Raw genomic sequence first — 115,343 nt, 5'->3', positions numbered from 1 at the left:
CGACATCGCATAATCCAGATACGAGCTTTTCAGCTCTTCCTCAATGTTGACCGGTGTAATTTCTCTCGCAAGGTCGCTCATCTAACCGCTATCCCTCTACTGTGTCCCGGATTCAAAGGTCGCAAATTATAACACAGCCGTCGTAATAGAGGTAAAGCAATACGGTTTATTCGTGGCAGTCTGCTGATATACTCGCAGGTCAGAACAGAAAAGGAGTAAAAGCGCCCATGAATGCCGAAAAACCGTCGGTGGCCCCCAACGTTGATCACAATGAAATCGCCAAATTTGAAGCCGTCGCCTCGCGCTGGTGGGATCTAGAAGGTGAGTTCAAACCGCTGCATCGCATCAACCCGTTGCGCCTTGGCTATATTGCCGAACGCTCCGGCGGCCTGTTCGGCAAAAAAGTGCTCGATGTCGGCTGCGGCGGCGGCATCCTCGCCGAAAGCATGGCGCGCGAAGGTGCGACGGTCACTGGTCTGGATATGGGCTTCGAGCCGCTGCAGGTCGCAAAACTGCACGCGCTGGAGAGCGGCGTTCAGGTAGAGTACGTACAAGAGACCGTCGAAGAGCATGCGGCGAAGCACGCCCAGCAGTACGACGTCGTCACCTGTATGGAGATGCTCGAGCACGTCCCTGACCCACAGTCGGTAGTGCACGCCTGCGCGCGGCTAGTGAAGCCCGGCGGCCAGGTCTTCTTCTCGACCATTAACCGCAACGGCAAAGCGTGGCTGATGGCCGTGGTCGGCGCGGAATACGTGATGAAAATGGTGCCAAAAGGTACGCATGACGTTAAGAAATTTATCAAGCCGGCGGAGCTCATCGGCTGGATCGATCAGACTCCTCTGAAAGAGCAGCACATTACCGGCCTGCATTACAATCCGCTCACCAATACCTTCAAGCTGGCGCCGGGCGTTGATGTTAACTATATGTTGCATACAACGGCGAAAAAAGCATAACGTCATACGTTTTTATGATGATGATTGCGCGGCATCAAGCTGCGCAATTTTCCCTTCCGACGAAGAAATCAGCACTCGATCAAATTTTGATTTTTTTTTCTGTTTTATTGACTTCTTCTCCAGGCCTTATACGGCGTGGACTTAGCGATTATTACGCCTGCGCAACCTCAAATTAACGTCAAAATCAACCCTTGTACTCAAAAGAATCCTTACTAAAATAACTCACCATATAGCGTTCTTTTTATCGACAACCCCCTACATATAGTATTTATCCACAGAGTTAGTCACAACGACTGGCTGTGGATAAATGGGGGGATATTTTTTCTCACGGACAGGTAAAAACCACATGAATCAGAGTCTGCTGGTGACAAAGCGCGACGGTAGCACCGAGCGTATCAATCTCGACAAAATCCATCGCGTACTAGATTGGGCGGCAGAAGGACTGAATAACGTTTCGATTTCCCAGGTAGAGCTGCGTTCGCATATTCAGTTCTATGACGGCATTAAAACCGCCGACATCCACGAGACCATTATTAAGGCCGCAGCGGACCTGATCTCCCGCGATGCGCCGGACTACCAGTACCTGGCCGCGCGACTGGCGATTTTCCACCTGCGTAAGAAAGCGTTTGGCCAGTTTGAACCGCCGGCGCTGTACACCCATGTGGTGAACATGGTCGAAAAAGGTAAATACGATCATCATCTGCTGGAAGACTACACGGAAGAAGAGTTCCAGCAGATGGACGGTTTTATCGACCACTGGCGCGATATGAACTTCTCCTACGCGGCCGTTAAGCAGCTGGAAGGTAAATACCTGGTGCAGAACCGCGTCAGCGGCGAAATCTATGAAAGCGCCCAGTTCCTCTATATTCTGGTTGCGGCTTGCCTGTTCTCTAACTATCCGCGTGAGACCCGTCTGGACTACATCAAGCGTTTCTATGACGCGGTGTCCACCTTTAAAATCTCGCTGCCGACGCCGATCATGTCCGGCGTGCGTACCCCAACCCGTCAGTTCAGCTCCTGCGTACTGATCGAGTGCGGCGATAGTCTGGATTCGATCAACGCCACCTCCAGCGCGATTGTGAAATATGTTTCCCAGCGCGCCGGTATCGGTATCAACGCCGGCCGCATTCGTGCGCTGGGTAGCCCAATCCGCGGCGGCGAAGCCTTCCACACCGGCTGCATCCCGTTCTATAAGCACTTCCAGACCGCGGTGAAATCCTGTTCGCAGGGCGGCGTTCGCGGCGGCGCGGCCACCCTCTTCTATCCGATGTGGCATCTGGAAGTCGAAAGCCTGCTGGTGTTGAAAAACAACCGCGGCACCGACGCCAACCGCGTTCGCCACATGGACTACGGCGTGCAGATCAACAAGCTGATGTACACCCGCCTGCTGAAAGGCGAGGACATCACCCTGTTCAGCCCGTCCGACGTTCCTGGCCTGTACGATGCGTTCTTCGCCGATCAGGACGAGTTCGAACGTCTGTACACTAAATACGAAAAAGACGACAGTATCCGCAAACAGCGTATTAAAGCCGTTGAGCTGTTCTCGCTGATGATGCAGGAACGCGCCTCTACCGGCCGTATCTATATCCAGAACGTTGACCACTGCAACACCCACAGCCCGTTCGACCCGGTTGTCGCGCCGGTGCGCCAGTCTAACCTGTGCCTGGAAATCGCCCTGCCGACCAAACCGCTGGACGATGTGAACGACGAAAATGGCGAAATCGCGCTGTGCACGCTGTCGGCATTCAACCTTGGCGCCATCGATAGCCTCGATGAGCTGGAGGATCTGGCGGTACTGGCGGTGCGCGCGCTGGATGCGTTGCTGGATTATCAGGATTACCCAATCCCGGCGGCTAAACGTGGCGCAATGGGTCGTCGTACGCTGGGTATCGGCGTTATCAACTTCGCTTACTATCTGGCGAAACATGGCAAGCGCTACTCCGACGGCAGCGCCAACAATCTGACACACAAAACGTTCGAAGCTATTCAGTACTATCTGCTGAAGGCCTCCAACGAACTGGCTATCGAACAAGGCGCCTGCCCGTGGTTCAATGAAACCACCTACGCGCAGGGTATTCTGCCGATCGATACTTATAAGAAAGACCTGGATGCGATCGTGAGCGAATCTCTGCATTTCGACTGGGAGCAGCTGCGCGAATCCATTAAAACCCACGGCCTGCGTAACTCTACGCTCTCCGCGCTGATGCCGTCTGAGACCTCTTCGCAGATCTCCAACGCCACCAACGGCATCGAACCGCCGCGCGGCCACGTGAGCATCAAAGCGTCGAAAGATGGGATTTTGCGCCAGGTCGTTCCGGATTACGAAAATCTGCAGAACGCCTACGAACTGCTGTGGGAAATGCCGAATAACGACGGCTATCTGCAGCTGGTCGGCATCATGCAGAAGTTTATCGATCAGTCGATTTCCGCCAACACCAACTATGACCCGACGCGTTTCCCGTCCGGAAAAGTGCCGATGCAGCAGTTGCTGAAAGATCTGCTCAACGCCTATAAATTCGGCGTGAAAACGCTGTACTATCACAACACCCGTGATGGCGCGGAAGACGCCCAGGATGACCTGGCGCCGTCAATTCAGGACGACGGCTGCGAAAGCGGCGCATGTAAGATCTAAAGTATTTTTGCCGGGTGGCGCGATGCCTACCCGGCCTACGGTTTTGTAGGCCCGGCAAACGCAGTGTCGCCGGGCGATACAATCTCAACAGGACCCACTCATGGCATACACCACTTTTTCACAGACGAAAAACAATCAACTGCTTGAGCCGATGTTTTTTGGCCAGCCGGTTAACGTGGCCCGCTACGATCAGCAAAAATATGACATCTTTGAAAAGCTGATTGAAAAGCAGCTCTCCTTCTTCTGGCGCCCGGAAGAAGTCGACGTTTCGCGCGATCGCATCGACTATCAGGCGCTGCCCGAACATGAAAAGCATATTTTTATCAGCAACCTGAAATATCAGACGCTGCTCGATTCCATCCAGGGCCGTAGCCCGAACGTCGCGCTGCTGCCGCTGATTTCCATCCCCGAACTGGAAACCTGGGTAGAAACCTGGGCCTTTTCCGAGACGATCCACTCGCGTTCCTATACCCACATTATTCGCAATATCGTCAACGACCCGGCGACGGTGTTCGACGATATCGTGACCAATGAGCAGATCCAGAAACGCGCGGAAGGCATCTCTCACTATTACGATTCTTTGATTGAAATGACCAGCTACTGGCATCTGCTGGGCGAAGGCACCCACACCGTCAACGGCAAAACCGTGACCGTGAATCTGCGCGAGCTGAAAAAGAAACTGTATCTGTGCCTGATGAGCGTCAACGCGCTGGAAGCAATCCGCTTCTACGTTAGCTTCGCCTGCTCTTTCGCCTTTGCAGAACGCAAGCTGATGGAAGGCAACGCCAAAATTATTCGCCTGATCGCCCGCGATGAAGCGCTGCACCTGACCGGCACTCAGCATATGCTGAACCTGCTGCGCTCCGGCAGCGACGATCCGGAAATGGCGGAAATCGCCGAAGAGTGCAAACAAGAGTGCTATGACCTGTTCGTGCTGGCGGCGCAGCAGGAAAAAGAGTGGGCGGACTATCTGTTCCGCGACGGCTCGATGATCGGCCTGAACAAAGATATTCTCTGCCAGTACGTCGAGTACATCACCAATATTCGCATGCAGGCGGTGGGCCTCGATCTACCGTTCCAGACCCGCTCCAACCCGATCCCATGGATCAATACCTGGCTGGTTTCCGACAACGTTCAGGTCGCGCCGCAGGAAGTGGAGGTCAGCTCTTACCTCGTCGGCCAGATCGATTCTGAAGTCGATGCCGACGATCTGAGCAACTTCCAGCTGTAATGAAGCGGATTTTCTTGAGGATTTCTGACACTCGCCTTGAGTGTCAGGATGAACATCCTTCCCTGTTGGCCGCGCTTGAATCGCATAACATCGACGTGGAGTATCAGTGCCGCGAAGGCTATTGCGGTTCCTGCCGCACGCGTCTGGTGTCAGGCCAGGTTGACTGGCTGACCGAACCGCTGGCGTTTATCCAGCCGGGAGAAATTTTGCCCTGCTGCTGCCGGGCGAAAGGCGATATTGAGATCGAGATGTAGTGTTGTCGATGTGTGCGGCCTGATGCCCTCACCCCGGCCCTCTCCCACAGGGAGAGGGGGAAAACATAAAAAAGGGCCTTACGGCCCTTTTGTTTTATTTCGCGTCCAGGAACTGCACCGCTTTATCCGGGAAATCGGTAAACAAGCCGTCGACGCCCGCCTGATTATACAGCACGTCATAGAGCTGATTAACGTTAGTGGCGTACTCCGGCAACTGATCCGCGCGCACGGTGTACGGATGCACCTGCAGATGGCTGGCATGCGCTTCTTTTACCATCGCCGTCAGCTTCACCGCGCCCGGCTTCGAGCCTTCCGCTACCAGCATATGGTAATCCGGGCCGATACCGTCGGCGTACTGCGCAATCTGCGCCATCGCCCCCGGCTTGAACATCCAGTCATAGCTGTAGTTCACCCATTTACCATCGGCCTGTTTCTGCTGCGTTTCATTCCAGTCGGTATAGGCGATGAGCTGCACCAGATTGAGATCCATCCCCATCTTCGGCTCCAGCTCATGCTTAATGCGTTTGAGCTCGTTGGCGTCAAAACATTGAAGATAAACCTTATCCTGCTTGCTGGTGTAGCCATATTCCTTCAGCACTTTCAGCGTGCTGGCGGCAATATCTTTGCCTTCCTGATGGTGGAACCACGGCGCTTTGATTTCCGGGTAGATACCGATATTTTTACCCGTCGAATGGTTTAGCCCCTGTACAAACTCAATCTCCTCTTCAAAGGTATGAATGCGGAAATCGGATTTACCCATCGGGAAACGCCCGGGATAGGTTTGCACGTTCTTACCATCTTTCGGCTCAAAACCTTCGGTGAACTTCAACGACTTAATCTCGGCCAGGGTAAAGTCGATGGCGTAAAAACGGCCATCTTTACGCGCCCGCTGCGGGAAACGCTGCGCAACGTCAGTCACCCGATCGAGATAGTGGTCATGCAACACCACCAGCCGATCGTCTTTGGTCATGACCAGATCTTGCTCCAGGAAATCCGCCCCCTGAGCGTAAGCCATCGCTTTCGCCGGCAGGGTATGTTCCGGCAGATACCCGCTGGCGCCGCGGTGGGCGATGACAATTTTCTCTGCTGCGACGGCGCTGAAGCACAGCGCCGAACTGGCCAAAATCATTCCGCTCATTAGCGCGGTAAGTTTCATTTTCATCGCCGCTCCTTAGGCTTGTTTCAGTTGTTGATGATGACGACGCTCGCCAAGCATGACGATAATCAACAGCAGTACCGCCAGTACGCTACCGCCAATCATCACCATGAAGCCGCCGTCCCAGCCAAAGAAATCGACGGTATAGCCAACAATGGCGCTCGCGGCTACGGAACCGCCGAGATAACCGAACAGACCGGTGAAGCCCGCAGCGGTGCCGGCAGCTTTTTTCGGTGCCAGTTCCAGCGCATGCAGACCGATCAGCATCACCGGGCCGTAAATAAGGAAGCCAATGATGATCATACAGGCCATATCGACGCCCGGATTACCCGGCGGGTTCAGCCAGTAAACGATAGTGGCAATCGTCACCAGGGTCATAAAGAACACGCCGGTCGCGCCGCGGTTGCCTTTAAACACTTTGTCCGACATCCAGCCGCACAGCAAAGTACCCGGGATCCCCGCGTACTCATACAGGAAGTAGGCCCAGGAGGATTTATCCAGCGCGAAGTGTTTGACCTCTTTCAGGTAGGTCGGCGACCAGTCCAGAATGCCGTAGCGCAGCAGATAAACGAAGACGTTAGCGATCGCGATGTACCACAGCAGCTTGTTTGGCAGAATGTACTGCATAAAGATCTGCTTCGCCGTCAGCTCTTCTTCGTGCTTTTCGCTATAGTCATCCGGATAGTCGTTTTTATACTCTTCGATCGGCGGCAGACCGCAGGACTGCGGGGTATCGCGCATCATCGCGAAGGCAAAAATCGCCAGCAGGATCGCGCCGAAGGCCGGCATATACAACGCCGCGTGCCAGTCGTTAAACCACGCCATCCCTAACAGGAACAGCAGCGGCGGAATACCGCCGCCGACGTTATGCGCGCAGTTCCACACTGAGACAATCCCGCCGCGTTCTTTCTGCGACCACCAGTGCACCATGGTACGACCACACGGCGGCCAGCCCATCCCCTGGAACCATCCGCACAGGAACAGTAATACGAACATGATCATGATGCTGGAAGTCGCCCACGGCACGAAGCCCATCACCAGCATCACCAGCGCCGCCAGAATTAACCCTGCCGGCAGGAAAATGCGCGGATTCGAGCGGTCGGAGACCGAGCCCATGATAAATTTCGAAAATCCGTAGGCGATAGAGATACCGGAAAGCGCGAAACCGAGGTCGCCACGAGAGAAGCCCTGCTCAATCAGATAAGGCATCGCCAGCGCAAAGTTCTTACGAACCAGATAGTAAGCGGCATAACCGAAGAAGATGCCAATAAAGATCTGCCAACGTAATCGACGATACAACGGGTCGATTTCCGCCGCCGGCAAACGCGCTTTATGCGCTGCGGGTTTAAAAATACTTAACATATCAGCCTCCGTGGCCATTGCTGTTTCACTGACATCGACGCAAAAAATCTAATTTATTCACGTACTTCTAATTAGGTCGCGATGGTAGGCAAAGCGTAGAACTAATACTGTGAAATATCGCACATTTTGTTACAGATATATGACAAAATTTTCCAATGTGAGCACAAAATCACAGCAAACGCTCGAATTGCGCGCAAATATGCTCGAAATCAAACATTCCACACTATTGATATGGCTAAATGGTGTAAAACGAAAGTAGAGGACCGGAAGATGGCCGAGACGCAAGAATTTGATGCACTGATTATTGGCGGCGGCGCCACCGGCGCGGGAATCGCCCGCGACTGCGCCCTGCGCGGGTTACGCGTGGCGTTGATTGAGCGGCACGATATCGCCACCGGCGCCACCGGCCGCAACCACGGCCTGTTGCACAGCGGCGCGCGCTATGCCGTCACCGATGGCGAATCCGCGCGCGAATGTATCAACGAAAATCGTATTTTGCGTCGCATCGCCCGCCACTGCATTGAACCCACCAACGGGCTGTTTATCACTCTGCCTGAAGATGACATGGCCTGGCAGCAAACCTTTATCCACGCCTGTCAGCAGGCCGGTATCGATGCTAAACCGCTTACCCCCGCTGAAGCTTTACGTCTGGAACCCGCGGTCAACCCTACGCTGCTTGGCGCCGTACAGGTACCGGACGGCACCGTCGATCCGTTCCGCCTGACGGCCGCCAATATGCTCGACGCCCGCGAACACGGCGCGCAGATCCTTACCGGCTGCGAGGTCACCGCTCTGCTGCGCCAGGGCGATCGTGTGTACGGAGTACAGATCTACGATCATCAACGCCGTGAAGCGCGTAGCATTCACGCGCAGGTCGTCGTCAACGCCGCCGGGATCTGGGGCCAACGCATCGCGGAATACGCCGATCTGCGCATCTCCATGTTTCCGGCAAAAGGCTCGCTGCTGATCCTCGATCACCGCATTAATAACCAGGTGATTAACCGCTGCCGCAAGCCGGCGGATGCCGATATTCTGGTGCCCGGCGATACCATCTCGCTGATAGGCACCACCTCGACGCATATTCCTTATGACGAGATCGATGATAACCGGGTGACGACGGAAGAGGTCGATACGCTGCTGCGCGAAGGTGAAAAACTGGCGCCGATCATGGGGCGCACCCGGGTGCTGCGCGCCTACTCCGGCGTCCGTCCGCTGGTCGCCAGCGATGACGATCCCAGCGGGCGCAGCGTCAGCCGCGGTATTGTGTTGCTCGACCACGCCCAGCGCGACGGCATGGAGGGCTTTATCACCATCACCGGCGGTAAGTTGATGACCTACCGTCTGATGGCGGAATGGGCCAGCGACGCCGTCTGCCGCAAACTCGGCAATGCTGAGCCGTGCCGCACCGCGGAGCGCCCGCTACCGGGTTCGCAGGAAGCCACAGAAACCACGCTGAAAAAGATTATCTCGCTACCGACGCCGCTGCGCGGGTCGGCGGTGTATCGCCACGGCGACCGCACCCCAGCATGGCTCGGCGACAGCCGCCAGCACCGTAGCCTGGTCTGCGAATGTGAAGCGGTCACCGCCGGGGAAGTGCAGTACGCGGTAGAGAATCTGGCGGTGAAGAATCTGCTCGACCTGCGCCGCCGTACCCGGGTCGGCATGGGCACCTGCCAGGGTGAACTGTGCGCCTGCCGCGCCGCCGGGCTGCTACAGCGCTTTAACGTCGCCACCCCGGCGCAGTCGTTAACTCAGCTGTCGGAATTTCTCAATGAGCGCTGGAAGGGCGTTCAGCCCATCGCCTGGGGCGACGCGCTGCGCGAAAGTGAATTTACCCGCTGGGTCTACCTCGGCTTATGCGGACTGCAAAAGGAGCATCAGGATGAAATTTGATTGCGCCATCGTCGGCGGCGGACTGGCCGGGCTGTTGTGCGGGCTGGCGCTGAATCAACACGGCCTACGCTGCGTGATAATCAGCCGTGGGCAAAGCGCGCTGCACTTTTCCTCTGCTTCACTAGACCTGCTCTCGGTGCTGCCGAACGGCGATACCGTCACTGATGTCGCACAAGGTCTTCAGCAACTGGCCGTTCAGCTTCCTGAACACCCCTACTCCCGCCTCGGCGCCGACGCGGTGCTCGAATACGCCAGACAGACCGAAGCGCTGCTGGCTGCCTGCGGCGCGAATATGCAAGGCGAAGCGCGCCGACCGCACCTGCGGGTAACGCCGCTGGGGACGTTGCGCCCGGCGTGGCTGTCGCCGGAAGAGGTTCCGCTGGCGCCCATCGCGCAGCAACGCGTATGCATGGTGGGGATTAGCGGTTTTGCCGATTTTCAGCCGCATCTGGCCGCCGCCGCCCTCGGACAGAGCGGAGTGGATGCCGCCGCGGCGGAGATTGATTTACCGCTGCTTGATGTGCTGCGCGATAACCCTACGGAGTTCCGTGCCGCCAACATCGCCCGCGTGCTTGATGATGAAAACCTGTGGCCTGCCCTGCAGTCCGCGCTGCTGCCGCTGGCGCAAGAGTACGAGCTGCTGATGATGCCCGCCTGTTTTGGGCTCGCGGATAATCGCCTCTGGCATTGGCTACAAGAACATCTGCCCTGCCCGCTGCGCCTGCTGCCGACGCTGCCGCCTTCGGTGCCGGGGATGCGCCTGCATAGCCAGCTTCAGCGCCAGTTCATCCGCACCGGCGGCACCTGGCTTGCCGGCGACGAGGTGGTGAAAATCAGCCATCAGCAGGGCGCCGTCGAGGCCGTCTGGACGCGAAATCACGGCGATATCGCACTGCGTCCGCGCTTTACCGTGTTGGCGAGCGGTAGCTTTTTCAGTAACGGTCTCGTCGCCACCCGTGATAGCGTGCGCGAACCGATTCTCGGCCTCGATCTGCAGCAAACGCTGGCGCGCGATAGCTGGTATCAGCGTGATTTCTTCGCATCACAACCGTGGCAGCGCTTTGGTTTGAAGACTGACCCCATGCTGCGCCCACACCTGCTCGGCCAGCCGCTAACGAATCTTTTCGCTATCGGCTCGCTGCTCGGCGGTTTCGATGCCATTCAACTCGGCTGCGGCGGCGGCGTTTGCGCCGTCACCGCGCTGCATGCCGCCAGACAGATCCACGCCCTTGCAGGAGGCCGGCCATGAACGATACTCGCTTTGAAAGCTGCATAAAATGCACGGTTTGTACCACCGCCTGCCCGGTGAGCCGGGTAAATCCGCGCTATCCCGGCCCGAAACAGGCGGGGCCGGACGGCGAACGTCTGCGTCTGAAAGATGGCGCGCTGTACGACGATGCGCTGAAATATTGTATTAATTGCAAACGCTGCGAGGTGGCCTGTCCATCTGATGTGAAAATCGGCGATATTATTCAACGCGCGCGTGCGCAGTACAGCCAGCAAACACCAACCCTGCGCGATGCCATCCTCAGCCATACCGATCTGATGGGCACCCTTTCCACGCCTTTTGCGCCGCTGGTCAACGCCACAACGGGGTTAAAACCGGTGCGCCGCCTGCTCGACGCGGCGCTGAAAATCGACCATCGCCGCACGCTGCCGAAATATGGCTTCGGCACCTTTCGCCGCGCTTACCGCCAGCTCGCCGCCGCACAGGCGCAGTACAGCGAGCAGGTGGCTTTCTTCCATGGCTGCTACGTCAACTATAACCACCCGCAATTGGGTAAGGATCTGATTCGCGTCGTCAACGCGCTGGGTACCGGCGTGCAGCTCTTACCAAAAGAAAAATGCTGCGGCGTCCCGCTTATCGCCAACGGCTTTTTTGACAAAGCACGCAAGCAAGCGCACAGCAACATCGCCGCCATGCGCGAAAACAGCTTGCCAATCATCGCCACCTCTTCAACCTGTACTTTTACCCTGCGCGATGAATATCCCCATCTCCTGGATATCGATAACAGCGATCTGCGGGATCGGGTGGAGTTAGCGACCCGCTGGATTTGGAAACAGCTCGATGCCGGCAAAACCCTTCCATTGCGCCCGCTGCCGCTGAAGGTGGTCTATCACACCCCATGTCATATGGAAAAAATGGGCTGGTCGCTATACACCCTTGAGCTTCTGCGCCAAATCCCGGGCCTACAGCTGGAAGTACTGGATTCGCAGTGCTGCGGTATCGCCGGCACCTTCGGCTTTAAGTCGGAAAACTATTCGTCGGCGCAGGCGATTGGCGCGCCATTATTTCGCCAGATTGAGGAGAGCGGCGCGGACGTAGTGATTACCGATTGCGAAACCTGCAAATGGCAGATTGAGATGTCCACCAGCAAGCGCTGCGAACATCCCATTACTCTGCTGGCGCAGGCGCTGAGCGCGCCTGCCTGAATCAGTCGATAAACAGCGTCTCGACGACGTTGATCCAACCATGCTCGCCGCTGACCGGCTTACCGTCGAGCCAGCGGCGCAGCATATTCAGCGCCATCATGGCACAGACTTCTTGCCGCACCGACAGCCCGTGGCGATTCACGCTGAACTTGACCCGCAGCGCGTGCGTACCTTCCGGCGTCGCCAGTACAAAGTTCAGGTAATCGGCCTCCTGACCGCTGACCGACAACGCCAGCCCGGCAAAATGGTTAACGCGCCGCTCGGCGGCCCAGCGCGCCGATTGCGCTAAGGTCTCCTCCTGCGCCGGTACCACTTCGCTGGCGAGAAGCGGCGCGTTCGCCCGCCTCAGCTGCAGCGCCAGCAGGCCGCTGGTGAACTGTTCGCTCAAGGTCAGGCTAAGCTGACGCTCCTGCAGGCAACGCGCGATCTGCACAGGTAAGCCTTCCGTGCCCTCAAAGATAAGGCTCTCTCCGGCTACCTTACGCACTTCTGGCCACAGCGCCAGCATTGCATCGCGCTGTTCGGCAGGACCGGTTAGTTTTAGCTCGATAATCGGCATTGACGAGCGATAGCCCATCACCACACCAGGGGGGAGCTGCAGGTGATTAAGGCTCTGCGCCAGCTCGCTTTCTGAACGTCCAAAAGTAGTTAAACGCAGACAGACAGGCGACGACGGAAGCGTGAAGCGCGCACGTAAACGCGGTACGATCTCCTGCTCGACCATAACTTTAAATTCAGACGGCACGCCGGGGGTGAAAAACATCAGGCAGCGGTTGAGCTGTACGGCGAACCCGCAGGCGGTCCCTACCGGATTATTGATCATTTCGGCGCTGGCGGGGATTTCCGCCTGCTTGCGATTGCTTTCCGCCATTGGCCGACCGCGCTCGGCAAAGAATCGCGTCATCGTCTCCAGCCATTCAGCGTTGAGGACCAACCCTTCGCCTTTCGCCGTCGCCGCCGCCAGCGCGCTAAGATCGTCGCTGGTCGGCCCCAGGCCGCCATTCACGATCAGCACATCCGCCTGTTCGCTGCGTTCGCGCAAAATAGCCACCAGCGCGTCGAGGTCATCGCCGACGGTATTGCGGCGCGTTAACGGTAAACCCTGATTAAAAAAGTAATCCGCCAGCCAGGCGGCATTGGTATCGACAATCTGCCCATGCAGCACTTCATCGCCGGTGGACAGCATTTCCACTTGTAGCATTATGAACTCCAGCCTGATAAGTCGAATTACTATAGCGCAAAGGCGCGGGCTGGCGACGAAGAAATTTGGCGCGGCGGAAGGCCGCGCCGGAGGATTAGAAGCTGGCGCTGGCGCCGATGTACGGACCGTCGGCGATGGTGTTATCACGGTTGCCGTCTTTGCCCGCCAGGTTCAGGTAGCGATAACCTGCCTGGATGCTAAGCGGACGCATGATGGTCCAGCTGGCGCCGACGTTCGCTTCTTCATAGCTATCGATGCCGCTGGAGAGTGAATCAGGCGAGTAGTAATAGTCGCCGTACAGACGGAAGCTATCGCCGATTTTCCACTGCAGGCCGCCGCCGACCGCTGCCGCGTAACCTTCATCGCCCTGCTTCGGATTAGTGTAAATGCCTTTGCCGCCCACGGTCGCCAGGAATGGTCCCAGCGGAATATTCAGACCCAGACCTAAGCCCGCGGCGTCGCCGTCGTTATCGCTATGCAACCAGTTGCCGGAAATAGCCAGGCCGGTGGATTCGGTTCCGAAGCCAACGCCGAGGTTGGTATAGTGCTCGCCGGCTTCGCCGGTAACGCTAATAGCATGGGCCGCCGAGGAAACCATCATTACCCCGGCCAGGGCCATAAAAATGCTCTTTTTCATTATTTACTCTATCCAGAAAAGAAGAATCAAAGAAGTCCCGAAAAAACCTGAAAATTCTACTGCGCACCCGTCAGGAATCAATGACCTGGCGAAATGATTTTTCACAAGAGTGTAACCAGTTGCGTCTTTTTACAGCAATACCGCCGCGCATTTGCGAAAGAAAGTAAATTCCACCGAATTCAAATTCAGCGGAATTATATTTAATTAAGTTGCATTGATTAAATAAATCTATATTAACCTGCGCGATCGCCGTCGCGCAGGCCGTTTGAAGGAAGCAGAAAAATTAATGGGTGAGCAGCGCCAGACGCTCCGGCGCAAGCCCCGTCAGCTTCGCCACCAGCGCCGTATTTCCCTTGCGGTTTGCCGAGGCGCCTCGCAAACTGTTTCCTCGATACCTGGCCCGACTCACTGCGAAGGAGAAAAATCATGCGTCAAAGGACGATTGTTTGCCCGCTAATCCAAAATGATGGCCATTACCTGTTGTGCAAGATGGCTGCCGACCGCGGGGTTTTTCCCGGACAGTGGGCGCTGTCCGGCGGCGGCGTGGAGCCGGGGGAAACTATTGAAGAGGCGCTGCGACGTGAAGTCCGCGAGGAGCTTGGCGAAAAATTACAGTTGACCCGCATCACGCCATGGAGCTTCCGCGATGATACCCGCGTGAAAACCTATGCCGATGGTCGCCAGGAAGAGATCTACATGATCTATTTGATTTTCGATTGCATAAGCGCCAACCGCGAGGTCACGATCAACGAGGAATTCGACGATTACGCCTGGGTGAAGGGCGAAGACCTGCAACATTACGATCTTAATGCCGCGACCCGCCTCACCCTCAGCCAGAAAGGGCTGCTTTAAACCACGGTCAACAGACGCAGCGTCACCTTCAATCCCCCCAGGCTTTCGCTGCGCGACAGCTGCGGGCGGCTACGATGTAGACGCGCAATATCGTTTACCAGCGCCAGGCCCAGCCCGGCGCCGGGTATGCCGCCGACGTTATCGAGCCGGCGAAACGGCGTCAGCGCCTGGTTAATCAGGTTTTCATCAATGCCCGGGCCGCTATCCTCCACGCTCAGCGTGACGGCTTCGCCATCGCGATGCAGGCTCAGCGTCACCGTCCCGCGTGCCGGAGTGTAGCGAATCGCATTGTCGAGCAGGTTGGCGCACAGTTCCCCCAACAAAACGCCATCCCCCAAAACGTTCACCGGCGACTGTTCGCCCTCATAACCCAGATCGATGTTTTTACTGCGCGCCTGGGCAATACGCGAAAAACAGCTATGGTGCACGACCTCCTGCAGATCGACCGCGACAAAAGCCTGCTCGCCCTGCTCCCGGCGTTTCACCGTCGCCAGTTGCAACAAACGTTCGGTGAGTAAAACCGTATCATCCAGCGTCGCGCGCATGGCCTGCAAACTCTCGCGCCACAGCTGCGGATCGTCGCTGGCCAGCGCCACCGAGGCCTGGGTTTTCAGGACCGCCAGCGGCGTTTTTAACTGATGGGAGGCATCGGCGCTAAAGCGCTCTTGCCGGGAGATCATCACCCGCAGACGGTCAATATAGCGGTTAAAAGCCACGATCAGCAGCCGCGTTTCCGACCACGGCAGCAATTCCGGTAGCGGCGTCAGCAGGCCGGGTTCGCGGCGCACCATCAGCGCCGAGAGCTGACGCATTGGCCGCAGAACGCGGCGCAGTAGCCACCCCGCCAGTACCAACGTCAACAGCACTAATAAGCCCTGTGACACCCAGGATGAAAACAGCAGTTGTCCGGCCAGCCAGCGCCGCGACTGCAGCGTTTCGGCAATATAAATCTCCGCCATTCCGACGATGCCGCCTTCGTTGACCGGCTGCAGCAGGCGCGCTACGCGGATGGCCTGGCCGCGGTATTCGGTATGATAAAACCATGCCAGCGCCGGATAGAGCTGGGTTCGTGACGTGGCCGGCGGCATCGCCGGCAGATCGTCAAAACCGGAGATCACTTTCCCCTGCGGGTCGACCACCTTGTAATACAACCGGTCGTTCATGTTGAGTTCAAAGCTGTCCAGCACCACCCAGGGCACATTGACCTCCAGATGGCCGCCGCGCACTACCAGCCGCTCCGCCACGGTGCGCGCCGAGGAGAGCAGCGTACGATCGTAGGCCTGCGTCGCCGCCTGCAGCGCGCTCACGTAGCTATTGAATGCCGATAGCCCCCACAACAGCGCCAGCGGCAGGCCGAGGAACAGCAGCAGTTGGGCATACAGCGACTGCGGTTTACCCCATTTCATGCGGCTCACACTCCAGCAGATAACCCAGCCCGCGTAGCGTAGTGATACGCACGTTACTCTGCTGGAGTTTCTTGCGCAGGCGGTGAATATAAAGTTCGATGCTTTCCGGGCTGACGTCGTCGCTGAGGCTAAACACCTGTTCAAATAGCTGCTGGCGGGAAACCGGACGGGTACGGCGAAACATCAGCACTTTCAACAGCGCCAGCTCGCGCGGCGTCAGGGACAACATCTCACCACGCAGCAGAAAATAGCCTTCATCGCGATATTCCAGATCGCCAAGCTGCTGCACCTCATGCACCTGCCCTTCGCTGCGTCGCAGCAGCGCCCGCAGCCGGGCGTCGAGCTCCTCCAGCTCAAAAGGTTTGGGTAGGTAATCGTCGGCGCCGACGTTCAGCCCTTTCACCCGATCCGCTACCGCGCTGCGCGCGGTCAACAGCAGCACCGGCAGCGTTTGTCCACGCTTACGCAACCGCTGTACCACCTCGAGACCATCTAAGCCCGGCATACCGATATCCAGCACCGCCAGCGCATATTTTTCGCTTTGCAGCAGGTGATCCGCCGCCCGGCCATCAAAAACGCAATCCACGGCAAAACCGCCCTGCACCAGCGCTTTTTCCAGCCAGTGAGCCAGCTCACGGTTATCCTCGGCTAATAAGAGACGCATATCACATCCTGTAAAGTTGCTGCCGCATTGAAAGGGAAATGAAAGGTAACTGTTTTAACAATCACGCAACCGAATCGCCACATGTCGGTTCACATAATCAGAAAAACATTCCCTGTACCTACTGAGGAAGCCTATGAAAACGCCATTTTTCCGCCATCTTAGCGCCATCGCGCTGTGCCTCTGTACAACCACCGCTTTCGCGGCGCAAGCCCCGTCCCGCACCGAATGTATCGCCCCCGCCAAACCCGGCGGCGGCTTCGACCTTACCTGTAAGCTAATTCAGGTGAGCCTGATGGAAACCGGTGCGATCGAAAAACCGATGCGCGTTACCTATATGCCCGGCGGCGTCGGCGCGGTGGCCTACAACGCCATCGTCGCTCAGCGCCCGGCGGAAGCCGGAACCGTGGTCGCTTTTTCCGGCGGCTCGCTGCTGAATTTGTCGCAGGGGAAATTCGGCCGCTACGGCGTTGATGACGTACGCTGGCTGGCCAGCGTCGGTACCGACTACGGCATGATTGCCGTGCGCGCCGATTCGCCATGGAAAGACCTGAAGTCATTCATGAGCGCAATGGAGAAAAATCCCGCCACTATCGTCATTGGCGCCGGGGCCTCCATCGGCAGCCAGGACTGGATGAAAGCGGCGCTGCTGGCGCAAAAAGCCAACGTTGACCCGCACAAGATGCGCTACGTCGCCTTTGAGGGCGGCGGCGAGCCGGTAACCGCCCTGCTCGGCAACCATGTGCAGGCGGTCTCCGGCGATCTGAGTGAAATGGTGCCGTACCTGCAGGGAAATAAGATCCGCGTCCTGGCGGTCTTCTCCAACGAACGTCTGCCGGGCGCGCTGGCTGATGTCCCTACCGCTAAAGAGCAGGGCTATGACCTGGTCTGGCCGATTATTCGCGGCTTCTTTATGGGCCCGAAAGTAAGCGATGCCGACTACCAGTGGTGGGTTGATGAATTCACTAAACTGCAGCAAACCGATGAGTTCAAAAAGCAACGTGAACTGCGCGGCCTGTTTGAATTCAACATGAACGGCAAGGAACTCGATACCTATGTAAAACAGCAGGTCAGCGATTATCGCGAACAGGCGAAAGCCTTTGGCCTGGCTAAATAATCCGCGGAGGCGCTAATGAGCGATCGTATCTTTGCCGGAGTCTGGCTGTTGTTATGCATTGGCGGCCTGTTTATCGCCTGGCAGATCCACAGCGAATACTCGTATGAACCCGTCGGCCCGCGCCCTTTCCCGTTGGGCATTATCGGCCTGATGCTGCTGTGTTCAGCGCTGATGCTGCTGCGTCGCCCGGACGCCATCGAGTGGCCGGGACGACATGTCCTGCAACGGCTGTTAACCATGGTCGTGGTGCTGGTGGTCTATGCCTGGGGATTTGAATGGCTGGGCTTTCCGCTGGCGACCGCGCTACTGACGGCGGTGATCGGCCTGCTATTCGGCGCCACGCTACCGGCGGCAGGCATTGCCGGCGTGGTGATGGGCGTCTCGTTATGGTACGCCTTCGATACCTTACTTGATGTGACTCTGCCGCTTGGCGTCTGGTTAAATTAACGGAGAAGCTTATGGATACCTGGATCTATCTGTCGCAGGGTTTCGCCGTCGCCATGACGCCGGAAAATCTGCTTATCGCCCTCATCGGCTGCTTTGTCGGAACCATCGTCGGGCTGCTGCCCGGCCTCGGGCCGATTAACGGCGTCGCCATTCTGCTGCCGCTGGCCTTTGCCCTGCACCTGCCCGCGGAATCGGCGCTGATCCTGTTGGCGACGGTCTATATCGGTTGCGAATATGGCGGGCGTATTTCATCTATCCTGCTGAACGTACCCGGCGATGCCGCCGCCATCATGACGGCGCTTGATGGCTATCCCATGGCGCAGCAAGGGCGCGGCGGCGTCGCGCTGTCGATTTCCGCCGTCAGCTCTTTCTTCGGTTCGCTTATCGCGATCGGCGGCATTATTCTGTTCGCGCCGCTTCTCGCCCAGTGGTCACTGGCGTTCGGCCCGGCGGAATATTTCGCGCTGATGGTGTTTGCCATCGCCTGCCTCGGCAGCATGATGGCGCAAAACCCGCTGAAGTCGTTCCTCGCGGCGTTAATCGGTTTGGGCCTGGCGACGGTGGGCGTGGATGCCAACACCGGGGTTTACCGCTTTACCTTCGACAGCGTCCATCTCTCCGATGGCGTTCAGTTTATAGTGGTGGTTATCGGTCTGTTCTCCGTTTCCGAGATCCTGTTGATGCTGGAGAGCACCAGCGGCGGGCAAACGCTGGTGCGTAAAACCGGGCGCATGCTATTTAACACCAAAGAGGCCGCGCAGTGCGTCGGCGCGACCCTGCGTTCTTCCGTGGTGGGTTTCTTCGTCGGTATTCTGCCCGGCGCCGGGGCGACCATCGCCAGCGCCATCACCTATATGACGGAGAAAAAAATCAGTGGTAATAGCGATAACTTCGGCAAGGGGGATATTCGCGGCGTAGCGGCGCCGGAAGCCGCGAATAACGCCTCCGCCTGCGGTTCGTTTATTCCAATGTTGACGCTCGGCGTGCCTGGTTCCGGCACCACCGCGGTCATGATGGGCGCGCTGACGCTATATAACATTACGCCCGGCCCGGCGATGTTCACCGAACAGCCGGATATCGTCTGGGGGCTCATCGCCGCGCTGCTTATCGCCAACGTGATGCTGCTTATTATGAACATTCCGCTTATTGGCCTGTTCACCCGCATGCTGACGATCCCGCTATGGTTCCTGGTACCAGCCATCGCCGCCGTTTCCGCCGTCGGCGTCTATGCGGTGCATAGTACCACCTTTGACCTGTTGCTGATGGTTGGCCTCGGCGTGCTCGGCTACATCATGCGTAAAATGCACTTTCCGATGTCGCCGCTGATCCTCGGTTTTGTGTTGGGCGAGATGCTGGAGCAGAGCCTGCGCCGCGCGCTGTCGATCAGCAACGGTAATCTGGCTATCCTCTGGGAAAGCGGCGTAACCAAAACATTGCTGATGCTGGCTGTCGCCGTCCTGGTGGTACCGCCGCTGCTGCGTCTGAGACGTAAACAGCGCCAGCGCCGCGCCGAGGCTAATATCGGCTAAACCGGCGAATTGACCCATTCGCGCAGCGCCCGGCGCGAAATCTTAATCCCGCCGTTCTTTAACGTTTCCGGCAGCCGTAGCCACTGTACCGGCTGCTGGAAACGGGCTAACCGTTCAGCGCTCCATGCCGCCAGCGTGGCCATTTCGCAGCCATCCTCGCATTCAACCACCGCCACCGGGCGTTGGCCATATTCGATATCATCCTGCGGCACAATAAACACCTGCTGAACCTGCGGATGGGCGAGTATCACGCGCTCAACCTCCTCCGGCTGAATGCCTTCGCCGCCGCTAAAAAAGAGATTATCCAGTCGCCCAATAACCGACAGCCGACCGGCACGTAACTCCCCGCGATCGCGCGTCGCAAACCAGCCTTCATCATTGGTTAATGACAACAGTTGACCATCCCGCCAGTAGCCCGCGGCCATGCTCGCCGCCCGCAGCCAGATCTCGCCGGCGACAATTTTTACCTCCCGTCCCGGCAGCGCTTCGCCCACATCCGCCGCTCCGTCGGCCTCTTTGGCGCAAACCGTGGAGGCGAATTCGGTGAGGCCGTAGCCGCAGAAGCTGCGTATCCCCTGCGCTCGCGCCCTTTCGGTCAGCTCGACGGGGATCGCCGCGCCGCCAAGCAGCACCGCCTTGAGTGAAACATCGGCATCGCCATTTAGCAGGCGCCATAGCTGAGTCGGTACCAGTGAAGCATGGGTACAGCCCAGCAGCGCCTGCTCCAGTGGTTGTCTATCGCGCACCGTCAGCCGCGCGCCAGCCAGCAGCCAACGCCAGATGATCCCCTGCCCGGAGACATGGAACAACGGCAGCGACAGCAGCCAGTCGTCTTCCGCGGCAAACGGCATCAGCGCCAGCACACCAGCGGCACTGGCCAGATGGGCGCTGGCGCTATGTACAGCCGCCTTCGGCAGGCCGGTTGAGCCGGAGGTTAACGTCATCGACACCAGCCGTTCGCCATACCAGCAAACGGCACAGGCGCCTTCTGCCGCCTGCAGAGTTAACGCCGGTAAATTCCCCGGCAGCGTATCACCGTTAAGCACCAGTTGATGCTGTACGGTTAACGCAGGCAACAGTTCCTGCAGCAATGCCGTAGGCAACTGCGGATTAAGCGGCAGCACCCGTGCCCCGCACTGCAGCAGCGCCAGCCAGGCGAGTAGCGTCTCCGGCTGGTTGTAGGCCCTAAGCGCCACGCCCTGACCTTCCAATACGCCCTGCGCGGCAAAACCAGATGCCAGCGCGTCAATCCGCGCGCATAGCTCACGCCAGGTCAACGCCTGGTCATTCAGGCGTAGCGCCTGCGACTCGCCGCGTAACTGACGCCAGTGACGCCACGGCCAATCGGAAAACATCACAGCAGTTGCTCCAGCTCATCAGCATTGAAAATTGGCAGCGTACTCTCCGGCCACGCCCGCACCAGCTGCGCGCCCATCAGCGCCAGCGTATCGAGTCCGGGGATAGTCTGCGGAGTCAGCCAGGCGGCGATCCTCGCCAGCTGCGTTAACCCCAGGCTGGACTCGATCGACGAGCTAATCACCGCGCTCAGCCCCAGCGCATGCGCCGCGGCGACCTGTTGCTGAACCTTTTGTAAGCTGCCGGTCAGCGTCGGTTTGATCACCACCGCGCGCACGCCGGGCTCGGCGACAAAACGGAAATCCGCCTCGCGCAGGCTTTCATCCCAGGCGATAGCAATACCGGTCTGCTGGCTGAATTCACGCGAATCGTCGCGGCTTTTGCATGGTTCTTCGAGAAAGGCAATGCGTTGGCGATAGGCCGGATTAACATATTTGGCGAACTGCTGCGCTTTGATCGGCGTCCACGCCCGGTTGGCATCCAGCCGCAGCTGCAGGTCGGGGATCGCTTCCAGCAGCAGATTCACCACCATGCCGTCGCGTACCGCCTCCCACAGCCCTACTTTCACCTTAGCGACTTTCTCGCCGGGCATCGCCGCCAGTTTGGCGAACAGTTCATCCGGGTCGCCGGAACACAGCGGCGCCGCGCGATAATCCGCCGCCTGTGGTAGCTCGCCGCCAAGCTCCGCCTGCGCGCAGCTAATACCAAAAGCGACGGAGGGCTGCATAGGAAGCGGCGGCTCGGCGCCGTCGCGCCAGGACCGCGCCCACGCCAGCAGCGCCATTTGCGCCTCTTCCAGCGTTTCGTCACTGAATCCCGGCAGGGGAGAAATTTCCCCCCAGCCTTCGCGTTCACCCTCCTGCAGACGGATGAACAGCCCGTCGCGGGTTTTTAACCGCCGTTCGCGCAGAACCACGCCCGCGTCCATCGGTATCTGCCAGCGGTAAACCTGCGAAACGCGCATTATGGATTCCGTTTAAATTTGCTGAAGTCCGGCTGACGTTTCTGGTTAAAAGCGTTACGTCCTTCCTGCCCTTCTTCCGTCATGTAGAACAGCATGGTGGCGTTACCCGCCAGCTCCTGCAGCCCGGCCTGGCCATCGCAGTCGGCATTCAACGCCGCTTTCAGGCAGCGCAGCGCCATCGGGCTGTTTTGCAGCATTTCACGACACCAGCGCACGGTCTCTTTTTCCAGATCCGCCAACGGGACCACGGTATTCACCAGCCCCATATCCAGCGCCTGCTGGGCATCGTACTGACGGCACAGGAACCAGATTTCACGCGCTTTTTTCTGCCCGACGATACGCGCCATATAGGAAGCGCCCCAGCCGCCATCAAAGGAGCCGACTTTTGGCCCGGTCTGGCCAAAGATGGCATTGTCCGCCGCGATGGTCAGGTCGCACATCATGTGCAGTACGTGGCCGCCGCCGATAGAGTAACCGGCGACCATCGCTACTACCGGTTTCGGGCAGGTGCGGATCTGGCGCTGGAAGTCGAGTACGTTGAGATGGTGAACGCCGGAGTCGTCCTGATAGCCGCCGTAGTCGCCGCGGACTTTCTGGTCGCCGCCGGCGCAGAAAGCTTTATCGCCTTCACCGGTCAGCACGATGACGCCGATATTGTCGTCATAGCGGGCATCCGCCAGCGCCTGAATCATCTCTTTGACGGTCAGCGGACGGAAGGCGTTGCGCACCTGCGGACGATTGATAGTGATTTTAGCAATCCCGTCAGTCGATTTTTGATAACGAATATCGGTATAGCCTTCTGAGCAATCGTGCCATTCAACGGGGGCGTAGAGCATTGCTTCATCAAGAGAGATCATAGAATGTCCTTCAGTTAACTTGCCAGAATCTGCGCCAGACAGGCAATCACCGCCGCGGGGTTGTCCCGGTGCGCGTTGTGTCCGGCATGGTGAATGATATGGATATCGGCGGCGAGCGCTTGCGCGATAGCGCGAAACTTGGCGTCGCGTTCGCCGCACAGGTAGTGAAAAGGAAAATCGCGAGCCTGCAGAGACGGGCGCAAATCGGCCTGCCGGGCAAGGGAGGTCGCCTCCAGCATCGCCGCCAACGTAGCACCGTTATTGCGGCGACGTAGGGCGACCAATGACGCGCGCTGCGCCGCATCCAGCGAAGCGAAGACCGGCTGCTGATACCAGTCGGCGAAGACCTGCGCTAACGGCTCGCGGCGAAAACGTTCCGCCCAGGCGCTATCGTTGATGAGCCGCGCCTGCCGCGACGCTTCGTCCTGCAGGCCCGGATGTCCGCCCTCAACGATCAGGCCGCGCAGGCCTGCACGCGGCTGGCAGGCGAAGTTCATCGCCACCCGGCCGCCCAGGGAGTAGCCAACCAACCAGTAATCCAGGATGTTGTAACTATTTAGCGTAGCCTGCAGTAATTCGCTAACCCCGGTAAAGCCATCGACCGCGATATCCGCCGAGCCACCGTGCCCCGGCAGATCGAGATACAGCCGCGGCCAGGCCGGAAACGATTCGCCAACCGTACGCCACTCGTCGCGGTCTCCGGAAAAGCCGTGCAGGAATACCAGCCAGGGATAACCCGGCTGGCCGCTTTCAACCGCCGCGTTGAGCGTCACAGGCGACTTACCTGCGCCAGCAGTTGCTGGAGAGTCTGCGTACCGTCGGTCTCGTTAACCGCCAGCTCAATTACCGTCGCTCCGGCGCGGCGCCACGCGCCTGCCAGCGCCTCATCCAGCGACTGCCAGTCATCAGGGCGGTGATAAGCCAGACCGAACATCGCCGCCGCGTGGCTGAAATCCACGTCCTGCGGCATTAAATAGAACTGGCGGCGCTCGTCCTGCGGCGTCGGCAGCATAGAGAAAATCTGCCCGCCGTTATTATTGACCACAATCAGCACCAGCGGCGCCGACGCCTGGCGCAGCAGGGCCAGCGAGTTGAGATCGTATAACGCCGAAAGATCGCCGACGATCGCAAGCGTAGGCCGGGCGCTCGCCCGCTGCACGCCGGCGGCGGTCGCCAACAGGCCATCAATGCCGCTGGCGCCGCGATTACTATAGACCGGATAACCCGCCGGCAGTTGCCCCAGCGCGTCTATCAGGCGTACCACTAAACTGTTGCCAACAAACAGCTGTCCCTGATCCGGCAAATAGCGCCGAATGCGCTGCGCCAGCTGCGCTTCGCCAAAAGGCTCGTTGCTGGCGACGGCGGCCTGCCACGCCTGCCCGGCAAGCTGCGGGATCACCGTCGCCCACGGCTGGCGTTTCTCCGCCGGATGCAATTCGAGCCAGCGCTCAACGCTTGAGAGCAGACGGCGACCGCGGTGCTGCGCCGGATCGAGGCGACCGCGCAGATTATCCACCAGCCAGTATTCATCCGGCTCGCAGGTCGCCTGCCACTGGAGCACGCGTTTGCCGGTCAGACTGCTACCGAGTTGCACGACGATTTGCGCCTGCGCCAGTTCGCTGACCGCTTTACCGTTGCCCAGCCACAGGTCGGCGCATGGCAACGGCTGCCCGGTCTGCGACAGGACATCGCCAATCAGCGGCCAGCCGAGGGTCTGCGCCCATTCAGCCACTTTTTTACCTTCCGCGGCGCTCATCCTGCCCGCGACCACTACGCCGCGTTTTTGCCGCCAGAAGAACCAGTCGCGCTGTTTCTCACTCTCCATCTGCAGCGCCTGACGCAGCCAGGGCTTATCGCTCTGCCACCAGTCGCCGAGCTGCTGTTGCCACTCCAGCCCGGTATCGTCCATATCGCCATACAAGGGCTCAGCGAACGGGCAGTTGATATGCACCCCGCCGGCATGCAGCTCGCCCAGCGCCTGATCGATAGTCGAGACCAACCAGCGCGCGGAAATATCCTGCGAAGGACGCGGTAAAGAAACGGTCTGCGCAGGATGAGAAGCGAACATTCCCGGTTGGCGGATGGCCTGATTGGCGCCGCAGTCGATAAGCTCCGGCGGGCGGTCGGCGGTCAGCAGGATCAGTTTTTCACCCGTCAGGCCCGCTTCAATCAGCGCCGGATAGAGATTCGCAGTTGCGGTTCCGGAGGTCACAATCACCGCCACCGGCTGGCGGCTGGCCTTCGCCAGTCCCAGCGCCAGGTGGCCAAGACCACGTTCGTCAAAATGAGTATGATGAATAAAAGCGCGGTTTTCCGCCGCCGCCAGGGTTAAGGGCGTCGAGCGCGAGCCTGGGGCAATGCAAATGTGCTGCACGCCGTGGCGGGTTAAAGCTTCAAGGATCACCGCCGCCCAGCGTCGGTTAAATGCGCTTACTGACATGAAATTGTCCGGTATCAAATATTGATGCTAAGTATAGATAAGGCAGAGTTGCGCCGTTTTGATATACGTCGTCTCTCTACGTTTCTGAAAGTAATAACGTTCGTAATCCCGCCGCTTTATTTTCTATTTCTTGCCACTCCTGCTGCGGGTCAGATCCGCTGACAATACCGGCCCCGGCATACAGCCTCAGAGTGTCGTTTTCGACTTTTGCCGAACGCAGCGCCACGCAAAACTCGCTTTGCGCCAGTGAAAGATAACCTGCGGAGCCGGCATACCATTCGCGGGTGAAAGGCTCATGGCGGCGGATGAACGCCAGCGCCGCCTGGCGCGGCAGCCCCGCCACCGCCGCGGTAGGCTGCAGCTGCAGCAGACAGCGGCTGTCGTCGGGCTCAGCCAGTTCGCACCAGATACAGCGCCGGAGATGCTGCACCTTACGCAGGCGTACGACCTGCGGCGGCAGAACGTCAAGCGTCGGCGACTCGCCCTGCAAACGCTGGCAGATATCCTCCACCACCAGCATATTTTCCCGCTGGTTTTTATCGTCTTTCATTAGCCAATCGGCCAACTGCTGCGCCCGGGCGTCATCGTGATGATTAGCGACGGTGCCCGCCAGCGCTTCGGTGCGCAGCAGCGCGCCGCGTCGCCGCCACAGCCGTTCTGGCGTGGAGCCGAGAAACGCCTGCTGTGGGCTAAAGGCCATCAGGAAGTGAAAACAGTTAAGATTGCTGCGCCGACTGGCCGCCATAATGGCAAACGCCTGCAGCGGCGCGCTAAAGCGTAAATCCGTGACCCGCGCCAGCACAACCTTATCCATTTCGCCGGCGCCGATTGCCTGCGTCGCCTGCGTAATCAGCTCACGCCACTGCGGGTATTCCGGCGCATGCTGCTCACTTTGCAGCGGCGGCATCGATGCCGCCGTCGCCTGCCCGCTATTTAATGATTGAAGAAACGCCCGCGCGGCGGCCGCGTCGTCTTGCAGCGAGGTCACACTGTGTACCACCAGCCGTAAAGTCGCTTTGCCGCCCAGGCGGCGCCACTCCAGCCGCGGCAGAAACAGATGACCCTGCTGCGGATCGAACGCATTCAGCCCGCTGATGCGCAGATCTTCCCGCCCCTGCGCGCATAAAAAATCATGCGCCGCGGACAAAGAGGCAAAGGTGGTTATCGCCCCCAGCGCCGCCAGCTCTTCATCACCGTTACGCTGCTGCCAGTAGAATTGCGGCCAGCACGGCTGATGCGCGCACCACAGTAACGGGTCGAAGGCGTCGTTTAACGGGAATGGGATATCAAAAATTCGCGTGCCGGGTGACGGAGGGAAATCTTCAGCCAGGCAGCCCAGCAGGCTTTCCAGCGCGGTGGAAACAGACAGCACGCGAACCTCCACGAAATTAAAAACCTCACATTATAAAGGGTAGCTGCGATAAATAGCAGTACCCATCATGAGGGAGCGAACCTTAACAGGCCCGGCGAACGCCAGCCACTGGATTCGCTACAGGAGGAAAAGTATAGATAATTGATAGCGATACGCTATTACTATTTAGCTTCTTAATGAGTTGTGATGTCACGCGCCATACCGATATGGGCAATACCGTCCTCATCGTATACCTCCGTCACCGGCACAAAACCAAAGCTGGCATAAAATTTCTGCAGATGCGCCTGCGCCCCAAGATAAATCGCCTTCTGCGGCCAGTTCTGCCGGCAGCTGGCCAGCGCCTGCTCCATCAGCTGGTAGCCCAGCTTCTCGCCGCGCACGGACGGGCTAACGATAACCCGACCGATCACCACCGGTTCGAACTCCTCTTCGCTTTTGAGGATCCGCGCATAGGCCACCAGCTCTCCGTCGCGCCAGCCGAGCAGATGCCGGTTCTCACCGACTAAATCATCGCCGTCGATATCCTGATAGACGCAGCGTTGTTCGACGACAAACACCGCGCTTCGCAGCTTCAGCAAGGCGTACAGTTGAGCAACGGTGAGCTCGCTGTGATGTAAATCCTGCCAGGTCATCATTTGTGACTCCTTATTGATATACTGATGCTTTACCACTCGCCTGAGGACACTGGACGATGGAATTAACATTTTTGGGGACATCCGCCGGCGTGCCGACCCGTACGCGTAATATGACGTCGATAATACTGAATTTGCAACAACCCACCAGCGCTGAAATGTGGTTGTTTGACTGCGGCGAAGGCACCCAGCATCAGTTTCTCCATACCCCTTACCACCCAGGCAAACTGAATAAAATTTTCATCACTCACCTGCACGGCGATCATCTGTTCGGCCTGCCCGGCCTGTTGTGCAGCCGCTCGATGCAGGGAAACTCGCTGCCGCTGACGGTTTACGGGCCAAAAGGGATTAAAGAATTCATCGAAACCGCGCTGCGCCTGAGCGGCTCATGGACCGATTATCCGCTCACTATCATCGAAGTCGGCCCCGGCCTGGTCTTCGACGAAGATGGCTATCGGGTCAGCGCGTACCCGCTCAGTCATCCGGTGGAGTGCTACGGCTACCGCATCGAACAGCATGACAAGCCCGGAACGCTCGATGCCGCCCAACTGATTGCCGATGGCGTGCGTCCGGGGCCGCTGTTCCATCAGCTCAAGCTCGGCCAGCGTGTTGAACTGGAAGATGGCCGGGTCATCGACGGTAGCCGCTATCTGGGACCATCGACGCCGGGTAAAACGCTGGCCATTTTTGGCGATACCGCCCCCTGCCCGCAGGCGCTGGAGATGGCGCGCGGCGCGGATGTGATAGTCCACGAAACCACGCTTGAGCAGGCGATGGCGGAGAAAGCCAATAGCCGTGGCCACTCTTCCAGTCAGCAAACCGCGGCGCTTGCCAAAGAAGCGGGGGTCGGCACGCTAATCGCCACCCACTTTAGCTCGCGCTACGATGCCGAAGGCTGCCTGCGTATGCTGGCGGAATGCCGGGAGATTTTCGCCAATACGCTACTGGCGGAAGATTTTATGGTCTATCGGCTGGCGTAAACCGCAGGCATAAAAAAACCGCCGACAAGTCGGCGGTTTTTTTATTTATAGCGCAGATTACATCAGCGGCGTCGCCAGCTGCACGATGCTAATCAGCGGCTGCGGCCACACGCCGAGCACCAGCACCAGCAGCGCGGAGATCAGCACTACGATACCGCCGGCGCTGTACTGCCAGTTTGACGGCGCATCGCGGTTCAACTGCTCCGGGGCGCTGAGGTACAAGCTGACGGCAACGCGCAGATAGTAGTAGAGACCAATCGCCGAGCCGATCACGACCGCGGCAACCAGCCACCACAGGTGCGCATGCACACCGACGGCCAGCACGTAGAACTTACCGATAAAGCCGAGGGTCATCGGGATACCGGCCAGCGACAGCATCATCACCGTCATTACCGCCGACAGGATCGGACGGTGCCAGAAAAGACCACGGTAGGAGAACAGCGAGTCAGCATCCGGACCGCGGTACGGGCTGGACATCAGGCTGACCACGCCGAACGCGCCGAGGCTGCTGAACAGATAACCGGCCAGGTAGACGCCAACGGCTTCCATCGACATTTCGCCGCTCTGCAGGGCGATTAACGCCACCAGCAGATAGCCAAGGTGTGAGATGGAAGAGTAACCGAGCAGACGCTTAATGTTGGTCTGGCTCAGCGCCATCAGGTTACCGAAGATGATAGAGGCGAAGGCGATCAGGCCCAGCACCACGCGTACCGCTTCACTGTCGCCCACCGGCATGTACAGGAACAGACGCATCACCACGCCGAAGATGGCAATCTTGCTGGCGGTCGCCAGGAAGGTGGATACCGGCGCAGGCGCGCCCTGGTATACATCCGGCGTCCACAGGTGGAACGGCACCAGCGACAATTTAAAGCCAAGACCGACGATCATCAGACCGAGGCCCGCCAGCAGAAGCGGCTCGTGCAGCGCGTTGTCAGCCAGGCTCTTGCCCAGCGCGAGGAAGGACAGGTTACCGGAATTCGCATACACCAGCGCCATACCGAACAGCAGGAAAGACGAGGCTGCCGCGGAGAGGATGGTGTATTTGATGCTCGCTTCCAGCGAACGTTTCTGGCGGAAGGCGTAACCGACCAGGCCGAACAACGGCAGCGAAATCAATTCGATACCGAGGAACAGCGAGGCCAGGTGATTGGCGCCGGCCAGCAGAATGCCACCCAGTGCGGCGATCAGCACCAGCAGGTAGAACTCTTCTTTATTGTCCTTGTAACCCTCAAGCCATGGGTAGGCGAAAGTACAGGTCGCGAGGCTCGCCAACAGCACCAGCCCGGTATAGAGCATCGAGTAACCGTCAACGCGGATCAGCGGGGTGACGTCCATCGCCCCGTTCTGACCAACAAACCAGAGCGAGACCAGCGCGGCGTTAAGTCCGAGAACCGACAACGTGGCATTGAGAAAATGATTGCGTCGCCACGCAATGGAGAGCATCACAACCACCACCGTCAAGCCGACGATCAGCAGCGGTAGCAGTGCGATCAGTTGTTGTGGAGTTATTGTCATGGCGAATTACGGCCTTGTAGTAGAAACAGAATTAACAAACCACTGCTGAATGTTGCTCATCGCAGCATGCGAGGTGTCGAGAATCGGCTGCGGGAAGAAGCCCAACAGCACCAGCAGCACCACCAGCAGCAGGATGATAGACAGTTCACGCAGGGACATCCCCGGCAGCTCTTTCGTCGCGATTTCGCTTTTCGCCTTACCGAAGTAGGCGCGATGCAGCATCGACAGCGAGTAAACGGAAGCGAATACCAGACCAAAGGTCGAGATAACGGTAATCACCGGCACCACTTTATAGCTGCCGAACAGAATCATAAATTCGCCGACAAAGTTACCGGTGCCCGGCATCCCCAGGGTGGCGACAGCGAAGAACATCGACATCGCCGGCAGCCATTTAATTTTGCTCCACAAGCCGCCCATCTGGCGCATATCGCGGGTGTGCAGACGTTCGTACAGCTGGCCGCACAGAATGAACAGACCCGCCGCGGACAGACCGTGGGCAATCATCTGAATCACCGCCCCTTGATAAGCCAGCTGGCTACCGGTGTAGATAGCAATCAGCACGAAGCCCATGTGGGAAACGGAGGTGTAAGCAATCAGACGTTTGATATCGGTCTGGGCGAAGGCCATCCACGCGCCGTAGAAGATACCGATCACGCCCAGCCACATGGCGATTGGCGCAAACTCGGCGGAAGCGTTCGGGAACAGCGGCAGCGCAAAGCGCAGCAGACCGTAGGCCGCGGTTTTCAGCAAGATGCCCGCGAGGTCGACGGAACCGGCAGTCGGCGCCTGGGAGTGGGCGTCCGGTAGCCAGCCGTGCAGCGGTACTACCGGCATTTTCACCGCGAAGGCGATGAAGAAGCCGAGCATTAGCATGTATTCCACGCCGTGAGACATCGGAGTTTTCAGCAGCTCTTCATAGTTGAAGGTCCACACGCCGGTGGCGTTGAAGTGGACGAATGCCAGCGCCAGAATGGCGATCAGCATCACCAGACCGCTCGCCTGGGTATAGATGAAGAACTTGGTGGCCGCCGTGATACGCGTTTTACCGTCAGAGGCTTTGTGCCCCCACAGCGCGATCAGGAAGTACATCGGCACCAACATCATTTCCCAGAAGAAGAAGAACAGGAACATGTCGATGGCGAGGAATACCCCGATGACGCCGCCCAGGATCCACATCAGGTTGAGGTGGAAGAAGCCCTGGTACTTTTCGATTTCGCGCCAGGAACAGAGCACCGCCAACACGCCGAGCAGGCCGGTCAGCACCACCATCAGCAGCGACAGACCGTCAATCGCCAGATGGATGCTAATGCCGAAACGTGGGATCCACGGCAGCACGAATTCCGACTGCCACTGCGGAATCCCCGCGGATTGCGTCAGAGAATAGCCGCCCTGCATCCACAGCTGCAGGCCAAGCACCAGCGTCAGTCCCATGGTAATCAGCGCGATCCAGCGCGGCAGTTTCACGCCAAAGCGTTCAGTCTGCCAGCACAGGAAGCCGCCAATAAAGGGGATTAATATTAGCCAGGGTAATAACATGGCGATTTTTATTCCTTGTTAAAGTCCCGTTCAGGACCGATTTTCAACGAATTCGACTACATTCACGTTTGAGGGCGATTTGTTGTGTCGGGTGGCGATTCGCTTACCCGACCTACGGTTTCGTAGGCCCGGTAAGCAAAGCGCCACCGGGCAAAACCGCGCGCTCAAATCAACGCAGTACCATCAGCAGAGCCAGCACCACCACCGCGCCAATGCTCATTGAAGCCACATACCAGCGCAGATAGCCGTTCTCGCTCACCAGCAGACCTTTGCCTGCGAAGCGGGACAGAATCGCCGGGATATTCATCAACGAGTTCAGCGGATCGCTCTTCAGCAGCCAGGCAATGCCGAGGAATGGTTTGACGAACACTTTGTCGTATAACCAGTCGAAGCCCCAGGCATGGAACCACCAGGTGCCGAAGAAGCGGCCAGGCGCGCTGTTGGCGATGGAAGTCACCAGCGTACGTTTGCCCAGCCACAGCCATGCGGCGATCAGGATGCCGGCGATAGCGATAATCCCGGAGGTCATTTCCAGCGTCATCACGCTACCGTGAGCGAGCTCAGTGGTCTGCGGCAGTACGCCTTCCAGCGGCGGCACAATCAGCGCGCCAACGAAGGTGGACAGAATCAGCAGCACAATCAGCGGCAGATGGTGGGTAATCCCCTTCCCTGCGTGCGCGTGAATTTGCTCTTTACCGTGGAACACGATGAAAATCATACGGAAGGTATACAGCGAGGTCATAAAGGCGCCGACCAGGCCCGCTACCATCAGATTGATATGACCGTTGGCCATCGCGCCAGCCAGAATCTCATCCTTACTGAAGAAGCCTGCGGTGATAAGCGGCAGAGCGGACAGCGCCGCGCCCCCCACCAGGAAGCAGACATAAACCAGCGGAATGGATTTGCGCAGGCCGCCCATCTTGAAGATGTTCTGTTCATGATGGCAGGCGAGGATCACCGAACCGGACGACAGGAACAGCAGCGCTTTAAAGAACGCGTGCGTCATCAGGTGGAAGATCGCTGCGTCCCATGCCTGCACGCCCAGCGCGAGGAACATGTAGCCAATCTGGCTCATGGTCGAGTAAGCCAGCACACGTTTGATGTCGGTCTGCACCAGCGCGGCGAAGCCCGCCAGCACCAGCGTGATTGCGCCAACGATACCGACCAGATGCAGCACTTCCGGCGTCATCAGGAACAGGCCGTGGGTACGGGCAATCAGGTACACGCCCGCGGTCACCATGGTAGCCGCGTGGATCAGCGCAGAGACCGGCGTTGGGCCCGCCATCGCATCGGCAAGCCACGTTTGCAGCGGCAACTGAGCGGATTTACCGACCGCGCCGCCGAGCAGCATCAGCGTCGCCCACTGCAGCGTGGTGCTGCCGTTTGCGAAGTGCTGCGGCGCCAGCTCAACCATTTCGCGGAAGTTCAAGGTACCCAGTTCGTTATAAAGAATGAACAGCGCGAAGGCGAGGAACACGTCGCCGACGCGGGTGACCACAAACGCTTTCATTGCCGCGGCGTTGTTCTTCGGATCGGTGTAATAGAAGCCGATCAGCAGGTAAGAACAAAGACCCACGCCTTCCCAACCCAGGTACATCAACAGCAGGTTATCGGCCAGCACCAGAACGACCATGCTGGCGATAAACAGGTTGGTATAAGCGAAGAAGCGAGAGTAGCCCTCTTCGCCGCGCATGTACCAGGAGGCAAACATGTGGATCAGGAAGCCGACGCCGGTTACCACGGAGAGCATGGTCAGAGACAGGCCATCCAGCACCAGGTTGAAGCCGATGTTGAAATCACCGACCGACATCCAGTTCCACAGCGGTACGCTGACCGCCTGTTTGCCGTTAGCGAAAAAGTCGACGCCGACGTACGCCGTCACCAGCGCCGCCAGGCCTACCGAGCCCATCCCAACGGTGGCGGAAAGATTTTCCGACCAGCGTCCGCGGGAGAAGGCCAGCAGCACAAAGCCAATCAATGGCAGAAGAATGGTTAAGGCAAGCATGTTCATCCACGCAACTCACTTACTGAATCGATGTTCAGGTTCTGGCGGCGACGATGGAGCTGCAGCAGCAGCGCCAGACCGATACTCGCTTCCGCAGCCGCGAGGCTGATGGCGAGGATATACATAATCTGACCATCAGTCTGGCCCCAGTAGCTTCCCGCGACCACGAATGCCAGCGCGGCGGCGTTAATCATGATTTCCAGGCTAATCAGCATAAATAGCAGATTGCGGCGGATCACAAGACCAGTCAGGCCGAGCACAAACAGGATGGCGGCGAGGATCAGTCCATGTGTTAAGGGGATCATGCGTGTTCCTCCGTTTTTCTTTTGTCGCTGTCATTCACGCGGTTGCTCAGCACCTCACCTGCGCGCTCTTCGCGGCCAATGTGGAAGGCGACAACCAGGCCCGCCAGCAGCAGCATGGAGGCCAGCTCCACCGCCAGGACGTACGGCCCAAACAGCGCAATACCCACTTCTTTGGCGTTGATCGCCGCGCCGTCGATACCCTGGTCATTAATGCCCAGGATGGCGTAAACGATAACTACCAGCAGCACCGCGGAAAGGATGGCCGGGCCAATCCAGATCCCCGGCTGCAGCCATTTGCGTTCCTGTTCGATCTCGGTGCCGCCCAGGTTGAGCATCATCACCACGAACACGAACAGCACCATAATGGCCCCGGCGTAAACGATGATTTCCAGCGCACCGGCGAAGTAAGCGCCCAGCGAGAAAAACACCCCGGCAATCGCTAACAGCGAAATGATCAGGTACAGCAGCGCGTGCACCGGATTGGTGTGGGTGACGACCCGCAAGGTTGCGAGGATGGCTATCAGGCCACAGATATAAAAAGCGAATTCCATTGCCCCTCTCCTTACGGTAACAGGCTCTTGACGTCGATTGGCTTAGCTTCGTTTTCCGCTTCGCCCTTATCTTTGCCGTCGATTGCCATACCCGCCATCCGGTAGAAGTTATATTCCGGGTATTTGCCCGGACCGGAAATCAGCAGATCCTCTTTTTCGTACACCAGATCCTGACGTTTGTATTCGCCCAGTTCGAAGTCCGGGGTCAACTGAATCGCCGTGGTCGGGCACGCTTCTTCGCACAGGCCGCAGAAAATGCAGCGTGAGAAGTTGATGCGGAAGAACTCCGGGTACCAGCGGCCATCTTTGGTCTCTGCTTTCTGCAGAGAAATACAGCCAACCGGGCAAGCTACCGCACACAGGTTACAGGCAACGCAGCGCTCTTCACCGTCCGGATCGCGCGTCAGCACGATACGGCCACGATAGCGCGGCGGCAGATATACCGGCTCTTCCGGGTACATCTGAGTTTCACGTTTGGCGAAGGCGTGCATCCCGATCATGCAAATACTGCGGACCTGGGTGCCGAACCCTACCAATAATTCTTTTAAGGTCATGTTCAATTCACCCCTTATTGCGCCTGCCAGAGAATGACAGCCGCCGTTACCAACAAGTTGACCAGCGTTAACGGCAGGCATACCTTCCAGCCAAAGGACATTACCTGGTCATAACGCGGACGCGGTAATGATGCGCGGATCAAAATGAACATCATCATGAAGAACGCGGTTTTCAGCGCGAACCAGATGAAAGGCGGTAACCACGGGCCATTCCAGCCGCCGAAGAACAGCGTAACGATCAGCGCTGAAACGGTGACAATCCCGATGTATTCGCCGACGAAGAACAGACCGAATTTCATACCGGAATATTCAATGTGGTAACCATCGGCCAGTTCCTGCTCCGCTTCCGGCTGGTCGAACGGGTGACGGTGACACACAGCCACGCCGGCGATGGCGAAAGTGACGAAGCCAAAGAACTGCGGGATGACGTTCCACAGATGCGCCTGGTTGTTGACGATATCGGTCATGTTGAATGACCCCGCCTGCGCCACCACGCCCATCAGGGAGAGACCGAGGAACACTTCGTAGCTCAGCGTTTGCGCGGAAGCACGCATCGCCCCCAGCAGCGAGTATTTGTTGTTACTCGACCAACCGGCGAACAGGACCGCGTAAACCGCCAGGCCTGCCATCATCAGGAAGAACAGAATACCGATGTTCAGGTCGGCGACCACCCACGACGGGCTAACCGGCACGATAGCAAAAGCCAGCAGCAGCGAAGTAAAGGCGATAACCGGCGCCAGAGTAAAGATCACGCGATCGGAGAAGCGCGGGATCCAGTCCTCTTTGAAGAACATCTTGATCATGTCGGCGACCAGCTGCAGCGAACCGCCCCAGCCCACGCGGTTAGGTCCGTAGCGGTTCTGGAACAGGCCGAGCAGACGACGCTCGCCGAAGCTCATGAACGCGCCGCAGGTGACGACCACCAGCAGAATGACCACGGCCTTCAGGATGCTTAACAAAATGTCGATAAGATCCGGCGTTAACCAACTCATGCTTGCGCCTCCTGCAGTGAATCAATACGCGCCCCGGCCAGTACCGGCGCGATGCCCGGCATGCCCATCGGTAAGCCAACCTGTCCCGCGGCCAGCCCTTCAGAAATAACCAGCGGCAGACTCAGCGTCTGGCCTTCAACGCTGAAGGAAACCATCGCCCCGGCATTGACGCCAAGCTTTGCGGCATCCGCCGGGTTCAGCTTGATGTACGGCTCAGGCATCCGGCTCTGGAACACCGGAGAACGCTGCGACAGCTCATCGCTGCCAAACAGGTGGTAGTAAGGCGCGATACGCCATTTGCCCTCTTCCGCGTGGAAGCTGGCCGGAACCGCCGTGAAGTACTCCAGCCCGCTGGCGGAAGCTTCAATCAGACGCACGCCCGGATCGCCGTGGCGCAGTTTACCGCCCACTTCATCCTGGAATTTGTTCCATGCCTGCGGGGAGTTCCAGCCCGGCGCCCACGCAAACGGAATTTGCGAACGCGGCGCGGACGGCTGGTTGTTCCCTTCCATCGAGAAGGCGAACATAGTGTCTTTATCCTGCGGTTGGCGCGGTTCGTGCACGCTGATGTTGGCGCGCATCGCCGTGCGGCCGCTATAGCGGTGCGGTTCACGCGCCAGCTTCTGACCGCGAATGCGGAAGGTCGCATCCGGCGCGGCATCTTTAATGCCCGCCAGCTGCGGCAGCGCCGCAATCGCCGCATCGATGACGTGGTCCAGCTGCGTCCAGTCAACCTGACGGTTGTTGACGGTGCTGTGCAGCGAATGCAGCCAGCGCCAGCTTTCCAGCATCACGATTTTCGCGTCGTAGTAAGCCGGATCGTAAACCTGGAAGAAACGCTGGGCGCGGCCTTCGTTGTTCACCACGGTACCGTCGCTTTCAGCAAAGCTTGCCGCGGAGAGCACCAGGTGAGCTTTGTCCATAATCGCGGTGCGCTGATGATCAACCACCATCACCAGCGGCGCTTTCGCCAGCGCAGCGTCGACGCGCGCGGCGGAAGCATGACGGTGCAGGTCGTTTTCCAGCACGATAACCGCATCTGCGGCACCGCTTTCCAGTTCGTCCAGCGCCTCTTCAAGCGAGCCGCCGCCGATCATGCCCAGGCCAACGCTGTTCACCGCGCGGGCGACCATAGTCACGCCAACATCGGCGCCGCGGCCTTTCAACGCTTTCGCCACGTTGGCGGCAGCCTGAATGATTTCCATGCTGCCGGCGTTAGTGCCGGAGATAATCAGCGGTTTTTTCGCCCCGGCCAGCGCCTGAACGATCACATCAACTTTACCCTGCAGGTCATGGCTCAGGCCATCAACCGCCGGCGCGCTGTTGTCCAGCGCATGGGCGATAGCAAAGCCCAGACGCGCCTGATCTTCCACCGGCGCGCGATAGGTCCACGCCGCGATGTCATCGAGGCGCGTGTCGTCGATATTAGTGACGAATAACGGATGCTTGGCGCGCTGTCCGATGTTGAGAATCGCCGCAATCTGCCAGTCGGCCACTTTCTGCGCCGCCGCCATTTCGCGTGCTTTCCCTTTCACCGCCTGGCGTACCGCCAGGGCAACGCGCGCACCGGTCTGGGTAATATCTTCGCCCAGCACCAGCACCGCATCGTAGGATTCGATATCGCGCAGCGTCGGGGTATGGATCCCGCCTTCACGCAGCACTTTGAGCATCATCTGCAGGCGCGCTTGTTCGCCTTTAGCGATGCCGGTATAGAAGTTTTCGCTACCGACCAGCTCACGCAGCGCGAAGTTACTTTCAATGCTGGCGCGCGGAGAACCGATACCAATGACTTTCTTCGACTGGCGCAGGATATCCGCCGCCCCCTGCATCGCCTGTTCGGCGTTGAGCGCGATCAGATCGTCGCCGCGGCGCTGAACCGGCTGACGCGGACGATCTTTGAGGTTTACGTAGCCATAGCCGAAACGACCGCGGTCGCAGAGGAAGTAGCGGTTAACGGTGCCGTTATAGCGGTTTTCGATACGACGCAGCTCGCCATAGCGTTCGCCAGGACTGATGTTACAGCCAATGGAACACTGCTGGCAGATGCTCGGCGCAAACTGCATGTCCCACTTACGGTTGTAACGCTCGGAGTGCGTTTTATCGGTGAAGACGCCGGTCGGGCAGACTTCAACCAGGTTACCGGAGAATTCACTTTCCAGCGTGCCATCTTCCGGGCGGCCGAAGTAGACGTTGTCATGAGCGCCATAAACGCCCAGATCGGTGCCGTCGGCATAATCTTTATAGTAGCGAACGCAACGGTAGCAGGCGATGCAGCGGTTCATTTCGTGAGAAATAAACGGCCCCAAATCCTGGTTGCGGTGGGTACGCTTGGTGAAACGATAGCGGCGGAAGCTATGGCCGGTCATGACCGTCATATCCTGCAGGTGGCAGTTGCCCCCCTCTTCGCAGACCGGGCAGTCGTGCGGGTGGTTGGTCATCAGCCACTCCACCACGCTTTCGCGGAACTGCTTCGCTTCGCCGTCGTCAATAGAAATAAAGGTGCCGTCAGATGCCGGAGTCATACAGGACATCACCAGGCGACCACGCGTGTCTTCCGCGTTCTGATATTGCTTCACCGCACACTGGCGGCAAGCACCGACGCTCCCTAGCGCCGGGTGCCAGCAAAAGTATGGAATATCAAGACCAAGAGAGAGACAAGCCTCTAGCAGGTTGTCCGCTCCGTTGACCTCGTATTCTTTGCCGTCTACATGAATCGTAGCCATTTGCGTGCTTCCAAAAATAAAAAACCTTTAGATTACCAGCGCGTCTTAAGCAGGTTCGGCTGAATACCGTTAATTGCATGGGTATTGCTGAACTGCTGCTTAATGCCAGCCTCGAATTCTTCGCGGAAATATTTGATAGCGCTCTGCAGCGGTTCAACCGCGCCCGGCGCGTGCGCGCAGAAGGTTTTACCCGGCCCGAGGAATCGACACAGTTGCTCAAGAGTTTCGATATCGCCAGGCTGGCCTTCGCCGCGCTCCAGGGCGCGCAGGATCTTCACGCTCCACGGCAGGCCGTCGCGGCAAGGCGTACACCAGCCGCAGGATTCGCGGGCAAAAAATTCTTCGAGATTGCGCACCAGCGGAACCATGCCGATCTCGTGGTCGACGGCCATCGCCAGCGCGGTGCCCAGACGGCTACCTGCTTTACCAATGCTTTCAAACTCCATCGGCAAATCGAGGTGCGCTTCGGTCAGGAAGTCGGTACCGGCGCCGCCCGGCTGCCAGGCTTTAAACTTCAGGCCATCGCGCATGCCGCCGGCGTAATCTTCGAGGATCTCGCGCGCGGTAGTGCCGAACGGCAGCTCCCATACGCCCGGATTCTTCACGCGCCCGGAGAAGCCCATCAGCTTGGTGCCGGCATCTTTGCTGGTTGAAATATTCTGGTACCACTCCACGCCGTTGGCGAGGATGGCAGGGACGTTGCACAGGGTTTCAACGTTGTTGACGCAGGTCGGTTTGCCCCACACGCCGGAGCTCGCCGGGAACGGCGGCTTGGAGCGCGGGTTCGCGCGACGGCCTTCCAGCGAGTTGATAAGCGCCGTCTCTTCACCGCAGATATAGCGCCCTGCCCCGGTGTGCACGAACAGCTCGAAGTCAAAACCGGTACCGAGGATATTTTTCCCCAACAGGCCCGCTTCGGTAGCTTCGGCAATCGCACGACGCAGATGCTGCGCCGCTTCGATATATTCGCCGCGCAGGAAGATGTAACCACGGTAGGCCTTCAGCGCAAAGGCGGAGATCAGCATGCCTTCCACCAGCAGGTGCGGCAGCTGTTCCATCAGCAGACGGTCTTTATAGGTACCCGGTTCCATTTCATCGGCATTACACAGCAGGTAACGGATGTTCATGGACTCGTCTTTCGGCATCAGGCTCCACTTCAGACCGGTGGAAAAGCCCGCGCCGCCGCGCCCTTTCAGGCCGGCGTCTTTTACCGCATTGACGATTTCATCCGGCGCCATGCCGCTTAAGGCCTTGCGCGCCCCTTCATAACCGTTTTTGCTGCGATACTCGTCCAGCCACACCGGCTGCTTGTCATCGCGCAGACGCCAGGTTAATGGATGCGTTTCGGCAGTACGAATAATGGTTTTCATTTATACCGCTCCAGGAGGTCAGGAATCGCTTCCGGCGTCAGATAACTGTGCGTGTCGTCATCAATCATCATGGTCGGCCCCTTGTCGCAGTTGCCAAGGCAACAGGTCGGCAGCAGCGTGAAGCGGCCATCAAAGGTGGTTTGACCCGGTTTGATGTCCAGCTTTTTCTCGATAGCCGACTGGATCCCCTGGAAACCGGTGATATGGCACACCACGCTGTCGCAGTAGCGGATCACGTGACGGCCAACCGGCTGGCGGAAGATCTGGCTGTAGAATGTCGCCACGCCTTCGACGTCGCTTGCCGGGATCCCCAGCACATCGGCGATCGCGTAGATCGCGCCATCCGGCACCCAGCCGCGCTGTTTTTGAACAATTTTCAGCGCTTCGATGGACGCCGCACGCGGGTCTTCGTAGTGGTGCTTTTCGTGCTCAATAGCCTCACGCTCTGCCGCACTCAGCTCAAAAGCCTCGGTTTGTGGTTGTTGATTCTCGTGCATAATTAGCGGTCCACGTCTGACATAACAAAATCGATACTACCCAGATAGACGATAAGGTCGGATACCAGGCTGCCGCGGATCGCCGCCGGGATCTGCTGCAGGTGCGCATAGCTCGGGGTACGAATACGGGTACGGTAGCTCATGGTGCTGCCGTCGCTGGTCAGGTAGTAACTGTTAATCCCCTTCGTCGCTTCAACCATCTGGAAGGATTCGTTGGCCGGCATCACCGGGCCCCAGGAAACCTGCAGGAAGTGCGTAATCAGGGTCTCAATGTGCTGCAGCGTGCGCTCTTTCGGCGGCGGCGTAGTCAGCGGGTGATCCGCTTTGAACGGGCCTTCCGGCATATTATCGAGGCACTGCTGGAGAATGCGCAGGCTCTGGCGCAGCTCTTCCACTTTCAGCATCACGCGGGTGTAGCAGTCGGAAACGCCGCCGCCGGTCGGGATTTCAAAGTCGAAGTTTTCGTAGCCAGAATAAGGACGCCATTTACGCACGTCGAAGCCGATACCGGTCGCGCGCAGACCTGCGCCAGTGGTGCCCCACTCCAGCGCTTCTTTTGCGGTGTAGGCGGCAACGCCTTTGGAACGGCCAATCAGAATGGTGTTGCGCAGCGCGGCTTTCTCATAGGAATCCAGGCGCTTCGGCATCCACTCAAGGAATTCACGCAGCAGGCGATCCCAGCCGCGCGGCAGGTCGTGGGCGACGCCGCCGATGCGGAACCACGCCGGGTGCATACGGAAACCGGTGATCGCTTCGACCAGATCGTAGATTTTCTGACGGTCGGTAAAGGCGAAGAAGACCGGGGTCATCGCGCCGACGTCCTGAATAAAGGTCGAGATATACAGCAGGTGGCTATTGATGCGGAACAGTTCGGACAGCATCACGCGGATCACGTTCACGCGATCCGGCACGGTGATCCCGGCCAGTTTTTCCACCGCCAGCACGTATGGCATCTCGTTGACGCAGCCGCCGAGGTATTCGATACGGTCGGTGTACGGGATGTAGCTGTGCCAGGACTGGCGTTCGCCCATTTTCTCCGCGCCGCGGTGGTGGTAGCCGATGTCCGGCACGCAGTCGACGATCTCTTCGCCATCCAACTGCAGAATAATACGGAATGCGCCGTGAGCGGACGGGTGGTTCGGGCCGAGGTTGAGGAACATAAAGTCCTCGTTTTCGGTGCCGCGCTTCATACCCCACTCTTCCGGCTTGAAGGTTAACGCTTCCATTTCCAGATCCTGCTTGGCTTTGGTCAGCTCAAACGGATCGAATTCGGTGGCGCGCGCCGGATAGTCTTTACGCAGCGGGTGGCCTTCCCAGGTCGGCGGCATCATGATGCGGCGCAGATTCGGGTGACCGTCGAAGGTCACGCCAAACATTTCCCAGGTTTCACGCTCATACCAGTTGGCGTTAGGGAACAGTTTGGTGAAGGTCGGCAGATGCAGATCGTTTTCAGACAACGCCACCTTGAGCATGATATCGCGGTTGCGGTCTACTGAGATCAGGTGGTAGAAAACGGAAAAATCCGCGGCTGGCAAGCCATCGCGGTGCGTACGTAAACGTTCGTCCATGCCGTGCAGGTCAAACAGCATCACGTAAGGTTTCGGCAATCTCTTCAGGAAATCACCCACCTCAAGCAGCTGTTCGCGCTTCACCCACACCACCGGAACGCCGGTACGGGTAGGCTGAACGGTAAAGGCATCCGGCCCAAAACGGTTGCGCAGTTCGCCGATCACCGGGTCATCAAGGTGATCGCGGGTTTGCCAGGCTGGTGCGGCGTCATGCGCGGTTAAATCAGTCATATTGTTCACCATTGCAAAAGGTCCGTGGTGACTGCCGGGCGAGGCTTCGCTGCTTTTGTAGATTGATTTGCGAAGTCTGGTTCCCGCCCGCAGGCGCAAGTTAAATCTCGTCCGGAGTCCGCAGATTGGTCACCGCAATTCGTTCGCCGCGTTTACGCTCGCGCTCGGATTGCATGTTGGCGCGATAGACGCCCTGATCGCCAACCACCCATGAGAGAGGACGGCGCTCTTTACCAATGGATTCCTGCAGCAGCATCAGCGCCTGCATATAAGCTTCCGGACGCGGCGGACAGCCCGGGATGTAAACATCCACCGGAATAAACTTGTCCACGCCCTGAACGACGGAGTAGATATCGTACATCCCGCCGGAGTTAGCGCATGCGCCCATAGAGATAACCCACTTCGGCTCCAGCATCTGATCGTACAGGCGCTGAATAACCGGGGCCATTTTGGTGAAGCAGGTACCGGCGACCACCATCAGGTCGGCCTGACGCGGAGAGGCACGCAGTACTTCCGCGCCAAAACGCGCAACGTCATGCACCGCAGTGAATGACGTCACCATTTCTACATAGCAGCAAGACAGGCCGAAGTTGTACGGCCAAATCGAGTTCTTACGGCCCCAGTTCACCATGTCATGCAGCGCGTGTTCGAGTTTCCCCATATACACGCTTTTATTGACTTCTTGCTCCAGGGGGTCAGTTACGATCTCCTGTTTTTGCAGGGGGTAACGGTCGTTCTCACCGTTAGGATCTATGCGGGTGAGCGTATAATCCATCTTATTGCCTCGCTTTTACTGCATATGACGGTTAGTGGGACTGTCTGTTTCCGGGTTAACCAGCGTGCGACGGGAACGCGCAGGCGTCCAGTCCAGTGCGCCGATGCGAACGAGGTAAACCAGACCAGCCAGTAGCACTAAAATGAAAATTGCGGCTTCCACAAAGCCAACCCAGCCGCTTTCGCGAATGGATGTTGACCATGCGTAGAGATACAGGGCTTCCACGTCGAAGATAACGAAGAACATGGCGACCAGATAAAACTTCGCAGAAAGACGTAAGCGGGCCGAACCAACGGAGTCGATCCCCGATTCAAACGGCGTGTTTTTGCTACGCGCGCGCGCGCGACCGCCGAGGTACCAGCCGCCGACGAGCATCAGGCAGCACAGACCGATAGCGATGATGAGAAATATAGCGAATGCCCAATGATGAGCGATGACTTCAGTGGATGTTGACATACGCATTGCTTAACCAAAAAAGTGTAGCGCCAAAACCCTCTGCTCTTGATGGCAGATGAACGCCACAGCGTTTCACGGGAGGAATAAAAAAATGACCTTGCAAAAAAGCGTCCCTGGTTGATGAGGAAGCCCAAATGCCGTGGCTTTTTACCCCTTTCTTTAACCTTTTGTCAACTTTAACAAAAGTTTTAACTACATTAATTTACATTGGAATATTTTCATTAACATTAAATGCCCTTTGTTGCGTAATAACCTTGCATATCATTCGGATTTAGTGTTGTTGAATCGTGTCCGTTTTAGACGTAAATCAATTTCGCCAATCTATTTTGACAGGATTTGGCCGCGATTCCTCCCCCCAAGTAGGGGTATTTTCTTGATCTGTGACACGCTTTTGTTAATTACATCTGGAAAACGGCAACAATCCGTCCGGTTTTTTAACATTAGCAGGAAGTATTGAAACTGCAGCTAAAAACAGAGAAACAATGGTCGCTTTCAACCCAACTCATTGATTCATTTATCAATAAATTATTAAACTGCTTAAAATCCTTGTAAAATATAAAAAAAAAGAGCCACTGACCCCATTTTGTCGGTCGGCGGCTCTTTTTTACACTTACATTTTGTTACCGGATTATTGTGATCGATATATGATAATTCGGCTTTATGAAACCAGAGAACTGTCTCCCCCTTCCGGGGTATACAGCGTTTCCGTGTTCCACGGATTATGGTCCTGGCTCAGGGACTGGAAAATCGCCTGCGCCAGTTCGTTTTCCCGCTGCGGATTGCAGCTCAGCACATAGTGGGTATCAGGCAAGCCCGGTAGGCCATCGCTTTTACCCGGCACCCGTAACTCCGGACTCATCATTTCTACCGGACGCGCGGTGACGCCAAGGCCCGCTTTCACCGCCGCCTTCACCCCGGCTAAAGAACTGGCGGCATGCGCCAAATGCCAGGGAACCTGCGCGGCGTTCAGCGCGGAGATGATATCTTCGCGAAACGGCCCGGACTCTTCGAGCAGCACCAGCGGAACGGATTCACCCTGCGCCAGTACGTAATCCGCGGCGCAGTACCACAGCGTCGGCGAGGTACGCAGCGTCAGGACGTCAAATTCGCCGGTTTGATGCGTCGTTAATGCCAGGTCGATCTCGCCGCAGCCCAACTTCGCGACGATATCGGCGTAATTCAGGACCTTTATTTCCAGCGTCAGTTTGGGATAGAAGCTGCCGATTCGGTTGAGCAGGTAAGGCAGGATGGTATCCGCCGTTTCATCGGAAGCGCCGATAGTCAGCGTCCCCTGCAGGCTGCCAAACATCAGCGACATGCAGGCCTCATCATTAAAGCGCAGTATTTTGCGCGCGTAGCTGAGCAGTTGGATCCCCTGCTCGGTCAGTAATTTATTGCGCCCATGACGGGCGAAAAGCTCTTTGCCTACCAGTTGCTCCAGGCGCTGCATCTGCTGACTGACGGCGGACTGGGTACGACATACCGCGGCAGCGGCCGCCGCGAAGGTGCTCAGATCGGCGACGGCGACGAAGGTCCGCAGCAGATCGAGATCGAGATTCAGTATCGGACGATTTGCATTTATCATATTTCTTCACTTACAGGCGCTAATGCTGGCCTGCCTTGTTGATGCTGTATCCAGGTTTCCGGCTATTCCATGAGCCTCGTGCCGAGCGGACAAATTCCGCGGAGGACAACTGGAAGAACGTCATTGCATGTGAAAGCACTCGTTCGCGACAAATGTGCGAAAAATTTGAGTAATATTTTGTTCGTAGCTCTACGCATTTTTAATTACTGAGACTTAGGTTATGTGATGAATCTCAAACAAAGTCTGCAATAACAGATGTCGTTACGCCAGGAAGCCCGACACGCATAACAACGCCTGCTGAACACAAACAAAAAAGCCTGCAATAACAATATATTAATAAAATCACGCCGTTAAACAGAGGTTTACACGTCGATATTAACTGTCTTATCCTAACCGAAAACCACAATATTTATAAGCGCTAATCAGTATTATCTAAGGTAATTTTAAACTTTTTTGCAGCACTATAATTAAATTAACAAAAGCCGAAATAATCCATGCAATCAAATATACCTGATTCATTCATTGGCATGTTTTATTAAAAAAAATTAACATAGTTGCTACAGTCGCCATCGCCCTCTTTTTATTAGCATAGTGTCTTTTAGCGGTTAAAATTCCGGCAAACCGCTTTTTCCTTCAGCAACAAACCGGATAAACATCCATGTAATCACCTAATACGCGCAACATAAAACCATTCAAAAACCCATACCAGGCACATTATATAAAGAATAACGCCATTACACAGATAAATTCATTACTCTAAAAAAATACTATTAGCAAAATCTTCTCCTGTTAACCCTTCAAAACAGCGGGGATGCGGAGTACATTGTTCCGTGCTGACTTCCACGGCAGGGAGTGGCGATAACAGCTAAAAGGTCAAAGGTTCATGTCCCCTATCGAAAAATCCAGCAAGTTAGAGAATGTCTGTTACGACATCCGCGGTCCGGTTCTCAAAGAAGCAAAACGCCTTGAAGAAGAAGGCAACAAAGTACTCAAGCTGAATATCGGCAACCCGGCGCCGTTCGGCTTCGATGCGCCTGACGAAATTCTCGTCGACGTTATCCGCAATCTGCCGACCGCCCAGGGCTACAGCGACTCAAAAGGTCTCTATTCCGCCCGTAAAGCGATTATGCAGCACTACCAGGCGCGCGGGATGCGCGATGTTACCGTGGAAGATATCTATATCGGTAACGGCGTGTCCGAGCTGATCGTCCAGGCTATGCAGGCGTTGCTCAATAGCGGCGACGAAATGCTGGTTCCGGCCCCGGACTACCCGCTGTGGACCGCTGCGGTCTCCCTTTCCAGCGGCAAAGCGGTGCACTATCTGTGCGACGAATCTTCAGACTGGTTCCCGGACCTCGACGATATCCGCGCCAAAATTACGCCACGCACCCGTGGGATCGTCATCATTAACCCGAATAACCCGACGGGCGCCGTTTATTCCAAAGAACTGTTGCAGGAGATCGTCGAGATCGCCCGTCAGCACAACCTGATTATTTTCGCCGACGAAATCTACGACAAGATCCTGTACGACGATGCCGAACACCATTCGATCGCCGCGCTGGCGCCGGATATGCTGACCGTCACCTTTAACGGACTGTCGAAGACCTATCGTGTCGCCGGTTTCCGCCAGGGCTGGATGGTGCTTAACGGGCCGAAAAAGCACGCCAAAGGCTATATCGAAGGGCTGGAAATGCTGGCCTCGATGCGCCTGTGCGCCAACGTCCCGGCGCAACACGCTATCCAGACCGCGCTGGGCGGCTATCAGAGCATTAGCGAATTTATCATTCCGGGCGGGCGTTTGTATGAGCAACGCAACCGCGCCTGGGAGTTAATCAACGAGATCCCGGGCGTTTCCTGCGTCAAGCCGAAAGGCGCGCTGTACATGTTCCCGAAAATCGACGCCAAACGCTTTAATATCCACGATGACCAGAAAATGGTGCTCGACTTCCTTCTACAGGAGAAAGTGCTGCTGGTTCAGGGCACCGCCTTTAACTGGCCGTGGCCGGATCACGTGCGTATCGTCACCCTGCCGCGTGAAGATGACCTGGAAATGGCGATTTCCCGCTTTGGCCGTTTCCTCTCCGGCTATCATCAGCTTTAATCGCGCCGCCGCCGGTATTTGCATCCGGCGGCGATCCCTGCGCACAATGGAACCTGATGTTGTCACCGCTTAAGGGTTCCTATGAGTCAGAGTCATTTCTTTGCCCACCTCTCCCGCCTGAAACTAATTAACCGCTGGCCTTTGATGCGCAACGTGCGTACCGAAAACGTCTCCGAGCACAGTTTGCAGGTGGCGATGGTCGCCCATGCGCTGGCGGCAATAAAGAACCGCAAGTTTGGCGGCCAGGTCAACGCCGAACGTATTGCCCTGCTGGCGATGTATCACGATGCCTCCGAGGTCCTCACCGGCGATCTGCCCACACCGGTGAAATACTTCAATTCGCAGATTGCCCAGGAATATAAGGCGATTGAGAAAATTGCTCAGCAAAAACTGGTCGATATGGTTCCCGATGAGCTGCGCGATATCTTTGAGCCCCTGATTGATGAGCACCATTACAGTGAAGAAGAGCAGTCGATTGTGAAGCAGGCCGACGCCCTGTGCGCCTATCTGAAATGTCTTGAAGAGCTTTCCGCCGGCAATAACGAATTCCTGCTGGCTAAAGGTCGGTTGGAAAAAACGCTGGAGTCGCGCCGTAGCCCGGAGATGGATTACTTTATGCAGGTATTTGTCCCGAGCTTCCAGCTGTCGCTCGATGAAATCAGCCAGGATTCACCGCTTTAATTTTCAGGCCGGGCATCCCCTGCCCGGCCTGAATGAATTAAACCGGAAAGAGTACCGGGATCAGCAGCACGCAGACCACCATCACCAGTACGGTGAAGGGCACACCGATTTTGACAAAATCACTAAACGAATATTTACCGGGTCCGAGCACCAGCGTGTTAACCGGTGAAGAGACCGGGGTCATGAAAGCCGCCGAAGCCGCCATCGCCACCACCATGGCAAAAGGATATGGCGAGACTCCCATCGATTTCGCCGCCGCCAGCGCAATCGGCGCCATCAGCACCGCCGTCGCGGTGTTAGAGATAAACAGACCAATCGCCGCGCACATCACAAACAGGCAACCCAGCATCAAATAGGGGCCTTTACTCCCGGCGACGTCCATTAACCCCTGCACCACCAAATCCACGCCGCCGGTTTTCTGCAATGCCAGGGCAAACGGCATCATCCCCACAATCAAAATGATGCTCGGCCAGTGAATCGCCTTATAGGCGCTCTCGGCGTTGATGCAGCGAAACTTGCCCATCAATAGGCAGGCGATGATGGCAGCGATAGGGTTAGGGATTTCATCGGTAAGCATCAGCGCTACCATCAACACCAGGCAGAATATGGCGTGCGGCGCCTGACTGTGCGCTGGCGAAGCATCGTTGACCTCTACCGGCATATTCAGCACCACAAAATCGCGGCCACGTTTCGCCAGCATGGCTATCTGCCGCCAGTTGCCGACCACCAGCATAATATCGCCTAACTGGAGAGGTTCATCGACTACCGCGCCGTCGAGCGCTTTACCATCGCGCTTCAAACCAACGATATTCAGACCAAAACGGGTACGAAAGGCCATCTCGCGCACCGTTTTACCGATAAGCTCTGAATCAGGGATTAACGAGACTTCAGCCATGCCGACGTCCAGCGCCTGATCGGCAAAGTATTCGCCGCGCAGCACCATCGGTTCGAGCATCTGCTCGCCACAAAACTGTCGCAAATCGACGTCGGAGGCTGACATATCGATCAGCAACACGTCACGGGCGCGAAACTCCGATACCCCGTTAACGTTGACAATCACCCGGCGAAAACGCCGCCAGCGTTCGACGCCGATAACGTTGGCGCAGTAGCGTTCACGCAGCTTTAAATCATCAAGCCGCTGGCCGATCATCGGCGAGCCCGGACGAATCGCCAGCCGGCGCGCCCTGCCGGTAAGGCGGTACTCTTTGATTAAATCACGAAAGGTGCTTTTCTTACGTACATCGCGAGCGGCGCTGTCATCTTCGCTCTTCAGCATAAAGCGCATCACCAGCATATAGACGATACCCAACACCAGCACCACCAGGCCAATCGGGGTCACGCTGAAGAAGCTGAATCCATGCAACCCTTCGCGCAGCAGTTCACTGTTGACCACCAGGTTCGGCGGCGTCGCCACCAGGGTCATCATGCCGCTAATCAGCCCGGCGAAACTCAGCGGCATCATCAGCCGCGATGGCGAGGTATTCATACGCAGCGAAACGCTGAGCACCACCGGAATAAATATCGCCACGACACCGGTTGAGCTCATAAACGCGCCCAGCCCGGCAACGGTGAGCATCAGGTAGACCAGCATTTTGGTTTCGCTATTACCGGCAACCTTGACCAGCCAGGAGCCCATTTTAGTCGCCACGCCAGTGCGCACCAGGCCATCGCCAATGATAAATAACGCAGCAATGAGAATGACGTTCGGATCGCTAAAGCCGGAGAAGGCCTCGCTGAGGGTTAACGTACCGCTAAGCACAAACGCCACAATGATCATCAGCGCGATGGCATCCATGCGCACCTTGCCGGTTGCAAACAAGACAACCGCGATGGCCAGTAGCGATAACACCCAAATCAATTCACCGTTCACAACTTATCCTTGTCTGAAGAGGGAGCCGAAATTGTGGCACAAAAAAGCCCCGGCGACGCGGGGCTAAGTCATGAGATTATGCTTTAAGATTCACCTGAACATTGCCGTCCGCCTGCCGTTCAATGCGCAAACTTTCGAGAGTCGTCAGCACCAGATCGGCTTCATCAAGACGCGGCGCATCCGCCGGAACGTTGACGGCGATGGTGCGGCATCCGGCAGCCAGCCCGGAAAGCAGCCCCGCCGGCGCATCTTCAACCACCGCGCACTGTTGCGCCGGTATCCCCAGCAGTTCAGCGCCGAGCAGATAAGCATCCGGCGCCGGTTTCCCCTTCTTCACCTGTTCGGCGGTAACAAACACTTTCGGCATCGGCAGACCTGCCGCGCGGTGGCGGGCGTGAGCGACCGGAATCGACCCCGAGGTCACAATAGCCCAGGGGATACCGGCTTCATTGAGCGTATTCAGCAAGTTTAACGCGCCCGGCAGTGCGACAATGCCGTCGATATCGGTGGCTTCAATCTGCTCAAGGAAGCGGAACTCGGCCTGAATATCCTCTTCGCTGCGCCCCGGCATAAAATGGCGAATCGAAGTGATGGCCTGTTTACCGTGAATGAAACCGAGAATTTCATCATGCGGAATGCCGAAACGATCGCCCCATTTACACCATGAACGCTCGACAACCGGTAAAGAATCCACCAGCGTCCCGTCGAGATCGAACAGGAAACCTTTACACTGCACGGGCACCTCCATCAGGCATTAATAATTTGGTTAATTTCGTTACTACTCAAATGATACTGGCGCGGACAGGAGTGCCAGGCGGCCAGCATACGCTGGTATTTTTCCCACATCGGCGTCTGCGAGTTAAAGCCGTGAGTTCCTGCGTCGAAGTGGCTATAGCGCCCTTCTACATTGACCATAAAGCGCACATAGCCGAGATAACGGGCCTCGGTGGCGACATCAAAGCCAAGGAAAGTGACCCGGCGTTCATCAATACCGGACGCATCTTTGAGGTTGGTCCACGAGACGTGCAGCGCGTGGTACATCTCCATGATATCGATAATCGTCCGGCAGGTTTCTTCCGTCAGTTGGCCAAATTCGCGGTCCAGCTCGCGCATTTGCAGCCCATATCCACGCTCGATGATGGTCTGTAGACGGCGGTAACGTTCAGCGTTGTCCGGGTCGAGCATAGTCATCATCTTGTACTGATTGGACAAAATCAGACGCTGCGCATTGGTCATTTCCATTTTTGACTCCTGTAGCACTTACGGCGTGAAATAAAGAAGGCGCATAAATCATGCGCCTTCTTTTATATGCGTTTTCCGTATGGAATTACAAATCATCAAGGAAAGTTTTATCCAGTTGTTTGAAGGCGCGCTTAAGCGTGTCAGCCAGCGCCTGGTAATCCGGCTTGCCGTCAACCGGCGCTAACGCCTGACCGGCCTCTTGTAATTTGCCGCGCACTTCATAAAACCAGTTCAGTATTGATGGCGGTAATGGCGTGACGGAACGCTTGCCCAACCACCACAGCCCCTGCATCGGCAGGCTTAAGGCAAATAGCGCGGTGGCGACGGCCGGGCCGAGCTGGCCGCCGAGCGCTATCTGCCAGCACAGGGTGAAGACCGCAACCGGCGGCATGATGCGAATCGCGTAGCGGGTGGCGCGAATAATGCGGTTTTCGATAAACACCGGCGCCAGCCGCTTATCGAGGGGCCAGGTCTTCGCATAGTGCTGCCCGCGACGAAACAAGCTAAAAAAGCTAACGGGGCGATTCTCAGGGGTCGACATGGCTATACCTCAACTTTACATATAAAACTTAAAATTTTCGTGCAAAACACCAACTGTGCATGACAACGTTCAAAAGATTTTGGCAATGGGTGCGGCAATCAGGTATCCTGTGCCCACCTGAGAGGGCGGTTAGACCCTTTTACCAGGTTAGTCAAATTATCGCATATTCTGCTGCTGGCGGAAAATTATGCAAAATGACATAAAATCATATGTACTTCCCTCATCGTGCCAGAAAACAGAACAAGGCATGATGTTAATCATAAATGTCGATGTCATCCTGCGCTACGCTTTGTGACACACTGATGTTTTTTTAGCCACGTATCATAAAAGGTACTTCCATGTCGAGTAAGTTAGTACTGGTTCTGAACTGCGGTAGCTCTTCCCTGAAATTTGCTATCCTGGATGCCGTTAACGGTGACGAATATCTCTCCGGTTTAGCCGAATGTTTCCATCTTCCTGAAGCCCGTATCAAATGGAAAATGGACGGCGGCAAACACGAAGCTGAGTTAGGCGCAGGCGCCGCTCACAGTGAAGCGCTGAACTTTATCGTTAACACTATTCTGGCACAAAAACCAGAACTGTCAGCACAGCTGACCGCAATTGGCCATCGTATCGTTCACGGCGGTGAAAAATACACCAGTTCCGTTGTCATCGACGATTCCGTTATTCAGGGCATCAAAGACTCCGCTTCCTTCGCACCGCTGCACAACCCGGCGCACCTGATCGGTATCGCTGAAGCGCTGAAATCCTTCCCGCACCTGAAAGACAAGAACGTTGCCGTGTTCGACACCGCGTTCCATCAGACCATGCCGGAAGAGTCCTACCTGTATGCCCTGCCGTACAGCCTGTACAAAGAGCACGGCGTACGTCGTTACGGCGCGCACGGCACCAGCCACTACTATGTGACTCAGGAAGCCGCTAAGGTTCTGAACAAGCCGGTTGAAGAACTGAACATCATCACCTGCCACCTCGGCAACGGCGGTTCCGTTTCCGCTATCCGTAACGGTAAATGCGTTGATACCTCCATGGGTCTGACCCCGCTGGAAGGTCTGGTGATGGGTACTCGCTCTGGCGATATCGACCCGGCAATCATTTTCCACCTGCACGACGCGCTGGGTATGAGCGTAGATGCTATCAACAAAATGCTGACCAAAGAGTCCGGCCTGCTGGGTCTGACCGAAGTCACCAGCGACTGCCGCTACGTTGAAGACAACTACGCGGATAAAGCTGACGCTAAACGCGCAATGGACGTTTACTGCCACCGTCTGGCGAAATACATCGGTTCTTACACCGCGCTGATGGATGGCCGTCTGGACGCCGTTGTCTTCACCGGTGGTATCGGTGAAAACGCCGCGATGGTTCGTGAACTGTCCCTGGGTAAACTGGGCGTTCTGGGCTTCGAAGTTGATCACGAGCGTAACCTGGCTGCCCGTTTCGGCAAGTCTGGCTTCATCAACAAAGAAGGCACCCGCCCTGCCGTGGTTATCCCGACCAACGAAGAGCTGGTGATCGCTCAAGACGCACACCGTCTGACCGCTTAATTCCACACCGCCAGCGATAATCCTGACTGCTTCGAGTTGCCACTTGAAGTATGAACGGTAAGCTGGCGGTGCTGTTTTGTATCCCGCCTAAAACTGGCGGTAACGAAAGAGGATATATCGTGTCCCGTACTATCATGCTGATCCCTACCGGAACCAGCGTAGGCCTGACTAGCGTCAGCCTCGGTGTTATCCGCGCTATGGAACGCAAAGGCGTTCGCCTGAGCGTCTTTAAACCTATCGCCCAGCCGCGTTCCGGTGGCGATACTCCAGACCAGACTACCACCATCGTTCGCGCCAGCTCTTCAACGACGACTGCCGCTGAACCGATGAACATGAGCCACGTTGAGTCGCTGCTGTCCAGCAACCAGAAAGACGTGCTGATGGAAGAGATCATCGCCAACTACCATGCCAACACTCAGGATGCTGAAGTGGTGCTGGTTGAAGGCCTGGTCCCGACTCGTAAACACCAGTTCGCTCAGTCTCTGAACTACGAAATCGCAAAAACGCTTAACGCGGAAATCGTCTTCGTGATGTCTCAGGGCACCGATACCCCGGAACAGCTGAACGAGCGTATCGAACTGACTCGCAACAGCTTTGGCGGCGCGAAAAACACCAGCATCACTGGCGTTATCGTTAACAAACTGAATGCTCCGGTTGATGAACAAGGCCGTACACGCCCTGACCTGTCCGAAATCTTTGACGACTCGTCTAAAGCGAAAGTCGTGAAGATCGACCCGGCTCAACTGCAGAATGGCAGCCCGCTGCCGGTGCTGGGCGCGGTGCCATGGAGCTTCGACCTGATCGCCACGCGCGCTATCGACATGGCGCATCACCTGAATGCGACCGTGATCAACGAAGGCGACATCAATACTCGCCGCGTGAAGTCTGTAACCTTCTGCGCGCGCAGCATTCCGCACATGCTGGAACACTTCCGTCCGGGTTCTCTGCTGGTGACTTCCGCAGACCGTCCAGACGTACTGGTCGCTGCCTGCCTGGCGGCGATGAACGGCGTAGAAATCGGCGCTATCCTGCTGACCGGCGGCTATGAAATGGACGCGCGCATCAGCAAGCTGTGCGAACGTGCTTTCGCCACCGGCCTGCCGGTATTCATGGTTAACACCAACACCTGGCAGACCTCTCTGAGCCTGCAGAGCTTCAACCTGGAAGTACCGGTTGACGATCACGAGCGCATCGAGAAAGTACAGGAATACGTTGCCAACTATATCAACGCCGACTGGATCGAATCGCTGACCGCGACATCCGAGCGCAGCCGTCGTCTGTCTCCGCCAGCCTTCCGCTACCAGCTGACCGAGCTGGCGCGTAAAGCGGGCAAACGCGTCGTTCTGCCGGAAGGCGACGAACCGCGTACCGTTAAAGCGGCGGCCATCTGTGCCGAGCGCGGTATTGCAACCTGCGTGCTGCTGGGCAACCCGGATGAGATCAACCGCGTTGCGGCCTCTCAGGGCGTAGAGCTGGGCGCTGGTATTGAAATCGTCGATCCGGAAGTGGTTCGCGAAAGCTACGTGGCGCGTCTGGTCGAACTGCGTAAGAACAAAGGTATGACCGAAGCGGTTGCGCGCGAACAGCTGGAAGATAACGTGGTTCTCGGCACCCTGATGCTGGAACAAGACGAAGTCGACGGCCTGGTATCCGGCGCGGTTCACACCACCGCCAATACCATCCGTCCGCCGCTGCAGCTTATCAAAACGGCGCCGGGCAGCTCGCTGGTCTCTTCCGTATTCTTCATGCTGCTGCCGGAACAGGTTTACGTTTACGGCGACTGCGCGATCAACCCGGATCCGACGGCAGAACAGCTGGCGGAAATCGCGATTCAGTCCGCTGATTCCGCGATTGCCTTCGGTATCGAACCGCGCGTGGCTATGCTCTCCTACTCTACCGGCACCTCCGGCGCAGGTAGCGATGTAGAAAAAGTACGCGAAGCAACTCGTCTGGCGCAGGAAAAACGTCCTGACCTGATGATCGACGGTCCGCTGCAGTATGATGCCGCGGTAATGGCCGATGTTGCGAAGTCCAAAGCGCCAAACTCTCCGGTAGCTGGCCGCGCGACCGTGTTCATCTTCCCGGATCTGAACACCGGTAACACCACTTACAAAGCCGTACAGCGTTCCGCTGACCTGATCTCCATCGGGCCGATGCTGCAGGGTATGCGTAAGCCGGTAAACGACCTGTCCCGCGGCGCGCTGGTAGACGATATCGTCTACACCATCGCACTGACGGCGATTCAGTCTTCTCAGCAGCAGAAATAATCTCCCGCTGAGACAAGAAAGGCAGCCAAATGGCTGCCTTTTTTATGGCTCTAACGCGTAAAGAAAATTACGCTTCCTCTTCTTCCGGCTCGTCGCGATCGTGGCCGGTATTGCCCGCGTTACGGGTCATCCACAGCGCCAGCGCTTTCAGTGAATCGGCGGTGAACTCATCGCAGCGCGCGGTGATCTCTTCCGGCGTCAACCAGCATACCTCGCTGACCTCTTCTTCCTGCAGGGCGAACGGGCCATGAGAAACACAGCTAAACAGGCTTCCCCAGACGCGGCAGTGTTTATCTTCGTAGTAGAATTGGCCGTGATCGGCAAAAGGCACGCCCGCAATCCCCAGCTCTTCTTCCGCTTCGCGGCGCGCGGAGTCCAGCAGCTGTTCATCCGCCTGCACCACGCCGCCGGCGGTCGCATCCAGCATGCCCGGCATGAAATCTTTGCTCTCGGTACGGCGCTGTACCAGAATCTTGCCCATCCCATCATGAACCACAATATAGGTCGCGCGGTGGCGCAGACACTGCGCGCGCATTTGCTCGCGGCTGGACTGTGCTATCACCTCATTGTTTTCATTAACAATATCGACCCATTCTGTGCTTGCCAAATGCTTCTGTTCCGCCATCAGGAAACCTTACTTTTAAGCGCTCTCGCGGCGCGTCTTTACGATTGAGGGGTAAATTACGGGTAAATCGCGGCCTCTGCAATAACCTGATTATCATTGAGTGCGAAAACCTGCAGCCGATCATCTTCCAGCATGCCATAGCTGGCGGCAAAGCCGCCTTTCGGGATGCTCACAGAGCCAGGATTGAAGAGGAATACATCGCCGCGTTTCTCGGCAACCGGAATATGAGTATGACCATAAGCCAGTACATCGCCAGCAGCGAGCGGCGGCAAATTATCCGGACTATAGAGATGACCGTGGGTCAAAAACAGGCGGTAGCGTTCGCTAAGCACCTGCTGCCAGGGGGCAGTAATGGGGAAATGCAGCAGCATTTGATCGACTTCGCTATCACAGTTACCGCGGACGGCGATAATCCGCTGCGCAACGCTGTTCAGCCGCTCGGCGACCTGCGCCGGCGCATACCCTTCCGGCAGCGCGTTGCGCGGCCCGTGATTGAGCACATCGCCGAGGATAACCAGCCACTGCGCCCCGCTCTGCGCGAAGCGTTCCAGAACGCGTTCGGTCGCAGGCAGCGAGCCGTGAATATCGGATGCGAACATCAGTTTCATATCAACCCCTTACCAGACAATACGGTCTGTCTATGATAACGGAACTACCTGCGCTTATCAGCCGCTACGTTTAGCCGACAGTGCGGCATAACGCTGAACAGATGCCCGTTGCCACTGGAAGGTCGCATAGTCCGCCAGCGCTTCCGGCACCTCATCGCCGTTCAGCACCAGACGGTTTAGCATCAGCGCAAGATCGGCATCGGCGATACACCATTCGCCAAACAGATTCTGTCCGCCATGCGCCAAAAGCGCGCCGGCGGTAGCGAAGAGTTTAGCCGCGCTGGTTTGCCCCGCAGCGCTAAGCGCAGGCTTCTTCGCGCCGCCAAACACCACGTCGGTAGAACGTTCTTCGCGGATGGGCATCAGATCGCTTCGCAGCCAGGCCTGCACCTGCCGCGCCCGCGCGCGTTTTTGCAGGTCGTGCGGATACAAGCGCTCCCATTCCGGCGGCGCAAAGCGCTCGTCAAGGTATTCGGTGATGGCCGAGGATTCGCTCAGCGAAAAATTATCCACTTCCAGCAGCGGCACGCGCCGTGTCGCGGAGTAGCCCTTCCAGCCCGGCTGCAGATGCTCGCCGCTGTCGAGATTGACGGTTTTAAGGGTGAACGGCAGGCTTTTTTCCTGCAGCGCCACGTACACGGACATCACATAGGGGGAGAAAAAATCGGCATCGGACCACAGAGTAATAACAGGCTGATTCATGACATCCTCAATGAAGCCAGGGGGTGATAAATCAACATAGCTGGTCTGCTATAAGATGTCACTGACAGCCACATGAGGATTTCGCAATTTTAATCTTTGCCCCGCGATGGCGCAGGTCGCCTATACTCGAAACGTTTGCGACCTTCGATGGCGGGAGACCTCATGATCGATCTTTACTACGCACCTACCCCCAACGGCCACAAAATCACTCTTTTTCTCGAAGAGGCGCAGCTGGCCTATCGCCTGATACGCGTCGATATCGGCAAAGGTGAACAGTTTCGCCCGCAGTTTCTGGCTATCTCGCCAAATAATAAGATCCCGGCGATCGTTGACCACGTTCCGGTCGACGGCGGCGCGCCGTTAAGCCTGTTTGAGTCAGGAGAAATCCTGCTCTATCTGGCGGAGAAATCGGGAAAATTACTAAGCGGCGAGCTGCGCGAGCGGCATACTACCCTGCAATGGCTATTCTGGCAGGTCGGCGGTCTGGGGCCAATGCTTGGGCAAAACCACCACTTTAACCATCACGCGCCTCAGGCTGTCCCTTACGCCATTGAACGCTATCAGGTCGAAAGCCAGCGCCTGTATGGCGTAATGAACCGGCGTCTTGAAACCAGTCCATGGTTGGGCGGCGAGCACTACAGTATCGCCGATATCGCCTGCTGGCCATGGATTAATGCCCACTCGCGCCAACGCATCGATCTTAGCCAGTTCCCGGCGGTGCATAACTGGTTTGAACGCATCCGCCAGCGCCCGGCAACGCAACAAGCGCTACTCAAAACGCAACAGTATTAATCCCCTGCTCGCAGGGCGTGCTTTCATGTATGATTGCGGAAATTACTACACGGAGGAAGCCTGCAATGTCTCAGCCAGACGCCATTATTCGTATTAAGAACCTGCGCCTGCGTACTTTTATTGGAATCAAAGAGGAAGAGATCGCCAACCGTCAGGACGTATTGGTTAATGTGGTGATTCACTATCCGGCCGATAAGGCTCGCGACAGCGAAGACATCAATGATGCCCTGAACTATCGCACCATTACTAAGCGCATCATCAGCCATATCGAGAATAACCGCTTCTCGCTGCTGGAAAAATTAACCCAGGATGTGCTCAATATCGCATGCGAACATCACTGGGTCACTTATGCTGAAGTAGAGATCGATAAACTTCACGCGCTGCGCTATGCCGACTCAGTATCAATGACCATGAGCTGGCGGCGCTAAAACGTTTGTAAGGGAGGCGGTATGAAAATCCTGCTCACTGGCGGTACCGGGCTCATTGGTCGGCATCTTATTACCAGGCTGCTGGAACCTGGGCACCAGCTCACGGTTTCCACCCGCAACCCTGAACGCGCGAAAGCCCGTCTCGATCCCCGCGTCACGCTGTGGCGCGGTTTCGAAGGGCAAAACAACCTCGATGGCTTTGACGCCGTCATTAACCTTGCCGGCGAACCGATCGCCGATAAGCGCTGGACGGCAGAGCAAAAAGAGCGCCTGTGCCACAGCCGCTGGGACATCACCCGGCAACTGGTCGCGTTATTTAAAGCCAGCGAAACACCACCCTCCGTGTTGATTAGCGGTTCCGCTACCGGCTATTACGGCGATCTCGGTGAAGTCGTGGTGACCGAGGAAGAGCCGCCGCACAACGAATTTACCCATAAACTTTGCGCCCGCTGGGAGCAAATCGCCTGTGAGGCGCAAAGCGATCGCACGCGCGTGTGCCTGTTGCGCACCGGCGTCGTATTAGCGCCGCGCGGCGGGATCCTGGCCAAAATGACGCCAGCGTTTAAGCTCGGCCTGGGCGGCCCTATCGGCGACGGTCGTCAGTATCTGGCGTGGATCCATATCGATGATATGGTGAACGGGATCTTGTGGCTGCTGGATAACGATCTGCGCGGCCCGTTCAATATGGTCTCACCCTATCCCGTACGTAACGAACAGTTTGCCCACGCGCTCGGCCACGCGCTCAATCGCCCGGCGATTTTCCGCGTTCCCGCCGCCGCCATTCGCCTGCTGATGGGAGAATCTTCAGTACTGGTGCTCGGCGGCCAGCGCGCGCTGCCTAAACGCCTGGAAGCCGCCGGCTTTAGCTTTCGCTGGTACGATCTGGAAGAGGCTCTGAAGGATGTGTTGAGCTAAGTCGATAAACGGGGAGCAATGGCTCCCCGTTCTCTTCCCTTGGGCGGAAGCCGCCTCGCAAATCGTTAATTCCTCGCTCTCCTTGCTACGCTTCTTGTGAAGCGCATTCCAACCGCAAAATTATTCTCCTGCCATAACGTCCTGACGAGGAATATACCCTCAAAAATCGTTGACAACCGTCAACACTCTTTTTATTCTGAGCAGGATTTGACGATGAAGGAACATCCGGACAAACATATCAGGAAGGCGATTGCCACGGCGCTGGCGCGGGGGTGGATATTGCTGCCTGCAGGTAAAAGCGCTCATTGCTTTGGCCGCCTCGTCTGCGGCGTGACTGAACACAGGGAACATATGATGAGCATTTGGTCGACGCCCGCCGTCCCTGAAAACCACGCCCGGCAAATAATCAGAATGGTCGAACGGTGTCCCATCCCGGCTACCGCGCGCATCATGCATAAGGAACGCAAAACGATGCCGATATTTAATTTTACGCTGACGCTGTCCGGCGTCACCAGTCAAACGCCAGGACTGGAAGATGCGCTCTTTGCCGCAGGCTGTAGCGACGCGCTGGTCTGCTTTTACGGTACTGCGGTCTACCTCGAGTTCGATCGCGAGGGCCAATCGCTGGAGCAGGCGGCTCTGTCCGCCATCCGCGATGTAGAAACCGCCGCCCTGCCAGATATCCGCGTGGAGTCCATCGATTCGACACTGGTCGGGCTGAGCGATATCGCCGAACTTATCGGCGTCTCCCGCCAGGCGATCGCGCTATTAAAAGAGGGCGCTCGCGGCAGCGGGCGGTTTCCCGGCCCCGTACAGCGCGTGAAGGGCAATTCCCCTCTCTGGCGCTGGAAATCCGTCGTTGAATGGTTAGTCGCGGAAAAGCGCATCGCCGCCGATTCGCCGATGGTGGCTAACGCCCTACTGCTTGATAGCCTCAACCTGGCGCTACAGCTTCGCCGTTCACCGGAAAATCACCGCGTGCAGCGCTACCTGCAAAGTCTGAGCGCCACGTCACCCACGGGCTGATTCGCGAGGGCGAGCATGTTACCCGGCACAGCATGGTGGTAAAGTAGGCTTTCGTTTTAGCTGATTAATTGCTTTATGACTACGATAACCACGCCCCGCCTGTTGCTTTCCCGCTTCACTCCGGCCGATTGGCCCTTTTTTCTGCGTCTGCGTCAGGACCCTGACGTCATGCGTTACATGGGTGAGGTGTTAAGCGAAACGGCGCTACGCAGCGTGTTTGAATGCCGCTGCGAAGATCCCGGCGTCTTTGTATTGCGCGATTCTGCCGGCACGCCGCTGGGGGATATTGGTCTGCGCATCAGCGCGAAAAACCCGCACGAGGCCGACGTCGGCTACGCGCTACTGCCGCAAGCGCAGGGTCAGGGCTACGCCAGCGAAGCGCTGCGCGCGATTTGTGATTACGGCTTTACCACCCTTGGCATCCACGCCATTAATGCCTGGGTGCTGGGAGATAACCAGGGGTCGTCGCGGCTGCTGGAAAAGCACGGTTTTGTACGCATTCAGGTGCTGGAAAATGCTTACCACCTCAACGGCGTGGATTACGATGATTGGATCTACCGGCTGGAGCGTTAAGTCATTCCCGGCGAGCGAACCCGCCGGGATAGAGGCGATTACTTCAGTGAACCTTTAAGGAACTGCTGCAGGCGCTGGCTTTTCGGGTTGCCGAATAGCTCGTCGGGATGTCCCTCTTCTTCGATTCTTCCCTGATGGAGGAAAATCACGTGTGAAGAGACGTGGCGGGCAAAACCCATTTCGTGGGTGACGACCACCATGGTTTTCCCCTCTTCCGCCAGTTTTTGCATAATACGCAACACTTCGCCCACCAGCTCCGGATCCAGTGCCGATGTCGGCTCATCAAACAGCAGCACATCCGGCTCCATCGCCAGCGCCCGCGCGATGGATACGCGCTGCTGCTGACCGCCGGAAAGATGTACCGGATATTTGATCTGCTGGCGTTCATCGATACCGACTTTCGCCAGATACTTCACCGCCCGATCGCGCGCTTCCTGTTTGTTGAGGCCGAGCACCTGAATCGGCGCCTCCATAACGTTTTCCAGTACCGTCATGTGGCTCCACAGGTTGAAGTGCTGGAACACCATCGTCAGGCGCGTGCGCAGCAGGCGCAGCTGGTTTTTATCCGCTACCTTCAACTGGCCGTCTTTATCGCGCACCAGGCCAATATTCTGCCCATTGACGATAATCGTTCCTTCGCTTGGCTTCTCCAGAAAGTTGATGCAGCGCAGGAAGGTACTTTTACCGGAACCCGATGAGCCGATAATACTAATCACGTCTCCGGCCTTCGCTTTCAGCGAGACGCCTTTCAGCACCTCGTGCTCGCCGTAACGTTTATGCAGATCGATAACGCTTAATTTATTGTCGGTCATGGCTTTCTCAGTGCGTCGAAGAGGGTTTGATATGCTGCAACCAGCGCTTTTCCGCCTTGCGGAACAAGCTAATCAGCACATACGAAATAATTAAGTACAGTACCGCGGCAATGCCGAAAGCGGTAAACGGCTGATAGGTCGCCGAGTTAATATCACGCGCAATTTTCAGCAAATCCGGCACCGTGGCGGTAAACGCCAGCGCCGTCGAGTGCAGCATCAGAATGACTTCGTTGCTGTACGCCGGTAGCGCAATACGCAGTGCCGACGGCAAAATAATGCAGCGGTATAGCTTAACTGACGAAAAGCCGTAAGCCCGCGCAGCCTCAATCTCGCCCGGCGCCACCGAACGAATCGCCCCCGCAAAAATCTCGGTGGTGTAGGCGCAGGTATTTAAGGTCAATGCCAACACCGTACAGTTCAGGCCGCTGCGGAAAAACGCATTCAACAGATCGCTGCCTTTGACGATTTCCAGCGTATACATCCCGGAGTAAAACACCAGCAGCTGCACGTACAGCGGCGTACCGCGGAAAATATAGGTAAACAGCCAGATCGGAAACTGAATGTATTTATTGCTCGATACCCGCCCGATGGCGAGAAACACCGCAAGGATACCGCCCATCACCACTGAAGCAATCAACAGCCACAGGGTGATCGCCACGCCGGTAAAACGGTAACCGTCGGTCCACAGCAGGGATTTCCAGTACTCCTGAATAATTTCAATCACAGGTCAGCCCTCTTCACACCCACGGAGTAGCGGCGTTCAAGCAGCAGCAGCACACCATTGGAAATCGTGGTAAACACCAGATAGATCGCCCCGCAGACGATAGCGAAATAGAACGGCTGCCAGGTGCTTTTGCCCGCCAGCTGCGTTGCCTTCACCACGTCTTCCAGACCGAGCAGCGACACCAGCGCGGTGGCTTTGAGAATCACCTGCCAGTTGTTGCCGATACCGGGCAGCGCATAGCGCATCATCGCCGGAAACAGGATACGGCGGAACGTCTGCCAACCGCTGAAGCCAAATGCCGTCGCCGCTTCAATATGGCCTTTCGGCACCGCCAGAAACGCGCCGCGGAAGGTTTCAGTGAAGTACGCGCCATAGATAAAGCCGAGGGTGATAATACCGGCGATCATCGGATCAATATCAAATTGCGCCATGCCTAATGCATCGGTGATGCTGTTAAGGGCGATCTGTAGCCCATAGAAAATCAGCAGCATCAGCACCAGATCCGGCACCCCGCGGATCAGCGTGGTATAGCCTTCAAACACCAGCGCCATAGGCCGGTTAGCGGATAATTTCGCCCCCGCGCCCACCAGCCCAATAAGGACCGCGAGCACTACCGAGCTAAGCGCCAGCTCAAGGGTGACCAGCGCGCCCTGAAAAATAACCTGTGAGAACCCGTACAGCATGCTGTCTGCCCTGTCTGTCATCGATCGCCGCACGTGAAAACGCGTGCGGCGAGGTACTAACGATGATTAGTCGCCGTACACGTTAAAGTCGAAATATTTCTTCGCCAGCTTGTCGTAAGTGCCGTCTTTACGCATCTCGGCGAAAGCTTTATTTAGCGCTTCACGCAGCTCGGTGTCGTCTTTACGCAGGCCCATGCCGGTACCGACGCCAAACAACTTCTCATCCTTAATGGACGGGCCACCAAACTGATAATCTTTGCCAATCGGCTGTTTGAGGAAACCTTCGCTGGCGGCGACCTCATCCTGGAACGCGGCGTCAATACGGCCCGCGGTCAGGTCGGAATAGATATTGTCCTGGCCCTGATAGGAGACAATTTCAATGCCTTTCGGCGCCCAGTGCTCGTTGCCGTAGGTTTCCTGAGTGGTGCCCTGCAAAACGCCAATGCGCTTGCCTTTCAGCTTGCTCAGGTCTGGCGTAATATCGCTGCCCTTTTTCACCACCAGACGGGAGTCAGCGGCATAAAGTTTGTCGGTGAAGGCAATCTCCTGCTGGCGCTTTTCGGTAATCGACAGCGAGGACATAATCGCATCGATTTTCTTCGCTTTTAACGAGGGGATCAGCGCATCCAGCGGGTTTTCAACGAAGGTACATTGGGTATTAATACGCTTACACAGCTCTTTCGCCAGATCGATGTCAAAACCGATCAATTGCCCCTGCGCATTCTTCGATTCGAACGGCGCATAAGTAGGATCGGTACCGATACGGATTTTCTGTGGAATAGCTGCGAATACCGTGGAAACGCTGGAAAGGGCCAGCGCCAAAGAAAGAGACAACGCCAGTTTTTTCATAATTATCCTCAACAGACTGTCATTCTAACGGGTTTATTAGAAGCACTTACGCCAGTTATCGTGCCATTATTCGCCCTGCCAAGGCAAAGCAAAATGCGCATGAAAGCAGATTTTTTTGCATCAGAAACGCTTAACTATGCATTTTATGAACAAAGAAAAACTGCTGCCGCCCCATTCTGGTGCAAGCTATCAACCGCTTGCACCTATCAAGGGCAACAATAACCGCGTCGCAATGGAGCGGCCTGGCATAACCAGACCGCTACAGTCTTAATCGCCGTAGACGTTAAAGTTGAAGTATTTCTTCGCCATTTTGTCGTAGGTGCCGTCTTTACGCATTTCACCCAGCGCTTTGTCGAAAGCGGCTTTCAGCTCGCCATCTTCTTTGCGCAGGCCGATGCCGGTACCATCGCCGAAGTATTTTTTGTCTTTAACGGAAGGACCGGCAAACGCGTAGTCTTTACCGGCAGGTTGTTTGAGGAAACCTTCACTGGCCGCGACTTCATCCTGCAGCGCCGCATCAAGGCGCCCTGCGGCGAGGTCGGAATAGATGAGATCCTGGTTAGCATAGGCGACAACATCCACGCCCTGGCTGCGCCACCGTTCGTTGGCATAGGCCTCCTGGGTGGAGCCCTGCAGTACGCCAACATGCTTGCCTTTCAGCGACTCCAGCGTCGGCTGAATCGGCGAGCCTTTTGCGGCAATCAGTCGAGAGTCTGCCGCATACAGCTTGTCAGAGAACGCAATCTCCTGCTGTCGTTTTTCGGTAATCGATAGCGACGAGATAATTGCGTCGATTTTCTTCGCTTTCAGCGAGGGGATGAGCGCGTCAAAATCGCTGCCCACCCAAGTGCACTTCACCTTGATACGCGAGCACAGTTCATTGCCCAGATCGATGTCAAAGCCAATAAAGTTGCCCTTCGAATCCTTCGACGAGAAAGGCGCATAGGTGGTATCGGTGCCGATGCGGATACTTTGCGGCAGCGCCGCAGATACGCTGGCGGCGCTGCTGATTCCCATGATTAACGAGAGAGCCAGGATCGTCTTCTTCATAGAAAGCCCTTAAGTGTCGTGATGTTGTTATGTTGTGCGCTGTCTGGTTATGTATGTTGCCGACGGTTCTTGCAGGTTTTATGCCATTTTCCCGGTGCGTGCCGGTAACAGCGTTAAATTTGTTAATATAAAGTTGCAATATTGTCTTAAGAGGGAAGATACCAGCATTGGCGGATAAACCGCAGCGGCAAAACGCAAAAAAACAAATTAAATGTCGAGGATTTGATCAGGACAACAAAAATGCACCAGTGGAAGGCAAAGGTAAATAAAATGCACCAAACAGGTGCATCATACTCCGCCTTGCCAGCGGGTAAACAGGTCCTGCGGCAGGTCAATATCAAACTGATCGATCACCCGGTTAACCGTCTGATTAATCACATCATCCAGCGACTGGGGACGATGATAGAATGCCGGCACCGGCGGCATGATCACCGCGCCCATTTCCGCCGCCTGCACCATTAAACGCAGGTGCCCCAGATGGAACGGCGTCTCGCGTACGCAAAGCACCAGCGGGCGGCGCTCTTTTAACACCACGTCCGCCGCGCGGGTCAGTAGACCATCGGTATAGCTATTGACGATGCCAGAGAGCGTTTTCATCGAGCACGGTAGAATGACCATCCCGCTGGTTTTAAACGAGCCGGAGGAGATGCTGGCGGCGATATCGCGCGCGTCGTGTACCACATCGGCCAGCGCCTGCACTTCCCGCAGCGAGTAGTCGGTTTCCAGCGACAGCGTCTGACGTGCAGCCTGGCTCATTATCAGATGGGTCTCGACCTCCGCGACGTCACGCAATACCTGTAGCAGGCGTACGCCGTAAATCGCGCCGCTGGCGCCGGAAATGCCGATAATGAGTCGTTTCACGATGTTATACCCCTTGCGCATAGTGCCGCAGACTTTGCCGGATTATAGTCTCCGACGCAACCTGGCGGGTAAAAATAAAAAGGCCCGCGGTCCTCGAAAGACGGCGGGCCAGCAACAAGGGACGAATTAGCCTTCGTTATGCATCTCTAAGTTTTCAACTTCGGTTTGCAGTTGGACCGCTTTCGCATCGTCGTTGCGCAGGGAATCAAGATAATCGAGATACTGTTGGTCTACGTCTTTGGTGACGTACACGCCGTTAAAGACCGAACACTCGAACTGCTGAATATCCGGGTTTTCTGCGCGCACCGCTTCGATCAGATCGTTCAGATCCTGGAAAATCAGGCCGTCAGCGCCGATGATCTGACGGATCTCGTCAACTTCGCGACCGTGGGCGATAAGCTCGTTGGCGGTCGGCATATCGATACCGTAAACGTTAGGGAAGCGGATTTCCGGCGCCGCGGAGGCCAGATACACTTTCTTCGCACCGGCTTCGCGCGCCATTTCGATAATCTGTTCAGAGGTGGTGCCGCGAACGATAGAGTCGTCCACCAGCAGCACGTTCTTATCACGGAATTCGGCACGGTTGGCGTTCAGCTTACGGCGCACGGACTTACGGCGCAGTTGCTGGCCCGGCATGATAAAGGTACGGCCAACATAGCGGTTTTTGACGAAACCCTGACGATAGGGTTTATCGAGGATACGGGCAATCTCCAGGGCGATATCGCAGGAGGTTTCCGGGATCGGAATAACGACATCGATATCCAGATCTTCCCACTCGCGGGCAATTTTCTCGCCAAGCTTCGTGCCCATGTTCACACGGGCGCTATAGACGGAAATCTTGTCGATAAAGGAGTCCGGACGCGCGAAATAGACGTATTCGAACAGGCACGGGTTGCTGACCGGGTTTTCCGCACATTGACGGGTAAACAGCTGGCCTTTCTCGGTGATGTAGACCGCTTCGCCCGGCGCGACGTCGCGCAGAAACTCAAAGCCCAATGTATCCAGCGCCACGCTTTCGGAGGCGACCATATACTCGGTGCGGCCATCGCCGATATCGCGCTTGCCGAGCACCAGCGGACGAATACCGTTCGGGTCGCGGAAGGCGACCATGCCGTGGCCGATAATCATCGCCACGCAGGCGTATGCGCCGCGGATCTGGCGGTTCGTCGCAGCAATCGCGGCGAAGATGTTATCGGCTTCCAGCGGGTAATGACGGAAATTATCCAGCTCGCTGGCGAAGATATTGAGCAGAATTTCTGAATCGGAGGTGGTGTTGATGTGGCGGCGTTTTTCTTCAAACAGCTTTTGACGCAGCTCGTGGGCATTGGTCAGGTTGCCATTATGGGCCAACGTAATGCCGTAGGGCGAGTTAACGTAAAAAGGCTGCGCTTCAGAAGCGCTGGAACTGCCTGCCGTTGGGTAACGGACGTGGCCAATCCCCATATTTCCCTGCATACGCTGCATGTGGCGCGCTTCGAACACATCGCTCACCAGCCCGTTAGCCTTACGCAAACGGAAGCAGTTATTTGCATCAATGGTGATGATGCCCGCGGCATCCTGCCCACGATGCTGAAGCACCGTTAACGCGTCATAAATCGACTGGTTTACCGGCATAACACCGGCGATACCGACAATACCGCACATACGTCTTTTCCTCGTTAAGCTACATCCCAACGCTTATGCTTTGGGCAAGAAACTTGACGAGCTCTGCAGATAGTCAAAGAACCATCTGATAACGAAACTGAACTGCGGGATAAGCTCAGACTTTTGCCAGTCTTCACTTTTTGCCATACCGGTGAAGCTATCGAGAAAGAACAGAATAGCGGAGACGATCAACACGCCGCGCAGGGCGCCAAAACAGATCCCCAACACCCTGTCTGTTCCTGACAGACCGGTTTTCTCTACCAGAGCGCCTATCACATAGTTAACGATAGCGCCGACGATAAGCGTTGCGATAAACAATATCGCGATAGCAATCCCATTTCGGACCAGTTCGTCTTCAAAGCCCGTGAACCAGACAGCCAGGTAAGTGTAGTAATGACTGGCGACAAAGAAGGCACATCCCCATGTCACCAGCGATAACGCTTCACGAACAAAGCCGCGGATAAGGCTAACCAAACAGGAAAAACCAATTACCGCAATAATGGCGTAATCAATCCAGACCATATACATCCCACGATTTTACGCCCTGTCGTCCGGTTCGGGGCGCATTCTAACAGAAAAAGAAAACGTTTGCGTAGGGATTTCCGTGCCCTACAGAAATAAAAATGGCGCTGAAAAAACATTCAACGCCATACTGCCTGACGCCTCTTCAGGGCGTATCCGGCAAGGGTTTCAGCAGGTTAACCCGCCTGCCAGCTCGCCCAATCAGAGCGGGTGGGATTTTAATTCGGGCTATATCCCATAACCACGCCGCTCAGACCAGAAATCTGCTGCAGCTCGCCGAGTTGCCCCTTCAGCTTGTCTTTCGACGCATCCGGCCCCACCAGAATACGGGTAATTTTACCCTGAACCGGCGTGGATGGCGATGTCCAGGCTTTAAAGCCCGAGGAACGCAGCTTACCGACGATTTCGTTAACCTTATCGGCATTCTTCAACGCCCCCAACTGCACTACATAGGCTTTCCCGGTCGGCGCCGGAATCGCGGCCTGCTGCTGTTGCGGCTGCGTTTTGGCCGGAGGCGGCGTCTGCGCGACCTGCTGAGGCTGCGGTTTCTCAACCGGCTTCGGCTGTGGTTTCGGCTGCGGCTTGGCGGCCACCACCGGCTCCTGGACTTCATCGAAGCTATTGTTGTTTACCGGGACGCGCGAAGGATCCAGCGATGGCGCCGCGGCGTCTCCCGCTCTCACCTCTTCCGCGGCGCCTTCCGGCGGCTGCGAAGGCAGCGCCTGAGTAGCCGCCGGCAGCATATCCGGCTCATCGCGATCGCCCGGCTTCGGCACCAACGGGATCGCCGCAAACTCATCCTGATAATGTTTTTTCTGGCCATCGAGCAGACCCGGGAGAATAATTACCCCCAGCGCTACCAGTACAATCGTCCCGACTAAACGGTTCTGAAACTTACTCGCCACCGATTCTCCCCGCGTCTATCTCTTCCATTACATGCGCCACCGTGTGGAAGGAACCACACACCAGCACCGTATCTTCGGCTTTGGCATCCGCCATAGCGGCATGCCACGCCTGCGCTACGCTGTCATAACGTTGGCCCGCGCGCAGATGCGCAATCAGCTGGTCCGCCGTGGCGCCGCGCGGCCCTTCCAGCGGCGCGCAGTACCACGCGTCTACTTCAGGCGCCAGATTCGCCAGGGTTCCGGCGATATCTTTATCATGCAGCATACCAATAACCGCCAGTACGCGCCCCGTTTTCGCTAAGCTTTTGAGACGCCCGGCGAGATAAGCCGCCGCGTGCGGGTTATGCGCGACATCGAGGATCACCCGCGGCGCGTCGCTGATAATCTGAAAGCGGCCCGGGAGCATGGCGTGATGAATGCCGTCGCGCAGCGCCTGTTCAGCGACGTTAAGCCCGCTGGCGCGCAGCGCCGCCAGCGCCGTCGCGGCGTTGGGCAATGGAACCTGCGGCAGCGGCAGCCCTGCCAACTCGCCCTGACCATCGGTAAAGTTCCATGACTGGTCTGTCACGCTATAACGCCAGTCATGGTCGCGGCGCAGCAGCATCGCGCCCTTTTCATTCGCCACGTCGGCAATCGTCTGCGGCATATCGGGCTCGCCCACCACCGCCGGTTTACCAGCGCGGAAGATACCCGCTTTTTCACGGCCAATGCTTTCACGATCCGGCCCCAGCCAGTCGGTATGATCCAGCGCGATGCTGGTGACCACCGCGACGTCGGCATCGACGATATTCGTGGCGTCCAGGCGTCCACCGAGGCCCACCTCCAGGATAACCACATCCAGCTGCGCCTGCTTAAACAGCCATAGCGCGGACAGCGTGCCAAATTCAAAATAGCTCAGCGAGATATCGCCGCGCGCCGCTTCGATTTCGGCAAATGAGGCGGTATGCGCCGCTTCCGGCAGCTCGGCACCCTGGATACGCACGCGTTCGGTATAGCGCACCAGATGCGGCGAACTATATACGCCAACTTTATAGCCCGCCGCCATCAGCACGGATTCCAGCGTCCGGCAGGTGGTGCCTTTGCCGTTAGTACCCGCTACTGTAAAGACAAACGGCGCCGGTTTTAATATCGCCATCCGTCCGGCGACTTCGCTCACCCGCGCCAGTCCCAGATCGATGGCTTTACTGTGCAGATGCTCCAGATAAGAAAGCCACGTAGCCAGGGGCGACGTGGCCTGAGGAATAGGATCTTTTTCCATGATGTCCGCGAGAGTTAACGGTAAAAAAAAGGGCAGCGCCTGTCGGCCCTGCCCTCTGCATTATCAGGCCTCTGGTTCCTGATCCGGTACCGGTGGTACCACCTCGCCCTCGTGAGGCGCATCGGCCTGCGGCGAAGGAAGGTTCATCAGTTTCGCCAGGATGCTGGCTAATTTCAGACGCATTTCAGGACGACGGATAATCATGTCGATCGCCCCTTTTTCAATCAGGAACTCACTGCGCTGGAACCCCGGCGGCAGCTTCTCACGCACGGTCTGCTCGATAACGCGAGGACCGGCGAAGCCGATCAGCGCTTTTGGCTCGGCGATATTCAGATCGCCCAGCATTGCGAAGCTCGCGGAGACGCCGCCCATAGTCGGGTCGGTCAGCACGGAGATATAGGGCAAACCGCGCTCCTGCATTTTCGCCAGCGCCGCGGAGGTCTTCGCCATCTGCATCAGCGACATTAGCGCTTCCTGCATACGGGCGCCGCCGGAGGCGGAGAAGCAGATCAGCGGGCAGTTGTCTTCCAGCGCCTGCTCAACCGCACGGACGAAACGCGCGCCAACAACGGAACCCATCGAACCGCCCATAAAGGCGAATTCAAATGCCGCCGCCACGACAGGCATGCCGTGCAGGGTGCCTTTCATCACCACCAGCGCGTCTTTCTCGCCGGTCTCTTTCTGTGCAGAGGCCAGACGGTCTTTATACTTTTTCGAATCGCGGAACTTCAGCACATCCTTTGGCTCGAGCTCGCTACCCAGTTCCACGAGAGAACCTTCGTCCAGCAGGCTATGCAGGCGGTTGCGCGCCGACATACGCATGTGGTGATCGCACTTAGGGCAAACCTCCAGGTTGCGCTCCAGCTCTGCGCGGTACAGTACCTGACCGCAGCTGTCGCACTTGGTCCATACACCTTCAGGAATACTTGCCTTACGGGTGGGGGTTATATTGCTTTTAATTCGTTCAATCCAGCTCATTGATAACCTTTCTACCTGAACCTGGTCGATGCCAGTTTTGTCGCAAGGGGCGCATAATGCCACTTTTGCCCCTCACAGACCATGAATGTTGCACATTAAATCATAACATCCCGTAACATGGGATAAAAAAGTGGTCGAACCGCTCACACTTTGCGCGCCGGACGTCATAGCAACGCCCGGCGAGAATGCCGCTAAGGGCTTATTTAGCCTGCTTTGCCGCCGCCCGGCGGTGGCGAATCACTTCGATAACGCCAGGCAGTACCGACAGGACGATAATCGCCACGATCAGCAGCTTCAGGTTTTCCTGCACGATCGGTAAATCACCGAACAGATACCCGGCGTAGGTGAACAGCAGTACCCACAGCAGCGCGCCAACCACGTTGTACGCCGCAAAATGACGATAGGACATGTGACCCATTCCCGCCACAAACGGCGCAAAGGTTCTGACGATCGGCACAAAACGCGCGAGGATGATGGTTTTGCCGCCGTGGCGTTCATAGAAGGTATGGGTTTTGTCGAGATAGCTGCGACGGAAAATCTTCGAGTTCGGATTGCTGAACAGCTTTTCGCCGAACAATCTACCGATGGTGTAGTTCAGGGCATCGCCAACAACGGCGGCAATGACCATCAGCGCGACCATCAGGTGTACGTTGAGATCGTTAGTTGGCAGCGCGGAGAGCGCGCCGGCGACGAACAGCAGAGAATCTCCGGGCAGGAACGGCGTCACCACCAGGCCGGTTTCGCAGAACAGAATCAAGAACAGGATGGCGTAAACCCAGACGCCATACTGTGCGACCAGCTCCGCAAGGTGCACATCAATATGCAGGATGAAATCAATCAAAAAATGAATCAGGTCCATATTTGTCTTAGCCTTTAGTGACAACCGCCCCCTGTTACGGGGGCGCTGATATTAGTCCGCCAAAAACAGCGGGCCCATCGGCATCACCGGCAGGTCGAAATGGGCCGGATAATCCACCGACACCAGATACAATCCTTCCGCTTTCGCCGTCGCGGCAGCCAGAGTCCGGTCCTTCGCCGCCAGCAGTTCTGCAATCCAGCTCTCTGGCTGGTTTCCGGCGCCTACTTCCATCAGGCTGCCGACGATGTTCCTTACCATATGATGAACAAAAGCGTTCGCTTTGATATCCACCACCACATAAGCCCCGTGACGGGTCACGTTGATATGCATCACGTTGCGCCACGGCGTGCGCGACTGACATTGCACCGCGCGAAACGAGGTGAAGTCATTCTCGCCAATTAAACACTGCGCGGCGCGATGCATCCGCCCGGCATCCAGAGGGTGGTAATAATGCGTCACCCCCTGACTTAACACCGCCGGGCGCAGGCGGTGATTATAGATGACGTAGCGGTAACGACGGGCCGTCGCGCTGAAGCGGGCGTGAAAATCGTCCGCAACATGCTTCACCCAACGCACGGCGATGTCACCAGGTAAATTCGCATTTACGCCCAGCGTCCACGCGGCGTCTTTACGCTGAGCGCGGGTTTCAAAGTGCACCACCTGGCCGGTACCGTGTACGCCGGCGTCGGTACGCCCGGCGCAGAATACGTGTACCGGTTCGGCCGCCACCTGCGACAGCGCCTTTTCCAGCTTTTCCTGCACGCTGCGCACTTCGTTTTGCCGCTGCCAGCCGTAGTATTTGCTGCCGTCGTACTCGATGCCCAGCGCGATTTTATACACCGGCTGCTGCTGTGCTTCAGACATCAGTACAAATACTCCTGAACCAGCTTCTCGGCGATTTTCACCGCCATCAGCGCGCCGCCAAAGCGGACGTTATCGGCCACCGACCAGAACTGAATCTGCTCGGGCATGCCGTAATCGTTATGCACGCAACCGATGGACAGACGCGCGTTACCGGAAGCATCGCCGACCTGCGTCGGGAACTCGCCCTCTTCAGAAAGCTCGATATCCTCGCCACGGGTAAAGGCGTCGCGCGCCTCCTCCGCCGCCAGCGGACGCAACGCTTCAAAATTCACCATCTGCGCATGGCCATAGAAGACCGGCGATTGCACGACGCTTGCGGAAATCATCAGGCCGTCATCCTGGAGAATTTTGCGCGCTTCATCGACGATACGACGTTCTTCGCGCACGCTACCTTCGCGATCCGGGAGAATCGGCAGCATGTTGAAAGCCAGCTGGCGCCCAAAGAAATCGTCTTCATCAATCGGAATACCGTTCAGCAGCTTCGCGCTCTGCCCCGCCAGCGCATCGACCGCTTTTTTCCCCTGCGCCGAGGCAGACAGCAGGTTGGTAACGGTAATACGCGACAGGCCGCCATCATCGATCAGCGGCTTCAGCGCCGTCAGCAGTTGGCTGGTCAGGCTGTTTGGTACCGCGATCACGTTACGGTTGCGGTAGTCGCCGAGCACGAACGGGTTGACGTCCGGCACCACCAGCGGCACGTCCGGCTCCAGCGCAAACAGGCCGCTAAGATCGATAACCAGACAACCGGCATTGGTGGCTTCTTCGACATACGCCGCGCTGGCTTCGACGCCCGCGGCGAAGAAAGCCAACTGGGCCTGGGTCCAGTCAAATTCGGCGGCGTCCTGCACGATGACCGATTTGCCACCATAACGCAGATGTTCGCCCGCGCTTTCATTGCGCGCCAGCGCATAAATTTCGCCTACCGGAAACTGGCGTTCAGCAAGGGTTTCAAGCAGGGCTTCGCCTACGGCGCCGGTTGCGCCCAGTACGGCAATATTCCAGCCTTCAGACATGGTGGTGTACTCCAGAAAATAGCGACCCTGCCGGATTATCCGACAGGGGCATTAAGAAGATATTAACGAACAGGATGATGTACGGCATTAAAACCGAGCTGACGCAGCAGCGTCGCTGCTTTTTCATCGCTGCACTGTACGTACAGGGAAGACCATTCGCGGCGTTCCTGATAATTTTTGCGCAGCTTGTCGAATTCACCGGCAATGCCTGCCACTTTACGCAGCGGCGCATCATCGCGGCGCACATCATACACCAAATGGACCAGCCTTTTCAGCGTCGCCTGATCGAGTGGGCCGTGCAGAGTGATGCGGCCAAATTCAGGCGCCGGCAGTAGCGTATCCAGCGCCACCTGCTGCGGATGGCCAATAAACGCGCTATAGGCTTCAAAAACCTGGGTGGTGCCGCGCGCTTTGCCTTCAAGGGTATAACCGGCGATATGCGAGGTACCGATATCGACACGCGCCAGCAACTCGGTATTCAGATCCGGTTCGGGTTCCCAGACGTCAAGCACCACGCTCAGCTGCTGCCCGGCCTGCAAGCGCTTGAGCAGCGCCGCGTTATCCACCACCGGGCCACGGCAGGCGTTAATCAGGATCGCCCCCGGCTGCAGGCGGCTAATCAGCGCTTCATCGGCCAGATGCAGCGTTTTATACGGCCCGTCTTTAAACAACGGCGTGTGGAAAGTCAGGACATCCGCCTGCTGCACCAGCTCGTCCAGGCTGCGGAAGTCGCCTTCATCGCCACGATCGGCGCGCGGCGGATCGCAGAGTAATGTTTTAATTCCCAGCGCTTCCAGACGTTTTTGCAAACGCCCGCCAACGTTGCCGACGCCGACGATACCGACGGTACGATCAGCCAGCGCGAATCCGTCGCGCTCGGCGAGCATCAGCAGCGCCGAGAAAACATACTCCACCACCGCGATCGCATTACAGCCCGGCGCGGCGGAAAAGCCAATCCCCGCCTGCTGTAACCACGCTTGATCGACATGATCGGTGCCTGCGGTGGCGGTGCCGACAAACTTAATTGCCTTACCGGAGAGCAGCGCTTCATTCACCTTAGTGACGGAACGCACCATCAGCGCGTCGGCGTCGGTTAACGCTTCCTGCGGAATGGGACGACCGGGAACGGCCTGCACGTCTCCCAAACGGCTAAAAAGCTCACGCGCATAGGGCATATTTTCATCAACGAGGATTTTCACGGTTCAGTACCTGTCTGAGAACGAGAGTAAACCGGGGAAGTGTGCCATAATCTGGCCGCCAGGAACATCATCACCCGGCTTAAGTACAGCACTACGGTAAGGATTCATCATGACACCACCCGTTTCAGGTATGTCCGATCGCCCTCCGGGGACTGGCCCATCCGGCGCATCCGCCGTGGGCCCAAACGCGCTCACCATGCAGCAACGCACCGTTCTGGAGCGGCTGATAACGCGTCTGGTGACGCTGACATCGCAGCAAAACGCCGAAGTGTGGGCCTGCGTGAAGCACGATCTGGGTCTGAAAGGCGACACGCCGCTGCTGGCGAGCCATTTCAGCGCGGCTGAGAGCAACCTGAATCAGCGCTTAAGTATCGCTCAGCAAAACCACCACCATCGGCAAATTCTCGCCCAGCTCAGCGAACTGCTGACTCAGGGAAATAACCGTCAGGCGGTGAGCGATTATATCCGCCAGAATTACGGTCAAACCGTGCTGCATGCGCTGACCCAGGCGCAGCTGGAGAACGTGCTGCATCTGCTGCAAAACGGCCAGTTGGCGATCCCGCAGCCGCAGCAGCGTACGCCGACGCTGCGCCCTTTGCTGCCGGCGGAACATAACACCCTGAATCAGCTAGTGACCAAACTGGCCGCCGCAACCGGCGAATCGAGCAAGCTTATCTGGCAATCAATGCTTGAGCTGTGCGGCGTGAAATCCGGCGAACTGATCCCCGCCACCCACTTCACCCCACTCTCGTACTGGCTGCAGGCGCGACAAACGCTGAGCGCGCAAACCGCGCCGACGATGAATTCGCTGCAGGCAGCGCTCAAGCAACCGCTGGAGGCGCAGGAGTGGCAGAAAATCGCCGATTTCGCGCAAAGCAGCTGGCAGGTGACGCCCACGACGACCTTAACCAGCCCGCAGGTGCTAACGCTATTAAATAAGGTCTTTGCGCTACGCGTGGCCCGCGCCCAGGCGACAATGGCAATTACTCTGGTCGAGCCGCTGCCCGCCCCCCATGCGGTGTATAGCAAAAAAGCGTGGACGGTGGCGATTGCCCTGCTGGTGGTGATTATTCTGCTGTGGCTGGTGCTGTAAGCTAAAAACAATCATGGCGGCCAGAACGCCGCCATGATGCCATTACTTACGCAGCGTCAGTAAAGTGACACCAATGCCCAATACCGCGCAAATCGCCCCGGCAAGGAACACGGAAGCATAGCCAAGCGAGGTGGCAAGCAGGCCAGCCAGCGGGCCAGTGACGCCGTAAGAGATATCCTGAAACGCGGCATAGCCGCCAAGCGCGGTGCCGCGAACCTGGGCCGGAACCCGTTTGACTACCTCAACGCCCAGCGCCGGGAAGATGAGCGAGCAACCGCAGCCGGTCAAAGCGGCGCCCGCCAGCGCCACCCAGGCGCCCGGCGCTTGCCATAGCAGCGTCAGACCAATCGCTTCAATCAGCAGTGATACCATCGCCACCTTAATGCCGCCAAAGCGATCCGGCATCCAGCCGAACAGAATACGCATCAGGACAAAAGCGCCGCCAAACGCGGTCAACGTGAAGCCGGCCATCGCCCAGCCGTGGCTGGCGAAATAGAGTGAAACAAAGGTACCGATCACCGCAAAGCCGACGCCCTGCAGGCCGAGACCAATTCCCGGCCGCCAGATCATGCCGATGACGCTCCATAGCGAAGGACGCTCGCCGCCGTGGGCGGGAACTTTACGAACCGTGCCGTTAATCGCCCACGCCAGCAGCGGCAGCGCCATCGTAACGCAGGCCAATGCCGCCACGCCGAAGCGGCTGTAAATCAGCAGCCCCAGCGGCGCGCCCACCGCCAGCGCCCCGTACATCGCCATGCCGTTCCACGACATCACTTTACCGGAACGTCGCGGGCCAACCAGCCCTAATCCCCAGCTTAAGTTACCGGTCAGCAGTTGGCTTTCACCAAAGCCGAGAATCAAACGACCCAGCACCAGCAGGCCAAATTTGGCCATTACCGGCACCGGCAGCAGCGCCGCCGCCAGCCAGGCGCAGCCGGCCAGAGCACAGGCCAACATTCCTTGCAGCACCGAGCGTTTCGCGCCGTACTGATCGGCCAGTCTCCCGGCATAGCCGCGGGTTAATACCGTGGCGAGAAACTGGATGCCGACGGCCACGCCGACGAGTGTGTTGCCAAAGCCGAGATCGTGGTGCACAAATAGCGGGATAACCGGTAGCGGCAACCCCACGGTCATATAGGTCAGAAAAACCGCAAAGGTAATGCGAAATAGCGAGAAATTCTCTGAAGCGTTGTTTATCGTTTTTGTCGCTGCGGACATGCGTTACCCCAGTTTTGCAGAGCAAGGCGAGAAGATGGAATGGGAATGATGGCGAGCAATTTGCCTGCTCTCGCCAGGCGCTGTCAAGACGTCAAAAAAAGGGGAGCCTCGGGCTCCCCTGGTACTGACTCTAACCAATTAGGCGTTGTATTTACGCATAACCAGGGTCGCGTTGGTGCCGCCGAAGCCGAAGCTGTTGGACATCACGGTGGTCAACTGAGCATCGGTCGGTTTGGTGACGATGTTAAGGCCGGCAGCCTGCTCGTCCATCTCTTCGATGTTGATGCTTGGCGCGATAAAACCGTGCTCCAGCATCAGCAGAGAGTAGATGGCTTCCTGTACGCCTGCGGCGCCCAGAGAGTGGCCGGTCATCGCTTTGGTGGCGGAGATAGCCGGGCTGTTGTCGCCGAAGACTTCGCGGATAGCGCCCAGCTCTTTAACGTCGCCTACCGGAGTCGAAGTGCCGTGGGAGTTCAGGTAGTCGATCGGAGTATCAACGCCGTGCATCGCCATCTGCATGCAGCGCACTGCGCCTTCGCCAGATGGAGCAACCATGTCCGCGCCATCGGAAGTCGCGCCGTAACCGACGATTTCCGCATAGATATGCGCGCCGCGCGCCAGCGCGTGTTCCAGCTCTTCCACCACGACCATGCCGCCGCCGCCCGCGATAACGAAACCGTCGCGGTTCGCATCATAGGTACGGGACGCTTTGTCCGGAGAATCGTTGTATTTAGTGGACAGCGCGCCCATGGCGTCGAATTCACAAGCCATTTCCCAGCACAGCTCTTCGCCGCCGCCGGCAAAGACGATGTCCTGTTTGCCCAGCTGAATCTGTTCTACCGCGTTACCGATGCAGTGTGCGGAAGTGGCGCAAGCGGAGCTGATAGAGTAGTTGACGCCGTGGATTTTAAACGGCGTGGCGAGGCAGGCAGATACGCCGGAAGCCATCGCTTTGGTGACAACATATGGGCCCACGGCTTTCAGACCACGCGGGCTACGCATGGCATCGGCGCCGAAGACCTGGAATTTCGGGGAGCCGCCGCCGGAACCTGCAATCAGGCCGACACGCGGGTTGTTCTGGTATGCTTCCGGCGCCAGACCGGCGTCGGCTACCGCCTGCTCCATGGACAGATAAGCATAGATGGATGCATCGCTCATAAAGCGAACTACTTTGCGGTCAATGAGGCCCGTGGTATCCAGTTTGACGTTGCCCCATACGTGGCTACGCATTCCTGAATCCTTCAGCTCCTGAGAGAAAGTGATCCCTGAACGTCCTTCACGCAGAGATGCCAGGACTTCCTGCTGGTTATTACCGATGCTGGAAACGATGCCCAAGCCAGTAATCACTGCACGTTTCATTCAATACCTCTGTAAGTCGCACTATTTTAAGTTTCGAGTCGCACAATAGCGTACACTTGTACGCCGAACAAGTCCGATCAGCCATTTTGTGTATAAATTTGCGCCTTCTGGCACACATCGTTAAGATCGCGCTACGCCTTGTGATTCGAGTAACTTACGTGAAACAAAACGCCATACAACCCGCCAACCTGGAATTCAACGCTGAGGGTACACCTGTTTCCCGAGATTTTGACGACGTTTATTTTTCTAATGACAACGGTCTGGAAGAGACGCGCTACGTTTTTCTCAACGGCAACCAGCTTGATAGCCGTTTTCCAACCCACCCGCGCCCGCTGTTTATCGTCGCGGAGAGCGGCTTCGGCACCGGGCTCAATTTCCTGACGCTGTGGCAGGCGTTTGCTGTTTTTCGTCGCGATAATCCGCAGGCTACGCTGCAAAGATTACATTTCATCAGTTTTGAAAAATTTCCCCTGAAGGCCGACGACCTGCGCCTGGCGCACCAGCACTGGCCGGAACTGGCGCCATGGGCTGAACAGCTACAGGCGCAGTGGCCATTGCCAATCGCGGGCTGCCACCGCCTGCTGCTCGACGATGGCCGCGTCACGCTGGATTTATGGTTTGGCGATATCAACACGCTCACCGACCAGCTTGACGATTCACTCAACCGCCAGGTCGACGCCTGGTTCCTCGACGGCTTCGCGCCGGCGAAAAACCCGGATATGTGGACGCCGGGGCTGTTTTCAGCCATGGCGCGTCTGGCCCGCCCCGGCGGCACGCTGGCGACCTTCACCTCCGCTGGCTTCGTTCGCCGCGGGCTGCAGGAGGCCGGCTTTAGCATGCAAAAACGCAAAGGCTTTGGTCGCAAGCGCGAAATGCTAATCGGTGAATTGACCGCCGACGTTCCGACATTCGCGCGGACGCCATGGTTTGCCCGCAGCGGTAGTCAATCGCGCGAAGCGGCGGTGATCGGCGGCGGTATCGCCAGCGCCCTGCTCTCGCTGGCGCTGCTGCGTCGCGGCTGGCAGGTGACGTTGTACTGCGCTGACGATGCGCCCGCCAGCGGCGCATCCGGCAATCGTCAGGGCGCGCTGTATCCGCTATTAAGCCAGCACGACCCTTCGCTGGCGCGCTTTTTCCCGGCGGCATTTACTTTCGCGCGCCGCCTCTACGACGCCCTGCCAGTGGAATTTGATCATCAATGGTGCGGCGTAACCCAACTCGCCTGGGATGAAAAAAGCACGCAGAAAATCGCCCAAATGCTGGCTTCAGATTTACCGGCGGAGATCGCCTGCGCGGTGACGGCGGAGCAGGTTGCTGAACTGACCGGCGTTGATACTGGCTGCGGCGGTATCTCCTATCCGGCCGGCGGCTGGCTGTGCCCGCAGCAGTTGACGGCAGAATTACTGGCGCTGGCGGCGACGCAGGGACTACGCAGCCACTACGGTTATCCCGTCGAAACGCTCAGCGCGGAGGGCGACGGCTGGTTGCTCAATCAGCAGCATCGTCATCAGGCGGTAGTACTGGCGAACGGACATCGCCTGACTGATTTTGCCCAGACCAGGCAGTTACCGGCTTATCCGGTCGGCGGCCAGGTCAGCCATATACCCACCACGCCGGGGCTTTCCGCCCTGCGCCAGGTGTTATGCTATGACGGCTATCTGACGCCGCAAAACCCCGAGAATCAGCAACACTGTATCGGCGCCAGCTATCATCGCGGCAAGACGGATACCGATTTCAGCGCCGAAGATCAGTGGCAGAATCGCCAGCGCCTGATTGATTGTTTCCCGCAGGCGGCATGGGCAAAAGAGGTGGATGTTAGCGGCAACGAAGCCCGCTGCGGCGTACGCTGCGCCACCCGCGACCACCTGCCGATGGTGGGCAACGTTCCGGATTATGAGAAAACGTTGACGCAGTACGCCACGCTTCACCAACAGCAGGAAAATGTCGGCAGCGCGCCGGTCTATCACAATCTGTTTATGCTCGCGGCATTGGGATCTCGTGGGTTGTGCACCGCGCCATTGAGCGCCGAACTGCTGGCCTCGCAGATGAGTGAAGAACCGCTACCGCTGGATAGCGAAACCCTCGCGGCGCTGAATCCGAATCGACTGTGGGTAAGAAAACTGCTGAAGGGAAAAGCGGTAAAATAACGCCGGCTTGCGCCTTATCCCGACCTGGGTTTAGTCGCCCCGGTAGGCGCAGCGCGACCGGGGAGAGTTTCCGGATGTGGGCTAACGCCTCATCCGGATGACACCATTTATCAGGCCTGATTTTTCGCCTGCTGGTACAGGTTATTCCACATCCCTTGCACCAGAATCTGATCCGGCGGCGATAGTTCGCCCGCGCTGATGGCCTTTTCCAGGCTGCTGGCGACTTTATCATTAATCGCCTGCGCCGTATGTTCCCCTTCCCCTTCCAGCTCAGCCACCGCCAGCGTCAGGTGGCCGCGCAGATAACCGCCAGCAAACAGTTCGTCATCACTGGCGTGGTCTACCATATCGTCAATTAACGCCAGAATGCGTGATTCAAACTCCGCGATCATCGTCTTTCCTCTTTCATTTGTAGAACGTGGCTTTAGTGCAGGTCTTCCGGCCACGGAAATTGTTCTGCCGTCAGCGGCGGCGTTTGATAATACTGTTGCAGCGCGCGAATAAAGCGTGCCGGTCGCTCAGGGATCCCTTGCTCCAGATAGGTCATCACCTGGGCATGTACGCGCCGTTGAAAGGCGATGCGGTCGGGCTCAAAGTCGCCTTCGAGGTTGTCACAGCTGACGTTAAACGGAAATCCCGCCGCCGTGCAGAACAACCAGTCAAAAGCCTGTGGCTTGACCTCGACGTCTTCGAACTTGCTTTGCGTCATCGCATCGCGGCCGTCCGGGCAGTACCAGTAACCAAAATCTACCTGCTCGCGCCGCGCCTTGCCGGCGATACACCAGTGGGAAATTTCGTGCAGCGCGCTGGCGTAAAAGCCGTGAGCAAACACGATCCGGTTGTATGGCACTTCGCTATCTGCAGGAAGATAGATCGGTTCGTCGTCGCCTTTAATCAGACGGGTATTAAAATCATCGGCAAAGCAGCCGTCGAAGATCTCGACCAACTGCTGATAATGGTGTTGCTGTTGCATTAGTGAATTCCCAACCACTGCAAAATCTCAGCCCCGTGGCTGTCGTAAAGAAGTTTAGCGCTCATCACCGCGGAGACGATGACGATCATCGGCCGAATCAACGACTGCCCTTTACTCAGCACCAGCCGCGAACCGGCGCGAGCGCCGATAAACTGTCCGGCCATCATCACAAAACCGGTAGCCCAAATCACTTTGCCGCCAATGATAAACAGCAGCAGGCCGCCAATATTGGAGGTAGCGTTTAGCAGTTTGGCGTGAGCGGTGGATTTCGCGAGATTAAACCCGGCGAGCGTCACAAAGGCCAGCGCATAAAAAGAACCGGCGCCGGGGCCAAAAAAACCGTCGTAGAAACCCACGCTGCCGCCAGCGACCAGCGCGAACGGCAAACCATACAGGCGACGCTGACGATCGGATTCGCCAAGCTTAGGCATCAGCAAAAAGTACAGCCCAATGCCGATCACCAGCAGCGGCAGGATTTGCTTCAAAATATCGGACTGCACGTGCTGCACCAGCAGCGCCCCCACCGTCGAGCCGATAAACGTCATCAGAATATTGAGTTTCTGATCGGCAAGATTTACCACCTTGCGACGGATAAAGTAGAGCGTCGCGGAAATGGAACCGCCGCACGCCTGTAGCTTATTGGTCGCCAATGCCTGAGCGGGCGGCATACCTGCCGCCATCAACGCCGGGACGGTTAACAACCCGCCGCCGCCAGCTAAGGAATCAATAAATCCGGCCAGAATCGCGACGAAAAAGAGCGCCACCAAAACCATTGGCGACACCATAAACAGTTCGACAAAACTATCCATTAGAGAAGATGCTCATCCAGTAGCGCCTGGCAGGAAGGCGGCAGCGGAGGCGGCGTCTTCTTCACAGGTGGGGTTGACCCAGGTTTAGGCGGTTCAAACCAGCTTTGCAGCTCGGCTCCGCAGCCATCGCCAGCCGGCGGCGGCGCTTGATCTTCGCACTCAAGGCTGCCCGCCGGGCAGCGCAGGCGCACGTGCATGTGGGCGCGATGCTGGAACCACGGGCGAACTTTGCGTAGCCATTGGCGATCGTTACCAGCATCGAGGCACAATTGCTGTTTGATAGCCGGGTTGACGAAAATACGCGTTACATCGTTATCTTCCGCCGCCATTTTAATCAGGTTGCTGATTTGCGGGCTCCACAGTGACGGCACCACCCGCTTGCCATCACGGGCGACTAAATCCAGCGCCTGTGGTTTCAGCAGTTGCGCGGAGGTCCAGCGGGTCTGCGGCAATTGCAGGAAAATATCAACATCCAGACCCGACTGATGGCTAGCGTGGCCGCCATTAAAACGCCCGCCGGCAGGCATGCCCATATCGCCAATCAGCACCGTCCCCATACCTTTATTGTGCGCCTGCAAACTCAGCCGCTGAATAAACTGCACGAGATCCGGATGGCCGAAGTAGCGACGCTGATCGGTACGCATCACCTGGTAATCAGGGGAGTTCAACGGTAGCGGCTGGGCGCCGACGATGCAGCCATTGGCAAACGCGCCAATAGACTGGGCGCTGCCGCTAATCGGCTGGGATATTTTCTGCCACGGCGTCGCCGCCAGGCTGGCGGTGCTGGCCAAAAGCGCCAGCAGTGCGATAACGGTATTTTTCATCGGTTACCAGCGTGGAATTGATGTTGTCACGTCGCCATTCTGCGCGCGTTGACGCATAAAGTGATCCATTAACACGATAGCCAGCATGGCCTCGGCGATCGGAACCGCGCGAATGCCGACGCACGGATCGTGACGCCCTTTGGTGATCATTTCGACTTCTTCGCCGAAGCGGTTAATCGTATGACCGGGAACGGTAATACTGGAGGTTGGCTTCAGCGCGATGTTAGCAACAATTTGCTGGCCGCTGCTGATACCGCCAAGAATGCCGCCGGCGTGGTTACTCTGGAAGCCGGCTTTGGTGATTTCGTCGCGGTTTTCGCTGCCGCGCAGTTTGACCACCTCAAAACCATCACCGATTTCTACCCCTTTCACCGCGTTGATGCTCATCAGCGCGTGGGCGATATCGGCATCCAGGCGGTCGAACACCGGCTCGCCGAGGCCCGGAGGAACGCCGTCAGCCACGACGGTCACTTTCGCGCCAATAGAGTCGCCCTCTTTTTTCAGGCCGCGCATCAGTTCATCCAGCGCGTCGATTTTATCCGGATCCGGGCAGAAGAATGGGTTCTGCTCAACCTGATCCCAGTCTTTGATGGCCAACGGAATATCGCCCATCTGCGTCAGGCAGCCGCGGATCACAATACCAAATTTAGCCGCGAGGAATTTTTTGGCAATCGCCCCGGCCGCCACGCGCATCGCGGTTTCACGCGCAGACGAACGGCCGCCGCCGCGATAGTCGCGCAGGCCGTATTTCTGCTCGTAGGTGTAATCCGCATGACCCGGGCGGAACAGATCTTTAATCGCGCCGTAGTCCTGGGAACGCTGATCGGTGTTTTCAATCAACAGGCCAATACTGGTGCCGGTGGTCACGCCTTCGAAGACGCCGGAAAGGATTTTCACCTGGTCCGGTTCGCGGCGCTGGGTGGTGTAACGCGATGTCCCAGGGCGACGGCGATCCAGATCGTGCTGCAGGTCAGCTTCGGTCAGCGGAATGCCTGGCGGCACCCCGTCGACGATGCAACCCAGCGCCAGGCCGTGCGATTCGCCGAAGGTGGTGACGCGAAAGAGTTGTCCAATTGTATTTCCTGCCATCACGGCTCCATTCTTTTCGTTATGTTTGCGTGTTGTTTTTTTAGTCTTTATAAATGCCGAAATGCGCCCGCGCGTCAATAAGCTGCTGTTTAGTCAGCATAAAGACGCCATCACCGCCGTTATCAAACTCAAGCCAGGTGAACGGCACGTCCGGGTACTGCTCCATCAGATGTACCATGCTGTTACCGACTTCACAAATCAGAATACCGTCGTCGTTGAGGTAATCCGGCGCGCAGCCAAGAATGCGGCGCGTCAGCTTCAGGCCATCGCTACCGGAAGCCAGACCCAGAACCGGCTCATGCTCATATTCATCAGGCAGATCGGCCATATCTTCTTCATCAACGTACGGCGGATTGGTCACGATCAGATCGTACTGCAGCTTCGGCAGATCGCGGAACAGATCGGAACGGATCGGGGTAACCTGGTTAATCAGGCCATGTTCTTCAACGTTATGTTCGGCAACGGCCAGTGCGTCCGGGGAGATATCGACAGCGTCGACTTCGGCTTCCGGGAAGGCATAGGCGCAGGCGATGGCAATACAGGCGCTACCGGTACACATATCGAGAATATGCTGCGGTTTGTGGTTTATCAGCCCGGCGAACTGGTTATTGATCAGTTCGCCAATCGGCGAGCGCGGTACCAGCACGCGCTCATCAACATAGAATTCATGGCCGCAGAACCATGCTTTGTTGGTCAGGTAAGCGACGGGAATGCGTTCGTTGACGCGGCGAATCACGCGCTCGACGATACGATGTTTTTCGCTGGAGGTCAGGCGCGCGGTGCGCATATCTTCCGGTATATCTAACGGCAGGTACAGCGAGGGTAATACCAGCTGTACGGCCTCATCCCACGGGTTATCGGTGCCATGACCGTACCAAATGTTGGCGGCGCTAAAACGACTTACCGCCCAACGCAGCATGTCCTGAATGGTCTGCAGCTCATTGACCGCTTCATCAACAAAAATTTTATCCACGCAATCCTCCAGGGCACGCTCTGCTATAAATTCGGCGGCTAGTTTGCCACGACGGCGGCGATAAATCAGCATTCTTGCGCAGCCGGAGTGGGGAAAAATAGGTTTTCCTTGCCTGAAGCGCGGGCGAGTCGGGTAAACTAACGAAAAGAAATAGTGAGATTGGGCAATGAAAAAGAAAACACCGCTAAGCGCGGAGGATCAGGCGCTGTTCCGCCAGCTAATGACCGGCACCCGGCAAATTAAACAGGACACTATCGTACACCGCCCGCAGCGCAAGAAGCTCAGCGAGGTTCCGCCTAAGCGATTGCTGCAGGAACAGGTGGATAACAGCCACTATTTTTCCGACGAGTTTCAGCCGTTGCTCAATACGGAAGGCGCGATGAAGTACGTGCGCGCGGATGTCAGCCATTTTGAGCTGAAAAAGCTGCGCCGCGGCGACTATTCGCCGGAGCTGTTTCTCGATCTGCATGGCCTGACCCAGATGCAGGCAAAACAAGAATTGGGCGCGCTAATTGCCGCCTGCCGCCGCGAACATATCTTCTGCGCCTGCGTGATGCACGGACACGGCAAACACATCCTCAAGCAGCAAACGCCGCTGTGGCTGGCGCAACATCCGCATATTATGGCGTTCCATCAGGCACCAAAAGAATACGGCGGCGATGCCGCGCTATTGGTACTGATTGAAGTTGAAGAGTGGTTGCCGCCGGAGCTTCCGTAAGCGGAAGCTCCGAGGGTGGAAAGCCTTAGATGGCTTTCGCCATTCTCAAATTGCAGGGGCTCATCTGCCAGTTGAATTCGCCCTTGCCGTCGGCGTCGAGGGTGACGCAGGCAATCGCTGAGGTAGTAAACATCGGGGGCGTTTCCCCCGGGCACAGCTCTGAGACGAGGTACCCCACCAACGGCAGGTGTGAAACGACCAGCGCCGTTTTCACGCCCTCATTCGCCAGCGCCTGAAGATAAGCGCTAACCATCCCTACATCGCCGCACGGCGTGAGTTCCGGCATCACGTCGACATCTTTCGGCAGGTTCATGCACTCCCCTACTACGTCGAGAGTTTGCTCTGCACGCAGGTAAGGGCTGACAAGCACCCGCTCAATATCCACTTTTTGACCTTTCAGCCAGGTTGCCATCTGACGAGATTCGTCACAACCGCAAACGGTTAAGGGACGAACGGAGTCACTGGCTGCATCGAGGGCAGCGTCGCCGTGACGCATGATAAAAACTTGCATATTGCACCGCTTTTGTTAACCAGAATCACCGCAACTCGCTCTGCGTAAACAATACGCAGGCGACCCGGTGGCCGGGCATTGTGCCTGATCCATCCAACGAATGAAACGCTGTTTTTTACCTCAATGGCGTAAGTATAGTCAATATTTGTTTACAAAACCGCCAATCAACAGCGCCAGTCCACGTTGGATTTACCTTCTTTTGACCATAACTTAGGTCGTCCGTTCACCAGTGGGCCAAAAGGCCGCCCCCTGCTCGGCCATGCGCAATAAGGTGTCGCACGGAGAAAAACGAGGGCCGTACTGTGCGGCCAGACGCTGCAAGATTGCGGCGACTTCACCCGCGCCGAGGCTATCCATATAGCGGAACGGGCCGCCGAGAAACGGCGGAAAACCTATACCAAAGACGGCGCCAATATCGCCATCACGCGCGCTACGTACGATCTGTTCATCAAAACAGCGCGCCGCCTCGCTGAGCATCATCATCACGCAGCGTTCAGCGACCTGCTGAGCAGACAAACGCGCCTGCGGACTTGCTACAGCCAATAATGGGTAAATAGCCGGGTCAGCCCGTTTTTTGCTTTTACGCCTTTTTGTCTCATAAAGATAGAAACCGCGATTATTTTTTCTGCCTTTGCGATCGTCCTTCAAAATCGCGTCAATGATGTTTGCAGGCGGGCTAAAACGTTCACCAAAAGCGGTCTCCAGTACCGGGATAATCTTAGTGCCGGTATCAATGCCGACTTCATCCAGCAACTGAATAGGTCCAACCGGGAAACCAAATTTAACCAACGCATTATCAATATGTTCAACCGGCTCGCCCTCCAGCAGCAGGCGCATGGCTTCATTGATATAGGGCGCCAGAATACGGTTAACATAAAAACCGGCGCGATCCGCGACCACGATCGGCGTTTTGCCCTGCAGCTTCGCCAGCTTCACCACCGTGGCGATGGTTTGCTCATCGGTCGTTGCGTGCGGGATAACCTCAACCAGCGGCATTTTTTCGACCGGACTGAAAAAATGCAGACCAATTACCTTCTCAGGCCGCGCGGCCTGAGCGGCGATCTCGCCGATCGGTAGCGATGAGGTATTGGAGGCAAAGATCGTCTGCGGCCCGCAGCATTGTTCGATCTCGCCAACCATCCGCTGTTTCAGCGCCAGATCCTCAAACACCGCTTCGATGACCACATCGCGGTGGGCAAAGCCATGATAATCCGTAGCGCCGGAAATCAGCGCCAGCTGACGATCGCGTTCACTGGCGCGCAGATAGCGGCGACGCACCTGCTTATCCAGCAGATCCCAACTGTACTTGAGCGCATGATTGATGCCTTTCGCCTGAATGTCTTTTATGCGTACCGGCAAGCCGCCTTTACAGGCGGTGACGTAAGCAATTCCGCCTCCCATTAAGCCGCCGCCGAGTACAGCAATGCTATTCAGCGGAGCGGGGTCAGCTTCGGCGCCACGATCTTTTTTCAGATCGGTGCTGGCAAAAAAAATAGAACGTAACGCTTGCGATTGTGGCGTCATCGCCAGTTCGCCAAACGCTCGCGCCTCTTCGGCGTAACCGCTGTTGCAGCCGTGCGCCAGTCCGTTTTCTATCACCTGTAAAATACGTTCTGCCGCCGGGTAATTACCCTGCGTTTTTTGCCGGGTCTTTTTCGCCACCATGCGGAACAGCAGCTGACGCCCCAGAGGCCCGGCAAGTACCCGTTCGCGCACCGGTACAGTTCGGCTCGCCGGCCGCCCCTGTAACGCCAGCTCAACCGCGGTCCGCAGCAATATCGATTGCGGGACAACATCGTCCACCAGCCCGGCTTTCAACGCCTGACGCGGACGCAATTGTTTACCGGTGAGGATCATTTCAAGCGCCGTACTGACGCCAATCAGCCGCGGCAGACGTTGAGTGCCGCCGGAGCCCGGTAGCAACCCCAGTTGCACTTCCGGCAATCCCAACCGCGTTTTATCATCGTCGCTACAGACTCGCCCATGACAGGCCAGCGCCAGCTCCAGGCCGCCGCCAAGGCAGGCGCCGTGAATGGCGGCAATCACCGGGATAGAAAGCGCGTGGATCTCGGACATGATCTGCTGGCCCTGGCGCGCCAGCGCTTCGGCTTCTGCGGCGCTGGTACAACGAGCAATCATGTTGATATCCGCGCCGGCGATAAAGTTGTCGGGTTTAGCGGAGATAAATACGGCGCCGCGCAGCGCCTTATTTTCGCGGAGCTGGCGGATAATCGTCCGCACCTCGCCGCCGAACTCGGCTTTCAGGGTATTCATCTTTTCGCCGGGCGCGTCGATGGTGATAACGGCGATGTTATCCGGGCGAATTTCAAGCGTAAAAGCTGTTGCCGCTTCCATTATTCGACCTCCAGAACCATAGCGGAACCTAAACCCCCCGCCGCGCAGGCGGTAACCAGACCAAATCCGCCGCCGCGTCGCCGGAGTTCATGCAACGTCTGGGTAATCATGCGCGCGCCGGTCGCCGCAAAGGGGTGTCCGTAGGCGATAGAGCCGCCCAGCACGTTGAACTTGCTGGCATCGACTTCCCCGGTTGCCTGTGAACGGCCCAGCACTTCCCGGGCGAAACGATTACTGGCTAAACATTGTAGATTCGCCAGCGTCTGCGCGGCGAAAGCTTCATGCATATCAATCAACGTGAGGTCTGCAAGGGTAATTCCCGCCCTATCCAACGCCAGCGGCGTCGCCCACGCCGGCCCCAGCAACATATCCTGCCAGACATCAATAGCGGTGAACGCATAGCTACGCAGGTAGCCCAGCGGCGTTAACCCCAACTCTTTGGCCCGGGATTCGGTCATCATGATCACCGCGGCGGCGCCGTCGGTGAGCGGCGTACTGTTTGCCGCCGTGACGCTACCGTGTTTACGATCGAACGCCGGACGTAACTTTTGGTAATCCGCCAGGGTTGAATTTTTACGAATATTGTTGTCCTGTTCCAGCGGCTCGCGATAAGGCGGTACATAGGCCGTCATCACTTCACTGGCCAGTTTGCCCTCTTCCCAGGCGCGGGCGGCAAGCTGGTGTGAACGCAGCGCCAACGCGTCCTGATCTTCACGGCTAATGCCCCAGGTTTTCGCCATCTGCTCAGCGGTGTCGCCCATCCGCAGGCCGGTAGAGTATTCCGCGACAGCAGGCGGCACCGGTAAAAGATCGCGCAGGCGCAGGCGGGAAAAGAGTTTTAGCCGTTGGCCAAGGGTGCGCGCTTTATTGGCATCCACCAGGGTACGGGCCAGTTTTTTACTCACGCCGATGGGGAGAACGGAGGAGGAATCAGCGCCGCCGGCGATGCCCGCGCGGATCGTGCCGGCCATCAGGCTTTCGGCAATATTAGCTACCGCCTGGAAACTGGTGGCGCAGGCGCGGCTGACGCTATAGGCGTCGGTATGCACATTCACGCCGGTACCGAGCACGATTTCACGAGCAATATTCGGCGCTTCCGGCATCTGTACAACCTGGCCGAAGACCAGTTGTTCAATCACTTCCGGGGGAATTTCACTGCGCGCCAGCATTTCGCCGACGACCATTTTACCCAGATCAACGGCCGGAACGCCGTGATACGCCGTCGCCTGACGGGCAAATGGGGTACGTAAACCGCTGACAATGGCAATGCGATCGCCCTGACGGGTGATAAGCGGTAATGCCTGACTCATAACTCTCCCCTGTTAACCGATAAAACCAAGTGGTCTGACCTGATAACTAGTCTTAACTAATTTTTTACATTAAGCCAATCGGGGAAGAGAAAAAGTGGGAGCCAAAACACATTGAATAGAAAAGATAACGCCTCAGGAAAGAGGCGTTAAGAGAGAGGATTAACGTAACCCCAGCTGGAAGATCAGCGATTCCGCTTCACAGCTAAAAACAAAATCGATATTCAACTGCACGCCGCCATCAACGTCGGTGAACGTCGAGTTAATTTTGCACGGTTCAGATTCCACATTGCGGGCTTTTTCGCTCAGCGCGGCGAGGGTTGCTTCCGCTTCAGCGCGGTTTGCAAACACACGGCTGTAGGAGGCGGTGCAGTCGGTGTTGTCCACAATGGTGCCAACATCCATACAGCAGCAAACCGGGGTTTCATCAGCGCTACATTTACTCATCGTAGATTTCCTCTGTATATGCACCTTCGGTGCCAGACAAATAATGCGCCTATTTTACGCCCGCCCTCGTCCCCCCTCCAGTTGTTAATGGCAGGAAAACGCTTAAGTGACAGAAATCACACTTAAAAATGATCCAAAACAAAAATGCCCCAAATTGGGTATGACGAAGCAGGGCAATTTTGCCAGCTGGATCGCGTTTCTGTTATCACACTTGAAAAATCTTATAAACAAACTTGCAACAACTCATCTGGTCAGACCTATACTCAGGCCACTGGTCTGATTTCTCTGTTGTAAAGCAGACCCTACACTTCGCGCTTCTGTTACGGCATGTAACATAGTTTAAATAAAAATAACTCAATGAGGTTATGGGCATGAGCCAGAAAACCCGCTTTACCCAATCTGCCCTTGCAGTGGCTGTAGCACTTGTTTCAACCCAAGCCTGGTCTGCAGGATTCCAGTTAAATGAATTCTCCGCTTCCGGCCTTGGTCGTGCCTATTCCGGTGAAGGGGCAATCGCTGACGATGCGGGCAACGCCAGCCGTAACCCCGCGTTAATCATGATGTTTGACCGGCCGACAATGTCGGCAGGCGCCGTCTTCGTCGATCCGGACGTTAATGTTTCCGGTACTTCGCCTACCGGTAAAAGTCTGAATGCAGACAATATTGCCCCAACGGCATGGGTACCAAACCTCCACTTTGTTTCGCCAATTAACGATCAGTTTGGTTGGGGCGCATCTATCACCTCTAACTACGGTCTCGCGACTGAATTTGCTGATAACTATGCTGCCGGCAGTATGGGCGGCACAACCGATCTCACCACCGTTAACTTCAATTTAAGCGGCGCCTATCGCCTGAACAGCAATTGGAGCTTTGGTTTAGGTTTTGACGCGGTGTACGCGAAAGCGAAAATCGAACGCTACGCAGGTGATTTAGGACAAATCGTTGCCGGTTCCGGTAAACTGCCGCCAGCGCTGGCGGGCAGGGTCAGCCAGATCCCTGCCGACACTCAGATTGCGCATTTGAACGGCAACGAATGGGGTTTCGGCTGGAACGCCGGTATCCTGTATGAGCTGGATAAGAACAACCGCTATGGTTTCACCTACCGCTCGGAAGTTAAAATCGACTTTGATGGCAACTATAAGAGCGATCTGCCGTCCGCGTATAACCAGATCCTCGGCAACTTCGGTTTACCGGCCGGTACCGATGGCCGTACCACTAACGGCTCGCTGACCCTCAACTTGCCAGAGATGTGGGAACTGTCGGGTTATAACCGCGTCGCGCCACAGTGGGCAGTTCACTATAGCCTGACCTACACCAGTTGGAGCCAGTTCCAGGAGCTGAAGGCCACTGGCAGCAATGGCCAGACGCTGTTCTATAAAGATGAAGGCTTTAAAGATGCTTACCGCATCGCGCTGGGTACCACCTATTACTATGACGATAACTGGACCTTCCGTACCGGTATCGCCTTCGATGATAGCCCGATTCCGGCTGGCACCCGCTCCATCTCTATCCCGGATCAGGATCGCCTGTGGCTGAGCGCCGGTACCACCTACGCGTTCAATAAAGATGCTTCAGTGGATGTTGGTGTCTCTTACATGCACGGTCAGCACGTGGAAATTAAAGAAGGCCCTTACACCTTCCGTTCTGAAGGTACCGCCTGGCTGTACGGCGCGAACTTCAACTACCGCTTCTGATAAGCCAACGGTATAAAAAAGGGTGAACATCATGTTCACCCTTTTTCTTTTCTGACCCGCATGGATTACTGCGAATCGATATCTTTCAGCTCATCCTGAATCGCCTGCGCGTTCGGATTATCGGCCGGCGTCAGCTTACCGCCGTTGGCGATAAAGTCGTGCCGCTGGAAGTAGGCTTCACGCATCAGGATGTATGGATCGGAAGACTGGCGCAGCAGGCCGTCGGAATCCAGCAGCTGAGCGCGCGTTTCAATCCCTTCGACCGCCCATTTACCGATGGACATCGGCCAGGTCAGCCAGGAGAGTACCGGATACAAGCCATCGGCCATGTCGCCGCCCTCATCACGCAGGGTGAAACTACCATAGAACGGCAGCTGTACGTACGGGCCGTAGCCCACGCCGTAGTGGCCCAGCGTGCTACCAAAGCGATGCGGTTCAACGCGCTGCAGCTGCGGGTTCGCCATACCTGCGACGTCGATTAAGCCGCCCATCCCGAGAATAGTGTTAAGGAAGAAGCGTGTGAAATGCACCATGCCTTTATAGGGATCGCCCTGCAGGAAGGAGTTGACCATTACCGCCGGTTCTTCAAGGTTGCTGGTGAAGTTGCTTAAACCATTACGCGCCGGTTGCGGCACATAATCACGCCAGGCGACGGCGACGGGACGCAGTACATAAGGATCAACCACATTAAAGTTGAAGTTGAACATGGTACGGTTAAACCCTTCAAGCGGATCTGAACGCCCCTGCGGCCGATCGTCAGTGCTGGAACTGGCACATCCCACCAGCAATGTGGCGCCAAGCGCAAGCGCCGACAGGCGATAATTCATAGGTGTCTCCCTGTTAATTCTGACTATCGCTGGAGGCATCCGGGACGGCGCCCCCATTAGCATTTTATCGTTGGGTAGCTGCTTTCAGCATAGCCTTCTTTGGCATAATTGTTGCTCCCCGATTCTATACATATTTTGCAATATTCGTATTGCTATTCTTGCCATTGCGCTGAATTTAGGAGCATATCCTGTGCCGCCGCGCTGATTTATCTCTACGCTTAGTAACAAATACAAAGGGAGAGCAGCCATGACCCGACAAAATACCCCCGCCAGTATGCATGATAGCGATGAACGAGAAGTTGAAAGCGAAGAGAAACAGCATGGCGAGAAAATAGAAGTGGATGAAGAGCGTCTGCCTTCGCAGGCAATGGCTACCCATGAGGTGATTCGCCAGGAGGGTGAAAAGGAGCTCGAGCGCGACGCCATGGCGCTACTATGGTCAGCAATTGCCGCCGGTTTGTCGATCAGCGCCTCGCTGGTAGCCAAGGGGATTTTTCATGTTCACCTTGGCGCCCTGCCCGGCGGTTATCTGCTGGAGAATTTGGGATACACCTTCGGCTTTATTATTGTCATTCTCGCCCGCCAGCAGCTGTTTACGGAAAATACCGTCACCGCCGTGCTGCCGATTATGCATAAACCCAGCGCCGGTAATATTGCTTTATTGCTGCGCCTGTGGGGCGTGGTGTTATTAGGTAATTTATTGGGTGGGGCTATCGCCGCCTGGGCGTTTAATATCATGCCGATTTTCGATGACGCCACTCGTGAGGCGTTTCAAAGCATCAGCCAGAAAGTCATGGAAAACACGCCGACCGAAATGTTTGCCAACGCGATTATTTCCGGCTGGCTGGTGGCGACAATGGTCTGGATGTTCCCGGCCGCCGGCTCGGCGAAAGTCATCGTCATCATCCTGATGACCTGGCTGATTGCGCTGGCGGACACCACGCATATCGTCGTCGGCAGTGTGGAAATTTTCTATCTGATTTTCAGCGGCGCCCTGCCCTGGCAGGAGTTCTTCTGGCCGTTCGCGCTGCCGACGCTCGCCGGCAACATCTGCGGCGGCACCTTTATCTTCGCCCTGCTAAGCCACGCCCAGATTCGCAACGACATGACCCAGGAACAGAAAGCCAAAGCGAAGGCCGAAGCAGATAAAAAGGGCTAAACGGCTGCAAATTAAGCAATTAATCGCAATGCGCTTAACGGGCGGCGGAAAAAACGCTATAATCCCGCCGCCTTGTCCCCTTAGTTAAATGGATATAACGAGCCCCTCCTAAGGGCTAGTTGCAGGTTCGATTCCTGCAGGGGACACCATATCACCTTCTCCTGGCGTCTACCGAATTCAATAACCCCTTTATAATCAGCAATAAACCATCTACTTTAGCTAAGCTTTATCTGTAAGTATTCCAGTAAAAGGCCCGATCGTTAGTCGTAGATAGCGGCGAAAGCCTTCGTTTATCAGTTTTTCAAGCAGGCGGTTTAGATGAAACAATTCACCATCAGTGATATGCAGCAACAGAGCGCAGCCGCGGCGGCCGCTCCCCGCCTACGGGCGCATCGTAACTTCCATCCGGAACTCAGCGATCCGGTACAGCGTCTGGCCATTGCCATGGAGCCGGGAACCTACATTCGCCCTCACCGTCACCCTCATACTTTTGAGCTGCTGCTGCCGTTAAGCGGCCGTTTTGTAGTACTGAACTTCGATGAACAAGGCACCGTGACCCACCGCGTGGTATTAGGAGAAGAATGCACGGCGCTGGAAATGGCGGCCGGCACCTGGCATGCGGTACTGTCGCTGGATCACGGCGGTATCATTTTTGAAGTCAAGCACGGAGGCTATCAGCCGGTAGCCGAACAGGATTCCGCGCCATGGGCACCAGCCGAAGGCGCGCCAGGCACCGAGGAATTAATGGCGTGGTATGCCACGGCCCAGGTGGGGGATGGCTGTTTTACTCTTCAGAAGAGTGCTCGCTAATTTGAGCCTGCGATGATTATTGCAAAAAAGGCGCTGCGGCGTCTTTTTTATTTATATCATCTATAATTAATATAGAGTATATCCATCACCAGAATAAAGCACCACGGCTCACCCCATTTTTATCGTTAATTAAGCAATATTCTATACCTTATTAAGAAAAAGATATTATAATCGATTATGGTAGGTGTTTTAACTGCCGCCATCTGTCACATAAAGATTCTTCATTGTGGATTTATATTTCGCTGCTGAATAATTTTTTATGGAAAGGATAGTGTAGTCGAACAACAACGCTGGCGCTCTGTTCATCAGGAACGCAGATTATTAAAAACATTTACATATAATTATCGCCATGAATAAGATAGAAAGAAACATTTGGAAGTTGAACAATCTCCCACCACTGGAGTATTGCTCTATCGCTCGTGCGCAAAAACTCCTGCAGTGCGAACTGGAAGATTTACTTCACTGGCACGATATCGGCGCTATCAGCCTGTGCCTGAAACTGAAAAAGAATCGCGGCACGCTCAATAGCGCCCTGACCCGGAATCAGGGGGTTGGCGACTCATCATACGGCTACGGCGGTTTTGATGACATTACCAAAGCCAACAAGCCCTGGTCTCAGCACTCTAAAATAAACAACATCATCACCCTGAATGAAAATGTGTCGGTCATTGATGCCGATCACGACAGCGCCATCGCCAAAATTAAACTCAACGTTTCTGTTTCTGGTTTATGGCACACTCATTCAAGAAATTTAATGGATGTGCTGGAGAATCCAGATAACATTCAACAAGAAGATACGCTGAGCATTATCTCCCCGGCTAAAAACGTCATCTACTGCAATTTCATTCCTGATAATGATGATAAGCCGACGATTGAGCTTAACAAGCTGTATATTACCAGCAAAGAAATTGAGAAAATTTACGAGCACACCATCAGCAGTCGTCCGCTAGAGTATTCTGAGGCCGCGATGAATTCATATAATGAAAAAACCATTAATGAGCCATCAACACCGCCACAAAATAAGCTATTACTCGAATTCATTAATTATATTATTCAATCCAACCCGGCTTTTAATCGCGATTTACTGAATGCGACAGAAAGCAGTAAACAGCTCGCCTTTAAATCCATTATGGAAAAGTTAAAAAAAGAAGGCATCGTCACCAACGAAAATCATTCGATGGCTTCACTCTCTGAACTGATTCTCAGTTCATAATACTCACTTTTGTGCGGATTATTCACACGAATAATCCGCCATTATCCATAGTGATAGTACCGATACCGCCACACTTTACTTTCTCGATCAAAAGCAAAGCAAAAAAAGTACGATAAAAAACAAAAAAAATTCCCCAACACGTGCTCTATCGTCTATATATCTTCTGGTGTTTATCACAGACGATTCACATTCACTTCATCATTTCACGCCAACTATGAGCTCATGCTGAAACTATCCCGATGCCCTGTAGTCGTTCTCGGTACCCTTGCTTTGTATTGTGGTTCCACTCGCGCTGAGGTCGACCTCGGCTCGATCGACATTTTTTCTGCTGATAACCCGAATAGCCCGGTGCCGAAAGGTTGGGTTCTCGGCGGCGCCGCGATTAGCGGTACCGCGCGCTACCAAAAGCAGGACAACGAAACCCACTTTATTCCCGGCGGATTATATTTTGGCGACCAGTTAATGTATCTGGGCGACCGCGCCCGCTACTATTTTCATCTTGATGACACTATCGCGCTATACGGCTACGGACGCTGGCGTTTCGGTAATTTAGATCCCGACGACGTTACGGCTTTTAGGGGGATGAACGAACGTAAAGGCGAACTGGAAGGCGGTATTGGCGCCACATGGATCACACCATACGCGCTGATAAGCGCGCGCATCAGTTCAGATATCAGCGGCCGCAGCAACGGCCAGGAGCTGCTGCTATGGGCTGATTTTCCGATCATCAAAGACAATCTGCTGGTGATGCCGGGGATGGGCCTGATGGTACGGAGTCATAATATGGCGAACTACTATTTTGGCGGCATATCAGCAAGCGAGGCGACGTCCGAGCGTCCCCAATGGGATACCGGCACGACGGTATCACCAATGGTCGCCATCATTACCAGCTACCGCTTCAGCCCCCACTGGGTCGGAATGATAGCGGCAAACTACGAACGCTATGATGATGATATTGCCAATAGTCCCATTGTCCAGCACAGCGGTGAACTGTATGGCATCCTCGGCGTCGGATATACCTGGTAGAACATCAGGGCATTTCCTCAATCCATAAGTTAATCTGATTAACTCAATTATAAATAAGTCTTTTAGCTTATGGCGTAAGCTCGCTACCCTGTTGCAGGATTCAATCTCCAGCCTGCCGCCGATTAAGTTCTTCTACCCGACTTTTACAGGAGCCGCTCATGCCTACTCATGATAACCATCTTCAGCGCGCCATTACGCTTGCCGCCGCTAATGTTGAAAACGGCGGCCGCCCGTTCGGCGCCGTCATAGTACGCCACGGCGAAGTCATTGCCGAAGCGGTGAATACCTTGCACCAGAGCGGCGATCCTACCGCGCACGCTGAACTCAACGCCATCCGCGACGTTTCTCTACGTCTGGGCAATCAGGTATTGCGTGAATGCGTGGTTTACGCCAGCGGGCAACCCTGCCCGATGTGTCTGAGCGCGATGTATTTAACCGGCGTGCGCGAAGTCTATTTCGCCAACAGCAATCAGGATGGCGAGCGCTTCAATCTCTCTACCGCCGCTATCTACCAGCAATTGCAGCAGCCATTGGAAAACCAATCACTCCCCATTCACCATTGCCCACAACCCGAAGGGCTGGCCTTGTATCAGCGCTGGGCGGATAAAGCGTAATGAGCCAGACACAACGCAAAACGCTGACGCTATTTGTGCTGGTACTGATCGGCATTAATATGCGCCCACTACTGACCTCGATAGGTCCATTACTGCCGCAACTGCAACACGCAACCGGCATGAGCTTTACTCTGGTTTCACTACTGACCGCCCTTCCGGTCATCGCGATGGGGGTGCTGGCGCTTGCCGGAGGCTGGATTAACCGCCACGTTAGCGAAAACCGCAGTATCGCGTTAAGTCTGCTGGCGATAGGCATTGGCGCGCTCCTGCGTGAGCTGGCGCCGCAAAGCGGCCTGCTGCTTAGCAGCGCGCTGCTCGGCGGGATTGGCATCGGCGTGATTCAGGCGCTTATACCCAGCGTCATTAAGCGTCTCTTTCATCACCGCACGCCGCAGGTGATGGGGTTATGGTCGGCGGCACTGATGGGCGGGGGCGGCCTGGGCGCCGCAATCACCCCCTGGCTTGCGCAGCATAGCGCGCTCTGGCACCACGCGCTGGCGTGGTGGACGCTACCGGCTCTGGCTGCGATCATTGGCTGGTTGCCGCTCTGCAAAATGTTACCCGCCGCGCCGGTTGCCGCATCGGCGCAAGTCGCGCCGGCGGTCTTTCGCCACCACCGCGCCTGGACGCTTGGCCTTTATTTCGGGCTGATCAATGGCGGCTACGCCAGCCTGATTGCCTGGTTACCGCCCTATTATATGCAGCTTGGCCACAGCGCCCAGTTTAGCGGCACGCTTCTGGCGTTGATGACCGTCGGCCAAACCGCCGGCGCGCTGGTGCTACCGATGCTCGCTCGCCACGAAGATCGTCGTAAGCTGCTGATGCTGGCATTGGCGCTGCAGTTGTTCGGGTTCTGCGGTTTCATCTGGTGGCCACAACAGTGGCCTCTGCTGTGGGCAGTGAGTTGCGGCGTAGGACTAGGCGGCGCATTTCCGCTTTGTCTGGTGCTGGCGCTGGACCATTCTCCGCAGCCAGCCGTCGCCGCTCGGCTGGTGGCGTTTATGCAGGGCATCGGTTTTATTATCGCCGGGTTATCGCCATGGCTTTCGGGGCTGCTGCGCAGCCTGAGCGGAAACTACCAGCTGGACTGGGAATTCCACGCCATCTGCGTGTTCATCTTAATGGCGCTTACCTTACGCTTTGTGCCCGCACGTTATCCGCATCAGTGGCGCGCGCCGACGACAACCGCCCGCTAACCTCATCGCTCCAGGGTGCAGAAGATGATTTCTGCACCTCCCCGCCAATAGAAAAAATCCCAAAATCAAATAACTACGAAATGTCCGGGTATTGCTTTAAATCACCGTCGCCGTAATTGAATTTATTACCGAATGAAATTAATGTGTCGCCTATTCACGACAGTCGTAAGTAACTAAAAATTAATAAAAAAATGGATCTTGTTTCCACCATTTTTTAAGCGTACATTAGCGCCATCTGGAGCAAATAGCGCACAGAATTTCGGACTGCCGCAGCCGCCAGAATAGTCTGGTTTTATCTGCGACAGTCCCACAACGGTTAAAGTTAAATTCATTTAGGCGTTTCGCCGAAATGCGGAGTGACATGTCGTGAAATACTTTTTGATGGGAATTTCTTTTATGGTCATCGTTTGGGCCGGTACTTTCGCCCTGATGATTTAACCTGCTATGCAGCAAAGAAATGGGAGCCAGGCGGCTCCCATTTTTTATTCGTGGTGTTCAGTCACCGTTTTACTGGCCGCCGGTAGCAGTCCATCGGCACGGAACATGGATTTGATGCCGCGAATAGCCTGACGGATACGATCGCGGTTTTCGATCAACGCGAAACGCACATGAGTATCGCCATAGTCGCCAAAACCGATTCCCGGCGAGACGCACACTTTGGCCTCCTGCAGCAGCTTTTTGGCGAATTCCAGCGATCCCATTGCCGCATATGGCTGCGGAATTTTGGCCCACACGTACATCGACGCTTTCGGGCACTCAACCATCCAGCCTGCCTCATGCAGCCCTTTCACCAGCACATCACGACGACGTTTATATTGTTCCGCAATATCGCGCACGCATTGCTGATCGCCTTCCAGCGCGGCAATCGCCGCCACCTGCAGCGGTGTAAAGGTCCCGTAGTCATGATAACTTTTGATGCGGGCCAACGCGTTAACCAGCGTTTTATTCCCCACCATAAAGCCGATACGCCAGCCGGCCATGTTGTAGCTTTTTGACAGGGTGAAGAATTCGACCGCCACATCGCGCGCGCCGGGCACCTGCATAATCGACGGCGCTTTCCAGCCATCATAGACGATATCAGCGTAGGCCAGATCGTGCACCACCAGCACGTCATAGCGTTTCGCCAGCGCCACCACCTTCTCAAAGAAATCGAGCTCGACGCACTGCGCGGTAGGGTTCGAGGGGAAGCCCAGAATCATCATTTTTGGCTTCGGATAACTCTCGCGGATCGCGCGTTCCAGTTCATTGAAGAAATCTACGCCTTCCACCAGCGGGACGGAACGGACCTGCGCCCCGGCGATAACCGCGCCGTAAATATGAATCGGATAGCTGGGGTTTGGCACCAGCACCGTATCGCCATGATCGAGCGTCGCCAGCATCAGATGCGCCAGCCCCTCTTTCGAACCAATCGTCACGATGGCTTCTGATTCCGGGTCGATATCGACGTCATAACGTTCCTGATACCAACGTGAAATCGCGCGGCGCAGACGAGGAATACCGCGGGAAGTAGAGTAACCGTGGGTATCCGGACGCTGGGCGACGGTACACAGTTTTTCAACAATATGCGGCGGCGTGGCACCATCCGGGTTGCCCATACTGAAATCGATAATATCTTCGCCGCGCCGACGCGCAGCCATCTTCAGTTCGGCAGTGATGTTAAAAACATACGGAGGGAGACGATCGATACGCGTAAAACGGCGTTCAGGACTGAATTCAGCCATAGATTCCTCAGATTAACGTTAGCGCCCGGACCGTCCGAGCGACGCGGCCACCGATGTGGCACGTTTAGAAAATAACCTGAAAAAAAACACGCTGTCGAGAGGGTTGATAAAAAATATTCGCCCACGCGTAAAACGGGTCATCACGCCTCAGTATGCGGCTGAACGTGTTCCCGAAACGAATGTAACGTAAATAAACAATCAACATATTGATATCATTTATAATACTCAAATGTATCATCGTTACTCATAAACGGCCTGATAGCTGGAGTGAGCGACTTATCCCCTTTAATTTTTAAGCCTGTTCCCCATTTATCTCTGCTGCTAGCCTTCTGGCGTGAGGTTTTCTATCATATTGCTTTCCCGCGAATCCTGGGCGCATCCATGCACGATATATTTAATATGCTGCTGGCGGTTTTTGACCGCGCGGCATTAATGCTCATTTGCCTCTTTTTTCTTATCCGCTTACGCCTGTTCCGCGAACTGCTGCATAAATCGGCGCATACGCCTCGCGAGCTGCTGGCGGTCACCGCCATTTTCTCCATGTTTGCGCTGTTCAGCACCTGGTCCGGCGTTCCGGTAGAGGGTTCGCTGGTCAACGTACGGATTATCGCGGTGATGTCCGGCGGGATCCTGTTTGGGCCGTGGGTCGGCGCGATTGTCGGCGTGATTGCCGGGGTACACCGCTATCTCATTGATATTGATGGTGTAACGGCCATCCCCTGCTTTATCACCAGCATTGTCGCCGGGCTACTTTCCGGGCTTATTAATCGCAAAATTCCGAAAGCCCAGCGCTGGAAGGTGGGGATTCTGGCCGGGATGCTGTGCGAAACGCTAACCATGATCCTCGTGGTGCTGTGGGCGCCGACGCTGGCGCTGGGGATCGATATTGTCTCCAAAATCGGTATTCCGATGATCCTTGGCAGCATCTGCATCGGTTTTATTGTGCTGCTGGTCCAGAGCGTGGAAGGCGAGAAAGAAGCCAGCGCGGCGCGCCAGGCAAAACTGGCGTTGGATATCGCCAACAAAACGCTGCCGCTGTTCCGCCACGTTAACAGCGAATCGCTGCGTCAGGTTTGCGATATTATTCGCCGGGACATCAATGCCGATGCGGTCGCGATTACCACCACTGACCGGGTGCTGGCCTATGTTGGTTACGGGGAAAATAACTATAACGATCGCAACAACGATATCAGCCCAACCACTCGTCAAGCCATTGAAAGCGACACCATCATCATTAAAAACAACGACGAAGCCTACAGAACGCCGGAGATCCACTCCATGCTGGTCATTCCGCTACGTGAGAAAGGCGTGGTGACCGGCACGTTGAAAATTTACTACTGCCATGCGCATCGTATTACCTCCTCGCTGCAGGAGATGGCGATCGGCCTGTCGCAAATTATCTCCACTCAGCTTGAAGTCTCGCGGGCCGAACAACTACGAGAAATGGCCAATAAAGCGGAACTGCGCGCCCTGCAAAGTAAAATTAATCCCCATTTTCTGTTTAATGCGCTTAACGCCATCTCCTCTTCCATCCGCATGAATCCGGATACCGCGCGACAGTTGATTTTCAATTTGTCGCGTTATTTACGCTATAACATTGAGTTAAAAGATGACGAGCAGATCGACATCAAGCGCGAGCTATACCAAATTAAGGATTATATTGCGATCGAGCAGGCGCGATTCGGCGACAAGCTGACGGTGATTTATGATATTGACGAGGACGTCAGCTGCGTCATCCCCAGCCTGCTCATTCAGCCGCTGGTTGAAAACGCCATCGTCCACGGTATTCAACCCTGTCGGGGTAAGGGCGTGGTGACTATCGCCATCAACGAATGCGGAAACCGGGTGCGCATTAGCGTACGGGATACCGGTAACGGTATTGACCCAGCGGTGGTAGCCCGCGTCGAAGCCGACGAGATGCCGGGCAATAAAATTGGTCTGTTGAATGTTCATCATCGGGTGAAACTGCTCTACGGCGAAGGGCTGCATATCCGCCGCTTGACGCCGGGAACGGAGATTGCGTTCTACGTCCCCAACCAGCACGCCCCGGCGAGTGAACCGGTGTCGCTGTTGCCATGAGCGGAGAAAACATGAAAGTTATTATTGTGGAAGATGAGTTCCCGGCGCAGCAGGAACTCACCTGGTTGATTAATACTCACAGCCAGATGGAGATCGTCGGCACCTTTGACGACGGTCTCGATGTGCTGAAATTCCTGCAGCACAATAAAGTCGATGCCATCTTTCTCGACATCAATATTCCCTCTCTGGACGGCGTACTGCTGGCGCAAAATATTAGCCAGTTCGCGCATAAGCCGTTTATCGTTTTTATCACCGCGTGGAAAGAACATGCGGTGGAAGCCTTTGAACTGGAAGCGTTTGACTACATCCTTAAGCCTTATCAGGAATCGCGGATTATTAACATGCTGCAGAAGCTGTCCAGCGCCTGGCAGCAACAGCAGCAGGTGGCGGTGAGCGGCGCGCCCGCGCACAACCCAACCCGCGAAAACGACACCATTAATCTGATTAAAGACGAGCGGATCATCGTCACCAGCATTCATGATATTTATTACGCGGAAGCGCATGAAAAAATGACCTTCGTTTATACGCGCCGTGAATCATTCGTCATGCCGATGAACATCACTGAATTCTGCAGCAAACTGCCGGCTGCGCACTTCTTTCGCTGCCACCGCTCGTACTGCGTCAATCTGAATAAAATTCGCGAAATAGAGCCATGGTTCAACAACACCTACGTCCTACGGCTACGCGACCTTGAGTTTCAGGTGCCGGTCAGCCGCAGTAAGGTGAAAGAGTTTCGCCAGTTGATGAATCTGTAATGAGATGGGCGACGGCAGACACCGCCGCCCGGCTGAGAGTGGTTTAGAGGATATGCCCCAGCGTCTGGCGCAAATGCGCGCCGGAGCCCAGTAGGCCTGGGTTATCATGGACAATGAGATAAACCGGAATATCCTGCACGTAGGCTTTAAAGCGCCCTTTATCTTCAAACCCGCCGCGGAAACCCGACGCCTTAAAGAACTCAAGGAAACGCGGGACAATACCGCCTGCGATGTACACGCCGCCGAATGTGCCGAGGGTCAGCGCCAGGTTACCGCCAAAGCGCCCCATGATGACGCAGAATAGCGACAGCGCGCGGCGACAATCAATGCAGGTATCCGCCAGCGCGCGTTCAGTGACGTCCTTCGGTTGCAGGTTTTCAGGCAAACGGCCATCGGATTTAACAATCGCCCGATACAGATTAACTAATCCCGGGCCGGACAGAACGCGTTCGGCGGACACGTGGCCTAACTCGTTGCGTAGCTCCTCGAGAATAATGCCCTCTTCTTCGCTGTTCGGCGCGAAATCAACGTGGCCGCCCTCGCCAGGCAGGCTCACCCAGCGTTTATCAACGTGTACCAGGTGCGCTACGCCAAGACCGGTACCTGCGCCGTAGACTGCGATCGGTTTACCTTCCGCCGGTTGCGCGCCGCCGAACTGGATCAGATGCTCGTCTTTGAGCATTGGGATCGCCATCGACACCGCGGTAAAATCATTAATGATTTCCAGATGCGCGAATCCGAGGTTCTTTTTCATCTCGGCAATAGAAAAAGCCCAGGTATGGTTGGTCATCGCTACCCAGTCGCCGGTGATGGGGCACGCAATGGCGATGCAGCCATCATCGACCTTCACGGCTTGTTCGTCGAGATAGACGCGTACAACGGCCTCAAGGCTTGGATAATCGAGCCCGGAATAAGTTTTAGCGCGGGAAATCTCCCCGCTTGCGATATCACATAACGCCAGACGGGCGTTAGTTCCGCCGACGTCTCCTACTAAAGCAAATTTTGTCATTCCGTTACGGCTCCGCTAAAGTCAAAATAATTCTTTTCGCACACTGTAAATTCATGGCGACATAACAACAACGCCCAACGTACAGCCGCCGGTAGTTTAGCGACATTGGTCACATTTAGCCTGTAATCTATGTAACACGGCATCTTATGACCTACACGCAACGTCAGGTTTGGCCTTAAGTTTATCGTTTCAGCACCATTTGCGCCGAAGCTCTTTACAGAGACAGGCAAAGTAGCGCTTCAGGACATTTAAAAGGAACCCTTCATGTTGCACCCGCGCGCCAGAACGATGCTGTTGTTATCGATACCCGCCATTCTTATTGGTATCGCTTCCAGCCTGGTATTGATTGTGGCGATGAAGATCGCCGCGATTCTGCAGAGCATCTTGTGGAGCGACCTGCCGGCGCATGTCGGCATTGCCGCCGATAGCCCGCTGTGGATAATTGCCATCCTCACTCTCACCGGGATTGCCGTGGGGCTGGTAGTCCGTTTCAGCCCCGGTCATGGGGGGCCGGATCCGGCAACCGAATCCTTGATCGGCGCGCCCATCGCCACCAACGCGCTACCGGGGTTACTGGCGGCATTGATTCTCGGCCTCGCGGGCGGTGTCAGTCTCGGGCCGGAACATCCGATCATGGTCGTCAATATAGCGCTTGCCGTCGCCCTCGGTTCGCGTCTGTTTCCACGGGTAAGTTCGCTGGACTGGACAATTCTCGCCGCGTCGGGAACCATCGGCGCGCTGTTCGGCACGCCGGTTGCCGCGGCGCTTATTTTTTCGCAAACGCTCAATAGCAGCAGCGACGTTCCGTTATGGGACCGGCTGTTCGCCCCGCTGCTGGCGGCGGCGGCAGGCGCATTGACGACCGGTATTTTTTTCCATCCCAATTTCACCCTGCCAATCCCGCACTATCCGCACCTGCGCATCGTCGATATCATCAGCGGCGCGATTGTCACGCTTATCGCCATCGCCGTCGGCATGGTCGCCGTGTGGTGTCTGCCGCGTCTGCACGCGCTCATCCACCGGCTGAAAAACCCGGTGTTAATGCTGGGAATCGGTGGTTTTTTACTGGGGATCCTGGGCGTTATCGGCGGACATATTACGCTATTTAAAGGTCTGGACGAAATGCAGCAACTGGCCTCCAGCCAGACGCTTGGCGCCGGCGATTTTCTGCTCATTGCCGTGGTGAAATTGGCGGCGCTGGTGCTGGCGTCCGCATGCGGTTTCCGCGGCGGGCGTATTTTCCCGGCGGTGTTTGTCGGCGTCTCGTTGGGGCTAATGCTGCATGCTCACGTTGAAGCGGTACCGGCCGCCATTACCATCTCCTGCGCGATCCTCGGCCTGGTGCTGGTCGTTACCCGCGACGGCTGGCTGAGTCTGTTTATGGCGTCAGTAGTGGTGCCTGACACCACCCTGTTGCCGCTGCTTTGTATCGTGATGCTCCCGGCCTGGCTACTGCTGGCCGGGAAGCCGTTGATGATTGCCAAACGCCGCGGCGATTAGCCGCGGTTGTTGCGATTTTCCAGCGCCTGGGTGACCGCGCGTAAGAAATCAGGAATATCCATTTTCGGCAGCATGACTTCGACCATCGTTAACTTATCGGAATTAACGCTATCGGCCATCGCCTCCGCCAATTCGCCGGTTTGCGTTACCCGCCAACAGCGGGAAGGCGTATCCGGCGCAAAAGCATCGGGAAAGCGGCCCCAGTCCCACAATGCGATATCGTTGTAGCGCTGTTCCGGCCCGTGAATCGCGCGCTCGACGGTGTAGCCCTCATTATTCAACAGCAAAATCAACAGCTTTTGCTTATCGCGCAGCATTGAGCTCATCTCCTGGATAGTGAGCTGGGCGGCGCCATCGCCAATGATTAATACCACCCTTCTGTCCGCGGCGGCTGTCTGTGCGCCGTAGGCGGCAGGTAGCGTAAAGCCGATTGAGCCCCATAGCGGCTGCACCAGCAGCGTCGCCTGGGAGGGAAGTTTTAATGAGGCGATGCCGAATGCCGAGGTCCCCTGATCGGCAAGAATAATATCGCCCGGCCGCAGCTGTTTCTCGACCGTACTCCAGAAGTTTTTCTGCGTCAGATTACCCTGCGGCGCGCCGGAAGCGTCGGGCGCGATGATATCTGGCGCGCTCCATTCGGCGGACAGCTTGCCAGAAACGTCAATGAGTGCCGCCAGCGCCTGATCCATCGGGATCCGGCTGAACCAGTGATCGCCAACCCGCGCGGCGAACGGCTGGATTTCGATGGTTTTCTCCGTTGGCAAATGATGGGTAAAGCCGGCGGTAATCGTATCGGTAAAGCGCGTACCCACGCAGATGATGGCATCGGCGCTTTCCATCGCCTCGCGAGTCTGCGGCGCGCTGGCGATCCCGCTATAGGTCCCGGCAAAACCTGAGCCTTGTTCGTCAAATAGCCCTTTCCCCATCAGCATGGTGGCGTGGGTTATCGGCGCGGACTTAACCCACTGCTGTAGTGTGTTTTGCAGACCGTAACGCTGGGCGAGAAAATCCGCCAGCAGCGACACGCGACGGCTGCTGCGTAACAGTTTGGCCGCGTGCTCGCGAAAGCCGGCAAGCTGGTTTTCATCGGCCGCCGGGCCCTTAATGACCAGCGCGCGGGCCGGCGGCACCGCGCGGGCTTTCGCCACGTCGGCAGGCAGCATCAGATACCCTGGGCGGTGGTGGGTCAGCATGTCGCTTAATATCCGGTCAATTTCATGACAGGCGTTGCCCGCCGTTAGCGTCGCCTGAGTACAGGTAATTTGTTCGCTCATCCGCGAGAAATGGGTGAAATCACCATCGCCGAGCGTATGGTGCAGGAGTTCACCGCGCTGCTGCGCGCCAGTCGAAGGGGCGCCCACAATATGCAGCACCGGGATATGTTCCGCATAACTACCGGCCACCCCATTCAACGCGCTTAACTCTCCTACGCCATAGGTGGTTAGCAGCGCGCCAGCGCCTTTTATACGCGCATAGCCGTCTGCGGCGTAGGCCGCGTTCAGTTCGTTAGCACAGCCGACCCATCCCAAATCTTGATGGGCTATCACGTGATCGAGAAACTGTAAGTTGTAATCACCAGGTACGCCAAACAGGCGATCGATACCACAATCTACGAGACGATCCAGCAGATAATCGCCAATGGTGTAAGTCGGTTGCATATCCATAATCCTTGTTGTTGTGCAGGTATTCTGAGTATTAGATATGCGTTTTACCTGTCCAGATTGTGAGCAACAAAGAGGGTGGAAAGCAAAATTTACGCGTTTTCCCCATATACTCCGCGTGCAACATTGATTAGTGTAAACGTATACACACCCTGTTTTGATGCGGAGGAAGTATGGTTTACCAGGCAAGCGACACGCGTTATCAGGCCATGGAGTACCGCCGATGCGGGCACAGCGGCCTGAAGCTACCGGCGATATCTCTCGGCCTGTGGCATAACTTTGGCGATGAAACACAGGTAGAGATCAGCCGCCAGTTGCTGCGTCACGCCTTCGACCTTGGTATTACCCACTTCGACCTGGCGAACAATTACGGCCCACCGCCGGGATCGGCGGAGAGCAACTTCGGGCGGATCCTGAAAGAAGATTTTCTGCCCTACCGCGACGAACTCATCATCTCCAGTAAAGCGGGCTATACCATGTGGGACGGCCCTTATGGCGACTGGGGATCGCGCAAGTATCTGGTCGCCAGCCTCAACCAGAGCCTGAAGCGGATGGGCCTTGAGTACGTCGATATCTTTTATCACCACCGCCCGGATCCGGAGACGCCGCTGGAGGAGACCATGCGGGCGCTGGATCATCTGGTTCGCCAGGGGAAAGCGCTCTACGTTGGTTTATCAAACTACCCGCTTGAGCAGGCGCGTCAGGCTATCGCTATCCTCGACGATCTCGGCACGCCATGCCTGATTCACCAACCCAAATATTCGATGTTTGAACGCTGGGTGGAAGAAGGATTATTAGCGATGCTGCAGGCCGAAGGCGTGGGAAGTATAGCGTTTTCACCGCTGGCTGGCGGCCAGTTGACCAACCGCTATCTAAACGGTATTCCACCAGACTCGCGCGCAGCCAGCAATAGCCGTTTTTTACAGCCGGAACAGCTCACCGCCGAGCGGCTGGCAAAAGTCCGCCAACTTGACGCCATTGCCGGGCGCCGTGGACAGAAGCTCTCACAGATGGCGTTAGCCTGGGTGCTGCGAGAAGATAAGGTGACGTCAGTGCTGATCGGCGCCAGTAAAACGGCGCAACTGGATGATGCCGTAGGCATGTTAAGCAATCGCCAGTTCAGCGCTGAAGAGTGCGCCGCTATTGACGCGATCCTTGCGGTGTAAACTCATTTTTACTTTGGCAAAAAATGCTATTTCTTGCGATTTAAGAGTTCCCTGATGCTACGTCTCTTTACCGGCTCGTAATATCTGGTTAACAGGTCATTTAAGACCCGATCGTGAGGAGAAGAGTATGTTCAGGTCACTGATTCTGGCTGCGGTACTACTGGCATGCGCGCCGGTTATCGCTAATGCTGGTGAAATCACCCTGCTGCCATCGGTAAAATTACAAATTGGCGATCGTGACGGTTACGGTAACTACTGGGACGGTGGCGGCTGGCGCGACCGTGATTACTGGCGTCGTCATTATGAATGGCGCGATCACCGCTGGCATCGCCATGATAACGGCTGGCATCGCGGTTGGGATAAACGCGGCTGGGATCGTGGTCGCGCTTACGAGCGCGGCTATCGCGAAGGCTGGAACGATCGTCGTGGCGGCTGGGGCCGAGGCCCGGGCGGCGGACGTGGTCACGGCCACGGGCACCACTAATTGATAAAGGGAGCGCAAGCTCCCTTTTTTGTTGCCGTATTAATCTAATGCTGAACCAATAATCAGCCAGCCGTTCAGCGCCACCACAATCGCCACAATCAGCCAACCGATGCGTTTTACCCAGCGACTGTTTACCAGATCGCCCATTAACCGCGCATCGCTGGTAAAAATCAGCAGTGGCACCAGCGCCAGCGCAATCCCGAAGCTCAGCAACACCTGACTCATCACCAGGATACGCGTCGGGTCCAGCCCCATCATAATCACGATAAATGACGGCAGCATGGTGATTGTCCGGCGAAACCACAGCGGAATATGGAAGCGGATAAACCCCTGCATCACGACCTGCCCGGCAAGCGTTCCGACTACCGTCGACGAGAGACCGGCGGCAACCAGACTGAGACCAAAAACCGTCGCGGCGGCATGGCTGAGCAGCGGTTCGAGAGTTAAATAAGCCTGGTCGAGATCGGCCACGCCGGTGTGGCCGTTGAAGTGAAACGCAGCAGCGGCGGTCGCCATCATCGCCAGGTTAACGAAACCAGCGATGGTCATCGCAATCGCCACATCCCAACGCGTGGCGTTATAGCGTTCTTTGCGCGACCCATCGTGCAGGTTCTGCGTCAGCGACGAGTGCAGATAAATAACGTGCGGCATAATCGTCGCGCCGAGTACCCCGGCGGCAAGGAATACCGCCTCACCATTAGGCAGACTCGGAATGATCATGCCTTTGGTCAGCGGCGCTAACGCCGGCTGCGAGAAGATAAGTTCAACCACATAGGCCGCTGCTACAAACAGCAGTAGCCCGCCGATGACTTTTTCCAGCGGTTTCTGCCCGCGACGCTGCAACATCAGGATCAGGAAAGTAGCGACACCGGTCAGCACCGCCCCCTGCAATAAGGAAATACCGAGCAGCAGCTTAAAGCCGATGGCCGCACCGATAAATTCAGCCAGATCGGTCGCCATGGCGATAATTTCCGCCTGTACCCAATAAAACCACACCACCGGGCGCGGGTAGTGATCGCGGATCTGTTCCGCGAGGTTTTTACCGGTGGCGATACCGAGCTTGGCCGATAACACCTGAATCAGCATCGCCATCAGGTTCGCCCAGACCACTACCCATAATAATTGATAGCCAAAGCTGGCGCCTGCCTGGATATTCGTGGCGAAGTTACCCGGATCGATGTAGCCGATGGCAGCAATGAACGCGGGCCCCATCAGTGCGAGCCTCATCTTGCGCGCTGCGCGACCGCTGCTATTCTCAACGCGACTGCTAGTCATTTTCTGCCCCTGGAAATATAGCCTTTGCTATGTTTAATGCTATCAAAATGCGAATGATTATCAAGTTCATTTGGAAAGGTGATAATGATTGCTTTGATAGGAGGGAACGATAGTAGGCCAAATAACGAAACGGGCGTGAAGCTGTGGACAACGCGCCTTTCATCAGATTAGTACATTAATGCAACTTTTAATACCTTTGCATAACATAACAAAAATGTACGATTGATCACTATTTTTGTTATTGGTCACATATCCTTGCAATAGTGTGGATTCGATCTCGTTTTATTTAGGCTTGTTGCATAGAATGTGCACGGAAATTTAACCTGCCTCATATTTGGAGCAAATATGGACCGCGTCTTGCATTTTGTCCTCGCGATCGTTGTGGTGGCTATACTGGCCTTGTTGGTCAGTCACAACCGTAAGCAGATCCGCATTCGTTATGTTATTCAATTACTTGTTATTGAAGTTTTGCTGGCCTGGTTCTTCCTGAACTCCGATGTCGGTCTGGGTTTTGTGAAAGGCTTTTCCGAGATGTTCGAGAAACTTCTCGGTTTCGCCAACGAGGGCACCAACTTCGTATTCGGTAACATGAACGATAAAGGTCTGGCCTTCTTCTTCCTGAAGGTTTTGTGCCCAATCGTCTTTATTTCCGCGCTGATTGGTATTTTACAGCATATTCGCATCCTACCGATTGTCATCCGCGCTATCGGTACCGTGCTGTCGAAAGTTAACGGCATGGGTAAACTGGAATCTTTCAACGCCGTCAGCTCGCTGATCCTCGGTCAGTCGGAAAACTTCATCGCCTATAAAGATATTCTCGGCAAAATGTCGCGCAACCGTATGTACACCATGGCGGCAACCGCGATGTCTACCGTTTCGATGTCTATCGTCGGCGCGTATATGACTATGCTGCAGCCGAAGTATGTGGTTGCCGCGCTGGTGCTTAACATGTTCAGCACCTTTATCGTCCTGTCGCTGATTAACCCGTACCGCGTTGAGCAGAGCGAAGAAAACCTGCAGATGTCCAATCTGCACGAAGGTCAAAGCTTCTTCGAAATGCTGGGCGAATACATTCTGGCAGGCTTTAAAGTAGCGATTATCGTCGCGGCGATGCTGATCGGCTTTATCGCGCTGATTTCCGCACTCAACGCCCTGTTCGCGACCGTCACCGGCTGGTTTGGCTACAGCATCTCCTTCCAGGGGATCCTCGGCTACATCTTCTATCCGGTTGCGTGGGTGATGGGCGTGCCGGCGAGCGAAGCGCTGCAGGTGGGCAGTATTATGGCGACCAAACTGGTGTCTAACGAATTCGTGGCGATGATGGATCTGCAGAAAGTGGCAGCGACGCTCTCCCCGCGTGCGGAAGGTATCATCTCTATCTTCCTGGTCTCCTTCGCCAACTTCTCTTCTATCGGTATCATCGCCGGGGCAATTAAAGGCCTGAATGAAGAGCAGGGTAACGTGGTTTCCCGCTTTGGCCTGAAACTGGTTTACGGTTCCACGCTGGTCAGCGTGTTGTCAGCTTCCATCGCTGCGCTGGTGCTGTAATCCCAAACTGACGTTAATAGCATAACAAGCCGGGCAGCGTTATCGCCCGGCTTTTTTACGCCTTCAATTCGCTTAACGGCTGCGGTTTGCCAATCAGGTAACCCTGTAAATAATCGACGCCCAGCGCCAACAGCATCGCCTTTTGCGCCTCTGTCTCGACGTACTCTGCGACTACCGTAAGCTGTTTCGCCCGCGCGATTTCGATTATGGATTTGACGATAATCGCATCAAGCTGGTCGCTCTCGATTTCGTGCACGAAGCAGCCGTCAATTTTTACGATATCCGCCTGCAGGCTCTTCAGACGCTCATAGTTCGCGTAACCGGTACCGAAGTCATCAATGGCGATAGCGCAACCGAACTCACTCAGCAGCTGAATATTATGCATGCTGGTATCCGCATTCGAGAACGCCTGCTCCTCGGTTATCTCAATAGTAATATACGCAGGCGATACGCGATAACGCTTAAACAATGCGATAATCTGAGCGGCGCTATCCTTTTGCATCAGCGTATACGGCAGCAAATTGACGGAGAAGCGTCGGCCAGGATGGTGATCGATCTGGCTGAACAGCGTTTCCAGAACCAGCATATCGAAACGCTGGCTGAGGTTGAACTGCGCAATAAGCGGAATAAAACGATCCGGCGTGATAATCGTCTCGCCGCAACGCATACGGGTGAGGATTTCGTAATAGCCCTCCCCTTCTGCGTTCTGAATCGGCTGCGCATACAGCAGGAGGCTACGCTCGTTCAGCGCTTGTTTTATTTTCGTCAGCATCCGTACCTGTTCGGTCGTTTGATCGGAAACCTCTTCCTGCGCGATATCTAACGCCAACACCCGCTGCACGGCGCCAGCCTGCTCCGATAACCAGCTAAGCTGGCCAAGCATGGGGTGTAATTCGGTCTCAATGCCGCTGTAACTACCCCACGCCGCGCCAAACTCTAAATCCAGATCCTGGTTATGCCAGTTAAATTTAGCGTGGTTAAGCATCGAGACGATGTGGTTTAACCGTGCCGCCGGTTCCGGCCCCTCTATCACCAGCAATAACTCGCTACCCGGGAGCTGATAAATTTTATCGTGGTGATCCAGGAGCGGCTGCAGACGGCGGGCTATTTGCCGTTTGCACTCTACACGCATCATCATGCCGTAGTGACGGCTAAGGAAGTCCAGGTTTTCGATACGCAGGCTGCTAATAACAACCCGAGGCGATTGGCGCAAATGCCCTTCCAGCGCCCGCAGATTGGGTAACCCGGTTAACGGATCTTCTTCAGCCCGATCGCGCCAGCGCTGTTTAATTCTCTCGCTACGCGAATAAATATCCGTCATGTAAAACAAACAAATCGTGAATGAAATTAACACCGACAGGACAAATGACAAGGAGTACCCCGATTGAACGCCCTGGAGAAAATTTTTGTTATAGGCCACTAAAAAGAATGCCGAAATAGCCCAGGTAATGCGAATTAATTCGTGCCCCAGCCGGCCGATACCGATGAAGTAGAGAATAAAAATAATCGGCACCAGATATCCAGCAATTAAATCTGAATCAAAAGGCGCGCAAAGCACCAGCATGATTGTGATTAATACCATAAACCAATATATGGTAAAGGCTCTTCTTTTTTTCACCAGCCACGGTTGACAATGACGCAACCAAAACACCCGCCGGTAACGTGGGCAAACCATCATTCTCATCGGGTAATAGAAAGCGGTAGTAAAGATTAAGGCGGCGCATATCAACGCCTGGATATCAATAACGGAATAGATGATCGACGCGGTACTGAAGTAGCTGGAGACGGCAAGCGGGAAGGCGAAGAAGCGCCCCGCCAGATACATCGTCAGCTTAAGCAGAATGGGGGCAAAGAAGCCGCCCCAGAAGATACGGCGACCGATATGGCGCTTGGCAGGCCTTCCGCTACGCCATTTTTTCCCCGACAACGAGCGCATGATAGCGAAGGTGAAAAAGACGGAAAATAACTGACAAAATAACAGGATAGCGGCCTGTGTATAAGTTAGATCTATTACAAATGTATTAGTAATTGCAAACGCAACAATCAAGGGGGCAACGGCGTAACGGCCAAAAATACAAATGGTTGCGTACATTACGCTTAATGGCAGCCATGCCAGATAAATTTGTTTTCCGTCGATAAGGGTTTGCGGAGAAATTAATCGAGATAGCGGAATAAAAATCAAACAAACAATTAACGCCAGCAGAGTTTTTTTAACTTTGATGTTAAATATGTCAGTCATTATTGTTAATCAACACCTCTGCGGCTAAAAAATTATAAGCAATCAGAAAATAGTATGTTGGTTAATAATGGCAGGCAAGAAAATAAATCGAGAAAAATTCCTAAATTACGTTGGTTTTTATTTGCTCGATACACGCTGACGTAAGCTTAACGTCATTTACATTAACGGCGCAAAAAGCAAAAACCCCCGCCGTAGCGAGGGTTCGAATTTTGGTGGAGCTAAGCGGGATCGAACCGCTGACCTCTTGCATGCCATGCAAGCGCTCTCCCAGCTGAGCTATAGCCCCACAGGACCTCTTTACGAACCAAATCCGCTGGGTGCAGAATTTGGTGGAGCTAAGCGGGATCGAACCGCTGACCTCTTGCATGCCATGCAAGCGC

107 protein-coding genes, 2 tRNA genes and 1 pseudogene (1 of these 110 running past the window's edge) are annotated in these 115,343 nt (G+C 56.2%); 41 read left to right on the top strand and 69 right to left on the bottom strand.

Annotated features, from left to right (window positions below; genetic code table 11):
* Positions 1-81, bottom strand: the start of a protein-coding gene (gene gyrA, locus ABLU86_RS07550; protein WP_348796138.1) for a DNA topoisomerase (ATP-hydrolyzing) subunit A. It extends 2,553 nt beyond the left edge of the window; the window shows 81 of its 2,634 coding nt (coding positions 1-81); the start codon lies at positions 79-81; the stop codon falls past the left edge of the window.
* A gap of 146 nt (positions 82-227) precedes the next feature.
* Here gyrA and ubiG point away from each other — a divergent pair, with 146 nt between their 5' ends.
* The 4 genes from ubiG (at position 228) to yfaE (ending at position 5,073) form a co-directional block, all read left to right on the top strand.
* Positions 228-956 carry a bifunctional 2-polyprenyl-6-hydroxyphenol methylase/3-demethylubiquinol 3-O-methyltransferase UbiG gene (ubiG, locus tag ABLU86_RS07545; protein WP_020078258.1) on the top strand — a complete coding sequence of 243 codons (729 nt, stop codon included), beginning with the start codon at positions 228-230 and terminating at the stop codon, positions 954-956.
* A 346-nt stretch (positions 957-1,302) separates the two neighbouring features.
* A complete protein-coding gene (nrdA, locus tag ABLU86_RS07540) occupies positions 1,303-3,588 on the top strand; it encodes a class 1a ribonucleoside-diphosphate reductase subunit alpha (RefSeq protein WP_015365619.1) in 2,286 nt (761 codons plus the stop codon).
* A 100-nt stretch (positions 3,589-3,688) separates the two neighbouring features.
* Positions 3,689-4,819, top strand: a complete 1,131-nt coding sequence (gene nrdB, locus ABLU86_RS07535; protein ID WP_015365618.1) for a class Ia ribonucleoside-diphosphate reductase subunit beta — start codon at positions 3,689-3,691, stop codon at positions 4,817-4,819.
* Complete coding sequence (yfaE, locus tag ABLU86_RS07530) at positions 4,819-5,073, top strand: class I ribonucleotide reductase maintenance protein YfaE (RefSeq protein ID WP_015365617.1); 255 nt, start codon at positions 4,819-4,821, stop codon at positions 5,071-5,073. Before nrdB ends, yfaE begins: the two co-directional genes overlap by 1 nt.
* Positions 5,074-5,167: 94 nt before the next feature.
* Here the strand turns inward: yfaE and glpQ are convergent, their stop codons facing one another.
* Positions 5,168-6,235 carry a glycerophosphodiester phosphodiesterase gene (glpQ, locus tag ABLU86_RS07525; RefSeq protein ID WP_020078256.1) on the bottom strand — a complete coding sequence of 356 codons (1,068 nt, stop codon included), beginning with the start codon at positions 6,233-6,235 and terminating at the stop codon, positions 5,168-5,170.
* A 9-nt stretch (positions 6,236-6,244) separates the two neighbouring features.
* Positions 6,245-7,591, bottom strand: coding sequence for a glycerol-3-phosphate transporter (glpT, locus tag ABLU86_RS07520; RefSeq protein WP_032712077.1), 1,347 nt, complete (start codon positions 7,589-7,591; stop codon positions 6,245-6,247).
* A 270-nt stretch (positions 7,592-7,861) separates the two neighbouring features.
* Between glpT and glpA the strand changes: the two genes are divergently transcribed.
* Genes glpA through glpC form a run of 3 tightly spaced genes read left to right on the top strand, consistent with a single transcriptional unit; the run spans position 7,862 to position 11,917 of the window.
* On the top strand, positions 7,862-9,484 hold the full coding sequence (glpA, locus tag ABLU86_RS07515) for an anaerobic glycerol-3-phosphate dehydrogenase subunit A (protein ID WP_348796139.1): 1,623 nt from the start codon (positions 7,862-7,864) through the stop codon (positions 9,482-9,484).
* Positions 9,474-10,733 carry a glycerol-3-phosphate dehydrogenase subunit GlpB gene (gene glpB / locus ABLU86_RS07510; protein WP_126028380.1) on the top strand — a complete coding sequence of 420 codons (1,260 nt, stop codon included), beginning with the start codon at positions 9,474-9,476 and terminating at the stop codon, positions 10,731-10,733. Before glpA ends, glpB begins: the two co-directional genes overlap by 11 nt.
* The gene (gene glpC / locus ABLU86_RS07505; protein ID WP_045386161.1) at positions 10,730-11,917 is read left to right on the top strand and encodes an anaerobic glycerol-3-phosphate dehydrogenase subunit GlpC; all 1,188 of its coding nucleotides are present in this window, start codon (positions 10,730-10,732) and stop codon (positions 11,915-11,917) included. Before glpB ends, glpC begins: the two co-directional genes overlap by 4 nt.
* Position 11,918: 1 nt before the next feature.
* On the opposite strand, the gene ABLU86_RS07500 is transcribed toward glpC, so the two are convergent.
* The gene (locus tag ABLU86_RS07500) at positions 11,919-13,118 is read right to left on the bottom strand and encodes a nicotinamide mononucleotide deamidase-related protein YfaY (protein ID WP_046883422.1); all 1,200 of its coding nucleotides are present in this window, start codon (positions 13,116-13,118) and stop codon (positions 11,919-11,921) included.
* A 94-nt stretch (positions 13,119-13,212) separates the two neighbouring features.
* A complete protein-coding gene (locus ABLU86_RS07495) occupies positions 13,213-13,755 on the bottom strand; it encodes a YfaZ family outer membrane protein (RefSeq protein ID WP_015365610.1) in 543 nt (180 codons plus the stop codon).
* 426 nt (positions 13,756-14,181) lie between these two features.
* Here ABLU86_RS07495 and nudI point away from each other — a divergent pair, with 426 nt between their 5' ends.
* Entirely contained in the window at positions 14,182-14,607 is a 426-nt protein-coding gene (gene nudI / locus ABLU86_RS07490) for a nucleoside triphosphatase NudI (RefSeq protein ID WP_015365608.1), read from the top strand.
* On the opposite strand, the gene ABLU86_RS07485 is transcribed toward nudI, so the two are convergent.
* Both ABLU86_RS07485 and tctD read right to left on the bottom strand, forming a co-directional pair.
* Entirely contained in the window at positions 14,604-16,013 is a 1,410-nt protein-coding gene (locus ABLU86_RS07485) for a sensor histidine kinase (RefSeq protein WP_046883423.1), read from the bottom strand. The two genes, nudI and ABLU86_RS07485, sit on opposite strands and share 4 nt — an antisense overlap.
* Complete coding sequence (gene tctD, locus ABLU86_RS07480) at positions 16,000-16,677, bottom strand: transcriptional regulator TctD (protein ID WP_015365606.1); 678 nt, start codon at positions 16,675-16,677, stop codon at positions 16,000-16,002. Before tctD ends, ABLU86_RS07485 begins: the two co-directional genes overlap by 14 nt.
* 133 nt (positions 16,678-16,810) lie before the next feature.
* Between tctD and ABLU86_RS07475 the strand changes: the two genes are divergently transcribed.
* The 3 genes from ABLU86_RS07475 to ABLU86_RS07465 are packed head-to-tail and all read left to right on the top strand — an operon-like array spanning position 16,811 to position 19,767.
* Positions 16,811-17,791, top strand: a complete 981-nt coding sequence (locus ABLU86_RS07475) for a tripartite tricarboxylate transporter substrate binding protein (protein WP_015365605.1) — start codon at positions 16,811-16,813, stop codon at positions 17,789-17,791.
* Positions 17,792-17,806: 15 nt separating this feature from the next.
* Positions 17,807-18,238: a tripartite tricarboxylate transporter TctB family protein gene (locus tag ABLU86_RS07470; RefSeq protein ID WP_015365604.1), complete on the top strand. Its 432-nt coding sequence runs from the start codon at positions 17,807-17,809 to the stop codon at positions 18,236-18,238.
* A gap of 11 nt (positions 18,239-18,249) precedes the next feature.
* Positions 18,250-19,767 carry a tripartite tricarboxylate transporter permease gene (locus tag ABLU86_RS07465; RefSeq protein WP_348796140.1) on the top strand — a complete coding sequence of 506 codons (1,518 nt, stop codon included), beginning with the start codon at positions 18,250-18,252 and terminating at the stop codon, positions 19,765-19,767.
* On the opposite strand, the gene menE is transcribed toward ABLU86_RS07465, so the two are convergent.
* The 7 genes from menE to ABLU86_RS07430 form a co-directional block, all read right to left on the bottom strand.
* On the bottom strand, positions 19,764-21,125 hold the full coding sequence (gene menE / locus ABLU86_RS07460; protein ID WP_047740460.1) for an o-succinylbenzoate--CoA ligase: 1,362 nt from the start codon (positions 21,123-21,125) through the stop codon (positions 19,764-19,766). The genes ABLU86_RS07465 and menE overlap by 4 nt on opposite strands.
* Positions 21,122-22,087, bottom strand: coding sequence for an o-succinylbenzoate synthase (gene menC / locus ABLU86_RS07455; protein ID WP_348796141.1), 966 nt, complete (start codon positions 22,085-22,087; stop codon positions 21,122-21,124). The genes menE and menC overlap by 4 nt, the downstream gene beginning before the upstream one ends.
* Positions 22,087-22,944: a 1,4-dihydroxy-2-naphthoyl-CoA synthase gene (menB, locus tag ABLU86_RS07450; protein ID WP_015365600.1), complete on the bottom strand. Its 858-nt coding sequence runs from the start codon at positions 22,942-22,944 to the stop codon at positions 22,087-22,089. The genes menC and menB overlap by 1 nt, the downstream gene beginning before the upstream one ends.
* Before the next feature lie 14 nt (positions 22,945-22,958).
* Positions 22,959-23,717 (bottom strand): 2-succinyl-6-hydroxy-2,4-cyclohexadiene-1-carboxylate synthase, encoded by a 759-nt coding sequence (gene menH, locus ABLU86_RS07445; protein ID WP_320944783.1) that lies wholly within the window; start codon positions 23,715-23,717, stop codon positions 22,959-22,961.
* Complete coding sequence (menD, locus tag ABLU86_RS07440) at positions 23,714-25,384, bottom strand: 2-succinyl-5-enolpyruvyl-6-hydroxy-3-cyclohexene-1-carboxylic-acid synthase (RefSeq protein ID WP_020078246.1); 1,671 nt, start codon at positions 25,382-25,384, stop codon at positions 23,714-23,716. The genes menH and menD overlap by 4 nt, the downstream gene beginning before the upstream one ends.
* Positions 25,385-25,460: 76 nt before the next feature.
* The gene (menF, locus tag ABLU86_RS07435; RefSeq protein ID WP_348796142.1) at positions 25,461-26,756 is read right to left on the bottom strand and encodes an isochorismate synthase MenF; all 1,296 of its coding nucleotides are present in this window, start codon (positions 26,754-26,756) and stop codon (positions 25,461-25,463) included.
* A 173-nt stretch (positions 26,757-26,929) separates the two neighbouring features.
* Positions 26,930-27,391, bottom strand: a complete 462-nt coding sequence (locus ABLU86_RS07430) for a GNAT family N-acetyltransferase (protein WP_015365596.1) — start codon at positions 27,389-27,391, stop codon at positions 26,930-26,932.
* A 56-nt stretch (positions 27,392-27,447) separates the two neighbouring features.
* On the opposite strand from ABLU86_RS07430, the gene rnz reads away from it, so the two are divergent.
* Positions 27,448-28,368: a ribonuclease Z gene (gene rnz / locus ABLU86_RS07425; RefSeq protein WP_015365595.1), complete on the top strand. Its 921-nt coding sequence runs from the start codon at positions 27,448-27,450 to the stop codon at positions 28,366-28,368.
* A 57-nt stretch (positions 28,369-28,425) separates the two neighbouring features.
* Here the strand turns inward: rnz and nuoN are convergent, their stop codons facing one another.
* The 14 genes from nuoN to ABLU86_RS07355 all read right to left on the bottom strand — a co-directional run bounded on the left by nuoN (position 28,426) and on the right by ABLU86_RS07355 (position 45,031).
* Positions 28,426-29,883, bottom strand: coding sequence for an NADH-quinone oxidoreductase subunit NuoN (gene nuoN, locus ABLU86_RS07420; protein WP_015365594.1), 1,458 nt, complete (start codon positions 29,881-29,883; stop codon positions 28,426-28,428).
* 6 nt (positions 29,884-29,889) lie between these two features.
* A complete protein-coding gene (gene nuoM, locus ABLU86_RS07415; RefSeq protein ID WP_015365593.1) occupies positions 29,890-31,419 on the bottom strand; it encodes an NADH-quinone oxidoreductase subunit M in 1,530 nt (509 codons plus the stop codon).
* 169 nt (positions 31,420-31,588) lie between these two features.
* Positions 31,589-33,430: an NADH-quinone oxidoreductase subunit L gene (gene nuoL / locus ABLU86_RS07410; RefSeq protein ID WP_015706160.1), complete on the bottom strand. Its 1,842-nt coding sequence runs from the start codon at positions 33,428-33,430 to the stop codon at positions 31,589-31,591.
* Entirely contained in the window at positions 33,427-33,729 is a 303-nt protein-coding gene (gene nuoK, locus ABLU86_RS07405) for an NADH-quinone oxidoreductase subunit NuoK (RefSeq protein ID WP_004865088.1), read from the bottom strand. Before nuoK ends, nuoL begins: the two co-directional genes overlap by 4 nt.
* On the bottom strand, positions 33,726-34,280 hold the full coding sequence (nuoJ, locus tag ABLU86_RS07400; protein WP_015365591.1) for an NADH-quinone oxidoreductase subunit J: 555 nt from the start codon (positions 34,278-34,280) through the stop codon (positions 33,726-33,728). Before nuoJ ends, nuoK begins: the two co-directional genes overlap by 4 nt.
* Positions 34,281-34,291: 11 nt before the next feature.
* Positions 34,292-34,834, bottom strand: coding sequence for an NADH-quinone oxidoreductase subunit NuoI (gene nuoI, locus ABLU86_RS07395; RefSeq protein WP_015365590.1), 543 nt, complete (start codon positions 34,832-34,834; stop codon positions 34,292-34,294).
* Between the two features lie 14 nt (positions 34,835-34,848).
* On the bottom strand, positions 34,849-35,826 hold the full coding sequence (gene nuoH, locus ABLU86_RS07390; protein ID WP_015365589.1) for an NADH-quinone oxidoreductase subunit NuoH: 978 nt from the start codon (positions 35,824-35,826) through the stop codon (positions 34,849-34,851).
* Positions 35,823-38,549, bottom strand: coding sequence for an NADH-quinone oxidoreductase subunit NuoG (gene nuoG, locus ABLU86_RS07385; RefSeq protein WP_348796143.1), 2,727 nt, complete (start codon positions 38,547-38,549; stop codon positions 35,823-35,825). Before nuoG ends, nuoH begins: the two co-directional genes overlap by 4 nt.
* A gap of 32 nt (positions 38,550-38,581) precedes the next feature.
* Positions 38,582-39,919, bottom strand: a complete 1,338-nt coding sequence (nuoF, locus tag ABLU86_RS07380; RefSeq protein WP_015365587.1) for an NADH-quinone oxidoreductase subunit NuoF — start codon at positions 39,917-39,919, stop codon at positions 38,582-38,584.
* Complete coding sequence (gene nuoE, locus ABLU86_RS07375; protein WP_015365586.1) at positions 39,916-40,416, bottom strand: NADH-quinone oxidoreductase subunit NuoE; 501 nt, start codon at positions 40,414-40,416, stop codon at positions 39,916-39,918. The genes nuoF and nuoE overlap by 4 nt, the downstream gene beginning before the upstream one ends.
* Positions 40,417-40,418: 2 nt before the next feature.
* Positions 40,419-42,227: an NADH-quinone oxidoreductase subunit C/D gene (nuoC, locus tag ABLU86_RS07370; RefSeq protein WP_015365585.1), complete on the bottom strand. Its 1,809-nt coding sequence runs from the start codon at positions 42,225-42,227 to the stop codon at positions 40,419-40,421.
* Between the two features lie 88 nt (positions 42,228-42,315).
* Positions 42,316-42,990, bottom strand: a complete 675-nt coding sequence (gene nuoB, locus ABLU86_RS07365; protein ID WP_002913178.1) for an NADH-quinone oxidoreductase subunit NuoB — start codon at positions 42,988-42,990, stop codon at positions 42,316-42,318.
* Positions 42,991-43,005: 15 nt separating this feature from the next.
* Positions 43,006-43,452 carry an NADH-quinone oxidoreductase subunit NuoA gene (gene nuoA, locus ABLU86_RS07360; protein WP_002913181.1) on the bottom strand — a complete coding sequence of 149 codons (447 nt, stop codon included), beginning with the start codon at positions 43,450-43,452 and terminating at the stop codon, positions 43,006-43,008.
* A gap of 652 nt (positions 43,453-44,104) precedes the next feature.
* Entirely contained in the window at positions 44,105-45,031 is a 927-nt protein-coding gene (locus ABLU86_RS07355) for a LysR family transcriptional regulator (protein WP_334755323.1), read from the bottom strand.
* Positions 45,032-45,914: 883 nt separating this feature from the next.
* Between ABLU86_RS07355 and alaA the strand changes: the two genes are divergently transcribed.
* The gene (alaA, locus tag ABLU86_RS07350) at positions 45,915-47,132 is read left to right on the top strand and encodes an alanine transaminase AlaA (protein WP_015365583.1); all 1,218 of its coding nucleotides are present in this window, start codon (positions 45,915-45,917) and stop codon (positions 47,130-47,132) included.
* 81 nt (positions 47,133-47,213) lie between these two features.
* Entirely contained in the window at positions 47,214-47,813 is a 600-nt protein-coding gene (gene yfbR, locus ABLU86_RS07345) for a 5'-deoxynucleotidase (protein WP_032712094.1), read from the top strand.
* Positions 47,814-47,850: 37 nt separating this feature from the next.
* Here the strand turns inward: yfbR and ABLU86_RS07340 are convergent, their stop codons facing one another.
* The 4 genes from ABLU86_RS07340 to yfbV form a co-directional block, all read right to left on the bottom strand.
* On the bottom strand, positions 47,851-49,683 hold the full coding sequence (locus ABLU86_RS07340) for an SLC13 family permease (RefSeq protein ID WP_348796144.1): 1,833 nt from the start codon (positions 49,681-49,683) through the stop codon (positions 47,851-47,853).
* A 76-nt stretch (positions 49,684-49,759) separates the two neighbouring features.
* Complete coding sequence (locus ABLU86_RS07335; RefSeq protein WP_015706163.1) at positions 49,760-50,419, bottom strand: sugar phosphatase; 660 nt, start codon at positions 50,417-50,419, stop codon at positions 49,760-49,762.
* An 11-nt stretch (positions 50,420-50,430) separates the two neighbouring features.
* Positions 50,431-50,925: a YfbU family protein gene (locus ABLU86_RS07330; RefSeq protein ID WP_015365579.1), complete on the bottom strand. Its 495-nt coding sequence runs from the start codon at positions 50,923-50,925 to the stop codon at positions 50,431-50,433.
* An 85-nt stretch (positions 50,926-51,010) separates the two neighbouring features.
* Positions 51,011-51,466, bottom strand: coding sequence for a terminus macrodomain insulation protein YfbV (yfbV, locus tag ABLU86_RS07325; RefSeq protein ID WP_015365578.1), 456 nt, complete (start codon positions 51,464-51,466; stop codon positions 51,011-51,013).
* A gap of 338 nt (positions 51,467-51,804) precedes the next feature.
* Here yfbV and ackA point away from each other — a divergent pair, with 338 nt between their 5' ends.
* Positions 51,805-53,007, top strand: a complete 1,203-nt coding sequence (gene ackA / locus ABLU86_RS07320; RefSeq protein ID WP_015365576.1) for an acetate kinase — start codon at positions 51,805-51,807, stop codon at positions 53,005-53,007.
* A 119-nt stretch (positions 53,008-53,126) separates the two neighbouring features.
* Entirely contained in the window at positions 53,127-55,274 is a 2,148-nt protein-coding gene (pta, locus tag ABLU86_RS07315) for a phosphate acetyltransferase (protein ID WP_026612251.1), read from the top strand.
* A 67-nt stretch (positions 55,275-55,341) separates the two neighbouring features.
* Here the strand turns inward: pta and yfcD are convergent, their stop codons facing one another.
* The 3 genes from yfcD to yfcF are packed head-to-tail and all read right to left on the bottom strand — an operon-like array spanning position 55,342 to position 57,209.
* Positions 55,342-55,899, bottom strand: a complete 558-nt coding sequence (gene yfcD / locus ABLU86_RS07310; RefSeq protein WP_042893862.1) for an NUDIX hydrolase YfcD — start codon at positions 55,897-55,899, stop codon at positions 55,342-55,344.
* Positions 55,900-55,955: 56 nt separating this feature from the next.
* On the bottom strand, positions 55,956-56,507 hold the full coding sequence (gene yfcE, locus ABLU86_RS07305) for a phosphodiesterase (RefSeq protein WP_015365573.1): 552 nt from the start codon (positions 56,505-56,507) through the stop codon (positions 55,956-55,958).
* Between the two features lie 57 nt (positions 56,508-56,564).
* Positions 56,565-57,209, bottom strand: a complete 645-nt coding sequence (gene yfcF / locus ABLU86_RS07300; RefSeq protein WP_015365572.1) for a glutathione transferase — start codon at positions 57,207-57,209, stop codon at positions 56,565-56,567.
* A 162-nt stretch (positions 57,210-57,371) separates the two neighbouring features.
* Between yfcF and yfcG the strand changes: the two genes are divergently transcribed.
* The 6 genes and pseudogenes from yfcG (at position 57,372) to ABLU86_RS07270 (ending at position 60,943) form a co-directional block, all read left to right on the top strand.
* On the top strand, positions 57,372-58,001 hold the full coding sequence (gene yfcG, locus ABLU86_RS07295) for a GSH-dependent disulfide bond oxidoreductase (RefSeq protein WP_020078237.1): 630 nt from the start codon (positions 57,372-57,374) through the stop codon (positions 57,999-58,001).
* A 65-nt stretch (positions 58,002-58,066) separates the two neighbouring features.
* The gene (gene folX / locus ABLU86_RS07290) at positions 58,067-58,429 is read left to right on the top strand and encodes a dihydroneopterin triphosphate 2'-epimerase (RefSeq protein ID WP_015365570.1); all 363 of its coding nucleotides are present in this window, start codon (positions 58,067-58,069) and stop codon (positions 58,427-58,429) included.
* Between the two features lie 21 nt (positions 58,430-58,450).
* Positions 58,451-59,344 (top strand): TIGR01777 family oxidoreductase, encoded by an 894-nt coding sequence (locus ABLU86_RS07285; RefSeq protein WP_032715039.1) that lies wholly within the window; start codon positions 58,451-58,453, stop codon positions 59,342-59,344.
* A gap of 213 nt (positions 59,345-59,557) precedes the next feature.
* Positions 59,558-59,806, top strand: a pseudogene (locus tag ABLU86_RS07280) (DNA-binding protein); the annotation flags it as partial.
* Positions 59,807-59,815: 9 nt separating this feature from the next.
* On the top strand, positions 59,816-60,370 hold the full coding sequence (locus ABLU86_RS07275; protein ID WP_015365568.1) for a hypothetical protein: 555 nt from the start codon (positions 59,816-59,818) through the stop codon (positions 60,368-60,370).
* 75 nt (positions 60,371-60,445) lie between these two features.
* On the top strand, positions 60,446-60,943 hold the full coding sequence (locus ABLU86_RS07270; RefSeq protein WP_046883426.1) for a GNAT family N-acetyltransferase: 498 nt from the start codon (positions 60,446-60,448) through the stop codon (positions 60,941-60,943).
* 38 nt (positions 60,944-60,981) lie between these two features.
* Here ABLU86_RS07270 and hisP read toward each other — a convergent pair whose 3' ends face one another.
* From hisP to argT, 5 genes are all read right to left on the bottom strand, one after another.
* The gene (gene hisP, locus ABLU86_RS07265) at positions 60,982-61,755 is read right to left on the bottom strand and encodes a histidine ABC transporter ATP-binding protein HisP (protein WP_032708793.1); all 774 of its coding nucleotides are present in this window, start codon (positions 61,753-61,755) and stop codon (positions 60,982-60,984) included.
* A 7-nt stretch (positions 61,756-61,762) separates the two neighbouring features.
* Complete coding sequence (locus ABLU86_RS07260; protein ID WP_015365565.1) at positions 61,763-62,479, bottom strand: ABC transporter permease; 717 nt, start codon at positions 62,477-62,479, stop codon at positions 61,763-61,765.
* Positions 62,476-63,162, bottom strand: coding sequence for a histidine ABC transporter permease HisQ (locus ABLU86_RS07255; RefSeq protein ID WP_015365564.1), 687 nt, complete (start codon positions 63,160-63,162; stop codon positions 62,476-62,478). Before ABLU86_RS07255 ends, ABLU86_RS07260 begins: the two co-directional genes overlap by 4 nt.
* 66 nt (positions 63,163-63,228) lie before the next feature.
* Entirely contained in the window at positions 63,229-64,011 is a 783-nt protein-coding gene (gene hisJ / locus ABLU86_RS07250) for a histidine ABC transporter substrate-binding protein HisJ (protein ID WP_015365563.1), read from the bottom strand.
* A 267-nt stretch (positions 64,012-64,278) separates the two neighbouring features.
* Positions 64,279-65,061, bottom strand: a complete 783-nt coding sequence (gene argT / locus ABLU86_RS07245; protein ID WP_015365561.1) for a lysine/arginine/ornithine ABC transporter substrate-binding protein ArgT — start codon at positions 65,059-65,061, stop codon at positions 64,279-64,281.
* A 49-nt stretch (positions 65,062-65,110) separates the two neighbouring features.
* Here argT and ABLU86_RS07240 point away from each other — a divergent pair, with 49 nt between their 5' ends.
* On the top strand, positions 65,111-65,239 hold the full coding sequence (locus ABLU86_RS07240) for a hypothetical protein (protein ID WP_192942300.1): 129 nt from the start codon (positions 65,111-65,113) through the stop codon (positions 65,237-65,239).
* A gap of 110 nt (positions 65,240-65,349) precedes the next feature.
* On the opposite strand, the gene ABLU86_RS07235 is transcribed toward ABLU86_RS07240, so the two are convergent.
* The 10 genes from ABLU86_RS07235 to pdxB all read right to left on the bottom strand — a co-directional run bounded on the left by ABLU86_RS07235 (position 65,350) and on the right by pdxB (position 75,164).
* Positions 65,350-65,922: a UbiX family flavin prenyltransferase gene (locus tag ABLU86_RS07235; RefSeq protein WP_020078233.1), complete on the bottom strand. Its 573-nt coding sequence runs from the start codon at positions 65,920-65,922 to the stop codon at positions 65,350-65,352.
* A gap of 126 nt (positions 65,923-66,048) precedes the next feature.
* Positions 66,049-67,566 carry an amidophosphoribosyltransferase gene (gene purF, locus ABLU86_RS07230; protein WP_015365559.1) on the bottom strand — a complete coding sequence of 506 codons (1,518 nt, stop codon included), beginning with the start codon at positions 67,564-67,566 and terminating at the stop codon, positions 66,049-66,051.
* Positions 67,567-67,599: 33 nt separating this feature from the next.
* Entirely contained in the window at positions 67,600-68,088 is a 489-nt protein-coding gene (gene cvpA, locus ABLU86_RS07225; RefSeq protein ID WP_015706172.1) for a colicin V production protein, read from the bottom strand.
* Positions 68,089-68,306: 218 nt separating this feature from the next.
* On the bottom strand, positions 68,307-68,993 hold the full coding sequence (gene dedD / locus ABLU86_RS07220) for a cell division protein DedD (protein WP_047044987.1): 687 nt from the start codon (positions 68,991-68,993) through the stop codon (positions 68,307-68,309).
* Positions 68,983-70,251, bottom strand: a complete 1,269-nt coding sequence (gene folC / locus ABLU86_RS07215; RefSeq protein WP_015365555.1) for a bifunctional tetrahydrofolate synthase/dihydrofolate synthase — start codon at positions 70,249-70,251, stop codon at positions 68,983-68,985. The genes dedD and folC overlap by 11 nt, the downstream gene beginning before the upstream one ends.
* A gap of 63 nt (positions 70,252-70,314) precedes the next feature.
* Positions 70,315-71,229, bottom strand: coding sequence for an acetyl-CoA carboxylase, carboxyltransferase subunit beta (accD, locus tag ABLU86_RS07210; RefSeq protein ID WP_015365554.1), 915 nt, complete (start codon positions 71,227-71,229; stop codon positions 70,315-70,317).
* Positions 71,230-71,428: 199 nt separating this feature from the next.
* Positions 71,429-72,088: a DedA family protein gene (locus ABLU86_RS07205; RefSeq protein WP_015365553.1), complete on the bottom strand. Its 660-nt coding sequence runs from the start codon at positions 72,086-72,088 to the stop codon at positions 71,429-71,431.
* A gap of 51 nt (positions 72,089-72,139) precedes the next feature.
* Positions 72,140-72,952 carry a tRNA pseudouridine(38-40) synthase TruA gene (gene truA, locus ABLU86_RS07200; protein ID WP_032708800.1) on the bottom strand — a complete coding sequence of 271 codons (813 nt, stop codon included), beginning with the start codon at positions 72,950-72,952 and terminating at the stop codon, positions 72,140-72,142.
* The gene (locus tag ABLU86_RS07195) at positions 72,952-73,965 is read right to left on the bottom strand and encodes an aspartate-semialdehyde dehydrogenase (protein ID WP_045364476.1); all 1,014 of its coding nucleotides are present in this window, start codon (positions 73,963-73,965) and stop codon (positions 72,952-72,954) included. The genes truA and ABLU86_RS07195 overlap by 1 nt, the downstream gene beginning before the upstream one ends.
* 62 nt (positions 73,966-74,027) lie before the next feature.
* Positions 74,028-75,164 carry a 4-phosphoerythronate dehydrogenase PdxB gene (pdxB, locus tag ABLU86_RS07190; RefSeq protein WP_015706175.1) on the bottom strand — a complete coding sequence of 379 codons (1,137 nt, stop codon included), beginning with the start codon at positions 75,162-75,164 and terminating at the stop codon, positions 74,028-74,030.
* Positions 75,165-75,273: 109 nt separating this feature from the next.
* Between pdxB and flk the strand changes: the two genes are divergently transcribed.
* A complete protein-coding gene (flk, locus tag ABLU86_RS07185; protein WP_348796145.1) occupies positions 75,274-76,257 on the top strand; it encodes a flagella biosynthesis regulator Flk in 984 nt (327 codons plus the stop codon).
* Positions 76,258-76,299: 42 nt separating this feature from the next.
* On the opposite strand, the gene ABLU86_RS07180 is transcribed toward flk, so the two are convergent.
* Both ABLU86_RS07180 and fabB read right to left on the bottom strand, forming a co-directional pair.
* On the bottom strand, positions 76,300-77,475 hold the full coding sequence (locus ABLU86_RS07180) for an MFS transporter (RefSeq protein WP_015706177.1): 1,176 nt from the start codon (positions 77,473-77,475) through the stop codon (positions 76,300-76,302).
* 138 nt (positions 77,476-77,613) lie between these two features.
* Positions 77,614-78,834 (bottom strand): beta-ketoacyl-ACP synthase I, encoded by a 1,221-nt coding sequence (gene fabB / locus ABLU86_RS07175; protein ID WP_015706178.1) that lies wholly within the window; start codon positions 78,832-78,834, stop codon positions 77,614-77,616.
* A gap of 158 nt (positions 78,835-78,992) precedes the next feature.
* On the opposite strand from fabB, the gene mnmC reads away from it, so the two are divergent.
* Positions 78,993-80,981 carry a bifunctional tRNA (5-methylaminomethyl-2-thiouridine)(34)-methyltransferase MnmD/FAD-dependent 5-carboxymethylaminomethyl-2-thiouridine(34) oxidoreductase MnmC gene (gene mnmC, locus ABLU86_RS07170; RefSeq protein ID WP_020078228.1) on the top strand — a complete coding sequence of 663 codons (1,989 nt, stop codon included), beginning with the start codon at positions 78,993-78,995 and terminating at the stop codon, positions 80,979-80,981.
* A gap of 110 nt (positions 80,982-81,091) precedes the next feature.
* On the opposite strand, the gene ABLU86_RS07165 is transcribed toward mnmC, so the two are convergent.
* From ABLU86_RS07165 to prmB, 6 genes are read right to left on the bottom strand one after another with little or no spacing between them, the layout of a single operon-like run.
* Complete coding sequence (locus ABLU86_RS07165; RefSeq protein WP_015365545.1) at positions 81,092-81,373, bottom strand: YfcL family protein; 282 nt, start codon at positions 81,371-81,373, stop codon at positions 81,092-81,094.
* Between the two features lie 32 nt (positions 81,374-81,405).
* The gene (locus tag ABLU86_RS07160) at positions 81,406-81,954 is read right to left on the bottom strand and encodes an elongation factor P hydroxylase (protein ID WP_032708825.1); all 549 of its coding nucleotides are present in this window, start codon (positions 81,952-81,954) and stop codon (positions 81,406-81,408) included.
* Entirely contained in the window at positions 81,954-82,763 is an 810-nt protein-coding gene (locus ABLU86_RS07155) for a sulfite exporter TauE/SafE family protein (RefSeq protein ID WP_045376973.1), read from the bottom strand. The genes ABLU86_RS07160 and ABLU86_RS07155 overlap by 1 nt, the downstream gene beginning before the upstream one ends.
* Positions 82,763-83,587, bottom strand: a complete 825-nt coding sequence (gene mepA / locus ABLU86_RS07150) for a penicillin-insensitive murein endopeptidase (protein WP_015706180.1) — start codon at positions 83,585-83,587, stop codon at positions 82,763-82,765. The genes ABLU86_RS07155 and mepA overlap by 1 nt, the downstream gene beginning before the upstream one ends.
* 3 nt (positions 83,588-83,590) lie before the next feature.
* The gene (gene aroC / locus ABLU86_RS07145) at positions 83,591-84,676 is read right to left on the bottom strand and encodes a chorismate synthase (protein WP_015365541.1); all 1,086 of its coding nucleotides are present in this window, start codon (positions 84,674-84,676) and stop codon (positions 83,591-83,593) included.
* Positions 84,677-84,716: 40 nt separating this feature from the next.
* The gene (gene prmB / locus ABLU86_RS07140) at positions 84,717-85,649 is read right to left on the bottom strand and encodes a 50S ribosomal protein L3 N(5)-glutamine methyltransferase (protein ID WP_026612250.1); all 933 of its coding nucleotides are present in this window, start codon (positions 85,647-85,649) and stop codon (positions 84,717-84,719) included.
* 166 nt (positions 85,650-85,815) lie between these two features.
* Between prmB and smrB the strand changes: the two genes are divergently transcribed.
* Positions 85,816-86,367: an endonuclease SmrB gene (gene smrB, locus ABLU86_RS07135; RefSeq protein WP_015365539.1), complete on the top strand. Its 552-nt coding sequence runs from the start codon at positions 85,816-85,818 to the stop codon at positions 86,365-86,367.
* 25 nt (positions 86,368-86,392) lie between these two features.
* On the opposite strand, the gene sixA is transcribed toward smrB, so the two are convergent.
* From sixA to ABLU86_RS07115, 4 genes are all read right to left on the bottom strand, one after another.
* A complete protein-coding gene (gene sixA, locus ABLU86_RS07130) occupies positions 86,393-86,878 on the bottom strand; it encodes a phosphohistidine phosphatase SixA (RefSeq protein ID WP_015365538.1) in 486 nt (161 codons plus the stop codon).
* A gap of 210 nt (positions 86,879-87,088) precedes the next feature.
* Positions 87,089-89,233 (bottom strand): fatty acid oxidation complex subunit alpha FadJ, encoded by a 2,145-nt coding sequence (gene fadJ / locus ABLU86_RS07125; RefSeq protein WP_348796146.1) that lies wholly within the window; start codon positions 89,231-89,233, stop codon positions 87,089-87,091.
* Positions 89,233-90,543, bottom strand: a complete 1,311-nt coding sequence (gene fadI, locus ABLU86_RS07120; protein WP_348796147.1) for an acetyl-CoA C-acyltransferase FadI — start codon at positions 90,541-90,543, stop codon at positions 89,233-89,235. The genes fadJ and fadI overlap by 1 nt, the downstream gene beginning before the upstream one ends.
* A gap of 159 nt (positions 90,544-90,702) precedes the next feature.
* Positions 90,703-90,987 (bottom strand): YfcZ/YiiS family protein, encoded by a 285-nt coding sequence (locus ABLU86_RS07115; protein WP_015706185.1) that lies wholly within the window; start codon positions 90,985-90,987, stop codon positions 90,703-90,705.
* A 371-nt stretch (positions 90,988-91,358) separates the two neighbouring features.
* Here ABLU86_RS07115 and fadL point away from each other — a divergent pair, with 371 nt between their 5' ends.
* Positions 91,359-92,681 (top strand): long-chain fatty acid transporter FadL, encoded by a 1,323-nt coding sequence (gene fadL, locus ABLU86_RS07110; RefSeq protein ID WP_020078223.1) that lies wholly within the window; start codon positions 91,359-91,361, stop codon positions 92,679-92,681.
* A gap of 65 nt (positions 92,682-92,746) precedes the next feature.
* Here fadL and mlaA read toward each other — a convergent pair whose 3' ends face one another.
* A complete protein-coding gene (gene mlaA, locus ABLU86_RS07105; protein ID WP_015365533.1) occupies positions 92,747-93,508 on the bottom strand; it encodes a phospholipid-binding lipoprotein MlaA in 762 nt (253 codons plus the stop codon).
* Between the two features lie 247 nt (positions 93,509-93,755).
* On the opposite strand from mlaA, the gene ABLU86_RS07100 reads away from it, so the two are divergent.
* The 8 genes from ABLU86_RS07100 to ypdK all read left to right on the top strand — a co-directional run bounded on the left by ABLU86_RS07100 (position 93,756) and on the right by ypdK (position 99,964).
* Positions 93,756-94,667 carry a formate/nitrite transporter family protein gene (locus ABLU86_RS07100; RefSeq protein ID WP_058676217.1) on the top strand — a complete coding sequence of 304 codons (912 nt, stop codon included), beginning with the start codon at positions 93,756-93,758 and terminating at the stop codon, positions 94,665-94,667.
* Between the two features lie 74 nt (positions 94,668-94,741).
* Positions 94,742-94,816: transfer RNA gene (locus ABLU86_RS07095), tRNA-Arg, on the top strand.
* Between the two features lie 169 nt (positions 94,817-94,985).
* A complete protein-coding gene (locus tag ABLU86_RS07090) occupies positions 94,986-95,477 on the top strand; it encodes a WbuC family cupin fold metalloprotein (RefSeq protein WP_348796148.1) in 492 nt (163 codons plus the stop codon).
* A gap of 349 nt (positions 95,478-95,826) precedes the next feature.
* A complete protein-coding gene (locus tag ABLU86_RS07085; RefSeq protein WP_020078221.1) occupies positions 95,827-96,690 on the top strand; it encodes a hypothetical protein in 864 nt (287 codons plus the stop codon).
* A 222-nt stretch (positions 96,691-96,912) separates the two neighbouring features.
* On the top strand, positions 96,913-97,716 hold the full coding sequence (locus ABLU86_RS07080; protein WP_348796149.1) for a MipA/OmpV family protein: 804 nt from the start codon (positions 96,913-96,915) through the stop codon (positions 97,714-97,716).
* Between the two features lie 158 nt (positions 97,717-97,874).
* The gene (locus ABLU86_RS07075; RefSeq protein WP_020078219.1) at positions 97,875-98,330 is read left to right on the top strand and encodes a nucleoside deaminase; all 456 of its coding nucleotides are present in this window, start codon (positions 97,875-97,877) and stop codon (positions 98,328-98,330) included.
* Entirely contained in the window at positions 98,330-99,526 is a 1,197-nt protein-coding gene (locus ABLU86_RS07070; RefSeq protein ID WP_086630452.1) for a cyanate transporter, read from the top strand. Before ABLU86_RS07075 ends, ABLU86_RS07070 begins: the two co-directional genes overlap by 1 nt.
* A 366-nt stretch (positions 99,527-99,892) precedes the next feature.
* The gene (gene ypdK, locus ABLU86_RS07065) at positions 99,893-99,964 is read left to right on the top strand and encodes a membrane protein YpdK (RefSeq protein WP_077777854.1); all 72 of its coding nucleotides are present in this window, start codon (positions 99,893-99,895) and stop codon (positions 99,962-99,964) included.
* A gap of 44 nt (positions 99,965-100,008) precedes the next feature.
* Here ypdK and alaC read toward each other — a convergent pair whose 3' ends face one another.
* Positions 100,009-101,247, bottom strand: a complete 1,239-nt coding sequence (alaC, locus tag ABLU86_RS07060) for an alanine transaminase (RefSeq protein ID WP_013878147.1) — start codon at positions 101,245-101,247, stop codon at positions 100,009-100,011.
* A 381-nt stretch (positions 101,248-101,628) separates the two neighbouring features.
* Here alaC and ABLU86_RS07055 point away from each other — a divergent pair, with 381 nt between their 5' ends.
* Both ABLU86_RS07055 and ABLU86_RS07050 read left to right on the top strand, forming a co-directional pair.
* Positions 101,629-103,326 (top strand): sensor histidine kinase, encoded by a 1,698-nt coding sequence (locus tag ABLU86_RS07055; protein WP_013878148.1) that lies wholly within the window; start codon positions 101,629-101,631, stop codon positions 103,324-103,326.
* Between the two features lie 11 nt (positions 103,327-103,337).
* Positions 103,338-104,081, top strand: coding sequence for a LytTR family DNA-binding domain-containing protein (locus tag ABLU86_RS07050; protein ID WP_013878149.1), 744 nt, complete (start codon positions 103,338-103,340; stop codon positions 104,079-104,081).
* A 43-nt stretch (positions 104,082-104,124) separates the two neighbouring features.
* On the opposite strand, the gene glk is transcribed toward ABLU86_RS07050, so the two are convergent.
* Positions 104,125-105,090 carry a glucokinase gene (gene glk, locus ABLU86_RS07045; RefSeq protein WP_020078214.1) on the bottom strand — a complete coding sequence of 322 codons (966 nt, stop codon included), beginning with the start codon at positions 105,088-105,090 and terminating at the stop codon, positions 104,125-104,127.
* 264 nt (positions 105,091-105,354) lie between these two features.
* Between glk and ABLU86_RS07040 the strand changes: the two genes are divergently transcribed.
* Entirely contained in the window at positions 105,355-106,590 is a 1,236-nt protein-coding gene (locus tag ABLU86_RS07040) for an ion channel protein (protein WP_013878151.1), read from the top strand.
* Here ABLU86_RS07040 and ABLU86_RS07035 read toward each other — a convergent pair.
* A complete protein-coding gene (locus tag ABLU86_RS07035) occupies positions 106,587-108,248 on the bottom strand; it encodes a thiamine pyrophosphate-binding protein (RefSeq protein WP_348796150.1) in 1,662 nt (553 codons plus the stop codon). The genes ABLU86_RS07040 and ABLU86_RS07035 overlap by 4 nt on opposite strands.
* A 176-nt stretch (positions 108,249-108,424) precedes the next feature.
* Between ABLU86_RS07035 and mgrA the strand changes: the two genes are divergently transcribed.
* Together mgrA and ABLU86_RS07025 are read left to right on the top strand one after the other, a co-directional pair.
* The gene (gene mgrA / locus ABLU86_RS07030; RefSeq protein WP_348796151.1) at positions 108,425-109,417 is read left to right on the top strand and encodes an L-glyceraldehyde 3-phosphate reductase; all 993 of its coding nucleotides are present in this window, start codon (positions 108,425-108,427) and stop codon (positions 109,415-109,417) included.
* Positions 109,418-109,544: 127 nt separating this feature from the next.
* Complete coding sequence (locus ABLU86_RS07025; protein WP_013878154.1) at positions 109,545-109,901, top strand: DUF2502 domain-containing protein; 357 nt, start codon at positions 109,545-109,547, stop codon at positions 109,899-109,901.
* A gap of 39 nt (positions 109,902-109,940) precedes the next feature.
* Here ABLU86_RS07025 and ABLU86_RS07020 read toward each other — a convergent pair whose 3' ends face one another.
* Positions 109,941-111,176, bottom strand: a complete 1,236-nt coding sequence (locus ABLU86_RS07020) for an Nramp family divalent metal transporter (protein ID WP_020078211.1) — start codon at positions 111,174-111,176, stop codon at positions 109,941-109,943.
* A gap of 345 nt (positions 111,177-111,521) precedes the next feature.
* Here ABLU86_RS07020 and nupC point away from each other — a divergent pair, with 345 nt between their 5' ends.
* Positions 111,522-112,724, top strand: a complete 1,203-nt coding sequence (gene nupC, locus ABLU86_RS07015; protein WP_013878156.1) for a nucleoside permease NupC — start codon at positions 111,522-111,524, stop codon at positions 112,722-112,724.
* Positions 112,725-112,779: 55 nt separating this feature from the next.
* Here the strand turns inward: nupC and ABLU86_RS07010 are convergent, their stop codons facing one another.
* The gene (locus ABLU86_RS07010) at positions 112,780-114,963 is read right to left on the bottom strand and encodes an EAL domain-containing protein (RefSeq protein ID WP_336193746.1); all 2,184 of its coding nucleotides are present in this window, start codon (positions 114,961-114,963) and stop codon (positions 112,780-112,782) included.
* A gap of 210 nt (positions 114,964-115,173) precedes the next feature.
* Positions 115,174-115,249 (bottom strand) — tRNA-Ala (locus ABLU86_RS07005).
* Positions 115,250-115,343 lie beyond the last annotated feature (94 nt).

Origin of the sequence: Klebsiella sp. JN_Kp121, from assembly GCF_040062145.1 — a bacterium.
GTDB classification, from domain to species: Bacteria; Pseudomonadota; Gammaproteobacteria; order Enterobacterales; family Enterobacteriaceae; genus Klebsiella; species Klebsiella aerogenes.
This window is presented reverse-complemented; position numbering and strand designations above follow the sequence as displayed.

Bases quoted from the DNA above. Each gene is read 5' to 3' on its own strand.
- ubiG (WP_020078258.1), top strand. From the start codon at position 228: ATGAATGCCGAAAAACCGTCGGTGGCCCCCAACGTTGATCACAATGAA.
- nrdA (WP_015365619.1), top strand. From the start codon at position 1,303: ATGAATCAGAGTCTGCTGGTGACAAAGCGCGACGGTAGCACCGAGCGT.
- nrdB (WP_015365618.1), top strand. From the start codon at position 3,689: ATGGCATACACCACTTTTTCACAGACGAAAAACAATCAACTGCTTGAG.
- yfaE (WP_015365617.1), top strand. From the start codon at position 4,819: ATGAAGCGGATTTTCTTGAGGATTTCTGACACTCGCCTTGAGTGTCAG.
- glpQ (WP_020078256.1), bottom strand. From the start codon at position 6,235: ATGAAAATGAAACTTACCGCGCTAATGAGCGGAATGATTTTGGCCAGT.
- glpT (WP_032712077.1), bottom strand. From the start codon at position 7,591: ATGTTAAGTATTTTTAAACCCGCAGCGCATAAAGCGCGTTTGCCGGCG.
- glpA (WP_348796139.1), top strand. From the start codon at position 7,862: ATGGCCGAGACGCAAGAATTTGATGCACTGATTATTGGCGGCGGCGCC.
- glpB (WP_126028380.1), top strand. From the start codon at position 9,474: ATGAAATTTGATTGCGCCATCGTCGGCGGCGGACTGGCCGGGCTGTTG.
- glpC (WP_045386161.1), top strand. From the start codon at position 10,730: ATGAACGATACTCGCTTTGAAAGCTGCATAAAATGCACGGTTTGTACC.
- ABLU86_RS07500 (WP_046883422.1), bottom strand. From the start codon at position 13,118: ATGCTACAAGTGGAAATGCTGTCCACCGGCGATGAAGTGCTGCATGGG.
- ABLU86_RS07495 (WP_015365610.1), bottom strand. From the start codon at position 13,755: ATGAAAAAGAGCATTTTTATGGCCCTGGCCGGGGTAATGATGGTTTCC.
- nudI (WP_015365608.1), top strand. From the start codon at position 14,182: ATGCGTCAAAGGACGATTGTTTGCCCGCTAATCCAAAATGATGGCCAT.
- ABLU86_RS07485 (WP_046883423.1), bottom strand. From the start codon at position 16,013: ATGAAATGGGGTAAACCGCAGTCGCTGTATGCCCAACTGCTGCTGTTC.
- tctD (WP_015365606.1), bottom strand. From the start codon at position 16,677: ATGCGTCTCTTATTAGCCGAGGATAACCGTGAGCTGGCTCACTGGCTG.
- ABLU86_RS07475 (WP_015365605.1), top strand. From the start codon at position 16,811: ATGAAAACGCCATTTTTCCGCCATCTTAGCGCCATCGCGCTGTGCCTC.
- ABLU86_RS07470 (WP_015365604.1), top strand. From the start codon at position 17,807: ATGAGCGATCGTATCTTTGCCGGAGTCTGGCTGTTGTTATGCATTGGC.
- ABLU86_RS07465 (WP_348796140.1), top strand. From the start codon at position 18,250: ATGGATACCTGGATCTATCTGTCGCAGGGTTTCGCCGTCGCCATGACG.
- menC (WP_348796141.1), bottom strand. From the start codon at position 22,087: ATGCGCGTTTCGCAGGTTTACCGCTGGCAGATACCGATGGACGCGGGC.
- menB (WP_015365600.1), bottom strand. From the start codon at position 22,944: ATGATCTCTCTTGATGAAGCAATGCTCTACGCCCCCGTTGAATGGCAC.
- menD (WP_020078246.1), bottom strand. From the start codon at position 25,384: ATGTCAGTAAGCGCATTTAACCGACGCTGGGCGGCGGTGATCCTTGAA.
- ABLU86_RS07430 (WP_015365596.1), bottom strand. From the start codon at position 27,391: ATGATGACCTGGCAGGATTTACATCACAGCGAGCTCACCGTTGCTCAA.
- rnz (WP_015365595.1), top strand. From the start codon at position 27,448: ATGGAATTAACATTTTTGGGGACATCCGCCGGCGTGCCGACCCGTACG.
- nuoN (WP_015365594.1), bottom strand. From the start codon at position 29,883: ATGACAATAACTCCACAACAACTGATCGCACTGCTACCGCTGCTGATC.
- nuoM (WP_015365593.1), bottom strand. From the start codon at position 31,419: ATGTTATTACCCTGGCTAATATTAATCCCCTTTATTGGCGGCTTCCTG.
- nuoL (WP_015706160.1), bottom strand. From the start codon at position 33,430: ATGAACATGCTTGCCTTAACCATTCTTCTGCCATTGATTGGCTTTGTG.
- nuoK (WP_004865088.1), bottom strand. From the start codon at position 33,729: ATGATCCCCTTAACACATGGACTGATCCTCGCCGCCATCCTGTTTGTG.
- nuoJ (WP_015365591.1), bottom strand. From the start codon at position 34,280: ATGGAATTCGCTTTTTATATCTGTGGCCTGATAGCCATCCTCGCAACC.
- nuoI (WP_015365590.1), bottom strand. From the start codon at position 34,834: ATGACCTTAAAAGAATTATTGGTAGGGTTCGGCACCCAGGTCCGCAGT.
- nuoH (WP_015365589.1), bottom strand. From the start codon at position 35,826: ATGAGTTGGTTAACGCCGGATCTTATCGACATTTTGTTAAGCATCCTG.
- nuoG (WP_348796143.1), bottom strand. From the start codon at position 38,549: ATGGCTACGATTCATGTAGACGGCAAAGAATACGAGGTCAACGGAGCG.
- nuoF (WP_015365587.1), bottom strand. From the start codon at position 39,919: ATGAAAACCATTATTCGTACTGCCGAAACGCATCCATTAACCTGGCGT.
- nuoE (WP_015365586.1), bottom strand. From the start codon at position 40,416: ATGCACGAGAATCAACAACCACAAACCGAGGCTTTTGAGCTGAGTGCG.
- nuoC (WP_015365585.1), bottom strand. From the start codon at position 42,227: ATGGTGAACAATATGACTGATTTAACCGCGCATGACGCCGCACCAGCC.
- nuoB (WP_002913178.1), bottom strand. From the start codon at position 42,990: ATGGATTATACGCTCACCCGCATAGATCCTAACGGTGAGAACGACCGT.
- nuoA (WP_002913181.1), bottom strand. From the start codon at position 43,452: ATGCGTATGTCAACATCCACTGAAGTCATCGCTCATCATTGGGCATTC.
- ABLU86_RS07355 (WP_334755323.1), bottom strand. From the start codon at position 45,031: ATGATAAATGCAAATCGTCCGATACTGAATCTCGATCTCGATCTGCTG.
- alaA (WP_015365583.1), top strand. From the start codon at position 45,915: ATGTCCCCTATCGAAAAATCCAGCAAGTTAGAGAATGTCTGTTACGAC.
- yfbR (WP_032712094.1), top strand. From the start codon at position 47,214: ATGAGTCAGAGTCATTTCTTTGCCCACCTCTCCCGCCTGAAACTAATT.
- ABLU86_RS07330 (WP_015365579.1), bottom strand. From the start codon at position 50,925: ATGGAAATGACCAATGCGCAGCGTCTGATTTTGTCCAATCAGTACAAG.
- yfbV (WP_015365578.1), bottom strand. From the start codon at position 51,466: ATGTCGACCCCTGAGAATCGCCCCGTTAGCTTTTTTAGCTTGTTTCGT.
- ackA (WP_015365576.1), top strand. From the start codon at position 51,805: ATGTCGAGTAAGTTAGTACTGGTTCTGAACTGCGGTAGCTCTTCCCTG.
- yfcD (WP_042893862.1), bottom strand. From the start codon at position 55,899: ATGGCGGAACAGAAGCATTTGGCAAGCACAGAATGGGTCGATATTGTT.
- yfcE (WP_015365573.1), bottom strand. From the start codon at position 56,507: ATGAAACTGATGTTCGCATCCGATATTCACGGCTCGCTGCCTGCGACC.
- yfcF (WP_015365572.1), bottom strand. From the start codon at position 57,209: ATGAATCAGCCTGTTATTACTCTGTGGTCCGATGCCGATTTTTTCTCC.
- yfcG (WP_020078237.1), top strand. From the start codon at position 57,372: ATGATCGATCTTTACTACGCACCTACCCCCAACGGCCACAAAATCACT.
- folX (WP_015365570.1), top strand. From the start codon at position 58,067: ATGTCTCAGCCAGACGCCATTATTCGTATTAAGAACCTGCGCCTGCGT.
- ABLU86_RS07285 (WP_032715039.1), top strand. From the start codon at position 58,451: ATGAAAATCCTGCTCACTGGCGGTACCGGGCTCATTGGTCGGCATCTT.
- ABLU86_RS07275 (WP_015365568.1), top strand. From the start codon at position 59,816: ATGCCGATATTTAATTTTACGCTGACGCTGTCCGGCGTCACCAGTCAA.
- ABLU86_RS07270 (WP_046883426.1), top strand. From the start codon at position 60,446: ATGACTACGATAACCACGCCCCGCCTGTTGCTTTCCCGCTTCACTCCG.
- hisP (WP_032708793.1), bottom strand. From the start codon at position 61,755: ATGACCGACAATAAATTAAGCGTTATCGATCTGCATAAACGTTACGGC.
- ABLU86_RS07255 (WP_015365564.1), bottom strand. From the start codon at position 63,162: ATGCTGTACGGGTTCTCACAGGTTATTTTTCAGGGCGCGCTGGTCACC.
- hisJ (WP_015365563.1), bottom strand. From the start codon at position 64,011: ATGAAAAAACTGGCGTTGTCTCTTTCTTTGGCGCTGGCCCTTTCCAGC.
- argT (WP_015365561.1), bottom strand. From the start codon at position 65,061: ATGAAGAAGACGATCCTGGCTCTCTCGTTAATCATGGGAATCAGCAGC.
- ABLU86_RS07240 (WP_192942300.1), top strand. From the start codon at position 65,111: ATGTATGTTGCCGACGGTTCTTGCAGGTTTTATGCCATTTTCCCGGTG.
- purF (WP_015365559.1), bottom strand. From the start codon at position 67,566: ATGTGCGGTATTGTCGGTATCGCCGGTGTTATGCCGGTAAACCAGTCG.
- cvpA (WP_015706172.1), bottom strand. From the start codon at position 68,088: ATGGTCTGGATTGATTACGCCATTATTGCGGTAATTGGTTTTTCCTGT.
- folC (WP_015365555.1), bottom strand. From the start codon at position 70,251: ATGGAAAAAGATCCTATTCCTCAGGCCACGTCGCCCCTGGCTACGTGG.
- accD (WP_015365554.1), bottom strand. From the start codon at position 71,229: ATGAGCTGGATTGAACGAATTAAAAGCAATATAACCCCCACCCGTAAG.
- ABLU86_RS07205 (WP_015365553.1), bottom strand. From the start codon at position 72,088: ATGGACCTGATTCATTTTTTGATTGATTTCATCCTGCATATTGATGTG.
- truA (WP_032708800.1), bottom strand. From the start codon at position 72,952: ATGTCTGAAGCACAGCAGCAGCCGGTGTATAAAATCGCGCTGGGCATC.
- ABLU86_RS07195 (WP_045364476.1), bottom strand. From the start codon at position 73,965: ATGTCTGAAGGCTGGAATATTGCCGTACTGGGCGCAACCGGCGCCGTA.
- flk (WP_348796145.1), top strand. From the start codon at position 75,274: ATGACACCACCCGTTTCAGGTATGTCCGATCGCCCTCCGGGGACTGGC.
- ABLU86_RS07180 (WP_015706177.1), bottom strand. From the start codon at position 77,475: ATGTCCGCAGCGACAAAAACGATAAACAACGCTTCAGAGAATTTCTCG.
- fabB (WP_015706178.1), bottom strand. From the start codon at position 78,834: ATGAAACGTGCAGTGATTACTGGCTTGGGCATCGTTTCCAGCATCGGT.
- ABLU86_RS07165 (WP_015365545.1), bottom strand. From the start codon at position 81,373: ATGATCGCGGAGTTTGAATCACGCATTCTGGCGTTAATTGACGATATG.
- ABLU86_RS07160 (WP_032708825.1), bottom strand. From the start codon at position 81,954: ATGCAACAGCAACACCATTATCAGCAGTTGGTCGAGATCTTCGACGGC.
- ABLU86_RS07155 (WP_045376973.1), bottom strand. From the start codon at position 82,763: ATGGATAGTTTTGTCGAACTGTTTATGGTGTCGCCAATGGTTTTGGTG.
- mepA (WP_015706180.1), bottom strand. From the start codon at position 83,587: ATGAAAAATACCGTTATCGCACTGCTGGCGCTTTTGGCCAGCACCGCC.
- aroC (WP_015365541.1), bottom strand. From the start codon at position 84,676: ATGGCAGGAAATACAATTGGACAACTCTTTCGCGTCACCACCTTCGGC.
- smrB (WP_015365539.1), top strand. From the start codon at position 85,816: ATGAAAAAGAAAACACCGCTAAGCGCGGAGGATCAGGCGCTGTTCCGC.
- sixA (WP_015365538.1), bottom strand. From the start codon at position 86,878: ATGCAAGTTTTTATCATGCGTCACGGCGACGCTGCCCTCGATGCAGCC.
- fadJ (WP_348796146.1), bottom strand. From the start codon at position 89,233: ATGGAAGCGGCAACAGCTTTTACGCTTGAAATTCGCCCGGATAACATC.
- fadI (WP_348796147.1), bottom strand. From the start codon at position 90,543: ATGAGTCAGGCATTACCGCTTATCACCCGTCAGGGCGATCGCATTGCC.
- ABLU86_RS07115 (WP_015706185.1), bottom strand. From the start codon at position 90,987: ATGAGTAAATGTAGCGCTGATGAAACCCCGGTTTGCTGCTGTATGGAT.
- fadL (WP_020078223.1), top strand. From the start codon at position 91,359: ATGAGCCAGAAAACCCGCTTTACCCAATCTGCCCTTGCAGTGGCTGTA.
- mlaA (WP_015365533.1), bottom strand. From the start codon at position 93,508: ATGAATTATCGCCTGTCGGCGCTTGCGCTTGGCGCCACATTGCTGGTG.
- ABLU86_RS07100 (WP_058676217.1), top strand. From the start codon at position 93,756: ATGACCCGACAAAATACCCCCGCCAGTATGCATGATAGCGATGAACGA.
- ABLU86_RS07090 (WP_348796148.1), top strand. From the start codon at position 94,986: ATGAAACAATTCACCATCAGTGATATGCAGCAACAGAGCGCAGCCGCG.
- ABLU86_RS07085 (WP_020078221.1), top strand. From the start codon at position 95,827: ATGAATAAGATAGAAAGAAACATTTGGAAGTTGAACAATCTCCCACCA.
- ABLU86_RS07080 (WP_348796149.1), top strand. From the start codon at position 96,913: ATGCTGAAACTATCCCGATGCCCTGTAGTCGTTCTCGGTACCCTTGCT.
- ABLU86_RS07075 (WP_020078219.1), top strand. From the start codon at position 97,875: ATGCCTACTCATGATAACCATCTTCAGCGCGCCATTACGCTTGCCGCC.
- ABLU86_RS07070 (WP_086630452.1), top strand. From the start codon at position 98,330: ATGAGCCAGACACAACGCAAAACGCTGACGCTATTTGTGCTGGTACTG.
- alaC (WP_013878147.1), bottom strand. From the start codon at position 101,247: ATGGCTGAATTCAGTCCTGAACGCCGTTTTACGCGTATCGATCGTCTC.
- ABLU86_RS07055 (WP_013878148.1), top strand. From the start codon at position 101,629: ATGCACGATATATTTAATATGCTGCTGGCGGTTTTTGACCGCGCGGCA.
- ABLU86_RS07050 (WP_013878149.1), top strand. From the start codon at position 103,338: ATGAAAGTTATTATTGTGGAAGATGAGTTCCCGGCGCAGCAGGAACTC.
- glk (WP_020078214.1), bottom strand. From the start codon at position 105,090: ATGACAAAATTTGCTTTAGTAGGAGACGTCGGCGGAACTAACGCCCGT.
- ABLU86_RS07040 (WP_013878151.1), top strand. From the start codon at position 105,355: ATGTTGCACCCGCGCGCCAGAACGATGCTGTTGTTATCGATACCCGCC.
- ABLU86_RS07035 (WP_348796150.1), bottom strand. From the start codon at position 108,248: ATGCAACCGACTTACACCATTGGCGATTATCTGCTGGATCGTCTCGTA.
- mgrA (WP_348796151.1), top strand. From the start codon at position 108,425: ATGGTTTACCAGGCAAGCGACACGCGTTATCAGGCCATGGAGTACCGC.
- ABLU86_RS07025 (WP_013878154.1), top strand. From the start codon at position 109,545: ATGTTCAGGTCACTGATTCTGGCTGCGGTACTACTGGCATGCGCGCCG.
- ABLU86_RS07020 (WP_020078211.1), bottom strand. From the start codon at position 111,176: ATGACTAGCAGTCGCGTTGAGAATAGCAGCGGTCGCGCAGCGCGCAAG.
- nupC (WP_013878156.1), top strand. From the start codon at position 111,522: ATGGACCGCGTCTTGCATTTTGTCCTCGCGATCGTTGTGGTGGCTATA.
- ABLU86_RS07010 (WP_336193746.1), bottom strand. From the start codon at position 114,963: ATGACTGACATATTTAACATCAAAGTTAAAAAAACTCTGCTGGCGTTA.